Source organism: Parasynechococcus sp., assembly GCF_045559935.1.
Classification (GTDB): domain Bacteria; phylum Cyanobacteriota; class Cyanobacteriia; order PCC-6307; family Cyanobiaceae; genus Parasynechococcus.
Genome location: NZ_JBJLJL010000007.1, coordinates 1 through 113,853 on the forward strand (window position 1 = coordinate 1; position 113,853 = coordinate 113,853).

Sequence of the window (113,853 nt, forward strand, 5' to 3'; positions counted from 1 at the left end):
AGCGCTCACATGCAAGCGCCGCAGCCTTCGCTGGCGCTGGATCTCCGGCCATGCCCCCAGGGAGAAGAGCATCAGCCCGGTGAGCCCCACACCAGCCCAGTAATGGGATTGCCAGAACGCGAGCGAGAGGGGGTCATCCGACAGCCGCCAGACCTCCGGCTGAGCGCCGAGCAGCAGCACCCCAGCCCAGCTGAGCAGCGCAAAACCCAGCCGTCCTGCTGCGGGGCGGCAGCGCCAGAGCGCCAGAAGGCTGCCCAGCGTTCCGAGCAGCACCAGCAGCAACTCCGCTGCCCGCGCGGGACCGCCGGCGAAGCGGTCCGGAGGCTCCTTGGTGGCGATCACCACCGTCAGGGCCGTGAGCACCAGCAGCACCACCGCTGTCGCCAGCCAGCGGCCGAGGTCACCGTGCTGCCGGCCTGCACCTGCAGACCGTTCCCGCCGGATCGACCAGGCAAGCCGCACCACCATCCCGAGCAGGGGATAGATCACGACCACGGCCAGGGCCGGATGCAGGATCCAGAGCCAGTCGGTTGACGTCATGCACGCATCATCGACCAGCGATCGACAACAACGCGGTGTTCAGAGCACCGGCTCTCTGCTGCCCGCAGACTGAACGGACGACTGACGCAACCTGCGATGCCGACGCAGGTTCCAGTCTTCCTGGAAACAGCGAAGCATGATCGAGGCGAACATGCCCCCCATCAGCACCGTGAACACTTGCTTCAGCACATCAATGCAGAAAAGAGAACTCTGGATTGCGATCCATATCAACACAACGGCACCCCTTCACTGCCCCACCGACAACACGACCACATCCGCCTGGACGCGGCTGGGATCAGTCCAGACCGGAGTAATTAGCCCGGTAGTCCTCCCATGCCGGCGATTCGAACCGTGATTGCTTCGGCAACGTGGGCCTCGGCTTCAGCACAGGCTTCGGGGTGACACGCGGTGCTGCTTTGTCAACCAGTTTCAGAATGGTTTGGTTGCGGTTCATACAAGAAGACAGGCAACTCATGGAAGATTTATCCGAACAGTCACCATCTTTCAGATAAGACGACTACCGAAATGCCCGATTGAGCAATTCTGCTGTTCTGAGCTCAGGCAGCCTGCTGAATCTGTGAACGCGACACCATCGAAGCGACAGGCTGAATGCCGTACTGGTCTGGAGACTGAGTCTGCAACAACTTCTCAGCCTGCTTCAGATAGTAGAAACAGGTCTGGCGATCCTTTGCCTGATTCGCCTGGTCAATCAGAGCTCTGTAGCGGGATGTCAGTGACACGACCATTCATCGACTCCAATTAACTTATCGCCACTGAATAAAGGTGTAAGTAACAACAACAACAGTGCCTGACGCTGATCTGTAGCCAAAGGCTCCGTTTCATCGATCACCGCTCAGCCCTCCATACGGTGGAGGCGCGCAGGACCCTCGGCCATGGGTGACACGAGCTCCAACCCGACCGCACACAGCTCTCTGACCTGGAAACAGCTTTGCCCTGCCCTGCAGAACAAGACCTACTTCAACTACGGCGGCCAGGGCCCGCTGCCGACCCCATCACTGGAGGCCATCACCGCCAGCTGGAAGCGCATCCAGGAGCTGGGTCCCTTCACCACGGATGTGTGGCCGTTCATCGCCGCCGAGGTCAACAGCACCCGCCGCCGGCTGGCAGAGCTCTGCGGTGTTCCCCCCCATCGGCTGGCCCTGAGTGAAAACGTCACCAGCGGATGCGTACTGCCGCTCTGGGGGCTGCCGTTTGATGCCGACGACCGCCTGCTGATCAGCGACTGCGAGCACCCGGGGGTGGTGGCGGCCTGCGTGGAGCTGGCCCGCCGCCAGGGTCTGTCGATCGACAGCCTGCCGGTGAAGCACCTGCGCGGCGACCAACCCTCCACCAATGCGGGATTGGCCGAAGCCCTGGAGCAGTCGCTCACCCCCCGCACCCGCCTGGTGGTGCTCAGCCATCTGCTCTGGAACACCGGACAGATCATGCCGATCGCCGCTGTGGCGGAACGGCTTCACCAGCACCCCCGGAAGCCCTACCTGCTGGTGGACGCCGCCCAGAGCTTCGGGCAGATCCCCGTGGCCGAGGCGGCCGCCAGGGCAGACATCTACGCCTTCACCGGCCACAAGTGGGCCTGCGGCCCGGAAGGACTGGGGGGCGTGGCCCTCTCGCAACGGGTGCTGGAGCAGGGGCAACCCACGCTGATCGGATGGCGCAGCCTGCGGGACGAGAGCAAGGCGGACCTCAGCAGCGCGGATCCGTTTCACCACGACAGTCGCCGCTTCGAGGTGGCCACCAGCTGCGTCCCTCTGATGGCAGGCCTGCGCAGCTCCCTGGACCTGATGGAGCAGCACGGCAATGCGGAGGCGCGCTGGCAGCGGATCCAGACCCTCAGCAGCGATCTATGGCAAGGGTTGTCCGCCCTGGCGGCGGTGAGCCCACTGCTCAATCAGCCGCCGGCGAGCGGACTGGTGAGCTTTCAGATCAGCAACGCTCCCGCGCCGGCAGACCTGGTGCAGCAACTGGGGCGTGACGGCATCTGGATCCGAGACCTCGCCGACCCGAGCTGCCTGCGGGCCTGCACCCACATCAGCACCAGCAACGAGGAGATCGACCGACTGATCACCACGTTAAGCACAATATCGTGACGATATATTTACAATATACTCACGATATTGTGTAAATTTTACTGTTCTGTGTCCGGGCGAGGCGCGGCGGCCTGCAGCGACTGAAAACCAGGGGAGGCGTACAGCGTGGTGGAAGGGAAGGCGAAATCAGCCCCTGCCGCCTTCACGATGTCGGCCACCTTCAGAAACACATCCTGTTGCTGATCCAGCCACAGAGACCAATCCGTGGTCTTGGTGAAGGCATAGATCATCACGTTGATCGATGAGCTGCCCCACTGATTGAAATTCACCAGGATCGTCTTGCTCTGATCGATCGCAGGATGCTGTTGCAGCATCTGCTTCACATCACGGACGATCTGAGAGACACAGGCGAGATCTTCATAGCGCAGACTGATTTCCTCATAGATCCGACGGTGATACATCCGCCCTGGATTCTCAATCGGCGTTGTCGCAAACAATGCATTGGGAATGAACAGAGGACGCTGATCAAACGTGCAAATGCGTGTGTGATACCAGCCAATCCGCTCCACCGTGCCTTCGAAGCTCGACACCTTGATCCAGTCACCCTCTGCAAAAGGACGGTTGAAGAACAACATCAGACCGGAGAGAAAGTTCTGGGAGATCTGCTGCGTGCCAAAGCCGATCCCGATGCCCGCACCGCCGAGAACCGCCCCCACAGCTGTAGGAGACACACCGAAGGCCACCATGATCGCTGCAAATGTGACCAGAACAATCACAATGCTGTAAATACGATCGAGCAGCGATACCATCATCGCCCGCTCCCGCTCGTTCTCAATCTCCCGCATCAGCCAGCGATTGAATGTGGCGGAATGGAGAAACTTCAGGCCGCCCACGATGAGAGCACGGCCAATCACGATCAGCACGATCGAGGTGGTCAATCGCGCCACATCGCGCTCCGTGAGAGCAGACAGATTGTGGGCAAGCAGACCGAAGATCCAGCCGACGAACAACGCCAACCCGAACCCAAGCACCAGCGGACGTCGCACCGCGCGGATCACCGGAGACCACGAGGATGTCCCCCAGCGCTCGAGCAGACGCAGCAGCAACCAGAACAGAAGCAGCACCACGGTGCCGCCCAGCAGACCCTCCGGCGACTGCAGAAACTGGGCGTCCTTGAACAGTTCAGCCCGGTTCAGACCTTCCATTCCGGATCAGACAGCGCCAATCTGCTCTGATTCTGACCCGTGCAGCCTGGCCCGAAGAGCGTTCTCGGCCTCCTCGCGATCATCGAAATGCACCTTGTCGGTGCCGAGGATCTGGTAATCCTCATGGCCTTTGCCCGCCACCAGCACCAGATCCTCCGGTGCTGCCGCCGCAATCGCCGCCGCGATCGCCGCTGCCCGATCGCCCTCCACCAGGCTGTCGGTACCGGCCGGGATCCCCGCCACCACATCCTCCAGGATCCGTTGCGGGTCTTCGGTGCGCGGGTTGTCGGAGGTGACCACCACCCGATCCGCCAGCCGTGCCGCGATCGACGCCATCTGAGGACGCTTGCCGCGATCCCGGTCGCCACCACAGCCGAACACGCAGATCAACCGACCGCGGCTGAAGGGACGCGAAGCCGCCAGGGCATTCTCCAGACCATCGGGGGTATGGGCGTAATCGACCAGCACCGTGGGCAGTGCGTGCGCATCGGCACCGGGCAGCAGCACCCGCTCCATCCGCCCCGGCACGCCGCGGAATCCTTCGATCGCCTCCAGCAAGGGCATCAGCGGCAACTGGCACTGCACCAGCACACCCACCGCCTGCAGCAGGTTCATCAGATTGAAACGACCCAGCAGCGGCGAGACGAACGGCCCCTCCCCCAGCGGGGTGATCAACCGGCCGCGCACCCCACGAGCCGTCATCTCCAGATCGCTCATGCGCAGCTCCGCCCCGGGCTCGCTGAGGGAACTGCGCCAGCAGCGATCCCCAAGCCGTTCCGCCAGCTGCAGACCCCAGGGATCGTCGCTGTTCACCACCGCGCGGGCCGGTCCTGGCTGCAGCAGGGGATCAGCGAACAGGGCCGCCTTCGCCTCGAAATAAGCCTGCATCGAGGCGTGATAGTCGAGATGGTCCTGGGTGAGGTTGGTGAACACCGCAGCGGCGAAACGGCAACCGGCCACCCGCTGCTGAGCCAGGGCATGGGAACTGACCTCCATCGCCCCAAGCTGAGCCCCGGCGCTGGCGGCGGCGGCCAACTGCCCCTGCAGACGATCGGCGAAACCGGTGGTGTGGGTGGCCGTGATGCTGTGGCCGGGCCAGCGATTCACCAACGTGCCGAACAGGGCCGTGGGGGTACCGATAGCCGTCGCCAGATGCTCGATCAGATGGGTGGTGGTGGTTTTGCCATTGGTGCCGGTGACACCGATCAGGGCCAGTCGCGAGCTGGGCTGCTCCCAGAAGGCCGCTGCCAGTTCTCCCAGCTGACGGGCCACCGGCTCGCCCACCACCACCACCGGCTCATGGGCCGCTGGCGGCAGCACCGCCGCCGCTGAAGGACCGATCACCGCCGCCGCAGCTCCCGCCTCGAGAGCCTGACGCCAGAACCGCCCCCCATCCACACGCTCTCCAGGCAATCCCAGGAACAGGGTGCCGTCCTGCACCGCCCGGGAGTCGCAGGTGATCTGCTGAAGCAGCGGATCCGGCAATCCCTCGGGGATCTGCCAAGCGACCTGGCGCAGCAGGGCGTGCAGCGTCTGGCCCATCCAAATCCCCCTGACGCGGAATGATCTGGGCACGTTCTAAGGCGGGCCGTCCGGGTTGGACAGGCGGCGTTGCAACCAGTTGAACAGGCCCTCGCCGTCCAACCGCGGCGACACCCGTGGCAGCTCTTGATCAGCGAGCGCCAGCACGGGCACCTCCAGGTCGTAGCGGGCCTTCAGCGCCGGCGACACCGCAACGGCATCGATGTCGATCACCTGCAGCTCCAGATCCAGCGCAGCCAGATCCAGGTTCCGCAGCCGCGCCTCCAGTCCTTCGCAGAGGCAACACCCCCGGCGGCTGTAGAGAACCAGCGAAGACATCAGTCGGGCACCGGATCGCAGCCGCAGGGCGTGAGCGGAGTGCAGCGCAGCAGACGTTTGATCGTGAGCCAGCTGCCGCGCCAGGGTCCGTGCTTCTGAATCGCCTCCAGTCCGTAGGCGCTGCAGGTGGGGATGAAGCGGCAGCGAGGGCCGGTGAGCGGCGAGATGAAGCGCCTGTAGAAGCCGATCAAGGCGAGCAACACCCAGGCCAGCGCCTGATTGAACGCCGCGATGATGGCACTGAGAGGGCTGCCGGATACAGTGGTCGATTCGTGCATGAGCGTGGGCACGGACCCATCACTGGTTCCAGCATGCCCGCCGAGACGCACGAACGGTTCACACCTTCCCATTCCATCGATCTATGTCTCGATACCGCGGCCCTCGTCTGAGGATCACGCGGCGCTTGGGAGACCTTCCCGGTCTCACCCGGAAGGCCGCAAAGCGGTCCTATCCCCCCGGTCAGCACGGCCAAGCCCGTCGCAAGCGCTCTGAATACGCGATCCGACTCGAAGAAAAGCAGAAACTCCGCTTCAACTACGGGGTCTCCGAACGCCAGCTGGTGCGTTACGTGAAGAAAGCCCGTGCCCAGGAAGGTTCCACCGGAACCAACCTGCTCAAGCTTCTGGAGAACAGGCTCGACAACGTCTGTTTCCGTCTCGGCTTCGGCCCCACCGTTCCCGGTGCCCGCCAGCTGGTGAACCACGGCCACGTGGTGGTGAACGGTCGCGTCACCGACATCGCCAGCTACCAGTGCAAAACCGGTGATGTGATCGCGATCCGCGAACGCAAGGGCAGCAAGAAACTGGCCGAAGGCAACCTGGAATTCCCAGGCCTGGCCAACATTCCGCCCCACATGGAGCTGGACAAGACCAAGCTCACAGCCAAGATCGTTGGCAAGTGTGAGCGCGAATGGGTCGCCCTCGAAATCAACGAACTGCTGGTGGTGGAGTACTACTCCAGAAAGGTCTGATTTTCAGCCTGGGCCACGGCCTTGGTTTCGTTGAAAGCTCTCTCAAACTCCTGCCCCCTTGGACCAACGGTGGGCAGGAGTTTTTTCTTGAATTGACGTGTTTTTCCAGGATCATTTCAGGCATCCTCTCCGAGCAGGCAAGAGAAGAGCTCTTAACCTTTTCGGCGGCGCGGAATTGTCCAACCAAATCATGGATCAATCGATTAAGATCAATCAATACATCAAGCATTCGGCCCAAACACTGCAATCAAGCGCGCCGAACAGATCACCTCAAGACCAATAAACCATCCGAGCTCACTCTCTTGACCAGTGCCGCCACCTCAAGCCTGTCTTCAAGACCCCTGAGGCGCATTGATTTAACGATCAAGCCTTACATGGAAAGCGACGACGGCATTGCTATCTGGCAAATCGCCAGCACAGTCATCCCGTTGATTTTATGCTGCATTGCCATTGGCAATCTCACCAATCACCTGACAACAGCCTCGGTCGTTTTCACACCAATTCTGTTTGCTCTGATCGTCCTTTTTCTAAGCAGAAGTTTCTCGCTGATGCACGACTGTGGCCATCACAGCTTATTCAGATCGAAAGTCGCCAACAGAATCGCAGCCTTTCTTTTGAGCATTGTCCATGCCATGCCTCATCACCCCTGGTCAAGAGGCCATGCATTTCACCATCAACACAATGGCAATTGGAATCGATACCGAGGCCCATCTGCTCTAACGACGCTTCGCGAGTACGAAACAAAAAACAAAAGCTCCCGATTCACCTACCAACTGTTACGCCATCCACTCACCCTACTCCCGGGGGGATTTTACTATCTTGTCATTAAACCAAGAGTGGCACTCTTGCTCGGCTTTATTGAGCTGATCGCCAAAGCTTTTGCGGACACACCCCGCAAGATTTCAGCCGGACAAGCGTTCAATCCATGGCTTTACATTAAAAATCATAAGTCCAGCTTCTTCTACACGAAAGAGGAGGTTTACGACACGATTGCCAACAGCATTTGCGTTGCACTTGCCTGGTGGTGGATTGGAAGCGCAATTGGACATTGGCATTTTTGGATTTTATACGCCTCCATCATGAGCGTCAGCGCGGCCATTATGATCGCGGTTTTCTTTGTTCAACATAATTTTCCTGGGTCCTACGCGAGCGGCGAAGAAGGCTGGAGTTATTTCAAAGGCGCGATCGAGGGCTCATCATTCCTGATCATGCCCCCCGTACTCAACTGGTTTACAGCGGATATCGCCTACCATCACGTTCACCATTTGTCAGAAAGAATTCCGAACTATCGCTTGCGCACTTGCCATGAAGAGAACCGAAACAATTTCGACAACGTCACACGTCTGCAACTGCATCAACTTTGGAAGTGTTTTTCATTGATCCTTTGGGATGAGGATTCTTCTCAGCTTGCTTCCGTCAAGGCCGCCGTCCCCATGGACTGAGTGAAGGACAGTGCGAATCACCTGTGAATTGGCGCACTCCTTGCTATGGACAGCAAAGCCATCGCGATGTCTTCTTTGGATGACCTGCTTTGGGCACGCATGATCTTCACGTTGGGGGCGGCAGTGACCGCGGCCACCGTGGTGATGATCGTGCGGGGCCACCTCTACTGGCGTCATCGGGAGCCCACCGATGTCCGCTGATTCCGCCCCTTTTCTGGCTCCAGGCATTGCCTGGGCTCTGGTCGTTCTGTTTTCCGTGTTGTGGGTCGCGCTGGGGATTGCCTGGGGTCGACGGGGGCAGAGCGATGCAGACGACTACATGCTGGCCGGCCGCAACATCGGGCTGGCCCTGAGCACCGCCACGTTGATGGCCTCCTGGGTCACCGGCAACACCACCCTGCTGGCTCCTGAGTTCGGGTACAAAACCGGGCTCTGGGGCATGTTCAGCTATGCCCTGGCAGGGCTTGGATTGATCCTGTTTGCCCCCCTGGCCTCTCGGATCAAGCAGCTGATGCCCAACGGGCGCACCAGCGGCGATTTCATCCGGTTGCGCTACGGGCGCCTGGCGTGGTGGGTGTTCATGGTGATCACCGCGATCTACACCCTGGGGTTTCTGATGACCCAGGCGATGGGGGCCGGACTGCTGCTGCAGGCCCTTTCAGGCTTCGACTACCACGTGGGAATGGTGGTGGTGATCGGTGTCGCCACCCTTTACACCCTGTTCGGCGGGATGCGGGCCGTGATCGGCACCGATTTCATCCAATCGCTCTTGATCATGGTGCTGCTGGCGGTGGTGGCGGTGCTCGCCTTCCGGCAGTTCCCGATGCCCGAGGTGCATGCGTCCTTGCTGGCCCGGCATCCCGATCGGCTGGATCTGCTGCTGCCGGCCGGCTTGTTGATCGCCTGGAATTCCGCCCTCTTCTCCATGGGCGAGGTGTTTCACAACAACATCTGGTGGTCTCGGGTGTTCGCCAGTCGGCGCTCGGTGGTGATGACCTCCTTCGTGCTGGGGGGGATCGCCTGGATGAGCGTGCCGATGGTGACGGGCTCCATCGGCCTGGTGGCTCTGGCCCGCGAGATCCCGCTGGAGCAGGTGAACATGGTGTTCCCCGTGATGGCGGCTGATCTGCTCGGGGCCGGAGGCGCTGCTCTGGTGTTTGTGGTGGTGTTCGCGTCGCTCACCTCCACCCTGGATTCCCTGCTGGCCTCCACCGCCGATCTTCTGGCGGAGGACGTCTACTTCCGCCTGCTGCGGCCCCAGGCCAGTGACCTGCAGCTCAAGCAGGCAGCGCGGCTGATGGTGGTGGGGTTGGCGGTCGTCACCCTGGCCCTGTCCTGGCCGCGGCTGGATTCGCTGGCGTCGGTGCTGTTCTTCACCGGTGCTCTGGTGGCCTCCACGGTCTGGCCTGTGGCGTGCGGCTTGTACTGGCGCACGGCCAACCGCACGGCTGCCATTGCGGCCATGCTCGCCGGGAGCGTTGTGGGCCTGCTCGCCTACGTGCTGATTGCGCCTTACTGCGCTGCGGTGTTTTCGGCGGCCGTGTCGGCACTTGTGATGCTGATCGGCAGTCGCCTGCGGCCGGAACGATTTGATTTCACCCTGCTTCAGGAGGAGACATGACCATCCCCACAACCGTGATGGCCAGCTTGATCGGCCCGACCTGGTTCCAGGTGATCCTTGTCGGCAGTCAGGTGGCGCTCAGCGCGTCCGTGATTGTTCTGCTTGCCATCTGGTGGGTGGAATGGCGGAACGGACGCGTTTGGTAAATGTCCACAATGAACAATGAAGCGCTGTTTGTATAAATCCCTACGGTTTGTCGGTGTATTTAATTAAGAAGCTGCCTGAGCCTGGACGTAGGGGTGTCGGCGTTGTTACCGATGAAAGATGTGATTCCCGGCAGACGCACTCTGTTGTTCAACCGAGTGTTGATGCGATCCCGTTATGGCAAAGGCCAAAACTGCCGTCGCTGAGGACATCGTGGCCCCGATTCGATTTCAGCCGATGGGTCCTGATGTGTTCGGGCATAACCACCCGGAGGAGCTGCTTTCAGCCATCGCCGAGGACGGTGTGCCGTTGTTGGATCTGGTGGACCAGCACGTGGTCTCGATCCAGGCCTTTCGATCGGAGACGCTGCTGCAGCTGTTTCGTCTGGCCGCCAAGTTCGAGAGCAATCCCGATCGCTATTGCCGTCACAACACGCCGCTCACCGGCAAGATTCTGATCAACGCCTTCTACGAACCGAGCACCCGCACCCGTCTGTCCTTCGACAGCGCCTGGCACCGGCTCGGTGGCGATTCGATCAACATCACCGATCGCAGCACCACCGGCATTGCCAAGGGTGAGTCGCTCGAGGATGTGGCCCATATGTTCAACAACTACGGCGACTGCGTGGTGCTGCGCGACAGCAACCCCGACGCCGTGTTTGCCATGACCTCAACGCTGCGGATCCCAATCATCAACGCTGGCAACGGCATCGATGAGCATCCAACCCAGGCCATGGCGGACCTGTACACCATGTTCAAGTGGCGTCCATCCCTGGCGATGCCGGAGGTTCCCGAAGCCGATCGAATCCGCATCGGCATCGTTGGGCTCCCATCGCGGATGCGCACGGTGCGCTCGCTGTTGCGGATCCTGGCCAAATTCCCCAAAGCGGTTGAGGAGGTGGTCGTGATCCATGCCTCCGGCATGGAAGCCGGAGGCAACGTCTTCGATGCAGGGCAGCTGGAGGAGCTGGAAAGCGCCGGTTTGCGCGTGCGCTGCAGCACCGATCTGCAGGGCGAGATTCCCGATCTCGATGTGGTTTACATCAATGCCATCGCCTGGGTCGGCGACACCTATGAGGTGCATGGCAATGAATTCCGGCTCACCCGCGACATGCCGTTCAAACCGGAGGCGATCGTGTTGCATCCCCTGGCCCGCGGCCCGGAATTGAGCACCTGTCTGGATGAAACACCCCACAACTGGTATTTCAGCCAGGCCCGGGGCGCGGTGTTTCTGCGCATGGCCCTGCTCACCTGCATGGTGAACCGGGCTGAACGCGTCATGGACGTGATCTGAGGCGGGCTGATGTGCGGTATCGGAGGGGTCTTCAGTGTCAGCCAGGAACGGCGTGTCGACCCTCAGCTTCTGGTCAACATGGCGGCGATTCAGGCCCATCGCGGCCCTGATGGCTTCGGCATCGAATCCATCGAAGGGCTTGGAGTCGGCTTCTGCCATGCCCGCTTGTCGATCATCGATCTCAACGAGTCACGGGGCCGGCAGCCCTTCCTGAGCGAAGACCACCAGGTGCTGATGGCGCACAACGGGGAGTTCTATGACTTCCAGCGCATCCGTGCCGATCTCACGGCTCAAGGGATTCGTTTCAGCAGCAAGAGTGATTCCGAGATCCTGCTGCGGCTCTATCAGCAGCAGGGGTTGGAACAGACGCTGCCGATGCTGCGGGGTGAATTCGCCTTCGCGTTGTTTGATCGCCGGGAGGACTGCCTCTATCTGGTGCGCGATCGCTTCGGGGTCAAGCCTCAGTACTGGGCGATGACCCCGGATGGCCTCGTGTTCGGCTCTGAGTTGAAGGTGCTGTTCGCACACCCGGCGGTGGAACGTCGCTTCACCTCCGATGGCCTCTTCCACCAGCTGATGCAGACGATGGTGCCCGGCACCACCGCGTTTGCCGGTGTTCATCAGGTCAAACCCGGGCATGTGCTCAAGGTGCAGAGGACGGCGGGGCGACTCGAGGTCTCTGAATGGGCTTACTGGGATGTGAATTTCCCCCGTCAGGCGGATCGGGATCGCAGCCTGGACGAAGCCCACCACATCGCTTCGGTGCGCTCGGCACTGTTGGAGGCGGTCGAGCTGCGGATGGTGGCGGACGTTCCAGTGGGCTGTTACCTCTCGGGTGGCATCGACAGCTGTTCGATCCTGGGGCTGGCGTCGGCGGTGAGTCAGAGCCCGGTGAAGGCATTCACCATCGGATTCGACGATGCCCGCTACGACGAATCGCCGATTGCCGAGCAGATGGCTCAGGCCACCGGTGCCCAGCAGGACGTGATGCGCCTGTCCGGCCAGGAGTTGTACGGACACATGGAACAGACGCTGTGGCACACCGAGCGCACGATCTACAACACCCTCGCGGTGGCGAAGTTCTTGATGAGTCGCCACGTCAACAACGTCGATTACAAGGTGGTGATGACCGGTGAAGGCTCGGACGAGTTGTTCGGCGGCTATCCGGCGTTCCGACGGGACATGTTCCTGCATGGTCTTGACGACCTGGCCGATGACGAACGGGCGAGCTGGGAAAGCCTGCTGCAGGACTCCAATGCCCTCGTGCAGGGCGCCATGCTGGCCGCCGACCAGATCGATGATCCAGCACTGGATGCCGTGGTGGGCTTCACGCCCAGCTGTCTGCAACCCTGGCTGGCCTGCGCTCCCCTCGTTCCGGATTTGCTGTCCGATGAACATCGGCAAGCCCTCGATGGCTACTCACCGGGTCAGGCGATCGCCGATCAACTCGACCCGGAACAACTCGAGGGACGACACGCTCTGGACAAGGCCCAGTACGTCTGGATCAAAACCATGCTGGAGGGCCAGATTCTCACCTGGGGAGGGGATCGGGTCGACATGGCTCATTCGATGGAGGCGCGGCCGGCATTTCTGGATCACCATCTCGCCGAAGCTGCGGTGCAGGTGCCACCGGAGTTGCGCATCAAGGGCAAGACCGAGAAATACGTGCTGCGCGAAGCGATGGCCGGTCTGCTGCCCGAGGTGCTCTACAAGCGCGAGAAATTTGCCTTCATGGCACCGCCGGCGCACACCGAACCGGAGAAATGGCAGCAGATGAAACGGCTGGCCGATGACTACCTCAGCGACGCCGCCATCGAGACGGCGGGCCTGCTGAGCAAGACGGGAGTCCGCGCCCTGTTTGATCGTCATGAGGACCCGAGCACAACGGATGCCGAGCGGGTGCAGATGGATGCTGTGATCAACCATCTGCTGGGCGTGCAGATGCTGCATCGGATGTTCGTGGCCAGCGATCTGCCTGAGCTGGCCCGTCAGGAAGCCGATCGCCTCGGCTGGCGGACCCCCGTTCCGGCCTGAGCGGCTCCTGTCAATTCATCGATCAGGATTAAATCGTCGCGGACGCTACGGGCGGATCGGCCGAAACAAGCAACGATCGAACTCTTTGAACAGAGGTCCGGTTTTTGCTCACGGCAACAGAGCGTCTTCAGTCCGCTGAGCAGTCGGAGTTCGTTGATCCGCTCCGCTCCGATGCTGATTGGTTGCAGTGGTCCATCGAGCAACTGGCCTTAGCTGGGTGCCCAGGACGACGGCAGCGTCTGCCGGCGCGGCTTCACCAAGGCTGATTGCGAGGGCCGTCAACGCGTCGCTCGATGGATGGAGGAAGCGGGTCTGAGCATTCGCGTGGACGCCGCCGGCAATCTCATCGGACGTTGGGACGGTGAGGAACCAGGCCTCCCCGCACTGGTGACGGGATCACACATCGACACGGTGCCGACGGGTGGACACTTCGATGGAGCCCTCGGTGTGCTGGCCGGGCTGGACGTGGTGCGCACCCTGAAAGCCAGCGGCCGTCGGCTTCGTCACCCCCTGGAGGTGATTGCCTTCGCCGATGAGGAGTCCACCATGGTGGGCTGCAAGGGAATGGCGGGAACGGCCAGCTTCGATCCGGCGGATTACACCACCAGCAATGGTGAGCCGATCGCCGTCAATCTCGAACGCATCGGCGGCCAATGGCCTTCACTGGCCTCTGCCCGTCGTGACGACGCGTCGATCGCTGCCTTTCTGGAACTGCATGTGGAGCAGGGCTCAGTGCTCGAGTCCCGTGGTGATGCCATCGGCGTGGTCGACGGTGTGGTGGGGCAGCGACGCTTCAGCATCCGGATCACCGGCCAAGCCAACCATGCCGGCACCACCCCCATGGATCTCCGCCAGGACGCTCTGGTGACCGCGGCTGAGGTGGTTCTGGCCATCGAAACCCTGGCGATCCGCCATCCCGGTGACCCGGTGGCCACGGTGGGGCGCCTACAGGTCTGGCCGAATGCCGCCAACGTGGTGCCTGGATCTGTGGAGATGACAGTCGACCTCCGAGATCTCAGCCCTCAGGTGCTGGAGGAGCTGGTGGACGGATTGATGCAGAACCTCGAGACGATCGGCGAGCGGCGGCAGTGCTCGATTGCCATCGAGCCTCAGTTCGAGGTGGCTCCAACGCCGGCCGATGCTCTTGTAATCGAGGCCGTTGCGGCATCGGCTGCCGAGCTGGGTTTCAGCTACAGCCACCTGCCCAGTCGGGCCAGTCACGACGCCCAGGAACTCGGTCGCCGCTGGCCGATGGGAATGATCTTTGTGCCCAGTCGCGGTGGCCTGAGCCATTCAGCGGCTGAATTCACCAGTGCTGAGCAGTGCCGCTCAGGAACAGCGGTGCTGCTGAAAGCACTTCTGCGGCTGGATCAGATGCTGTGACCTTTTCGATCGTTGCCCGTGATGGCAGCAACGGCCGCTTTGGTGTTGCCGTGGCCACCTGCCATCTGGCGGTTGGTTCCACCGTGCCCCATATCCGCTCCGGGGTGGGGGCTGTGGCGACTCAGGCCCACACCAATCCATATCTGGGGATCTGCGGTCTGGAACGACTCGAGCAGTGTGCCGATGCCAACCGCGTGCTGGAGACGTTGCTGGTCGACGACCAGCATCGCGACCGTCGTCAATTTCATCTGATCGATCACCAGGGGCGAACCGCCTGCTGGACGGGGCCTGACTGCGGAGAGTGGGCCGGCCATCGCCACGGGCAGGACTGCTCCGTGGCTGGAAATTTCCTGGTGGGTGAGAGCGTCCTTCTCGCCATGGACGTGGCCTTCCAGACCAGTGATCCATCCTGGAAGCTCGGTCGTCGCCTGATGCACGCCCTCCAGGCTGGAGAAGCGGCCGGTGGTGATCGACGCGCTGTGTCCTCCACATCAGCAGCCCTGCAGATCAGCGGTGATGCCGCCTTCCCGCTGTTGGATCTGCGGGTCGACTACAACAACCAGGCTGTGGGTGAATTGATGGCGATTTATGAGCGCAGTCAGGATCTCTGGGCGCAGCAATGGCGAGACGAGCTCTCGGAACTGCGCACCTTGAACCGCACGGTTCAGCGTTCCTATGAGCGGCCTCGCTCCGTCAGCTGAACAAGCTGCGATGGCCTTCATTCAAGATGCCATCACCAGTGGATCACTGGATCGCGCTGACTGATGGGAGATCTGGAGCGGGATCACATCGTCAATTCAGCGGCTCGCTCCCTTGGACGTGACCGTGTCGTTTCGGCGTCGACCGTGACGGAGCCACTGATACTCCGCCTCGGAGAGTTCATTCAGCGTCAGGAACCGGTTCAAGCGCCAGGAATAGCGCAGGGCTCCCAGCAGGGCATAGAGCCCCAGCACCAGGGCGGCGTACAGCAGTGCATGCGCCTGCTCCAGATCAACGTCGAGCAGATGCGTCAGGCCGACCACCATCAACCCAGCCACCACCAGGCTGACCAGCAACCTGAGCAGATCAGCGCACATCAGCGGGCGGGAGTGACGGCATGAGTTCCAGACCATCGGCGATCTGAACCCCGCGGCGATGCAGCGCCTGCAGTGCCCGGCGCTGGAATTCCCGCTCGGTGGCCCACTGCTCGCCAACCCGGGTGATCAGCAGCACCTGCATGTGCACCCCAAGGGCAGTGCTGCGCTTGACGCCCCGCAGCACCGGTTCCCCGATCAGGCGCGCTGACCAGATCGGATCCCTCCTGAACGCATCGATCTCCTCAGACAGCACCTCAAACACGGTCTCCAGGTCCTGCTGGCGATGGGAGATCAGCAGCGTCACCAGACTTCCGGAGCGCAGCTTCGTGTGATTGCGCAGTTGCTGAATCAGGGCGTTGTTGAGGATGTGCACCCGTTGATCCAGGCAACGCACCTGGGTGCTGAACAGCCCCACATCGATCACCTCGCCCTCGTGGTCGTCCACTTCGATCCAGTCGCCGATCGCGTAGCGATCCTCCAGAAGCATCACCAGTCCGGCGGTGAAATCGCGCAACAGGCCCTGAAACACCAGGGCCAGGGCGCCGAGCAAGGCGCCGCCGGCCAGCACCAACGACACGGACGTGGAACGGACACCGGGAATATCCAGCAGGATCCACAGACCCACCGCCAGAACCCCGAGCACATTGATCAGCCGGTGGCAGACCCGCACCAGACTGCGGTAGCGCTGCTGGCGGCGGGCCAGCTCGTGCTGGGCCACATCCACATCCAACGCCCACTGGCTGAGCAGAAAGGTGGTGAGCGCGCGCAGCAGCAGCGTTACCGCCGTGACCACCAGAAATTTGCCCACGGCATAGGAGGGCTGCAACAGCAGTTCGATCCCAAGAGGCACCTGACCCGGAATGGCCATCACGCCGAGCCCCAGCATCAGCACCGCCTCACAGATCAACAGCAGCAGCACCGCGATCGCCAGCGCCTGCTCCACATGCAGACGCAGCTCCACCCGATGATCAGCTCTGCGCTGCTCCCGCAGTTCCCGCTGCAAGCGGGCGATGCGTTGGCGCATGCGGTTCCAGAGGAACACCGTGGCGGCGGTGAGGCCAGCCAGCAGCAGTTCCAGCACCAGGAGTAGACGCCAGCGCCGGACAAGCCGGTCCGGCGCTGACACCTTCCGGGCAAAGTTGATGCGATCTTCCAGCCGACGACGCCACACCTGAGCCAGCGCCAGTTCCCGGGCACCGTTGATCTCCGCGTCGGCCTTGGTGACGGTGAGCAGCGGGAACGGATTCACCCGCCCGGGCAGCCGCGCCGCCAGTTGATACAACCCATTGCTCTCCCGCACCACCTCGAGGCTGATCGGCGCTCCGGAGCGTTCGAGGCCATAGCGCTGAAACGCGGCACAGACCCTGGAGTCTCCGCGCAGCACCTGGTCCAGGAGCCATTCACTCACCCGCTCACTGAAGCTGCAGATCTGGTTGGGGTCGTACAGAGCCCGCAGGTTGCCCTCGATCACGCTGGCCCGGCTGGAGGCATGAATCACCGGCCGGCCATCGATGGTCACCGGGCTGGCCACCGAAATCACCGGGATTCCCTGAATCCGAACCTTGGCCAGCTCGAACTTGCCCTCGAAGGTGGTGTTGGCATCAGCCCCCGTCGCCACCGAGGGCTTCGGAGCTCCGAGGGGCACCAGATCCATCAGCGTGGTGCCCCCCGCCGGCGACCAACCACCGCTCAGCCAGGGCAGCAGCAGGGCCGACAGCAACAGCGGCACCAGCCAGGAATGCAACCGTCGCGCCAGGGCGGACAAGGGTTCAGCCGGAAATTTCAGAGCTCATTTTGGTCATGCCGGCGCCAAGCGCGCTGCGCAGCCAGGGCAGGCTGAGGCCGATCACATTCGAATAGCAGCCGTCCAGAGCGGCGATGCACAGGCCGCCGCGACCTTCCAGCGCGAAACCACCGGCGCATTGCAGCGGTTCCCCGCTGGCCACATAGGCGGCGATCTCCTCCTCACTGAGTGGTGCGAACAGCACCCCGGTGCCGATGCAGGCCAGCCGGGGGAGCCCGGATCCGGCGGGCCCGGGCAGCAGGCAGTGACCGGTGAGCAGCTCACCACGAGCTCCGGCCATCCGTCGCCAGCGAACCCTCGCCTCCTCCGCATCCGCCGGCTTGCCGAACACCTCCCCGTCGAACACCAGAAGCGAGTCGCAGCCGAGCACGGCTGTGATCGGTGCCGCGGGATCCAGCTGATCCCGCACGGCGCTGGCCTTGGCCTGCGCCAGCAGCTGCACCAGCTGCGATGGGTCCGGATGCTGGATGCCGCTCTCATCAACCCCGCTCACCTGAACGCGATGGGGAATGCCCGCCTGCTCGAGCAATCGGCGTCGGGCCGGGGATGCCGAGGCGAGCAGCAGCATGAAACCGGGTGATCGTTGCTGCTCCGTAGGCTGCCAGCGACGGGGATCCCTGCCATCAACCCTCCCACCGACCTGCTGGATCAACGCAGCCATGCCCGGGCGATGCGTTCGATGCGCTGCCTGCCGTTCAGCGCGCCTCTGTACAGGGAGCTGCAGATGCGCGGTCTGGATGCCGCCGCGATCTGGAATGAGCGATCCCGCTATGCCAAAACAGAGCGCTGGCCCCGCAGTGCCGAAGCACTGGAGGATGATCTGCGCTGGCTGATCACCGTCGGCGTGCTGCGGCGCGAGGTGGATGGCCAGGGGCTGACCAGTCGGTTCCGGCTGACACCGCTCGGTCGTCATTTGCTCGACGAACAGCCCGATCAGCTCGATCGGGCCACTTCCATCGGCGAGCGACTGCGCCAGGCCCTGCGCCGGCGCTGGCCCCTGGCATGAGCAGCGGCTCCCCCCGGCCGCTGATGGTGCTCGGCACCTCCAGCGGCGCCGGCAAATCGCTGATGACCGCCGCGCTCTGCCGGGTGCTGCGGCGCCGCGGTGAGCAACCGCTGCCCTTCAAGGGGCAGAACATGAGCAACAACGCCTGGGTCGACGCCGATGGAGGCGAGATGGCCTACTCCCAGGCAATGCAGGCCTGGGCCGCGGAACTGGAACCCTGCTGCGCCATGAACCCGGTGCTGCTCAAGCCGCGGGGCGACAGCACCAGCGAGGTGATCCATGGTGGCCGCAGTGTCGGCATCGCCCGCGCCGAGCATTACTACCGCGACTGGTTCCGTCCCGGCTGGCAGGCGATCCGCAGCGGACTGACGGAACTGCAGCAGCGATGGCCACAGGGACGGCTGGTGCTGGAAGGGGCCGGCAGTCCGGTGGAGGTGAATCTGCAGCGGCGCGATCTCACCAACCTGCGCCTGGCCCAGTATCTGCGCGCTCACTGTCTGCTGGTGGCCGACATCGAACGCGGCGGTGTGTTCGCGCAGATCGTGGGCACCCTGGCTCTGCTGCGTCCAGTGGAACGGCCGCTGATCCGAGGCATTCTGATCAACCGCTTCCGAGGCCGGCGGGAACTGTTCGATCAAGGGCGCAGCTGGCTGGAGCAGCACACGGGCATTCCGGTTGTGGGGGTGATGCCCTGGCTGAACGATCTGTTTCCGCCTGAAGACTCGCTCGATCTGCTGGAGCGGAGGCCGACACGGGGCCCGGTCGATCTGGAGATCGCCGTGCTGAAGCTGCCCTCGATCAGCAACTTCTCCGATCTGGATCCGCTGGAGGCGGAGAGCAGCGTGCGGCTGCGCTGGGTCGCGCCCGGGGAAGCGCTGGGCACGCCGGACGCGGTGATTCTTCCCGGCAGCAAACAGACGCTGCGGGATCTGCAGGCCATGCGCAGCAGCGATCTGGCGAAGCAGCTGGCGGGCTACGCCGCCCGGGGCGGATCGGTGCTGGCCATCTGCGGCGGCATGCAGCTGCTGGGAGAGCAGCTCGACGACCCCGAAGGAGTGGAGGGGGGCGAGGGTTCCGGCCCCTGGGCCGGACTGGGGCTGCTGCCGTTGATCACGCGTTTCGGAGGCGAGAAGGCCCTGCGCCAGCGCCAGGTGCAGGCGCTCTGGCCGGAACCGATCCCGATCAGCGGCTTCGAGCTGCATCACGGCAGCACCCGCGCCACCGATTCACTCGCGCCCCTGACAGACGAGGCCGGCCTGGGCTGGTGGGCGCCCACCAGGGGCGGTGGAAGCATCACCGGCAGCTATCTGCATGGACTGCTCGACAACGGACCCTGGCGACGTCACTGGCTGAATCAGCTGCGCCAGCGCAGGCAACTGGAGCCCCTGGCCACGGATCGGCCCCACCATGGTGACCACCGTGACCAGCTGCTCGACCGACTCGCCGATGCCTTCGAGCAGCATGTGGACCTGACGCCTCTGCTCGACGCAGAAGGATGAATCGATGACGGACCGACGCATCACCATCACATGGCCGAACGGACACGTCACTGACGTGCTCGTGGGCAGTGACTGGCTGCCGTCTGCCGCGACCGCCGGCGTCAGCATTCCCACGGGGTGTCTCGGCGGCAGTTGCGGAGCCTGTGAGATCGAAGTGAACGGCAAGGTGGTGCGGGCCTGCATCAGCACGGTTCCGCCGTCAAAATCCGGGGAACTCACGGTGGAGTTCGCCACCGATCCCCACTGGTGACCAGATTTCGACTGCGCCTGATGGCTCTGCTCACCGGTGCGATCAGCGGTGCGGCCGTCGCCCTGACCATGGGCGTGATCGCCTGGCTGACCCGGATGCTCTGGGGTGATCCGGTGGAGGAGGGTCTGGAACGCCAGATCCCGCTGCTCTGGTCGATGGGAGTTTGCGGCGGCGTCGGCGTGGCGCTTGCACTGCTCCATCGCCGCGGCCCGGCAACCCTGCTGCCGGAACTGCCCGAAACCATCCAAGAGCTGCGCCACCCGGAAACCGCACCCCGACGCAGAGACGGGCACGCGATTCTGGGCGCGAGTCTGAGCCTGGTGGGTGGCGGCAGCGTGGGGCCGGAGGCGTTGATGACCCGGCTGGCCACGTTGATCAGCCAACGCATCTGGAAGGGACGGGACCAGGACCTCCAGCTGGCCACGGTGGCGGGCAGCCTCGGCATGTTCGGCTTGCCCCTGCTGGGGGGGGCTGTGGTCCATGACGGAACGCCGAAGTCCAGCGCCGGCGGATCCGGGCAACGGTCGTTGATCGATCGCTGGATCCCAGGCTCCCTCGGGGGAATCGCCGGTTTCGCCGCCTTCCACGGCATGGAGGAGGTCAGTGGCGGATCGCTGCGGCAACTGCCTTACAGCTGGCCCAGCAACCTCGGGGAAGACCTGGGCAGCCTGAGCGCCGGTCTGCTGGCCGGCGTGGCGGGCTGGGGCCTCGGCTGGCTGCTGCTGCACTGGCGCACCTGGCTGGAGCAGCGGCAGTTGTTGGCCCACTGGCCCTGGTGGCCGGTGGTGACCGGACTGCTGCTCGGCGTCTGGATGCACTGGCTGCCGCTGGTGCCCTTCGCTGGGGAAGATCAGCTGAAACCGTTGCTGGAGGGCATGAACACCAGCGAAGCAGTGGTGCTGATCCTTTCCGGCCTGATCAAGCTTGGGATGCTGGGCCTCTGCCTGGAAACGGGCTGGCGCGGCGGCATCTTTTTCCCTGTGTTTCTGATCGCCTGTGCCGTCGGCTCCGGACTGCATGAACTCAGTCCAGGCATCGGTTCCCTCGGCAGCTGGTGCGGCGGCGTCACCGGAGCCTTGTATGCCACCGTGCTGCGCTCACCGCTGGTGGCCCTCCTGCTCGGCGTGGCGCTGCTGCAAGGCCATGGAGCCACGGCCGTTCTGCTCGGGGTTGCCGTGGCCTGGCTGATCACGCACCGCTCACCTCGGGATGGTGGCCCTCCACCTCTCCCTGAAACACCCGGCTCGCGCGGATATCAGCAGCCTCCAGCGTGATCAGATCGTCCCGGGTGAGCGCTTCTCCCATCCGGGCGAACAGACGGTTGGCCTGCCGCAGCCGGGCCCGGTCGATCGCATTCCTGATCGAGCGGGCGTTGGCGAAAAACGGCAGCTGCCGCCGACGGGCGACGTACTCCACAAACGCCTCACTGGCCTCCGCGCTCAAGCGGTAGTGCTGGGCCTCCAACAGCAGTCCGGCGATCGCCAGAAGTTCGCTGTCGCTGTAGTCGGGGAAATCAAGATGGTGGGCCACCCGGGAGGAGAGCCCGGGGTTGGAGCTGTAGAAGGTGTCCATCCGGTCCTTGTAGCCCGCGAAGATCACCACCACATCACTGCGGCGGCTCTCCATCTCCTGCAGCAGGATCTCAATCGCCTCGGCGCCGTAATCCCGTTCGTTGTCCGGCTTGTAGAGGTAATACGCCTCATCGATGAACAGCACGCCCCCCTGGGCGCGCTTGAGCATCTCCTTGGTCTTGGGGGCGGTGTGCCCCACGTACTGGCCCACCAGGTCATCGCGCGTGGCGGTGACCACATGACCTTTTCGCAGATAGCCGAGGCGGTGGAGGATCTGCGACATCCGCTGCGCCACGGTGGTCTTGCCGGTACCAGGGCGTCCGGTGAAGGACATGTGCAGGCTCGGCGCCGTGCTGGGCAGCTCCAGCTGCTGGCGTGCCTGGTCCACCAGCAGCAGGGCGGCGATCTCGCGGATGCGTGTTTTCACCGGCGTCAGGCCGATCAGCTCCCGATCCAGCTGTTCGAGCACCTCAGCGACTCCGGAGTCGGCGTAGGCCGCCGCCAGATCAACCGAGGAGACCATCGATCTGGGCCGCGAAAGCCCGGTCGGATTCACTCAACTGCGGGTCATCGCCCTCATCACCAGGCCGCAGGGTGATGTTCACGTAGGTCCGCCCGAAGCTGATGTCCGGAAAACGCTGGGCGGCCTCACTGTGCTCCCCGAGCCGGTCCAGGAAATCACGGGTGGCGCTGTAGCTGTCGAACTCAAAACGACGTTCCAGGCAGACCGGCCGCTTGCGTTCTTGCCACTGATCCATTGTCACCACTGGGCCTTGGGAAAACCTAGAGGAGCGCCACCCGCTGGCATCCCATCAAGCGACCCGACCAGGCCTCCGCATAGGCGCGGTTGGCCGCCTGCTGCTCGGGATCCTGGGTGTCCAACGGGTGAGGCATGGTGCCGGCGATCGCCCCGTTGGTGACGCAGAACATCGATTTCTGGAAGCTGATGCAGATCTGCACGTGCACGTCCACCTGAGCGCGACCGTGATGGTCGTACCAGCTGCTCAGCTCTTCCGGCAGATGCCGGTACATGTCCTGCATGCAGAGGCTCGGCGGGATGCCGGCCCCCATGCTCGGAATCGGATCGGCGTAGAGAGCGCCGTACTTGAAATCGCTGATGTCCGGTGAGATCTGACGAGCCTGGGCGTTGTAGGAGACCGTGCCGAGGAACGGCATGCCCCGGAAGAACACCGCCTCCACGTAAGGCACCGCCACATCCACCAGGAAGGTGAGGCCCGCCTCGGGAGGCAGCACCCAGAACTCCTCACCGGCCACGGTCACCTTGTAGGTGATCGGACTGCCTGCTGCCGCCACAAGGCCGTCGCGGATGTGATGCACCACGTCGTTGACGCAGGCCACCTCACCGATGCGGTAACGACGGGCCAGGTCAACGAACAGATCGCTCATCACCCGCCAGAACAATCCGAGGCAGTAGATCGTGGTGAGCGAACGGATCGATTCCGGAGCGAAACCCCGGTAGAGGCTGTTGGTGAAGGCCAGCAGAGGGTCACGGCGGGTCTTCGCCGCAATGATCCGATCGCAGGCCTCCCGGAAGGCGTCACTGTCGAGGTAGGCATCCAACCCTCCGGTGCCGTGCCAGAACATCGCCTTCTGGCAGTACTCGGCGTACTCGAAATTGATCCGGTCCCCCAGCAGATGATCCCAGAGCCGCTTGAGGTTGAAACCCTCATGGAAGAAGCGGAACACCGGGAAGGGATTGAGCAGCTGCTTCTGCCCCTGGTCGACCAGGTTCTTGCTGTAGGCATCCAGCACGATCCCGTAGCTCTCGAGAACGTTCACCACCTGCAGCAGGTGATCGGGCGTGTCCTTGAGCAGGGGAGTGTCGCTGAGCAGACGCCGGATCAGTTCCTCCTGGTCCGGAAGCGTTGGAGCGGAGACGGGCAACGGTGCGGTGGTGGTCATGACAGTCCTCCACTGAGCTGACTGAGGCCGGTGGTGGCCGCTTCACTGAGGTTCGCCAGCAGCTCCGGAGCGAGACCCAGCACGAGAACACCGAAGCTGAGTGCGATCGCCGGCACCTGCTCACGCAGGGCAACCGGATCGAGGATACGGGGATTGGTCACCTCTCCGGGGGCGATCGCCAGACGTCCGAAGAAGGCACGGTTCACCAGCAGCAGGAAATACACCGCCGTGAGTCCAGAGCCCACCATCGACAGCAAGGTGGCAACGGGGAAGGGCTGCAGGCTGCCGCGGAAGATCAGAAATTCAGAGATGAAGCCCGCCATGCCAGGGATGCCGGCGCTGGCCATCACACCGATGATCATCAGCGAACCGGTGAGCGGCAGGCCGCGCTGGGGATTGAGCAGACCGCGCAGCACATTGAGATCGCGGGTTCCGGTGCGGGCATACACCACTCCCACCAGCAGGAACAGCACGCCCGAGATCAAGCCATGGCTGACCATCTGGAACAGAGCTCCCATCAACCCCAGGGGTGTGGCCGCTGCCGCAGCCAGAAGCACATACCCCATGTGGCCCACAGAGCTGTAGGCCACCATCCGCTTCATGTCGGTCTGGGCGATCGCCGCCAGCGACCCGTACAGCACCGAGATCGCCGCCCAGGCCGCCAGCCAGGGGGCCGCCACCTGCCAGGCCTCCGGGAACAGACCCAGGCAGAAGCGCAGCAATCCGTAGGTTCCCAGTTTCAGCAGCACCCCCGCCAGCAGCACGGACACCGGCGTGGAGGCCTCCGTGTGGGCATCGGGCAGCCAGGTGTGGAACGGAAAGAGCGGAATCTTGATGCCGAAGCCGATCAGCAACGCTCCCATCAGCAGCAGCTGGGCCGTCATGCCCAGATCGCCGGCCAGGATCGGCCGCAGGCTGAAGTCCATGGTGCCGGTGACCAGGGCCAGGCCCAGGAACGCCCCCAGGATCAGCACCCCCGACACGGCGGTGACGATCAGGAACTTGGTGGCGGCGTAGGCACGGTTCGATCCACCCCAGATGGCGATCAACAGCCAGAGAGGGATCAGTTCAAGCTCATAGAAGAGGAAGAACAGCAGCAGGTTCTGGGCCAGGAAGGCACCATTCACGGCACCACTGATGATCAGAAGCAGGGCGAAGTAGATGCGGGGGCGGTTCTCAATCGAACGGGAGGCCACCGCCGCCACCAGGCACAGCACGCCGTTCATCAGCACGAGCGGCAGCGACAGACCATCCACGGCCAGGGCGTAGTCGAGGCCGATGGAATGCACCCAGCGGGCCTGCTCCACCATCTGCAGCCCGGCCTCCGAGGCATCGAAGGGAATCAGGAGGCCAAAGCTCACCAGGCACTGCAGGGCAAGGATCACCACGGTGGCGATCCGCAGACGCTCAGGCGGGGGATCCGCCGGCCAGAGGATCAGTGCCAGGGCACCGAGGAAGGGGATCAGCAGCAGCAGAGAGAGCAGCATGGCGACGGCGTCAGGCGAGGAACCAGCTCACCGAAGTGAGGAAGAGAACGATGGCGACCAGCACCGTGAGCACATAGGACTGGCCCTGTCCGCTGACGCTGAGCTTGAGGCTCTCAGCGCTCTGCAGAGACAGCCTCGCCACACCGTGAAGCACCCCATCCACCACCGTGCGGTCAAACCAGGAGGCCAGACGCGAGATGCCGGCCACCACATTGACGATCGTGAGCCGGTAAAACTCCTCGGTGTAGAAGTCGTAGGCCAGCAGATCCTGGAACCAGCGCAGTGCGGGGTTGAGCGATCGCGACCAGGCCTTGCTCAACGGCAGCAGAGCTCCGGCCACCAGCCCCACCAGACCGCTGCCCACCACAAGGGCTGCAGCCCAGAGCGGAAACGCCAGCAGACCATCGAGCGATTCCAGACGCACCAGCAGCACCGGCGTCAGCAGCACGATCACCGTGAGAGCGACCATCGGCAGGGCCATCTGCCAGTTCACTTCGGCCGCCCGGCGGGACTTGATCAGGGAGTCACCGAGGAAGACGTGGCGGAACACCCGCACCAGTCCGAGTGCTGTCAGGGCATTGGTGAGCAGAAACACAGCCATGAACGGCACCGAGCGCACGCTGAGCAGCTCGATCGACTGGGCCAGCGCCAGGAAGCCACCCAGGGGAAGAAAGCCGACCAGGCCAGCACTTCCCACCAGATAGGCGGTGGTGGTGGCCGGCATGCGGCTGGCAAGACCACCCAGTTCCGTGATGTCCTGGCAGTTGGTGGACGCGATCACGCCACCGATGCTCATCGAGAGCAGCGCTTTGGAGACGGCGTGAGAAAACAGCAGCAGCAGTGCCAGAACCGGGATCTGCAGGGCAATGGCGATGAACACCAGGCCCAGATGAGCGGTGGTCGAATACGACAGCGTGCGCTTGATGTCCACCTGGGCGATGGCCACCAGGGACCCACCGATGGCACTGATGCTGCCGATCACCAGCAGCACCACCAGCGCCACCGGCGAATGCTGAAGGATCGGCATCACCTTGAGCAGCACGATCGCCCCGCAGGTCACCACCACGGAGTTCCGCAGGATCGAGGCGGGATTCGGCCCCTCCATCGCCTCATCCAACCAGAGGTGCATCGGGAACTGAGCGCACTTGCCCGTGGGGCCTGCGATCAGGCCAAGACCCAGCAGCGTCGCTGCCAGAGGGGAGAGGGTGTCGCGCGATGCCCAGACATAGAGATCACCGAAACCCATCGCACCGGAGAAGCTGCAGAGCGCCACCACGCCCATCAGCAGCAGCACATCACCGACGCGCTTGGTGAGAAAAGCGTCGCGGGCGGCGGTGATCACCAGGGGCTGGGCATACCAGAACCCCACCAGCAGATACGTGGAGAGGGTGAGCATCTCCAGCAGGAAATAGCTCTGGAAGAGCGAATCACTCAGCACCACCCCGCTCATGGCCCCTTCAAAGAAACCGAGCAGGGCGAAGAAACGGGCCAGGGCCCATTCCTTGTCCATATATCCAAGGGAATAAACCTGGGAGAGCAGGCTGAGACCGGTGATCAGTTCCAGGGCCACCAGGTTGGTGAGCGTGAGGCTGAAGCTGATGTCGAGCTCCAGGTCGGCCAGCGTCAGCCAGGGATAGGCCAGATCGACCGGACCGGACTGGAAGACCTCCTGCAGGATCAGGCTGCCGTGCACGAAGGCCAGCAGGGTCAGAAGGATGTTCAGGTAGGCCGCCGGCCGGTGAGCCTGACGCCGGAACAAACCCGCTGCCCAGGGAAGCGACACGAGCATGCCGGCGAATCCGTAAAGCGGAATCAGCCAGGCAACCTGGACGGGTAAGGACAGCTCCGAAGTCAAAACGGCAAGCGGAAAGGGGATCGGGCTTGTCGGCATTGGCCGAGGAATCTAAGCGGCTGCCAAGGGGTCGAGCGCTCTTTGTGAACGGACATCGGCAGACCCTTCAGGCTCAACTGCGGCGCAGGGCGCCACTGCTGACCAGGGCAGGCTCCACCTCCTGATGGGGACGGGCAATGATGTGGGCAGCGACCAGACCGTCGCCGACCCTCTCGCAGGCATCGGCTCCGGCACGCACGGCGGCGTTCACAGCACCGGTTTCACCCCGCACCATCACGGTGACGTAACCACCGCCGACGAATTCCCGACAGATCAGCGTGACTTCGGCGGCCTTGGTCATGGCATCAGCTGCCTCGATCGCCGGCACCACCCCGCGGGTTTCGATCATCCCCAGTGCAATCCCTGAGATCGGGGCATCCGCGGCCTGATTTGCGGACAGCGACGTGGCACCGCGTTTGCTGCCGCTGCCGCCAGCGGCGGATGGAGTGCGCGCACTCGCGCGACGGGGGGTGGGGGTGGCCGGTGCGCTCGCGGCCGGGCTGCTGGTGGGACTGGGAGCGGCAGCTGCCGGAGTGCTGACAACGGGAGTGACGTCCACGGTCTTGCTGGCGGCACTCTTGGCTGCAGCGGAACTGCGGGTGGTGCGGCGGCGGGGAGTCGGGGAAGGAGTGGCCATGAAAAACGGTGGTGGAAGCGGAACGGAGGCGGAGGAGCGGGGAGAGTCCCTATCCGTCCGGCGTCCAGTGGTCGATGATTCCACCGATCGTCAGATCGGTGAGCACCTTGTTGTCGGGGCACGCATGCCGGGCGGCTGAGCCGCTGGCAGTGAACACCCAGTTGCCCTCGCGAGCACCCACGGGATCCACCGCCACGAGCTTCTTGCCCTTGGCGTTGCGCAAGACGCGCAGGTGCATGTGATCCAGCCCTGCCACACGGAATGTGCACACGAGAGTTCCCATCACCTGCATGATTTCCATCAGCTGGTGGGTCCTCCGGCAGGGGTGCTGCTGGGTGTCGGCGCCGGTGCGGGGGGCTTCGGCGGATCCGGTTCCCAGTGATCGATGATCCCCACGATGGTGAGATCACTGGGATACGACTTGCTGCCGGCGGCTTCGCGGGCGGCGGAGCTGCTGACGCAGATCACCCAGTCGCCCGGTTTGGCACCCACGGCATCAACGGCCACTTTCTTGGTACTGCCGTCCTGAACCACCTGCAGATGCTTGTGCTCGAAGTCCGGGATGCGGTTGGTGGAGACGAGCGGCTTGATGACCTTGACGATGAGCATGATCAGTGAGCCTCCTGGAGCGGGGGGGCGAGGGTGGAACCGACGACCTCGGCCGGAGCCGTCTGGTTGCGATCACGAACGGTGAGGCACGTGTGCAGCAGGCCCTGATCGACCAGCTCGCTGTAACGGCTGGCGATGGCCTGATTCACCCGGGTGCAGTCGGCGATCGCCCGCTGACGGGCGCCGGGAACGCGACCCGAATAGTCGAAGCGGATCACGACGGGGATCGGCAGATCACGGGAGACGTTCAGACCACGGAAGATCTTGACGCCCACGTCCAGATCGGGGGCTCCCTCCTCGACGGTGTCGAGATGGGCGAAGTAGGTGAGGTTGCGCAGGTGCACCTCCTTGAAACCGATTCCGACACCGATGAAACGCTCGGCATGACCGGCGTCCGGATAGGGAGCACCGTGCAGATCCTGCACGTAGTCGATCTGGGAGCAGTTGTTGGCGATCAGACGCGTGAGGAAGGTGACCATGCCGGAATCCATCGGACCCGGGGCTGCGGATTCGACCGCCTCCGCGATCTGCACCATGGCCTGATCCGCGCTCATCGAAGCGGTGGCGGCATGCAGATCACGGGCACACAGCCACTGATCCAGAACCATTTCACTGTCCCGGCTGGGAGGGTGAACGCGGATGGCGTCGGTGTCGGTGTCCAGGCCGATCAGCAGGAGATCCACCGAAGCACCGCAGCAGAAGCTGTTCTCCACGGCTTCCCGGAAATCGAGCAGGCGCTGATACCCGGCTGATGCCGCCAGCTCATCGTTGCTTCCATGGGCGGCACAACCCTGATGCTCGGGATCCAGGGAGCTGAAGTGATACGTGACGACCTTCAGATAACGGGTCGGTTCGGTGGCGGGGTTGGGCATCCCCTCGCGGTAGCGGCGATGCTCGGTCTTCACCCAGCGGTTCACCGTGTTCTCCACGTCGAACATGGCGCCGGCATGGGAGCGGCGACGCACGGCGCTGAAGGGGATGCGCAACGCGTAGGCCACGGTGTGAGCCAGGCGGCCATCGGCGCAGGGCGTCACGTCGAGCAGATGAATGCCGCAGTCGAGCAGGAACTGCTCGAATTCCCTTGAGGAGGCACTGCCGCTGGCCCCATCGAGGGGATCGTCCTGAAAGAAACGATCACTGAACAGGCGATGGCTTTCAAAGACACACCAGGCGAACAGCGCCCGCATGTCGAGGGGACGCACCCAGGCCCGTTCAAGGATGTGCTGAGGCAGATCGAAGCCCAGTTCTGTCCTGGTGAGGCGCTGAGCCTGCTCGATGAAATCGGGTTGATGCTGCAGGGCCGAGACCCGCTTGAGCAGGGGAACAATGCGATCGAAACGCCCCTTCACCTCCAGCTCGTACGCCTGCAGTCGTGCATTGCCGGCCGAATCGGTGAGCGGGTGCTGGCGATGGGTGAGCGGCAGGGAGGAGCGGCTCAGGTTGAAGGGAACCACAGAGGTCTGGCTCTTCTCTCGGCGGACCCAGCCCGGTTGCTGCGCCACAGCCTGCTGCTGAGGGGTCCGACGCTGCTGATCAACAGCCGTGCGAACCCGACCGCCACCGATGGAACCCTGGACCAGCTTCGCCGCTTTGCCGGCCGTGGTCAGTGCACGCCGACGCTGCAGAGCAGCATCCCGGGTCTTGGTGGAGTCCGAAACCGACTCCATGGGTGGAACAGAAGCGCCGGCTGCAGGACCGTTGTTCTGCAGTTGCCGGCGCGTGGGAGCCGTGGGGGCCTGAGGTCGCCCGCCGCGGGAAGGCATGGAGCGAACCATCAGCAGATCAGCCCCGTGCGCCGCCGGAGACGGTGATCAGGGAACCCTTGTCGGTGTTGCCGCTGGAGCCGGTGACCCGGCTGACAGGCCACTCGTTCTCTTCATTGCGCTTGCGTTCGTAAGGAGCCATCGCACTCATCGGGCCCGGACGTGTGGGGTTGCGGCGACGGGCGGAAGCGCCTTCGGTGCCGGTGACGTGCTCACCACGATCCCAGTCATCACCGGTGACTTTCCTGGACGACCCCTCACCGGTGACGCGGGAGGCTGGCTGTTCAGCCGGTTCACTCACCACGGCAACAGTGGGCTGGAACTGACGGCGCTGAAACTCGCGGTTATCGAAGCGGAACTGCTCCGTTCCGGTGACCTTGCCGCCGGCCATGTCGAAGGGGCCGGTGATGCGGTTGCCCTGCTCATAGGCCGTGCCGGTGACTCCGCCCTGGGCATCGCGCTGCTGCTGAGCGGCACGGGCCGGTGACGTCACACTGAAGCGGGTCCAGGCCGCACCCTCGGGCGCCTGGCCGTGGGAGTCACTGCCAGCCGGAGCCTCGCTGCCGCAGGCGGCGGACAACTGATCGGCACCCACATAAGGCGTGCCGGTGACGGCTTCACAGGCTCCGCGCTCGGCGCCTGTCATCACGCCGCCGATTCCAGGCTGCAGTCCGGTCATCGGGGCTGCCGGGGTGCCGGGACGGACCGGGGTGCGTTCACGGATGGCCTGAACGGCCGGAGTGCCGCAGTTCTGACCAGCTTCTTCCAGCCCCGCATAGGGGGTTCCTGTCACCGCTTTGCAGGTACCGGGCTCGTCGCCGGTGACCTTGTCGGATCGGCCGGTGCGGGTGCCGCTCACCACAAGGTTGCGGTTGGTGACACTGAAGCCGACCTTGGCGGCCTCGGGTTCGGGCTGTCTGCCGCAGAAGCCGTTCACCTGTTCAGCACTGATGTACTGATCGCCGGTGACCCTGTGACAGGACCCGAACTCATTGCCGGTCACCTGGGAGGAGCGGCCGACCAGGGTGCCGGTGACGCCGGTGCCGGAGAGGGTGCCGGAGAGGCCGACCTTCGTGGCGGGGCGACCTTCGGGCAGGGGATCGGAACCGAGGTACTGATCGCCGGTGAGATTGCGATTGGCACCGGCTTCATCGCCGGTGACGCTGGCGGAACGCCCCACCATCACGCCGCTGACGGGACGGCCCTGCTCGGTGAGGCTATGGCCCACCTTGCGGGGGGAGGTGTTGCCGCCACCGCAGTAGGAGACAGCCTGATTGGAGGAGATGTATTCGGTTCCGGTCACGTTCTTGCAGGTGCCGGGCTCGTCACCGGTGACCTTCTCGGAACGACCCACCTCATTACCGGTGACCCGATTGCCGTGGCTGGTGGCGGTGACGCGCACCTTGGCCGGAGTGGTTGGCTCGGGAGCGGATTGGCAGAAGGTCTGGAACACCTCGGCTCCGAGATATTCCGTTCCTGTGATCGAGCGGCAGGTGCTGGCTTCGTTTCCGGTGGTCTTCACCGAACGGTTGGCCTGGGTGCCGGTGACCGTCTGACCGGAGCTGGTGGTGCTTTCGCCCACCTTCCAATGAGCATCAGCGGCGGCGGCCTGCTTGGCGCCATGGCGATTGGGGCCTGTGGGGCGGCTCACAGCGGCACCCTGCTTGTTGCGGGCACCGGCCTTGGCCCGCAGCTCACGCACCTGCTGGGCCAGCTCGCGGCTGGTGAGATCAGGATTGGCCTGCCGTGCGACGGCGGCTGCACTGGTGGGCTGCTTCCCGGCTGTCTTGCCGTGCTTCGACATGGCATCGCGACGGGCAAGCACCAGGGCACGGCTCGGGTTCTCAATGGCCCGGCGCTTGGGCGTCGCAGAACGGCGCTCCGAACGGGCGGAAAACTTGGGGGCCGATGCACTCAGGGAAGCCTGTTCAGAGGCACGCTTGCCACCGCAGCCACAGCTCTTCGTGGTTTCAGCAGGGACAGCTGCAGGAGCAGCGGCTTTGGTCTGACGTGCCACATCGGCGCGGTTGCGATCGCGGCTGGTGTCGGCGGTCTTGCCACGGCGGGAGAGGGCCTCACGACGGGCCAGAACCAGATCGCGGCTCGGGTGGCGCTGAGGCTGCACCTGACTGGCACGCGACGGTGCCGACGTTGTGAACACCTTCGCCTGCTGCGGAGCTGCGGCAGCAGGGACGACGGGTTCAACAGGGGCATTGGCCCGGGTTCGGGTCGGACGGGCATCAGCGGCAGTGCGCACCCGGCTGTCACCGGACCGGGCTGCGGCAGGAGCCTTCTTACCGGTGGTGGTGAGCGCCTTGCGGCGTTCGAGTGCGAGTTCGCGACTGGAGAGTCTTGCCATGTCCGCCCGAGGATGTGGTCGATGAATGGAGGGGATCAACCCTCCGGGAAATACTTGAGCCCTGAAGGATCAGGGCTCGGAACCATTGGTTCGAGGGATCAGCGGCCTTCGAAGACCACGAAGCAGGAACCCTGGCTCTGGGTGTAGGCGTCGTAACCGACGATGCGCACGTGGTGATCGGGGTAAGCGCGATGGCAGGCCTCGAGCTCACTCACGACAACGTTGAGATCCTTCTCACCGAAGAAGGGGAGCTTCCAATAGGACCAATAGGAGGCCATGGAGTTGCTGGGGTGGACGTGCTCGATGAGCGGGCTCCAGCCCTGGGCAATGATGTAGGCGATCTGGTCAAAGATCTCGTCCTGGGTCATCGGCGGGAGAAAGCCGAAGGTTTCCAGGGTGGCGACTGTTTGATAGTCACCCACTGTGCTCTGGAAAGGCATGGGGATCCTGGGGGTAAGAAAAAAGGTGGGCCGGTTAGGTCAACCGGCCGTTGAGACGATCAGCTGAGACGATCAGCCCTGAACGTCGAGCTTGTCGACGGTGTCGAACTCGAACTTGATCTCCTTCCAGGTCTCGAGGGCGATCGCCAGCTCGGGGCTGTGCTTCGCGGCTTCCATGAGGATGTCGCGGCTCTCTTTCTCGAGATGGCGGCCGGCGTTGCGGGCCTTGACGCAGGCCTCGAGGGCCACGCGGTTGGCCGCAGCACCTGCAGCGGAACCCCAGGGGTGACCGTGGGTACCACCACCGAACTGCAGAACGGAGTCGTCGCCGAAGATGGTGACCAGGGCGGGCATGTGCCACACGTGGATACCGCCGGAGGCGACGGCGAACACGCCGGGCATGGAGCCCCAGTCCTGATCGAAGAAGTTGCCGCGGCTGCGGTCTTCGGGCACGAACGATTCGCGCAGCTGGTCGATGTAGCCGAGGGTGGTCTGACGGTCACCCTCGAGCTTGCCGACCACGGTGCCGGTGTGGAGCTGGTCACCACCGGACAGACGCAGACACTTGGCGAGGACGCGGAAGTGAATGCCGTGCTTGGGATGACGGTCGATCACCGCGTGCATGGCGCGGTGGATGTGCAGCAACATGCCGTTCTTGCGGCACCACTTCGACAGACCGGTGTTGGCTGTGAAGCCGCCGGTGATGAAGTCGTGCATGATGATCGGCATGCCGAGTTCCTTGGCGAACTCAGCGCGCTCGTACATCTCCTCGGGAGTGTTGGCGGTCACGTTGAGGTAGTGACCCTTCTTCTCGCCGGTCTCCTGCTCGGACAGCTTGATGGCTTCCGCAACGAATTCGAAGCGGTTCTGCCAACGCTGGAACGGCTGGGAGTTGATGTTCTCGTCGTCCTTGGTGAAGTCCAGACCGCCGCGAAGGCACTCATAGACGACACGGCCGTAGTTCTTACCGCTCAGGCCGAGCTTCGGCTTGATGGTGCAACCCAGCAGAGGACGGCCGTACTTGTTCATCCGGTCGCGCTCGACCTGGATGCCGTTCGGCGGGCCGTAGCAGGTCTTGATGAAGGCCAGCGGGAAGCGCAGGTCTTCGAGACGCAGGTGGCGCAGGGCCTTGAAGCCGAACACGTTGCCGACCAGTGAGGTCAGAACGTTGGTGATGGACCCTTCCTCGAACAGGTCGAGGGGGTAGGCGATGAAGGCGTAGAAGGACTCCTTGTCACCAGGGACGTCCTCGATGCGGTAGCAGCGGCCTTTGTAGAAGTCGAGATCGGTGAGGAGCTCGGACCACACAGTGGACCAGGTGCCGGTGGAGGATTCAGCAGCCACAGCAGCGGCCACTTCCTCCTTGGGAACGCCTTCCTGGCCGGTGCATTTGAAGCAGGCCAGCAGGTCGGTGTCGAGGGGAACGTAATCAGGAGTCCAGTAAGTGTCCCTGTACTCCTTGACCCCAGCGTCGTACTTCTTGCTCATGGGTTAACTCCGTTAGGTCGGTGAGGGGGGTGAGACGTTCGCGTGCCTCGTCAGAGGCTCAGCGGAAGATCTCAGTCCTTCTGACCGAGGAAGTTGCCGTTGCCCAGAGCAGGCTCCACTTCGCGGTGGGGGCGGGCAATGATGTGGGCAGCCACAAGGCCGTCGCCGACGCGCTCGCAGGCATCAGCGCCAGCGCGGACAGCGGCGTTGACAGCGCCGGTCTCGCCGCGGACCAGAACGGTGACGTAACCGCCACCGACGAACTCGCGACCGATCAGTCGCACTTCGGCGGCCTTGGTCATGGCATCAGCTGCCTCGATGGCGGGGACCAGACCGCGGGTCTCGATCATGCCGAGGGCGATGCCCATGGTTTCGTTAGCCATTGCCTACCGGAGAAAAGGGTGGAATGTTCGCCGCGAAGACTGCTTCGCGGAGGCGCTTCCCGTCAAGCGATTCGCCGACATCTCTCAATCACTGTCCATAGTGAACATGATTAGCAGGGCTTATCAGTAAGCCGCCCACCGTTCCGAACTGCTGTGGGAAATCCTGTGCTGGCCTGCAGACACACGATTGTCGAAGCCCCGTCTCATGGATAGTTTTTTGGCCGGAACGGTCCCGAAGCCTTTGGCCGAGGGGTGGAATGTTCAACCCATGCCGTTCCACCGGAGTGCACGGAGATCTCTTACCCCCTAACCGCTGAGATCCGCCGATCGGCCCTCACAATGGGAGCCGATTCTGTTGATCCTTTGCGTCCACTGCTGACCATTGCCAGCGGCAATCCCGTGAAGGTGGCCGAGATCGAGGCCATGCTCGGACCGCTTCCGGTGGTTGTTCAGCGTCAGCCTGAAGCTCTTCAGGTGGAAGAGACAGGTTCCACCTACAGGGAGAACGCCAGTCTCAAGGCCACGGCTGCCGCCCTGGCGACCGACGGCTGGGCTCTGGCCGACGATTCCGGCCTTGAGGTGGATGCTTTGGGTTGCGCCCCGGGCCTGTACTCCGCTCGCTACGCCGAGGGCGACGACGCCAAGATCACCAAGCTGCTGAACGATCTGGGCAGCACTCCCTACAGAAGCGCCTGCTTCCGCAGCACGATGGTTCTCAGCGATCCTGAAGGCCACTGCGTGGCCTCTGCAGAGGGAGTGTGCTGGGGCGAGCTTCTGAAGGCTCCCGCGTACCCAGGAGGAAGCTACGAATCCCTGCTCTGGGTTCGGGAAGCGAGGTGCACCTATGGCGAGTTCAACGACGCACAGCTGATCCGTCTGGGCAGCCGCGGCAAGGCGGCCAGGGCCCTGGCGCCTGACCTGCGCCGATTCCTGCAGCTGATCTGACGTTCAGGGGTTGGCGGACGTGCGGTTGATCATCTCGATGGTCCGCATCGCAGCGGCCGCCGCCTCCTCCACATCTCCCTCCTTGCCGGCCAGGGTGAGCCGTCCGAAGGCACCGACGGCCTTCACGTCCACCACGGTGATGTTCGACGACTTCTCGGCTTCGTTGGCAGCGATCAGCACGTAGCCGGCGGGTTCGGTCTCGAGGATGAACATGCTCATCCCGGCCTCGATCATCGAACCGCGGCGGTTCTGTCGGTTGATCAGCACAGCGTGGTCGGGAGTGATCGCGCGGATCACCTCCGTCCAGCTCACCTCGGCAGCGCGGCGCTGTTCGATCGAACTGCCGATCGCCTCGAGCACCACATCACCGGAGTGCAGCACGGTGCTCTGATCACGGTGATAGAGGGCCATCGAGCCGAAGGCCCTCTCGACAACCATCTGGCCGAGGCGGACGTTGCTGGCCTTCAAGGCGATATCGGTGACCCGGTGCACCGCCATGCCCGGGGAGACCTCCATCCAAAGACAGGCGTCCCCTGGAATCGGCAGGAATCCCTGGCTGACGGAGCCCATGTAGGCAGCCAGCTGAGGCTGCAACGAATCGATGAACACGTACGTGCGCAGCTCGATCGACTGCACCTGACTGCTCATCAGCCGCGGCGCTTCGCTGTCCGTGGTGATCACACAGCTGGCACCGGCAGACGATGAATGCACCTCGGTACCGGTGACGAGAGCACTTCCGCCACGCCGCCTCTCGCGGCCCTCGAAACTGGCGAAACGATTCATGGCGGGGAGTGTAACGGACGATTTCGAGTCCGGGCCCTCAGAGCAGCTGGACGGCCTGAAGCCTTGCGCCGCAATGGTGAGCCGATACCGTCCGCTCAGTTTCGGTCTGATCTGTGGCGCTTCCTGAGCAATCCCCGGTGAACACCGTCGACATGCCCGCCGATCAGGCCCTCGGCATGGTGAGTTTCGGCCTGATGCAGCGCCTGGCCCAGGACGGGCAGGTGGATCTGCCATGGCTGGAGACCCCCCGCAACGAGGATCTCGAGCGCAGCCGCCAGCTGCGCCTGCGTCTGGAACTCACCGCCTTGGCCATCGACACCGGAGCCCCCCTGAGCACCGCTGAGGTCAGCCTGCTGCTGGGCGCACGCCCCGGGAGCGAACGCGTCGAGCGTGGTGGGCTCGTGGCACGCCGGATCACCCGTAACGTCTGGCGTCTCAGCCGACTGGACCAGGATGAGCGTCAGGGCGGCTATCGCACCGATGGCTTCCGCCGCCGGCTCTGAAGAGAGGCTCTGAAGAGAGGCTCTGAAGACCATGGCGGGATGATCCGGACGGTGATCAATCCCGAACGGATCCCTAAGAGATTGCTCCAGACCTGGTGCGTAGGGCCCTTCGTCTTGCAAGTTGAAGACAACCCCTTGCCAAGGAGCGGCCGATGGCCGGGCCCACGCTGCTGAAGGAAACCGGACCTCGGGAGGTGTTCTGCGGACTCACCTCGATCGTGTGGCTGCACCGGCGCATGCCGGATGCCTTTTTCCTGGTGGTCGGATCACGAACCTGCGCCCATCTGATCCAGAGCGCAGCAGGGGTGATGATCTTCGCCGAACCTCGCTTCGGCACCGCCATTCTCGGAGAACGGGATCTGGCCGGACTGGCGGACGCCCATGAGGAGCTGGACCGGGTCTGCCATGAACTGCTGGAACGCCGGCCCGAAATCCGCACGCTGTTTCTGGTGGGCTCCTGCCCCAGCGAGGTGATCAAGCTGGATCTGGCCCGTGCTGCTGAACGGCTCAACGAGGAGATGCAAGGCCGGGTTCGGGTGGTGAACTACTCCGGCAGCGGCATTGAAACCACCTTCACGCAGGGGGAGGACGGGGCTCTCGCCGCGCTGGTGCCGCTGCTTCCCGCCAGCGAAGAGCGTCAGCTGCTGCTGGTGGGCACCCTCGCCGATGCCGTGGAGGACCGGCTGATTCACCTGTTCGGACGCCTGGGCATCGAGGCGATCCGCAGCCTGCCGCCTCGCCAGTCCACGGATCTGCCACCGGTCGGACCCGGCACCACCGTGCTGCTCACCCAGCCCTTCCTCACCGAAACCGCTCGATTGCTCCGCGATCGCGGAGCAACGGTGCTCACCGCCCCCTTCCCACTGGGCGCAGAGGGCAGCCGCCGCTGGATGGAGGCCGGTGCCAACGCCTTCCAGGTGCCCGCGGAACGACAGGCCGAGGTGCTGGACCCCCTGATGGAGCGCGCCCGGATCGCCCTGGAACCCCATCGGAAGGTGCTGAGCGGAAAGCGCATCTTCCTGCTGCCGGAATCCCAGCTGGAGCTGCCCCTCGCACGGTTCCTGCAGCGGGAATGCGGCATGGAACTGGTGGAGGTCGGCACCCCCTATCTCAACCGCGAGCAGATGGCCGAGGAGCTGGCCCTGCTGCCGGAAGGCACGCCGGTGATGGAGGGTCAGCACGTCGAACTGCAGCTGGATCGGGTGCGTGACAGCTCTCCCGATCTGGTGGTCTGCGGCATGGGCCTGGCCAATCCCCTGGAAGCCGAGGGCATCGCCACCAAATGGTCGATCGAACTCGTGTTCAGCCCGATCCACGGCATTGATCAGGCCGGCGATCTCGCCGAACTGTTCTCGCGTCCCCTGCGCCGCCGTCATCTGATTCAGCCCGGCCTGAATCCCTCCCTCGCCGTCGACCCCGTTCACGCCTGACGCCATGCAACTCACGCTCTGGACCTACGAAGGCCCCCCTCATGTCGGCGCCATGCGCATCGCCGCCTCGATGCGGGGGGTGCACTACGTGCTGCATGCCCCACAGGGGGACACCTACGCCGACCTGCTCTTCACGATGATCGAGCGCAGAGGCCAGCGGCCGCCGGTGACCTACACCACCTTCCAGGCCCGCGACCTGGGCGGTGACACGGCGGAACTGGTGAAGCGGCACGTGCGCGAGGCGGTGGATCGCTTCCAGCCCGATGCCCTGCTGGTGGGCGAGAGCTGCACCGCCGAACTGATCCAGGACCAGCCCGGGGCTCTGGCCCAGGGCATGGGACTCGAGATGCCCGTGGTCACCCTGGAACTGCCCGCTTACAGCAAGAAGGAGAACTGGGGTGCTGCGGAGACCCTCTATCAGCTGGTGCGCAGCCTGCTGAAGTCGCAGGTGCCGGAGCAGGCCAGTCACAACCCTCTGGCCTGGAAGCAGGAGGGCCGGCGCCCCAGGGTGAACCTGCTGGGCCCCTCGCTGCTGGGCTTCCGCTGCCGCGATGATGTGCTGGAGGTGCAGCGGCTGCTGACGCTGCACGGCATCGATGTGGGTGTGGTGGCGCCGCTGGGAGCGGGGGTGGACGACCTGTCACGGCTGCCCGCAGCGGATCTGAACGTGTGTCTGTACCCCGAGGTGGCCGAATCCAGCTGCATCTGGCTGGAGCGCAACTTCGGCATGCCGTTCACACGCACGGTGCCGATCGGCATCGGCGCCACCCATGACTTCCTCCGCGAACTGCATGGGCTGCTGGGCATGGATCCGCCCGACACCCGCGAGGGACATCAGCGCTCCCGCCTGCCCTGGTATTCCGAATCGGTCGACTCCACCTACCTCACAGGCAAGCGGGTGTTCATCTTCGGAGACGGCACCCATGCCCTGGCCGCAGCACGGATCTGCCGGGAGGAGCTGGGCTTCGAGGTGGTGGGTCTCGGCACCTACAGCCGCGAGATGGCACGGCCGGTGAGGGCCGCCGCCAAGGCCATGGGGCTGGAGGCCCTGATCAGCGACGACTACCTGGCCGTGGAGGCCGCCATGGCGGAGGCGGCTCCCGAGCTGGTGCTGGGCACCCAGATGGAACGGCACAGCGCCAAGCGGCTGGGCATTCCCTGCGCGGTGATCAGCACCCCGATGCACGTGCAGGATGTGCCGGCCCGCACCAGCCCCCAGATGGCCTGGGAGGGGGCGAACGTGATCTTCGACGCCTGGGTGCACCCGCTGATGATGGGGCTGGAGGAGCACCTGATCGGCATGTTCCGCCACGATTTCGAATTCGTGGACGGTCACCAGAGCCATCTGGGCCATGCCGGTGGCTCCGGTGCTGCCGGTGACTCCGCCGAGGCGGAGCTCAGCGATGTGCCTGAACTCGGGGACGACGCCCTGGTGTGGACCGCCGATGGCGAAGCGGAACTGCGCAAGATCCCCTTCTTTGTGCGTGGAAAGGTGAAACGCAACGCCGAGGCCTATGCCCGCCAGGCCGGCTGCCGGGAGATCAGCAGCGAAACGCTGTATGACGCAAAAGCCCACTACAAGGCATGAGCATTTGCACTCATTTCTTTTCAATCAAGCCGAAGAAAATGCGCAGATCCTTGGCAGCAAGCAGCGCAGATCTTTCGTTTCTTGGTGAAAACCTGCCGGCATACATCCGCTGCTGTTGAATGAAGCCACACCTCTTGTGAAGGTCGCTGAATGACCACGACCCTGACGCGGCCGGCTGACGGCGAAGGCAGTGTGCAGGTCCATCAGGACCCCTCGATGAACATCCAGGAGGAAACCCTGGTGATCGCTGTCTACGGCAAGGGCGGCATCGGCAAATCCACCACGTCCTCCAATCTTTCGGCCGCTTTCTCGAAGCTGGGCAAGCGGGTGCTGCAGATCGGTTGCGATCCGAAGCACGACAGCACGTTCACCCTCACCCACAAGATGGTGCCGACGGTGATCGACATCCTCGAGGAGGTGGACTTCCACAGCGAGGAGCTGCGTCCGGAGGACTTCGTGTTCACCGGCTTCAACGGCGTTCAGTGCGTGGAGAGCGGCGGCCCTCCGGCGGGCACCGGATGCGGTGGCTACGTCACGGGCCAGACCGTGAAGCTGCTCAAGGAGCACCACCTGCTGGAAGACACCGATGTGGTGATCTTCGATGTGCTCGGCGATGTGGTGTGCGGCGGATTTGCTGCACCGCTGCAGCACGCCAATTACTGCCTGATCGTGACGGCGAACGATTTCGATTCGATCTTCGCGATGAACCGGATCGTGCAGGCGATCCAGGCCAAGGCCAAGAACTACAAAGTGCGGCTGGGCGGTGTCGTCGCCAATCGCTCCGCAGACACCGATCAGATCGACAAGTTCAATGCCCGCACGGGCCTGCGCACGATGGCCCACTTCAAGGATGTGGATGCCATCCGCCGCTCACGGCTGAAGAAGTGCACCATCTTCGAAATGGACGATGACGACGAAGCGGTGCAGGCGGTGCGCCGGGAGTACCTGCGCCTGGCCCAGAACATGTTGGAGAACGTGGAACCCCTGGAAGCCACATCCCTGAAAGATCGGGAGATCTTCGACCTGCTGGGCTTCGACTGATCAACCGGCCCGATCAGAGCCCGACCAGCCGCAGTGACAGATCCCAGACGCGCCGCGCCGTGTCGGGATCGGTGGCCTTGTCAGACAGTTCCTGGCTGAACTGCTGACCGTCCTTGCTCTGACGGTTACCCCAGCTCCAGTGCACACCGGACTCTGCGAAATCCGGATCCGCCACCACCTGGGCCACCCGCTCACCCGCCAGGGCCTGGGAGACGTAGCCACCGGTGATGTTCTTCTGAAACCACGGGAAGATCGTCTGAAAGGCCTTCGGGGTGTTGCGGAACAACGGCGTGTCGGCAACACAGCCCGGATACAGCGACGTGAAGGTGATGCCCGTCTCCCCGTGCAGGCGCCGATGCAGCTCCTGGGTGGTGATCATGTTGCAGAGCTTGCTGTCCTTGTAGGCCTTGCCTGGCTTGAACGGTTTGCCGCTGGCCATGCTGATCGGCTCGAGGAAGCCCGCCTCAAAGCCGGAGAGATCACCGAGATCCGCCGGGGCAGGGATCGGGATCTTGCCACCCAGCTCCTTGGAGTTGGCCGTCACCGTGCCGAGGATCACAACGCGCCTGGACGGGTGGCTCGACGCCCTGATCCGATCCAGCAGCAACTGAACCAACAGGAAATGGCCGAAGTGATTGGTGGCCATCGAGATCTCATAGCCCTGCGGAGAACGCTCCGGCTGCTTCAGCTTCGGCTTGTACACCGCGGCATTGCAGACCAGCGCATCCACTCCTCCGGGGAGCTTCTCCACCGCCGAACGGACGCTGTCCAGATCACCCAGATCCATCAGCACATGCTGGAGACGGTCCTTGGGAATCTCCATTTCATCGGCAGCACCAGCCGCTCTCTGGGGACTGCGGTTGGCGGTGATCACCGTCCAGCCCCGTTCCACGAGGGCCTTGGTGGCGTTGAGACCGACCCCAGAGGTGGTGCCGGTGATCAGAACGGTGCCCGGAGTTCCCATCGCTGCTGCCCCTCAGAAGCGATCAGTCTGCAGTGTTGAGCGCATGTCCAGCCAAAGGCGACAGGATTCTCAGCGCCAGATCACACGCAGACGGTTGGGGGCGATCCACTGGTCCTGTTCACCGATCAGGCGCTCTTCACCGCCGATGCTGAACAGACGGTCGAAGCGTTGCTGCAGCGATTCCAGCTTGGCGGTTTCAACGGTCACCACAGCATTGATTTCGCCGTGCCGTTCCAGCCGCTCCTGATACGCCATCGACAGCCGAACCAGGCTGACGCAGCCCAGCAGAACGAATCCGAGCTTCACCGCGAGCGCCAGAACACTGCACTGCAGCTCTCGGCGGTCGTTCTGACGCTGGATGACGGACGCCAGCGTTGCGGCATCAACCGGACGACTGGCTGGTGGTGGAGCAGTTGACGAAGCCAACTGACAGGGTCAGCTGATCGTTTGTAACGCAGCGAACCATTGCTGCCAAGCCCCACCGCAACAGAAGGGGATCAGGCCTCGTACAGGCTGATGGAGAGGCGCAGAGCGAGCACCGCAGCGTGGGCAGCCACCACAAGGGCGATGAAGATCTCTGGCGAGGTCAGGGCGCTGGCCATGGATGCAGTCCGGGGAAACCGTCCCATTGTTCTTCAGAGGGACGGCTGCGCGCCATCATTCGCAAAGGCCTGTCACACCTCACCATGGAATCGGTCCAGATCGATGCCGATGCGATCCGTCGTCTCGATCTCACGCCACTGCAACCGTGGGCAGCCAGATCCCTGGGGGAGGTTCTCACCCAGGGGGCGACCCTGGAGCTGAGCTTCGACTGGCCTCGCCAGGCCGACGACCCGAGAGAGCTCGCGGAATGCCCCGAACCGCGGCTGTGGGCGCTGAGGGCCGACGCCCGCCACCCCTGGCTGCCGTTGGTGCTGGAGCGGGATCAGGGCAGCCTGATCCGTCACGTGGCCATGGTGGTCCCCCACCGGTTCAGCCGCACCGATGGACTGCGCTTCGAGCCCGAAGCCCTGGAGCTCTGGATCACCCATCGTCTGATGCAGCTGGACGACCTCTGCAGCCAGACCCTGGGACGATCGATGCGGGGCAACCTGTCCCAGATGGCCGCCTCCCTCGGCTACGAGCTGGATGCCGGCTTCTGGACCCTGCTGGACGGAGCCGTCAGCTGAGCACCAGATGCAGGGCCCGCCGACAGCTGTCGATCGCCAGCACGATCGCAAGACCCCGCAGCAGCCGCACCAGCAGCAGCGCATCGAACTGATCCAGGCGGCTCGCGGTCCAGCGGGCGGCGATCGCCGCCACCCCCCCCAGGAGCAGTCCCATCACCGGTACCCCACGCCCCTCATGCAGAAACTGCAGCGACGCGGCCGAGGCGGAGCAGAACACCGCCACGGTGCTGAGACGCACCGCCTGGTGGATCGGAACCCCGAACGGACCGTTCATCAGCGGCACCATCACCAGTCCTCCCCCCAGCCCCAGCATTCCGGCGGTCCAGCCGGCGATGCAGCCGGTTCCGGAGAGCTTCAGCGCCTTGGCATCGAGGTCGACCTCCTCCGTTTCCTGTTCAGGCCGCGGCCGCACGGTGAACGCCAGCACGATGTAGATCATGGTCTGCATGGCCAGCAGCACCCAGCCCGATGCCCAGCCGGCCAGGCCCCCGAACACCAGGGCTGAACCGAAGGCCGCCAGACCGATGGACAGACCGGATCGCCAGGGCAGGCTGTCGCCGCTCAGGTGCGTGATGGTGCCGGCCAGAGCCGTGGGCACGATGGCGAAACTGCTGGTGGCCAGGGCCTGATGGGGCGGCAGATCCAGCCAGAGCAGCAGGGGCGCGAAGATCAGACCGCCGCCGATTCCCAGCAGACCGGCCAGCCCTCCGGCGAACAGTCCCAGAGCGATGAGCAGGGGATAGTCCCACCAGGGCAGCACGGCTTCAGCGAGAACATGATCACCAGCATGACGAGCGATGCTCCACGGGGGCGCCTGCTGCCGATGCTGTGCGCCGATGGTCCCTGGCAGATGGCCCTCGATCAGATGCTTCTGGAGCAGACGGATCCGAGGCCGGTGCTGCGGTTCTATCGCTGGTCAGGGGCATGGCTCTCCCTGGGCCGCCACCAGCGGCAATGGCCTGACCACTGGCGTGACCTGGCCGCGGAAGGTCATCTCTCGATCGTGAGGCGCCCCAGTGGAGGCCAGGCGGTGCTGCATGCCGGAGGACTCACCTATGCCTTGATCTGGCCCGGAGCTCCCCGCCAGCGCCGTCAGGCCTATCGGGAGGCCTGCCACTGGCTGATCGAAGGCTTCCGGTCGCTGGGGGATGAGCTGCGCTTCGGTGACGAAGCGGCCACGGGGGAGGACGCGAACTGCTTCGCGCGCTCCACCGTGGCCGATCTGGTGGATGGCCGCGGCATCAAGCGCATCGGCAGTGCCCAGCGGTGGCAGAGGGGCCGTCTGCTGCAGCACGGCGAGATCCTGCTCGACCCTCCGGCGGACCTGTGGCGTGCGGTGTTCCGGGAGACCACTCCGGCTCCGGCGGCGGCGGCCATCCCACGGCAAGGACTGGAGCAGCATCTGTTCCTGGCACTGCAAAGGCAGTGGCCGGAGCTGGGCTGGAGCGAGCAACCACTCACGACGGTGGAACGTCAGGAGCTGGAGCGGCGGGTGTCCGTCTCGGCAGCCTGCATCGACTCCACCACCTGAGGCAGCATCGCCAGGCCCATGGGGTAACCGTTCTGCTTGCGGGCCTCCTCCAGGATCGGTGGCGGCAGCCGCACCCCCAGCTTCTGAAGCACCGCTTCGCCCACATCCATGCGGTCGATCGTGCCGGAGGGAAGACCAGCGGGACCGAACACCAGAAGACGCCCCTGACTGGTTTGCTCCAGGGCCTCGATCGCTTTCCAGAGCGGCTCGCGATCGTGGATGGAAGGCAGTTCCTCCAGAGGGCGCAGATGGTCCTCCAGGCGCTGACGGTCCCACTGCTGCACCGGCAGATCCCGCAGCGGCTGATCATCCACCCATCCGATCCAGCGACCGCCGCGGCAGATCAGCACCCAGTCATCCCCGCGGCCGCCTTCGGACTCCCGCAGACGCATGCTGCTGAGCTGGCGCAGGCTCTGATCCGACTCCAGCACCCGAAAACGACGGCCGGCTGCATCCGACACCTTGAGATCCTGAAGCACTTTCTGAAGCACCAGCATCTGGGCCTGGCCCCGGTTGGCACCGAGACCGAACCAGCCGATCAGCATCAGAAACACACCTGAAAAACCGCCACCGCGCACGAGCAGCAGCACGCCCATCACGATCAGCAGCGTCGAGAGCGCTCGCCCGGAAGCGGAGGCCACCTGCATTCCGCGTTTCTGACTACCGCTGAACTTCCAGACGAGAGCCTTGAGGATCTGACCGCCGTCCAGCGGCAGGCCGGGCAGAAGATTGAACAGGCCCAGCATCAGATTGAGAGCGCCCAGCTGGGTCAGCACCATCGCCAGCAGCGGACGGCCTCCATCCAGGGACGGTGCGGAGAGCAACAGCCCCAGGGCCAGGATCAGGCTCACCAGCGGGCCGGCGGCAGCGATGCGCAGACTTCCCATCGCCGTGTCGCAGTCACGTTCGATCCGAGCGATGCCGCCGAGGTGGAAAAGCGTGATGCTGCGGACCTTCACCCCCTCCCGCAGCGCCATCAGGGCATGGCCGAGCTCATGCAGCAGAACGGAGAGAAACAGCAGAAGAGCCGTGAGCAGACCAAGCCCCCAGCTGGTGCCTGCTGCCACGGCAGGCGTGACTGTGGCAGCGAAACGCGACTGGAAGATCATGGTGAAGAGCACCACGGACACCAGCCAGCTGGGCTGAATGAACAGGGGAATCCCGCGGATTTTCAGAAGTTGCCAGCCCTCTCCCAAAACGGCCTTCCCAGGGTGTCGCCGCGGCGACGGATGTCCCCGATCCTAAGGAGAGTGAACAGCACGACTTTTGCCTGAGCAGCAGACGCCACAACCGGCCCTCAAGATCTGCGGGCTCACGGAGACAGACCAGGCCCTGGCCATCGCTGCCATGGGGGTGGACGCGATCGGCGTGATCGGCGTCGCTGAAACACCCCGCTTCGTTGAGGCCACGGCTCGACGCCATCTGTTCGAGGCCCTGGCCCGCGAGGCAGCCGGTGTGCAGCGCGTCTGGGTGGTGGCCGAGCCGGATGATGCCAGCCTTGCCGAGGCCCTGGCCGGTGAAGGAGCCCCCAGCGTGGTGCAGCTCCACGGAGAGGAATCCCCGGAACGCTGCCAGTCTCTGAAACAGCGTTACCCGCAGGTGCAGTGGTGGAAGGCACTGCGGCTGCGGTCTTCCGCTGATCTGCAGAAGCTGAACCCGTACCTCGACCATGTCGATGCCCTGCTGCTCGATGCCTGGAGTCCGGGTCAGCTGGGAGGCACCGGTCATCGGTTGCCCCTGGACTGGCTGGCGGATACCGAGCTGCCGTTGCCCTGGTGGCTGGCGGGCGGCATCAGTGCCGAGTGGGTTCCCGAGCTGCTGAACCGGGTTCATCCGCATGGTCTCGATGCCTCGAGCCGACTGGAAACAGCCCCTGGCCGCAAGGATCTCAGCCGGGTCGAAGCCCTTGTGAAGGTCGTGCGGGAGCAACGCCGTTAGTCATCAAAAACGCACGGTTTCACCATGGCCCGCTTGTCTCCTGTCTTCATGCTGGGCGCATCGCTGGCAGCGACCCTTCTCACCCAGAGCTCCGGACAGGGTCAGGGGGTTCTGGTGGGTTGCAGGCTTGGAGCCACGCAGCAGTGCGTGCCGGGTCTCACGATGACTCCGCAGCAGCAGATCAAAGTGCTGAGCAGCGGATCACCTCAGACACGATCGCGGAGGGGATGGTGGAGCAGACCCTCGAAGGACTGCGACGGTTCGATCTGACTGGTTCCGCCAGCTGCCGGGCCAGACGAACTGGCAACTGGTGGGGGAAGTGGATTCCCGCAGCTACCGGCTTGGCTCAGACGACATGAACGGGAACGTGATGGCCGTGGTGGCCATGCGCCCGGTGATCAGGTGCTCAGCAGAGCATCCTGCTGACGCACGAGCTCGAAGAATTCCTGCTTCAGGCTGGGATCGTGGCGGAAGTCACCGCGGACCACAGAGTTCACCATGCTGGTCTGAGGCTCCTTCACACCGCGCCACTTCATGCAGTAGTGCTGAGCCTTGATGATGATGCCCAAGCCCTGGGGCTCACACAGCTTCTCGATTTCATCGGCCAGGATCATCACGGCCTCTTCCTGGATGTGAGGGCGGGAAAAGACCCAGTCGGCCACCCTGGTGAACTTGGACAGGCCGATCACCCTGGCACCGGGCTTGATGCCGATCCAGCAGTTGCCCATGATCGGGACCAAGTGGTGAGAACAGGCGGATCGCACCGTGATCGGGCCCACGGTGTAGATCTCGTCGAGCTGCTTCACATTCGGGAAGCTGGCGACCTTCGGCTGCTCGTGATAGCGGCCCTTGAACACCTCGTGGAGGTACATCTTCGCGACACGCTCAGCCGTCTCATGGGTGTTGTGATCGTTGTCGATGTCGATCACCAGGCTGCGCAGCAGATCGCGAACCTTGTCTGCCACTTCAATCTGGAGTTCAGCCAGCTCACCGGGCTCGAGGTGGGCTGCGATGTTGTCATTGGCCAGGAACGAGACACCTCGCTCCTGGAGACGTTCACGAATGCAGGCTGAAACAGCCGGCTTGAGGATGTTGCTGATGCCGTTGGTCGTGGATCTGGCAAGTCCGTTGCCATTGCCGTTGCCGTTCTGGGCAGCGCCGTTGGAGACGAAAGGGACGGTGGAAGTCATGGGGTCTTCAGAAGGCGCCGATGGCCGGCATCAGGGTGAGGTCTTCGATGACCTGGTTGGTCGGTTGCTCGGCCAGATGCAGCAGGGCTTGGGCCGCCTGATCGATGCTGAGCATGGCACGACGATCGAAATCGCTTTGTACGGTTTCCGCATCCCACAGGGATGAATTCACCGCACCGAGGGTGAGGGTGCAGGCGCGAACGCCATGACAGCGTTCCTCCTCCGCCAGACAGCGGGTGAAACGCACCAGCGCAGCCTTGGTGACCGAGTAGGCCCCCCATTGGGGAAAGGCGTTGTGCGCGGCATGGCTGCTGACGTTGATCACCAGTCCTCCCTGCGCGCGCATGGCCGGAACCACGGCTGCGCAGACCTGCACGACACTGGTGAGATTGAGCTGCAGCAGCCACTGCCAGCGCTCGAGAGTCATGGCCAGGAGGTCACCCGTGTAGGCAGCCCCGGCATTGTTCACCAGCACCGATGGTGCATCGCCCTGGCTCAGAAGGTTGCTCATCGCAGGTGCGATGGCAGCTGGATCGGTCAGGTCGACCGCTTCAGCCGCCACGGAACAGCCTGATGGGCTGAGAGCCGTGCGCAGATCTTCAAGCTGATCGCCGCTGCGAGCAGTGAGCATGAGATCCCAACCCTTGTGGGCGAGAAGCTCAGCTGCTCGACGGCCGATTCCACGACTTGCTCCAGTGATCAGGGCCGTAGGCAAGTCGGGTTAGCAAACCGACACACCTTAAGCGGCAAAACGCGATTCGTGTGACGTTCCTTCAAAAAATTGCCCCATTGCTCGAAATTTGCTGTATCTGTGCGCCCTCAGATCGGTCTCGGAAAGGGTCAGCAGCTCATCCAGATGGCGATCGATGGCTGATCGAAGCGTCTGGCCTGCCTCCAGAGGCGCCCAGTTGTTGCCACCGGCAGGCTCGGGAAGCACCTCATCCACCAGGCCCAGCTTCAGTAGATCAGGTCCTGTGATCCGCAGCGCCTCCGCAGCTTCAGGCGCCTTGGCGGCATCCCGCCAGAGGATCGAGGCACAGGCTTCGGGGCTGGCAACGGTGTAGACGCTGTGCTCGAACATGAGCAAGCGGTCGGCCACGCCGATCCCCAGCGCACCACCGGAGCCGCCTTCGCCGATGACGGTGGCGATCACGGGGACCCGCAGTCGGAACATCTCACGCAGATTCACAGCAATCGCCTCGCCTTGCCCCTGTTCCTCGGCCTGCAGGCCCGCGTAGGCGCCAGGAGTGTCGATGAAGGTGATCACCGGCAGACGGAACCGGTCGGCATGATCCATCAGGCGCAGAGCCTTGCGGTACCCCCCCGGGGTGGCCATCCCGAAGTTGCGGGCGACATTTTCCTTGGTGTCTCGACCCTTCTGGTGGCCGATCAGAACGACGGGCCGATCGCCGAGTCGACCGAGGCCACCCACAAGGGCCTGATCGTCATTGCCGCGACGGTCACCGTGAAGTTCGACCCAGTCGTCACAGAACATCTGGATGAAGTCCAGGGTGCTGGGCCGGTGCGGGTGCCTGGCCACCTGAATCTTCTGAGAAGGCGACAGCGATTGGAAGATCTCCTGCCGGCGTTTCGCAGCGAGCGTCTCCAACTGATGCAGCTGCTGACTGACATCGACCTCCGAATCACGGGCCAGCTGACGGATCTGCTCGATCTGCTGCTCCAGCTCCACTAGGGGCTTCTCGAACTCAAGCAGGGGTCGGCGCGGCATGGTCAGGAAAGTGAGTGGGCGGCGACGTCAGGCGGCGGCGGCCTGAAGCCTGGACTGGAGATTGAGGGTGGAAAAGCCGTGACGGACAGACGCGGCTCCGATGAAATCCATCTTCTCCAGGGTGATGTTGTTGCGTCCCCAGCTGAAGTTGGTGTGGCAGCGCTCGAACTCAAGCAGCATCGCCTCCGCGAAACAGGCGAACATCTGTCGCTGTGGTTTCTCCATTTCGGCGATTTCCATCATCGTCCAGCCGATGTCACGACAGAACTCGACGATGCCTCCCTTGAGGACGTGGATGCCTCCGCCGGCGACCTTCGCATCCAGATTCTTGGGATACCCCCCATCAATCATCAGACAGGGGCTGCGCAGGCTGTCCTGATCGATCTGGAGCGTGCGCGGCATGCTCGCCACCCAGACGACCACATCGGCTTCCGGCAGAGCCTCCTCCAGCGTGAGGATGCGACCGCCGCCGAGCTCCTTCTGGAGATCCATGAGCGGCTGCTGCTGCCGGGCCACCAGCAGCAGCTCGCCGACTCCCGTTCTTGCGGACAACCAGCGGCAGACGGCGCTGCCGATGTCGCCGGTGGCTCCCACCACCGCGACTTTGGCTGTGCTCAGGTCGATCCCGAGCGAAGGGGCGTTGTTCTCCACCTGACGGCAAATCACCCAGGCGGTGTGCGTGTTTCCGGTGGTGAACCGACGCCAGTCGAGGGTTGTGCTGCGAACCGTCTGGTTCTGCAGCAGGTTGAAGTTTTCGAAAATGATGGACGTGAACCCGCCGAGAGCAGTGATGGCGATGTCCTTCTTCTGAGCCAGCTCCATCGCGTTGAGCACCTTGCGACGTGCCGTTTTGAAACGGCTGAGCATCTCGGGCACGAAGCAGGAGTCGATGTAGGCACCCTCGATGGTGGTGCCGACGGGACTGGTGACCTGAACATGCTCCACCAGTTGAGGCGGGGCGCTGCACCAGACGTCGAGATCCCCCTCCGCGATGTGATCGAAGCCGAGTTCCATCGCTTTGCGACGCGCAGCGTCAAAACTCGTTGAGTGTCCGATCAGACCAAACATGCAGCGCCCTAAATGTTCAGAGTTGAGCTATCCCGACCGTCCATGCTCCCACGGCGCACCCAATCTGGGGGAAGGTGCCTGTGGAGAAACCGGAGAAGGACGCCGGTAGGGGATTCAGAGCGCGAGAGCTGCAGCGGCCATACGGGCAATATCCCTTGAGCTGAAACCGATCTCACTGAGGGCTTCGTTGTAGGCGATCAGGAAGTCCTCGATCAGATCCTCTTTTTCCATGTGCAGAACCGCGGCATCGGCTGCCACGTCCTCCAGCATCGAGCGGATCAGCGGCAGATTGGCCTTGTTGGCTTCGAATAATTCCTCTTTGCTGGCCTCAAAATTGGCTTTCAGCCATTCCTGGCCGTAGTTGAGGTGGGTGTACTCATCCTTCACCACACCTTCTGTGATCTTGCGGGCGAAGGGATCCGCCACGGGGATATAGATGTGGTAAGCGGAGATCGCAAAAGCTTCGATCAGCAGGGCCTGGATCAGCAGGCAGGTGACAACCTTGCCCTCCTTCAGAGCACTCTGGAAGTTGCCGTGCAGGGGTTCGAAGAACTTGCGGGCGAACGCCATGTCTGCCTGCACACCCAGGTTGCGTCCACAGGATGTGAAGCCCTTCATGTGCTTCATCTCCATGCGGGCCAGGCGGGCCAGCTCCTCAGCCTGATCGGGGATCAGGGTGCCAAGCGAAATGTAGTTGTCGTGAGCTTCCTGCTCTCCCTCGATCACGATCGCGTTGATCCGGCTGTACGCGTCCTTGTAGGCCTCTGTGGTGAAGTCCGGCAGTGCATCCTGACCCTCCATCACAGATGCCTCAGGTGCATTGAGGGTCGTCATAGGACGCTTCAGACCAGATTCGGTAGAACAGACAATAACCAGTGCCCCCGGTTCTGGAGACCACGCCGTTCTCAGTTCACGACCCGGACACCCCGGTTGAAGCGGCGTTCAGAGGCGGCCAATCGCTTGCCAGCAGGGCCTTGAACTGCCTCAGCCAGTGCTCAACGAGGCGTTCCTCGAGGCGGCCACCCAACTCCACAGAGGCCGATCGGCTGTCGCCAATGACGCCGCTGGCACTGAGATCACGGGCCAACCATGCACACGGAGCTGCCCCTTCCAGGCTCCAGTCCCCCGGGGCGGCTGGCGGCAGACCATCCACGGGACGCTCAGGCCCCACCAACTCCGGCGCCAGCCGGAGCATCAGGCTGGTCTCGGCCTCGGCAGCGTGAAGACCCTGCTCCAGTTCAGCCTCGGAAATCAATCCAGACAACCCGTCGACACCGCTCCAGAGGAAACAGGGCAGCACCGCCATCTGGGGACAGCGGACCCGCAGCTGACGGGCTGCCACCTGAAGCAGCGCGATCTGGCCGCCGTGGGCGTTGAACAGAACCAGACGCCTCACGCCCTGGTCCGCCAGCTGTTCACCCACCCGATCCACAAGCGCGATCAGCAGGTCCGCCGGCAGGCTCAAGGTGCCGGGGAACGACGCATGCTCCGGGGAGAATCCGATCGCCTGGACCGGCAACCGCCAGATGGGAAGCAGAGGATCCAGACCCAGCAGCACCGCATCGAGAATCCGCTCGGCGAACAGGGCATCGGTGGCCAGCGGCAGCTGCGGTCCGTGCTGTTCACAGGCACCAAAGGGCCAGACCACGGTGGCTCCCGGTTGCTGCATGGCTGCAGTCGCGGCCGGCCAGCTGAGGTGATCGAATCGGCAGTCCCGAGGCGGCATCGTCATCCGGAGACGCAGTTCAATCCCAGATTGGCTGTCAGAATGGTTGTTTGACGAACCTTCGGGTCCATGGCCGAAGCCGGCAGTCCGCAGCCCAACAGACCGAGTGCACCGAAGCCGGCCGCAGACCCCAATCGCAAGCCACCGCAGGTGATGCAGATCAACCGGCGGCAGGAGCAGCTCCAGAGGGAAGCCGCGGAAGCACGGGCCGCCGCGGAAGCGGCCGCAGAGAAGGCACGGAAGCTGGAGGAGGCCGCCGGTCTGGCCAGTCCGCCTCCGCGGGATCAGGATCCGCGGAGACCGGAGCAGAGCCGAGCGATCCCAGGCGAGGCGGATGAGGATCGCTTCGATCTGGGCGACATGGAAGGCATGACCATGGCCGACCTGCTGGGAGCCCCCGATCAGGAGCGCAAGAAGCCGCAGGAGGAACGCAATATCCCGCGCAGCGTTGATGACTTCGACTTCGATGAGGAAGCCTTCCTCGCTGCTCTGGACGAGAACGCACCGGTGGGCACGACCGGCGAAGTGATCACCGGAAAGGTGATCGGGCTGGAAAGCGACGGTGTCTACGTCGACATCGGCGGCAAGGCCCCCGGTTTCATGCCCAAGAGCGAAGCCGGTCTCGGGGTGATCACCAACTTCCGGGAACGCTTTCCCAAGGGGCTCGAGGTGGAGGTGCTCGTCACCCGGGAACAGAACGCCGACGGCATGGTCACCATCAGCTGCCGGGCCCTGGCTCTGCGCAAAAGCTGGGAACGCGTCAAGGAGATGGAGAAGCAGGGCAAGGTCGTCCAGGTGATCGTCAACGGGTTCAACCGCGGTGGTGTCACCTGCGATCTCGAGGGTCTGCGCGGATTCATCCCCCGCTCGCAGCTTCAGGACGGGGAGAACCATCAGGAGCTGGTCGGCAAGACCCTCGGCGTGGCATTCCTTGAGGTGAACTCCGAGACCCGCAAACTGGTGCTCTCGGAGAAGCGCGCTGCCGTTGCGGCCCGCTTCTCCGAACTGGAGGTGGGCCAGCTGGTGGAAGGTCAGGTGGCCGCGGTGAAGCCGTACGGTCTGTTCATCGACCTGGGGGGCATCAGTGGCCTGCTGCACCAATCGATGATCACCAACGGCAGCCTGCGCTCGATCCGGGAGGTCTTTGACCAGGGCGATCGCGTGAAGGCGATGATCACGGAACTGGACCCCGGCCGCGGACGCATCGGGCTGAACACCGCCCTGCTGGAAGGGCCTCCAGGTGAACTGCTTGTGGAGAAGGACAAAGTGATGGCGGAAGCGGCCGATCGCGCCTCCCGCGCCCAGAACATGCTGAAGAAACAGGAACAGGACGCTGGATGACGTCTGCCGACTGGGAGCTGGACTTCTATTCCAGGCCGATCCTGGAGCCTGACGGACGCAAGCGCTGGGAGCTGTTGATCACCTCCACACCGACCCTGTCGGACCCGATCGCTCCGTTCCGGTTCATCAAGTGCTGCCCCTCCGGTGAGGTGAATTCGCTCTGGCTCACCCAGGCCCTGCGGGAAGCGGGTGCTGCCGCCGAGGACGCCGGCTGGAGTGCCCCCCAGCGTCTGCGCTGCTGGCGCAGCTCCATGCGCACGATGGTGCAGCGGGCCGCCGCCGAACTCAGCCTTGAGGTGATCCCGAGTCGACGCACCTATGCGCTGCTGGACTGGCTGCAGCAGCGGCAGCGGGAGGTTTACCCCAGCCTCGAGGGATTCATGGCCGGACCGCTGGCTCCACCCCCCGCCCCGGTTCCGACCCCACCGGTCCCCCTTCCGGAGGAAGTGCAGGGGGATGCATGGACCTGGGCGGCACTCCCTGGCGGGCTGCTGCAGGAGGCAGGCGAATGGCCCATGGGGTTCAGCGGCCTGATTCCACTGCCGCCGGACCTCTCCTCCGAGGCACCGGTGCCGGGGTTGCGCTTGTTCAGCCGCAGCCGCGCTCTTGCGATGGCGGGATGGCTCGGAGGACTCGAACCGGTGCGACTGATCGTGGAGGAGCGGCAGCTGCTGCTGGAGGCCGGTCAGGACGATCGCTGGCTGGTCAGCGACCTGGAATCCGGAGCCGCCGATGCGATCGAGACGGCCCTTCGCGAATCCAGCGAACACATGCACGGGCTGCAGTTCATCGCCATCCAGAGCAGTCCGGAGGAGCAATCGTTCGCCGGCTTCTGGATGATGCGGGACATCACCATCAGCTAGACCGCGCTGACATGTCAGAACGCGATCCCTTCGCGCGCCCCGACAGCGAATTCAACACCCTCCCGTCCTGGACCTGGATCGGTTGCTACGGCGGGTACTACCTGCAGTCGGATCTGCTGTCGGATCAGGGGTTCGAACACGGATTCTTCACCCGCCGCTGGCAGGGCCGCGGACCGGATGAACTGGCTGGTTATCTCAGTGCCGGCGTGAGTGTGCACCGGCCGCAGCAGATTCACAGCGGAATCGTCCTGGACGCGAGTGATGCCATCCAGGCCCCCTGGCCGGATGCGGATGGACTGGTGAGTGACCGTGGCGGCCAGAGTCTCTGGGTCTGCGGTGCCGACTGCACCCCGGCGCTGATCGCCGACCCCACCACTGGTCATGCCGCCGCCTGTCATGCCGGCTGGCGGGGCGTGGCCGCGCGGATTCTGCCGGAGGCGATCCTGCGGCTGGAACAGCGCGGGGCCCAACGACGTGATCTGTTGGTGGCGCTGGGTCCCGCCGTGAGCGGCGCCCGTTATCAGGTGGGGCAGGAGGTGGTGGATGCCGTCGGACTCGCCCTGTCAGCAGAGCCCGGAGACCCAAGCTCCGATCAGGAGGTTCTGCAGCGGGACGGCGCACTTCAGCAGGACGCCGAGGCCGGACGTCACCGTCTGGACATCCGACGGGCCGCCCGGCTTCAGCTTCTGAACGAAGGGATCACGACCGAGCGGATCGCCCTCTGCCCGCTCTGCACCGTCGGGGAACCCGAGCTGTTCCATTCCTGGCGTCGCGATCAGGTGAAGGCGGTGCAGTGGAGCGGCATCGTCGCTCAGGCCGCATCGGGAGACGCCTCCCCCACCAGCTGACGGGCCACGGCCTCGGCAGCGCGGATGCCGTCAATGCCTGCCGAGAGGATGCCGCCCGCATATCCAGCCCCCTCTCCAGCAGGAACCAGCCCGCGGGTGTTGAGCGACTCCAGCCGCCCGTCGCGCGGAATGCGCACTGGGGAGGAGGTGCGGGTCTCCACGCCGGTGAGCACCGCATCGGGGTGGTCATAGCCCGGCAGACGCTTCGCAAATGCCGGCAGAGCTTCCCTGAGGGCCTCGATGATCGGCTCCGGCAGAACGGTGCTGAGATCCGAGGGTGTGACGCCGGGTTGATACGACGCGGTGATGCTCCCGAGGCTGCCGGAGGCCCGCCTCGCCAGGAAATCCTCCAGACGCTGGGCTGGAGCGGCATAACTGCCTCCTCCGAGGCGGAAGGCCCGTTCCTCGAGATCTCTCTGCAGAGCCACCCCGGCAAGGGGGTCGTCGGGTTTGCGGGAATACGGCTCGAGGTCTTCAGGCTCCAGATTCACCACGAGACCGCTGTTGGCATTGCGCTCGTTTCGCGAATGCTGACTCATGCCATTGGTCACCACACGGCCGGCCTCGGAGGTGGCGCCCACCACGAAACCGCCGGGGCACATGCAGAAGCTGTAGACGCAACGGCCGTTGCCGGCGTGATGCACCAGTTTGTATTCGGCGGCCCCGAGCTTGGGGTGACCCGCCATCTCCCCCCAGCGGGCCTGATCGATCAGCGGTTGAGGGTGCTCGATGCGCAGGCCCACCGAGAAGGGCTTCCGCTCCAGTTGCACACCAACACCATCCAGCATCGCGAAACAGTCCCGGGCTGAATGGCCGGGTGCCAGCACCAGGTGCCGGCAGGCAATCCGGCGTCCGTCCGCCAGACGGATCCCAGCCAGCTGCTGAGGTTTCTCCGTGTCACCGGACTCCAGCAGCAACTGATCGACACGGCTGGCGAAGCGCACTTCACCCCCGAGGGCCTCGATCCTTGCCCGCAGTCCCCGCACCACCGTGGCCAGTTTGAAGGTGCCGATGTGCGGCCGGTGCAGCGTGAGGATCTCATCGCTGGCGCCGCTGGCCACCAGTTCCTCCAGCACCTTGCGGCCGTAATGCTCCGGGTCGCTCACCTGGCTGTAGAGCTTGCCGTCGGAGAAGGTGCCGGCACCCCCCTCGCCGAACTGGGCATTGGATTCCGGATCGAACGCCAGCCGCCCACGCCAGAAGCCGAAGGTCTGAAGGGTGCGCTGCTTGACCGGTTGTCCCCGCTCGAGCAGGAGCGGCCGGAATCCCATCTGCGCCAGCAGCAAGGCTGCGAAATAACCGCAGGGGCCCGCTCCCACGACCACCGGTCGCTGCTCGGGACTGACCGGAAAGGCCGGCGGGGCCTTTGCCACCATGCGGTATCGGGTGTCAGGCGCGGTGCGGATGCGCGGGTTGCCTCTGTGACGTCGCAGCACCGCCGCTTCACTGCGGACCGCGACATCCACGCTGTAGATCACCTGGATGCGATCCCGACGCCGGGCATCGATGCTGCGCTTGACCAGCCTCTGCTCCAGCAGCTGATCCGGTGGAATCCGCAGACGGCGCAGCACCGCCTCCTGCAGATCATTCGAACCATGCTCCAGCGGCAGACGCAGTTCGCTCAGTCGCAGCATCGTCACGCTAAGGAGAGTCGTCGGCCGCGTCCGGGGGTGTCTGCGGTGCTTCAGAGACACGCCACTGGGCCAGAACACCCGCCAGCAACAGCCCCAGCCCGAGAGCAGCGGCCAGGGGGCGGTTCTCCGCAGCCACCCCCTGCCCCCAAACAGCCGTTGCCAGGAAGGCACCGCCCAGCAGCAGACAGGGGACCAGAACAATGCCCCGGGCAACGCGATTGTCGGCCATCTCAGGCTGGATCCCCTGGACAACTCGACTGGGCAAGACCGGCATTCACCAGCCCGGTGCTGAGGTCCACGGTTTCCCCGATCGGCGTCACCCGAGCCAGCAGCTGTCCGTCCCGTGATCCCACCGGACGCAGATTGACCCTGCGACGCCGGGGCAGCCGCTCCCGCAACCAGGACACCGCGGCAGCGTCGCCCCCTTCCGGAACCGTGAGACAAGGCAGTTCCACCGTGTAGGTGCGGTTGCGATCGCCGACCTGAAGCAGGGACGGCGTGCGGACCTGCAGGACTTCAGCAGCCGACGCCGGGGAAACGGCGATCCCCAACAGAACAAGGATGATCAGGACAGGACGGATCACAGCGAAGCCCCGCACTGGGGACAGAACAGGTGCTCGTGGGCTGTGGTGGCTCCGCAGGCAGGGCAGTTCCGGGTTGTGTCCATGGCCAGTTCCGGATGGGCGGGCAGCCCGACCATCTGAGCGTTGCTCTTGCCGGGGGGAACCATCGGATAACAGTTCTCTCCTCGCCGCACGTGCACATCGATCAGCATCGGTGCGGGTGTGTTCAGAGCCTGCTGAAGCTCACCATGCAACTGATCACGACTGGTGATCTTCACGCCATCAACCCCGAAGGAACGCGCGAGGGCGATGAAGTCAGGCATGCCGTTGAGCATGTCCGATGCCGAATACCGCTCCCCGTAGAAACTCTCCTGCCACTGGCGCACCATCCCCTGCCAGTGGTTGTTCACGATCACCACCTTCACCGGCAGGCCGTAGGCCGCGAGGGTTCCCAGCTCCTGAATGTTCATCAGGATGCTGGCATCGCCGGCGATGCAGATCACCTGCTGGTCGGGACAGGCCACCTGGGCTCCCATCGCCGCCGGCATGCCGAATCCCATGGTGCCGAGACCGGCACTGCTGATCCAGCCCCGCGGTCCGTTGCGGAGGTATTGAGCCGCCCACATCTGGTGCTGACCCACGTCGGTGGTGACGATGGCCTGTGGAGCCAGGTCACGCACCTTCAGCAGCACCTCCTGCGGATAGATCTCACCCTCTGCCGGAGGGATGGTGAGGGGATAGCGCTCCTTCCAGGAGGCGATGCGGGCGAGCCATGCGGTGGTGCGGGGCTCGGCGGGATGCTGAAGGCTCAGTTCCACCAGACGCGCCAGACTCAGGCCCAGATCTCCGAGCACCGCCACCTCGGCCTGCCGGTTCTTGCCGACTTCCGCAGGATCGATCTCGAAGTGCACCACCCGGGCCCGGGGCGCGAAGGTGTCGAGCTTGCCGGTGACCCGGTCATCGAAACGGGCTCCGACCGCGATCAGCAGGTCGCATTCGGTGACGGCGAAGTTGGCGTAGGCCGTGCCGTGCATGCCGAGCATGCCGACGGAAAGGGGGTCGTTCTCATCGAAGGCTCCCTTGCCCATCAGCGTGGTGGTGACCGGCAGCTGGAACCGATCCGCCAGCACCTTGAGGCTGTCGTGAGCCGCCGCCGAGATCGCCCCGCCGCCGACGTAGAGCAAAGGGCGCTGAGCATCCCGGATCAGACCGAGAGCGGCATGGATGGCGTCATCCTCCGGTGGCAGGGGCTGGCGAAAGCCTGGCGGCACGACGGACCCGGGTTCGACCGGCACGTAGTCGAAGTGCTCCTGGCCCACATCCTTGGGCACATCGATCAGCACCGGGCCTGGACGGCCGCTGGCAGCGATCAGAAAAGCCTGGGCGACGATCGCGCCAAGATCGGCAGGATCACGCACCACCCAGGAATGCTTCACGATCGGGAGCGTGATCCCGAAGATATCGGTTTCCTGAAAGGCATCCGTGCCGATGGCCGGGCGGGGCACCTGACCGGTGATCACCACCATCGGCACGGAATCCATCTGGGCCGTGGCGATACCGGTGACGAGGTTGGTCGCACCGGGGCCTGAGGTACCGAAACAGACACCGACCTTTCCGGTGGCCCGTGCGTAGGCATCGGCCGCATGGGTTCCCGCCTGCTCATGGCGCACCAGGATGTGCCTGACCCATCCCTCGCTCTCGGCGATGTGCAGAGCGTCGTAAATGGGGAGGATGGCTCCGCCCGGATAGCCGAAGATCGTGTCGACCCCGTGCCGGCGCAGGGCATCCATCAACGCTTCCGCCCCGGTGGTCCGACGGGCCAGAGCGTTGGATGCGGTTCCGTCAACAGCCGTGGAGGCGGACGTGAGGGTCACGGAGTCACCGGCGCGGTTGACCCTCCAGATTAAGGGCCGACGGGTGAATCAGGGCCCTACAGCAGGCCGAGGGCATGCAGGGGGCCATGACCGCTGATCAGCTCCAGCAGAAAGGCCGAGAAGCCCAGCATCGCCAGGCGACCGTTCCAGACTTCGGAACTGTTGTTCCAACCCCACTCCCACTTCTCCTGGGGATAAAGCTTCACCTTGGTGGGCAGCTCAGCAGCGGCATCAAGACTGACCTCCGGTCCGTCGAGGCTGGTGGTGACCAGATCCGCCAGGCCCTCGATGAAGGGGGGATAGGTGTCGAGAGCCCTCACCCTCCGGAAATTGACCACACCGGCTTCCGTGGCCAGTTCCCGGTACTCAATATCGATCTCCTCAAGCGTTTCGATGTGCTCGCTGACAAAGCTGATGGGAACGACCACCAGGTCATTCACCTTGGCTTCGCCGAGCTCCTCCAGCGCCTCCTCGGTGTAGGGCTTGAGCCACTCCACAGGGCCCACACGGCTCTGGTAGGCGAGTGTGTGGGGATTGGGGTGCCCCATGAGCTCCGCCAACCTGGACATGATCAGAGCCGTGCAGGCCTCGATCTCCTGCTGGTACGGGTCGCCGGCCTCTTCGACGTAACTCTTCGGAACCCCGTGGGCACTGAAGAAGACGTGGGCCTGCTGGGGGTCGTCACTGTTGCGAACCTCCTCGGCGATCAGCTCGGCCATCGCCTGCACATAGCCGGGATGATCGAACCAGCTGCGGATGCAACGGATCGGCAGCTTCCTGAACGCGTTGTCGTCCTGTCGCAGCCGCTGCAGTTCCCGGAAACTCGACCCGCTGGTGCTGATCGAGAAGTGGGGATACAGGGGCAGCACCACCACCTGATCCATCCCGTCCGCCTTGATGTCGGCCACCGCCGACTCGGTGAAGGGATGCCAGTAGCGCATGGCCACATAACTCGTGGCATCGATGCCGCGCTGACGCAGAAGACTCTGCAGTTCGCGGGCCTGCTGCTCGGTGATCCGACGCAGCGGAGAGCCTCCGCCGATGGAGCGGTAAGCCTCCTGGGATTTGCCGCTGCGCAGGGTGCTGATCAACCAAGCCAGTGGCTTCTGCAGCGCAGGGCTTGGTAGCCGGATGATCTCCGGGTCAGCGAACAGGTTGTAGAGAAAGGGACCGACATCCTGAATCCGCTCCGGGCCCCCGAGGTTCAGCAGGACGACGCCGACGCGGGACATTCGGTCAATAGAGGAACCATGGGGGTTGAGAGTAGCCCGCGTGAACGTCATGGTGGGTCGCCGACGCCCCTGCCATGGATCTGCGCTGCGCGCTGGAGGAGCTCAATCAGCGCCTGGCGCATCAGGGGACGCGCCTGCGACTGGAGCAACGGGGACAACGTCTGAATCTGAGAGGTCCCTTACCGGATCGTCACGATCCGGGTGACAGCAGAATCCAGCGCATCAGCCTCGGGCTCAGCGCGGACCGTCAGGGACTGGTGGAGGCCGAGCAGACCCTGCTGATCGTTCAGCGACAACTGGATCGGGGGCAGTTCCGATGGGATGACTGGCGCTCCAGTTCAGTGGAGGGCAGCTCGCGTCGCCCAGCCGGCGACGCCATCGAGGACTTCGAACGGGCCTTCTTCGCCGATCCGCGACGCCGCCGTTCTCCGGCGGGAAGCCGAACCACCTGGACCAGCGCCTATCGCCCCTATCTGAGACGGCTGCTGCCCCTCTGTGGCGACGGAGGCATCACGGCTCAGCGACTCACGGAAACCCTCTCCAGCTACGGGGATGGCAGCCGCAGTCGACAGCAATGCGCCACGGCACTGGCCGCCCTGGCAGCCCATCTGATGATCGATCTGCCCCAGGACTGGCGCCAGGAGGCTGCCGGGTATGGCCTGCATCAGGCCCGGTTCCGGCGGTTACCCACGGACGCTCAGATCCTCGAGGGGGTCCTGCGCATCCCAAACCCACGCTGGCGGCTGGCCTACGGACTGATGGCCACCTACGGCCTGCGGAACCATGAAGTGTTCTTCTCTGACCTCAGCCCGCTGGCAGAGGGGGGCGATCAGGTGATCCGGGTGCTGCCCACCACAAAGACCGGCGAACACCAGGTGTGGCCCTTTCAGCCGGACTGGGTGGAACGCTTCGGGCTGCGACAGCTGGGTGACACCTCTGACGCACTGCCCGCGATCTGCACGGATCTGCGGCGCACAACGCTCCAGCAGGTGGGCCGCCGTGTGAGCGAACAGTTCCGCCGTTATCAACTGCCGATCACCCCCTACGACCTGCGGCATGCCTGGGCGGTGCGCACGATCCACATCGGCCTGCCGGACACCGTCGCCGCCAGGATGATGGGCCACTCGGTGGCCATTCACACCCGCACCTATCACCACTGGATCACCCGCCGCGACCAGCAGCAGGCGGTGGATGCGGCCCTGGCCCGGCAACACGCTTGATCATCTGATGAGTTCTTTTCTGCGGCCCCTGGCCTACCGCCACCGTTGGATCTACGACACGGTCACAGCCGTGTCGTCGCTGAGCGTGGGAGGCGTGGAACGCCTGCGAAGCCTGGGGCTGGACGTGCTTCGGGATCGGCTTCCAACCGGCGCTGCCGTGCTGGATCTCTGCTGCGGCAGCGGCGAAGCGGCCGCCCCCTGGCTGGCGGCTGGATTTGCGGTGACCGGGCTCGACATCTCCCCCCGTGCACTGGACCTTGCGGCCGAACGCCACCCGGCGATGACGCGGGTGGAAGGCCTGGCGGAGGATCCTCCTCTGCCGGACGGCCAGTTCGCAGCGCTTCAACTGAGCGTGGCTTTGCACGAATTCCCCCGGCCCGATCGGGAGCGGGTGCTGAGCCGCAGCCTGCAGCTGCTGGAGCCCGGCGGCTGGTTGGTGCTGGTGGATCTGCATCCGGCAGGGCCGTGGCTGCGGTTGCCGCAACAGCTGTTCTGCGCTCTGTTCGAAACCGACACCGCCACCGCCATGCTGGAGGACGACCTGCCTTGCCAGCTGCGGCAACTCGGCTTCACCGATGTGAAGCAGGAGCTTCTGGCAGGGAACGCCCTGCAACGGATCACGGCCCAGCGGCCCTCCACCTGAAACCTGATGACCCACTCCGACCTGGACAGCAAAGCCTCCGAACTGGGCATGGGAGGCCACTTGGCTCCGGAAACCGATGACGCCGGGTATCGCAAACGCATGGAGCGGCGCCAGCAGGTGCAGCGCCAGCGCGTGGAGGAACGCAACAGGGAAAAGGGGCTGGTGCTGGTGTTCACCGGCCATGGCAAGGGCAAGACCAGTGCAGCCCTTGGGCTGGTGCTGCGGACTCTCGGCCACGGCGAGCGCGTGGCGGTGGTGCAGTTCATCAAAGGTGGCTGGGAACCCGGGGAAGCCCGCGCGCTGCGGACCTTCGGCGATCAGGTCTGCTGGCATGCCCTTGGGGAGGGCTTCACCTGGGAGACCCAGAACCGCGAACGGGACCAGCAACTGGTGGGGGAGGCCTGGCAAACGGCTCTGGGTTACCTGCGCGATGCCGCCATCAAGCTTGTGGTGCTCGACGAGATCAACGTGGCTCTGAAACTGGGCTACATCAGCGTTCAGACCGTGCTGGCGGGACTGGACGAACGTCCCGAACTCACCCATGTGGCGCTGACGGGCCGCGGAGCCCCCGAGGAACTGATCGAACGGGCCGATCTGGTCACCGAAATGACGCTTGTGCATCACCCGTTCCGCGAACAGGGCGTGAAGGCACAGGCCGGCATCGAGTACTGATCCGCTCAGGCGGCGGAGTCAAGATCCTCGTTCAGGCGCCGTGTGGCTTCGGTGAGCACGGAAAGACCGCTCACAAGCAGGGCACGGTGAACGATCGGATCCCGCCAGCAGGAGGGATCCCGACTGGCACGCTCCAGAGCCGACAGGGTGAGGCGGGCCATCACTCCGCTGTGGCTGGCTTCGGTTTCGGCCATCACCTGCTCTCGGTTCATCCATCCAAGCGACGGACGGAGCGTTTGGCCAGTACTTGCTACTGTCAGCGGGATCCGGACCGTTGATGGCCTACGCACGCGTCCTGCTGAAACTCAGCGGCGAAGCCCTGATGGGATCTCAGGGATACGGCATTGACCCCGCCATCGTTCAATCGATCGCCTCCGATGTGGCGCAGGTGGTGGCCGGAGGAACCGAGCTGGCGATCGTCGTCGGAGGAGGGAACATCTTCCGTGGTCTCAAGGGTTCAGCAGCCGGCATGGAGCGCGCCACGGCCGACTACGTCGGCATGCTGGCCACGGTGATGAACGCCATCACCCTGCAGGACGGACTGGAGCGGGCTGGTGTGCCCACCCGGGTGCAGACGGCAATCGCCATGCAGGAAGTCGCCGAGCCTTACATCCGCCGCAAGGCGATGCGACACCTGGAGAAAGGCCGGGTGGTGGTGTTCGGAGCCGGCTGCGGAAACCCCTTTTTCACCACCGATACGACGGCAGCCCTCCGGGCCGCCGAGATCAACGCCGACGTGGTGTTCAAGGCCACCAAGGTGGACGGGGTCTACGACAAAGATCCGGCCAAGCACGCCGATGCGGTCAAGCACGAGCACCTCACCTTCCAACAGGTGCTCAGCGGGGAACTGGCCGTGATGGACAGCACCGCCATCGCCTTGTGCAAGGACAACAACATTCCGATCGTTGTGTTCAACCTCTTCGAACCTGGCAACATCGGCAGAGCTGTCGCCGGTGAGCCGATCGGATCCCGCATCGGCAATCCTGCCTGAATCCGTCAGAACCCAATCCTCCAGACATGTCGACCAAGGACCTCGAAGCCAGCATGCGCAAGTCGGTGGAAGCCACCCAGCGCAACTTCAACACCATCCGCACAGGGCGTGCCAACTCCTCGCTGCTGGACCGGGTGAGTGTCGAGTACTACGGCGCCGAGACGCCGCTGAAGTCCCTGGCAACCCTGTCCACACCAGACTCCCAGACCATTCAGATCCAGCCGTTCGACCTCAGTGCCCTTGCGTCGATCGAGAAGGCGATCGCCATGAGTGAACTGGGGTTCACTCCCAACAACGACGGCAAGATCATTCGCATCAACGTGCCGCCGTTGACGGAGGAGCGTCGCAAGGAATTCTGCAAGCTGGCCTCCAAATACGCCGAGGAAGGCAAGGTGGCACTGCGCAACCTGCGACGCGACGCGATCGACAAGATCAAGAAGCAGGAGAAGGAAGGCGACTTCTCGGAAGACCAGAGCCGTGATGAGCAGGAGAGCGTTCAGAAAACCCTGGACAAGTTCATCGCCGAGCTGGAAAAGCACCTGGCGGAGAAGGAAGCCGACATCCTCAAGGTGTGAGCCGATCCGACAGGCGGATCCGTGATGTCCTGATCATCGGGTCCGGTGCAGCCGGTGGAGCCGCTGCAGCCCATCTGGCCGCAGCCGGGCACGATGTCCTCATCCTTGAGAAAGATGCGCATCGGCGCATCAAGCCCTGCGGCGGCGGCATGGCTGCTGCTGTTCAGCAATGGTTCCCTTTCTCCCTGGAACCTGCCGTGGAGCAGGTCATCCGACGGGTCGATTTCAGCTGGTGCCTGGAGGACCCTGTCGTCGCCGAGCTTCCCGGAGAGGCACCCTTCTGGATCGTGCGGCGGGAACGGCTGGATGAGCTGCTGGCGGAGCAGGCCATCCGATCCGGCGGAGAACGGTCTCTGACGGTGAACGTCAGTGAAGTGAGGAAAGCGGAGGACACCTGGGAGGTGGAAGCAGACGACGGGCGCAGCTGGCGCAGCCGGGCTCTGGTGATCGCCGACGGATCAGGATCGCCATGGCCGCAGCAACTGGGTCTCGGAGCCCGTCAGGTGCAGACAGCGAGCACCATGTCGGTGAGGTTGGAAGGCCAGGGAACGCTGCAGAACGGCTCGACCCGTTTTGAATTCGGTCTCGTGAAGCAGGGATTTGCCTGGGCCTTCCCTCTTGCAGGCGGGGTGAACATCGGTGTCGGCAGCTTTGTGGGAAGGCAGGAGGCCGACCCCGATGCCGTGCTGAGCCGACTGCTGCCCGATCTGGGATTCGAACAGGATGCCGGCATCCGTCAGAGAGGACAGCTTCGGGTGTGGAACGGGCACCACCGCCTCGATGGTGATGGCGTGGTGGTCGTGGGAGATGCGGCTTCGCTGTGCGATCCCTTCCTGGCCGAAGGCCTGCGACCAGCCCTGATGAGCGGATGCGAAGCGGCCCGTCACTTGGACGGATGGCTGAAGGGGGAACAACAGAACCTGAAGGGCTACAGCCAGGCGATGCGCGTGCGCTGGGGAGAATCCATGGCCTGGGGCCGGAGGATTGCCCAGGTCTTCTACCGGTTCCCGGGTGTTGGGTACCAACTGGGCATCAAACGGCCAACAGCGCCGAGACGGATCGCCCAGATCCTCTCCGGCGAAATGGGGTACGGCGACATCGCCCAACGCGTGATTCGACGACTGCTCCTGGATCGCCGCTGAGCCGATGCGAAGCAAAGCAAGCTTTTTGACAAAGCTTGCTTTGCACAACAACAAGCCTGTCGAACACAATTCCAACAGGCTCCAATCTTGAAGCATCACGCAAAGCCGATGCGAGTGGTGCCGTTGAAACGAAATTGCTTATAATAAAAATAAGAGTAAGTGCTTCAAATCACATGGGCTCAACCATTCACTCACTTGAAGCCTATGGAACCATTTTCGAAGCATATCTGAGTGGCGATATTCAAAAAGAATACGTCAACAATCTTCCGGCATTTGAGCAGATCCACCACACCTCGCTGCAAGACAAATTATGGTGGATCAATCAGCTTCGAAACATCGGAGTCGAATCAGACATTCTCAACAGCTACATCGGGGCATTTGTCGACGTCGCCAATAAAGCGTCTGAATCAATTGACTATGACAGCACAAACTACGAAACGTTCTTTCAACCAGGGCTCGATGGCCAGGGAACCGATTTCGATTGGTTGTGGAGCAATGAAGCCAAAGACCGTCTGCATATCATTGATGATCTCGAAAACAACCTTGGCAACGGCTTAGTCACAGAAGACATCATCGAGCAATACAAATCAAGCCTGGCCGATGTGGCCAACAATGCCACCAACAGCTCTGATTACTCATCGGAGAACTATCAATCCTTCTTCAGACCAGGACTCGATAGCAGAGGGAACGATTTTGAATACATCGGCAGCACCAATCGTGATCTCAACGAAATTGTCTGGTGGATCAACCACCTTGAAGACAACGAAGTAGAGCAGGATGTCATTGATGCTTATACATCTGCCTATATTGATCTCGCCAACCTCTCCGACCTCAATCGATCATACTCAACCGAAGATTTTCGGCAGTTCTTCAACCCTGGACTTGACGGAAAAGGGACGGACTTCAGCTGGATCAATGCAAGTGGTGATCTTGAACACACACTGTGGTGGGTCGAGCATCTCGAAAACAATGGTGTCAGCAGTGAGATTGTCGATACCTACAGAAATGCACTAACAGACACTGCCAACAACGCACAGACGGATAGAACCTTCAACAACGACAACTACGAGCAATTTTTCTCTCCAGGACTTGACGGCGAAGGAACCAAGCTGGGATGGCTCAACACCCAGGGGAGCGGAAAGGATTCACTCTGGTGGATTGAGCATCTTCACGACAACGAAGTTGACGAAACGATTGTTGAAATCTACGAACAGGCATTTGTTGATCTGGCTAATCAAGCAAGCGACAACGAAACATACAACCTCGACGACTTCAGACTTTTCTTCAAACCAGGTCTTGATGGACGAGGAACAGACTTTGGATGGATCGAGGAACGCGATGTTGACGATCTCCATGGGTGGCTTTCGAATCTGGAACAGAATGGTGCCACCTCGGAAATCCTTGACAATTACTACAACAGCTTCATCGATCTGGCGAACACAGTTGATCCACAGACGACTTACACGTCAACATCACTCGACACGTTCTTCAACAGTGACATTTCTGATATCGAAACAAGCGTGCTCGAAGTCATATTTGAAGGACAAGATCTGGGCGACCTGGTAGAGAATGGCATCTTCCAGGGTGATCTCTCGCTCCTGGATAAGAATGGCAATGCAAAGCAGACCAACCTGACAGGCCTGATCTCACCTGAGGCGTTACGGGGAGATAACGGCGATTGGGAGCAATCATACGAAATTTTGCATGTTCTTCTCCCTGGCAAGGCAGAGGATGGAGATGTTCTCGTGATGGATGGCGACAACGACTGGACCTATTCGATGAAGTTGCCGCTCTACATGGAGACATCTACTGAAGTTGATCACTCTGATGACAATCAGTACTTTCAACTAGGAATCCTATCGGGAAAGAATCGATATGAAATCAATGGAGACGAAGAGGAGGAAGGCCTCATTGACTTTAATCAACAGCAGATCGTGCTCGATGGGATAGACCACAATCTAGAAAATGGTGATCTGATTGGCTTCTACTGGCATGAAACACTTCCCGAAAGCATCAGAAGTCACCATGCTTACAGAGTTGACTCATTGATCATAAATAGTGATTACAATCGCACAACATTCAGATTAATTGATAGCGAGACATCAGAAGATTTACTATTCTCCGATACAAGACTGCAGCAAAAGATCAACCAACACAAAGCCGACGAAGGAGACAGCGGTCTACGAATGTGGCGAGCAGAACTGAGGGACAACCTGAGGGTTGATCATGAAGCTGTGATCTATGAGAAGGATGGGGATCAGTTTTCTGAAACTGCACAGGATCCAACCAGCCATCTTGAAGTGGTATTTGAAGCGCCCAATCTGGATGATGTAATCGAGAACGGCAAATTTAGTGGCTCCATCCAATTGATTGGTGATGATGGCTCCACTAAAGCAGAAAATATTCAGGCCATGCTTCATCCTGATGCATGGATTAACGAGACAAAAGACGAATGGGAAACCAACTACACCCGCCTTCATCTTTTTATACCAATCGAAGCAGCAGATGGTGATTCATTAGTGATTGGGGCGGAAAATGCGTGGAATCAATCCCTGACATTACCACTCTATGAAGAAACAACAGCCGAAGTAGACAACTCATTCAGAAATGATTATTTCCAGCTGGGCGCGAAAATCAATAAGCAAAGACATGAAATCAAAGGTTATGAGGCAGAAGAAGGTTACCTAGACTTTGATCAGGATACGATCATCATCAGCGGAGTTGACCACGAACTGAATGTGGGCGATCTGCTGGGATTTGACTGGCATGAGACTCTCCCATGGAGCATTGAGTCATATTACGCTTATCAAATCGAGCAATTGACGACGAATAACGTCACGAATGAAACAACCATCAGCCTGATCGATCCAAAGCATCAAGAATCGGTTGAGTTTGAAAGTGACGATCCTGAACAGCAAATCGAAGATTATAGGAATGGCAACTCTGATCATGGTCTTCGCATATGGAGGGCGAAGGAGCGTCATTACATCGCACTGGATCACAACGGAGTCACCTATCAGTCCACTGATGCAGCAGCAGAAGAAGACGCCTATGAAAAGACCAGCTTGATTGAAGTCGTTTTCAAAGCCAAAGACTTCGGCAACCTGGTGAGCAACGGTGGTTTCACAGGAAGCATTTCACTGTTGGATCCTGAAGGAGCAATCAAATCCGAAAACCTTAAAGCAGTCGTTGATCCGCACGGATTCACCGACGACAACCTGAGCAGCTGGGAGCAGGAGAATGAACGTCTTTACATCTATATGCCTGAAAAGGCGCAGGCTGGTGACACTCTAAGAATCAATGGTGGTGATGAATGGGAAAAGGATCTGAATCTTCCACTGTCCAGCGAGCAGAGAACCGAAGTGGACTACTCGACGAGAAACGATTACATCCAGTTGGGAATCAAAACAAATCAGGAGGTACTAACTATCAAAGGCGAAGAAGAGCAAGAAGGCTTCATCGACCTTGATGATAAAAAAATCATCTTGGAGGGAATCGAAAATTATTTTCAAAATGACGACCTGATTGGGTTCGACTGGCACAGCACTCTCCCGCAGGGACTGGATGAGTACAAGCCTTATCAGATCATCAATTTGGAAACAGAAGAAGACACGAACATAACCAGCTTTGACTTATTTGATCAAGAGGAAGGCGAGGTCGTTGATTTCAGTGATGATGCTATCAGCCAAACAATCAAAAACTATAATTCCGGCGATCGTGACAGTGGCTTACGACTTTGGAAGGCGAAACAGGAAGAGGTGATCCGGCTGGATCCGGCTGGAGCATATTACGAAATTGACGGACAAAAATTACAAGCCGATGCAGAGACGAACAATGCCAAAATTGTGGAGGTTGTCTTTGATGGAAAGTTCGCAGAAGGCCTGGTAACGAATGGGCGCTTCACAGGCAGCATCACATTACAAAATAGTGACCTTGAGGTGCGTGAAAAAAATAACATCCGTGCAGAAAACCTTCCCGCACTGATCAACTACAGCTCATGGACAAACAATCATCAAAGTGATTGGGACAAGGAGCACGAACGTTTGCATGTCATGCTTCCTTTCTCAGCAGAGGCTGGAGATATCCTTGTGATTGATGGTGGTGATCACTGGAATCAACAGCTCCTTCTACCATTCCACAACACCATCAGAACAGAAGTTGATCGTAGCGGAAACGATGATTACTTCCAGCTAAATATTAAATTCAAAGAAACGATTCATTCCATTAAAGGAGCTGAAAAGCAAGAAGGACATTTTGATTTTGGTACGCATCGAATCGTCTTGACTGGTATTGATCATGAGCTGAGTGAAGGTGACTTAATTGGATTTGACTGGCACGAGACCCTGCCGGAAAGTGTGCAGGCCTACAAGGGTTATCAGGTTAACGATCTCAAAATCAACCCTGATCTGCAGCAGACGTCATTCAAATTATTTGATCGTCAGCAATCGATGGCAGTGAGCTTTGCCAGCAACAATATTCTTGATTCTATTACACAGTACCAATCTGCTGATAGCAATGATGGCCTGCGGATGTGGAAGGCCATCGAAGAAGAGTATCTGGAATTTGACCAAGACGCCTACCGAAAGCAGCAGAATGAGCTATCAGATCAACAGGAAGCCTCGAGCATTTCAGCACTTGAGATTAATTTCAAGGCAAAGGATTTATCCAACATCATCGACGAGTTTGGCGTATTTGATGGCACAATCAGTCTTGTGAATTCATCTGGACAACTGATCGACGATGAGATTGCTGGATTAATCCAATCAGACTTTTTCTACCGCAATGATGAAGATTACTCAGATGATTCATGGGAAAATACCCATGAGCGCCTTGAGATTTTTCTGGGGTCAGAGATCTCTGATGGAGACAAGCTCATCCTCGATGCCAATCAACACTGGGACAACCCACTTGAACTACCTTTGCATCTGAATTCCTTTACGGAGACAGATCATGGTTCTGAGAACGCGTTTCAATTAGGAATTCGCAGCGCCGCTGAAGAGTGGAGATTGAATGTTCCCGGCAATGAAGAACAGGAAGGTTGGCTGGATCTTGACAACAACCAAGTCGTTCTTATTGGCGTGGATCACGATATTGTCAATGGAAGCCTTATGGATTTCAACTGGCACGAAGTATTGCCTCAATATATTCGCTCATATCACCCATACCGTGTAGATGATCTGACAATCGACAACTCCAGCAATATTACAACTTTCAAATTAATCGATTCCGAGGACAACCGGAATGTACAAATGTTTGACGCCAATATTTTTGAGCGATGGAGTTGGAACAATGGCGTCAATCAAGGAGGCATTGGCCTGAAGATTGCAGAGTCAGTCGTTAATGAGAGGATGGAGCTGAATTGGAATGAGTACGAAAAACTCAAACGTCAACGAGAAGCTGATCGTGACACAACGGAGTTGGCAGCTGTAGAAATCGTCTTCAAGTCAGAGGATATGAGTGAACACTTTGATGATAATGGTAATTTCAAGGGCAATGTTTCACTTGTCGACGCTAATGATTTGGTATTGGAGGATAATGTAACTACAATGAGAGATGCCAATGCCTACTTCAACGAAGCAGAGGGCGATTGGCAGAGAGAGCATGAAGTGGCGCTGAGCTTTTTTAGTAGCGATATCCCGGAAGGATCGAAGATTCTGTTTGAATTTGAAGAATCAAGTACGGAAACACTGGAAATCGGTCCGCTTGTATACGAAACTCGCGCTCTGTCAGATCATTGGAACGACGATGCCTTTCAGCTCGATGTCAGAGTGAACGGCAACGAATACACTCTCCCGGGAAGAGAAGATTCAGAAGGATATCTCGATGTCGATATGAATAAGGTCGTCCTCAATGGTACGACGCTTGAAATCTCAGAAGGCATGTTGATTGATTTTAATTGGCATGATGCACTGCCATACTCAATCGATGAGTGGAGACCCTATCAGGTTTCAGAGCTCACCATCAACACGAAGAATAAGACAACATCTTTTGGGCTCATCGACACGAGAACTGGTGAGAGCATTACCATTGATGATACAGATCTTGAAAATCGCTCCGATAATTTCAGTTTTTCCAACCCAGAGGGTCTGCGGCTTGCCGAAGCAGAGGTTGAGAACTATCTCACGATTGATTGGGATGCATCAACAACAGAATTGATCAGCCTGAGTGAAGCAGTTGCAGAAGATCTCAAATTTGAAGCCCGAAATCCTGAGGCTCAGGCTAACGATCATTTTTATCATTGGACCGCCCTCGACCTGGCAACAGCAAAAGCCAGCTACAACCAGCTGAGGCTGGAATTGAATCCATCCACGTCCCAAGATCTTGGCCTCGAAGAGATACCCTCTAACTGGGATTTACGAATTTCTTATGATGATCTGATCAGTGAAGATATCCCTATCGAAAAGCTTGAGGGAGAATCATCTCTTCACCTTTTCTTCGACAAAGAGCTTTTTGAATCAATATTCAATACCGACAATGGCCTTAGCGTTTCTCTACAGATCGGGCCAAATCAAGTTCCGTCAGAAACAATCAAACTGGATCAGATCGAAAATCTGAATTCAATCGAAGAGCTACTCCAATCCCTACTGGCAGAAGAGAAGCAGTGGTTGTCTGAAAGTTCTGCCACCTACCTGACGACGACGACTACAGCCAATAATTTTGAATCTTCTTTCACAGCACCCATGTCAATTGAGGCTGGACCCGGGTATCACTCAGGACAGCAATATAGAAACAAATTGCTTGCAGATGCTTTGTATATTGAACCAGATTTTAATTTGCCTTACGGCTTTGAAGCCAGTGGAATCACATCCGTGATTACCGAAGACAGTAATTCTTTCTTATACATCATTTCAGATGACTCCATCTCGGCAAATCAAGACGGAGATGACAATGCTGAATTCAATTCAGAGAGTCCATCGCAGCTATTAAGAATCAATCGAGATGGCAAGTATTCACCCGCCTATTTCACCCTACCAAATAGTTTTAAGGGAGAGTCTGTTTCAATCGATGGCGAAGCCATCACCTATGACATCAACTCATCAACGCTTTACATTCTGGATGAGGGTGATCTTGACAACAACAGACAATCCAAGATTTTTAGTTTCAGTCTCAATGAAAATGGCGACATCATCGAAACCAATGGGGTATCAGACATAGTCCGAATCGAAACGATTCCTGACACATCTGAAGAGTCTGACAATCAACATGAGTCACTGGTATTCCTCTCAGAATCTGATTCTATTCTTGTCGGCGAGCAAAAATCAGGAGATGTCTATGAATATGATTTCAGAGACGGGGTTCTTGGCTCTGAGCTGCGGATCATCGAGACCGGCATCAATGATTTAAGAGATCTGGCAATAGTGACGCGGGATGGGTCTGATATTCAATATCTTGCAGCATTACATGGGAAATCTGCCGTCATTAATGGAGAGAAAAACAATCAGGGATTGGCATATATTCAACTTCTTGATCTTGAATCTGGAGAGAGTATCAATTCGGGTTTCATCAGTGGAGACTTCAAAAACATGGAGGGCATGACGTTCTCCGCCAATGAGTTCATCTTCACGAGTGACAATGGATCCTCTCAAGAAGGAGCCACATACAAGATCAGATTTGATGACTTATTCCCCCAAGACGACAACTCGGAAACAGCATCCAGCCTGTTCTTCTCAGAATACACAACAGGCTATGGATCCAACAAATATATCGAAATTTTCAACCCCACTTCATCCAGGGTGGAGCTCGACAATTATGCATTCCCAACTATATCTAACAACACAACCACATGGGGGATCTATGAATTCTGGAACGAATTTCCTGAAGGTGCAACGATTGAGTCTGGAGATGTTTACTTGATTGCAGACCCCGGTGCAGAACCTGCAATTCTTGATCAAGCTGATCACTTGTTCGAATATCTAGGAGATGGTGACGACAGCTTTGCACTGGTTCGTGGGGATCAGGCGTCGTACACGGTCATTGACTGGCTTGGCAATTTTGACGATCGAGGACCATGGGATGTGGCAGGAACAGTTGACGCCACCGAACACAGCACCCTGGTGAGAAAAGAATGGGTTGTCAGTGGTAATGACAACTGGGATTCAGCACGGGGACACAATGAGGAGGATTCGGAGTGGTTGGTTCTACCTGCAGATGCCTTCCTGAACCCTGGACAAATGGATGATGACTGGAGCTTCTTTGAGGCCCACATCATGAATGACAACGCTTCGACAACCGACCAGATTGAAAACCCTGGCTTACGCTTGCATCCCGCTGATGACTCAGGAGGCGGCCTGAATGAATTCATCGTTGACCTGAAGCTCACAACACCGGACGGAGATACTGAGCAGATTTATAACGCCATCTGGTTTGGAGAAGAAGACAGTTACAACTTTGGGCAATTTATTGACTCTGATCCTGATGGCTTCAGTGTGAGCCTTCGAGAATGGGACTCTTGGGAAAATGATCAGATTAGCGTTCTGAAAGTTGACCGTTATGGTGACAATCTGAATCGGCTGTCAGTCAGCGAAGAACCTGTTCAAGCTTTTTGGTCAGACTATCATCCACAGATTTGGATTGAAGGAAATCCCTTTGTCGCTTGGGATCAACAAAGAATCAGTCCAAGACTAATTAATTTAGAAGGTGATTATTTTGATATTGGCGATGATGTTGTCCTGCGCTTCAACCTGGAAGTCCCGCATTCTGATGGTCCACATGACTGGAGTGAGTGGCGGGACTATGCCATTATTTTTGATCTTCACTATCAATCAGGCGAGGGACAACTCAGTCAGCAACAGCGAGAAGATATTTTCTTCGATGAACTTTATCAAGTTCGCGATGGAATCATCGACGAGCTTAACTATCAGCCCAAAGTCTATGCTGGCATCGAAATTGATAGCGACGATGAATTTCTCGAAGCCAACGACTTCCTGGACCTGATCCTGGAGGTGCTTCGTAATGTTGGGACCTCGGCCAATAGCAATGAAACCATCTTCTCAGATGATATCTTCGAAATAACGAACAGAAATCAAGTCAGAAATGATCATCGTAATCTTGTCTCTGCCAATCTAGATTTCACTGCGCCACAAGGAGGAAGCAAGCCACAGATTGATCTATGGGCTTGGACTCTTCACGATCCAAGCAACGAAGAGCGATTCCGAGAAGCAGAAGACCGCTACCACAAAGCATGGCAAACATATGAAGAAGAGTGGGTCATGAATGTAGGTTCCATCAAACCTACTTTTGAATGGGGCTACACTGATCCGTCAGGGGAAGATTATGACAGCAACAAATCAATTTATATTGAATACCAAGGTCTTTACCGAATTGCTGAAATCACAAATGATGATAGCAAGTCTAATTATAAAGAGGGAGACATCATCCTGAGAATTGACGACAAGCTCGTCGATCCCTCAGCTTATTCCACAGAAATCCAGTGGGGACATCGTCTCAAGCTTCGCTTGAAAGATGACAGTGGTCTGACGATCAAGCCAAAATCGACGATCACTTTTGCATTACAAGAAGGTCATGGATTACGCGATGTGGAGGGAGAATCCATTGTTCTCAAGGAACCACTCAAAATCGATAACTGGGCCCGCTATGAGCAGTTTGGTTACGATCTTGACGAGTGGATTTCCCTGAATCCAGACGAAAGTTTTGTTGAAGGCAAGAAAGCAACCTTATCTTTTCACTCCAAGGCTGATCTCACTGACGACTCTACAAAAGCAGTTATTCCAGAAATAAGCGACTTCCAATTCTGGTCCTGGAATCCTCAAAGTGGAGAGCAGACTCAGCTTCAATTTGCTGAAAGCACGATCGAGGTCAAAGGAAAAAAATTGATCTTTGACCTGTCGAATAAGGTTCCGTCGGGTGTGAATATTGATGTTACATATGACCCCATCATTTCAACACTTGCCGATGGCTCTTCAAACAGCGAGCCATTCACAAATGTCAATGGTGCGACAAGCCATAGTTTTCATTGGCATCCCATCGAGAATATTTCGCCTGACGAAGAGGGGCCTTCTGTGCGCTGGGCCGATGTTCACGGTAATCGTCTCTACATGGGTCTGGATGACCCTGCAGAAGTTCATGTCAATGGGAAAAGTCTCACGACAACCAACCTTCCCAACCCCATCAATTTCCTGATCACAGCCGGCGTCAACGACGACCGACGATCCATCAGTGCCAACAGCATTCGGATGAACGAGTGGGGAGATCTTGAATTACAACTGGAATCCTCTGTTCAAGCAAATGATGAGGTTTCTCTCAGCTACCTCGGCACAGCCTTAACCGATGGATTAGGCAATGCAACCTCGATCAGAAATCTTGCCATTAACAATTTTTCTGTCGAATTTGACATCAACAATCCAGACACTTGGTTTAACAACATTGACAGTGTCAATGTCGTCTTCAAACAAACTGGCAACAACCTCTCGAGCAGCAATAGTTATATGAATGATAATGGTTCCCTTTCGTCAAAGCACTCTGACTTCCAGATCGCTGACCATTACAACTTCCATCTCGACGAGATCTCCAACGTTAGTTTCAGCTTGACTGATCAAGGCGGACGGACTCTGGATGATGAAGGCGACGCCAACCTGGATTTCTTTGTCGAGAACATTACACCTCGCTTCACCAACTACATCGGTGGATCACATAATTCTGCACTGGATTCATGGAAAGATTCTCCAAGCAATGATGAACGAAACGTTGTTTTCACTCTTCCCGAAGGTGATTACCGCTTGATCATTGAACATGCAAGTCTCGACGAAGAGATCCAGCAACCGTATCAACTCACAATCGAAACAACAGCCTTTGATTCCGAGGCTCTTGATGCCATTCAAATCGGTGGCAATGATGAAGAATCCTTCTCCATCAGGAACAACACTCTGAACCTGAGCGATCAATATGCCGACGAGACAATTGCGATTAACTCTGATGGAATATTCACTCTTGCAATTCTTGATTATGACAATGTTTCAAGTGAAGTTTGGTTTGAAATATTTGACCTCAACGGTCAGTGGTGGGGAAACAGTTACGACGGTAAAAGTGAGCAATATCTTCCCAAGGGCCTCTACACAATCGAATACTTCTCTTCAGGCAATTCAGGAGATATTGACGTTGAATACATACTCGATACAACCACAACGCTGGAAACCGACCAAGACACCTCCAACGACCCAAGTGGGTCATTGGCGATCAATGGAATGGCCTCACAAGGGAAGCTCAATTCCTTAGACACAGAAGATTATTGGTCAATGAAATTGACTGGTGGGGAGATTTACACTGTCCGGGCAACTGACTTCAGCCAGCTCAGCGATGTCAGTCTTCTTGTGGACCATCAAGAACCTGGATGGCATGAAGGAAGCTGGAACTGGGGAACAGAGGATGCGGAGACCGGGGTCTTCACTCCATCTGACGAAACAGTTGTGATCGACCTTTCGAGTGATGACAGATTCGAACAGAACAAGGTTTACAACTTCATTGCCAATCTCCATAGCCACAACCATCAACCCACCTCCTATTCACTCCTGATCAAGTCTCATGACACGTTGGAGAACGCCCTTCTGGAGGCCACAAAGAATATCGCTTCCCACTCCGACATCTTCGAATCCTATTTTGGCGATGCCTCAAACCTGAAGGATCTTGTCAAGATCACGAAAGATGATCTCGCCGATCTGGCAGCCTTGCCGGAAGCAACCGACGACGAATTGAAATCAACAAAGGCAAAACTTGAGAAAGATCTTGGTGAAAAAGGCGAGGAACTCTCCGGCAATCCTCTAATCATCAAATCAACGTTGAAAACAGGTAGTGGAGAAACTGGATCGACACCGATCTTGATGAAGAAGCAGACGCCGGAAAACATTTCAGGCAAAGTGAATGAAACCAACAAAGCGGAACTTGCCGCCAATCAGTCTGGAGAATTGCGTCAAGTGAATTCAAGCCGTGAATTCACTGCCAAGGATATTGCCTCTCTTGCTGATGCAACCGCTGATGAGGTTGATGATCTCAAGCCAATTTCCAAACCTGTTGATCTTCGGGTTGGTCGAGGACGGGGTACCCTCTCGGGCTTCCTGGCTAAACGTCAATCACTGGTGATGCAGGAGTCTGACCAGTCGATTGCCGTGGAAAGCGATCTTGATGATGAAGACATTCTTGATCTGGGCTTGCAGCGCATCGAAATTGATCTCAGTGATGAAATCCGTGCCCAATTGGAGGAGGGTTCTCAGAGTCTGGTCTGGTACCGCAGACCAGCCAATGCTGATCCCTTCATCTACACCTACGACGAGGTGACGGGAACCGGAGCCTTGCTGGAGGACACCGATCCAAGCCAGCGCGGTGCGGATGTTCTGGCCCTGTATGTCCGTGATGGTGCCCGTGGTGATGATGACGGCCTGGTGAACGGTGAGATCACCAGCCCTGGTGGCCTGGCTCTCGTCAGTCGAGATGTCGACTTTGATGCGGTCGTTGGCGAGTCCTCCGGGAGCGAGTCTGGAAGCACAACAGATGACCAGCAGACGGACGATTCCGATCTATCGGATGACAGCCTCGTATCGCTGGGACCGAAAGATATCGACGCTGATGATCAGCTGACGACGCTCACCGATGGCCTGGCTCTGGCACGCCGATTCATCACCGGTCGGGTCTCCCAGGATCCAATCATGAGTGAACTTGCCTCCTATGTCGGCAGCCGCACCACATCCAGCGACATGATCGACCACATCGATGCAAGTGTGGACAACGGCGATTACGACATGACCGACGTCTACAACGTCAGCGTGACCAACACCAATCCCGGCAGCCTGGACATAACGGATGTCGAGCTGTTCATGCGTTTCACGGCAGGAACTTTCCCTGGCCAGTCCATCACATCAGAACTCTCGACCTTGGAATCGATTTAGAGCTCAAGAGTCAGCTGCTGCATCGACGCATCATCAGGGAGGCGCCGTCGCCGGCGGTGAGCTCTCTGGGCGCTCATCGTCGGTTTCAGGCCTGCCTTACGGGATCCGTGTCTGCTTTGGATGTCATCGGCGTGCCGATCGAAGCCGGCAGAACGACGGATCGCCCAGATCCGCTCTTTCGCCTCACGAGCTGCCGCCGTGCAATCCACGATTGGCGCAGGATGGCCTGCCAGGAATGTCCATGGCTCATGGATGTGGTCGCTCGGGACATCAGCGAGTTCCGGGCACCACCGCCTGATGAACACACCATCGGCGTCATGGTCCCGCCCCTGCTTGATCGGGTTGTAGATGCGGATCGTGTTGATCGAGGTGCTTCCTGATTGCATCTGGCACTGACTCCAGTGAATGCCGGGTTCGTAGTCGACGAACTGACGGGCCAGATGCATGCCGCTCTCCTGCCAGGGGAGCCAAAGGTGGTAGCTGGCGAAAGACATCAACATGGCCCGCATGCGGAAGTTGATCCAGCCATGGGCCCGGAGCGCCCGCATGCAGGCATCCACGAACGGTACGCCGGTGCGGCCTTCGCTCCAGGCCGTCAGTCGATCGCTGTCGGCATGGCGAATGCCACGCATGAAGGGGTGGAAGTCGCTGAATTCAATCGTCGGCTGATCCTCCAGCTTCTGAATGAAATGGCAGTGCCAGTGGAGCCGCGATTCAAAGCTGCTGACACCGCGACCACTGTGCTTGCGGCTGGTCTGCAGGACCTCCCGCATCGACAGGCATCCCCAGGTGAGATAGGCCGACAGACGTGAACAGCCGGTGAACGCCGTATTCGGGCTCGACATGGCCCGTTGATAGCGCGGTGCACGGTGTTGCAGAAAATCGCGCAACTCCCCCAGGCCGATCGAGCGCCCACCGGTCTGCCGCTGCGGACAGTGATCAAGCGGCAGCTCAGGGCAGGGCCGCTCCGGGATCACCCCGGGATCCATCGCCTCCAAGACGGGGAGTCCTGCAGGCGGAGACGTCAAGGGCTCCGTCATCTGAGCCTCCCAGCGCTTGGCCCAGCCATTGCGGGTGCGCATCCGGCGCGTCACCCCGAACTGGGGAATTTCGATCCACTCAATTCCGTTCTGTCGGACCCACAGCCCCACCCGTTTGTCGCGCTGATAGGTCCAGCCGTTGCCTGTTTCCTCATGGCTCCAGAGGCCATCGATACCGAACTGTCGCCGAGCCCGCTCCAGCACCTGCACCACATCGCCTGTGCGCACCACCAACGGCTGCCCCAGATCGGCGAGGGCACGGCGCAACTCCAGCAGCGCCTCCCTGCAAAAGAGCCACTGGCGTTCGGAGGCATCGGGCTGCTGCCACAGCTCCGGCTCGACGATGTAGAGCGGAAGCACCGGACCCCGCTCCGCAGCAGCCAGCAAGGGCCGGTGATCAACGATGCGCAGATCACGCTTGAACCAGACGATCTGCAGCGGTGGCATTCACTGCCATCCAAGGAACCCGGTTCTAGTGGATCCGGCGCTCCATCCAAGGTTCAATCCACCGCCATCTCCATCACTTCGCAGAATCGAGTTTTCACCTTTTCGCGAAAGCCCACCACATCCAAACGGCGCGTCATCAACGCGGCGCCAAGGAAACAGACCATCTGCAGGGCAAACACCCCGCCATAGGCTCCAAAAAGATCCCCGCCATTCCAGGCTTGGAACAAGGTGAGCAGGCCGCCTCCACTGATCGTGGCCAGACCGCAGGAATAGGCATAGCCCGCTCCCCAGATGCCCAGGAGGAAGCCCGTGCGCCCGGGTTCCACAAAACTGAACATCAGGGTGAGGCAGGCATTCATGCACACCCCAAGCGACAAACCAAACAAGCCAACGGCAGCCCGCAACAGGGGGATCGACTGATCAGCCCCGGCCCACAGCATCAGCATCAAGGCCAGTGCTGCCAGCACCGCCCCCACCCGGGCCGTGCGGATGTTGCCGACGCGCTCAATCAACCAGAAGCCACTGAGCCCCAAGCCACCAAAGAAACCCAGGGCGATCAACACATTCAGCGATGTGGTGGCACAGACACTCATGCCAAAGACAGCAGCGCCGTAGGGCTCCAACACCGCATCGTTGAGGAACATGCTGAAGGTGAACAGGCACAGCACCCCAAGGAAACGACCGGCCTGAGGGATGGACCGCAGTTTCAAGAGCAATTGGGGTAAGGCCAACCGCTGGGGAACATCGGGGGGGGCCGACCCCACAGGGGAGATCAAGTCTGTGGTGCGGCGTTCCACGCCGAACACCGACGCCACCCCCAGCCCCAGCAGCACGAAGGGCGTCACCACCGACAGACGCTGCAGCCCGGCCAGAACTGCGGTGCGGCTGGCATCGGCCGCGCAGGCACTGCCGAACACCTGATTCACCAGAACACTGCCCAGCAACACCCCCAGCAGACGCATCCCCCACACCACCGACAGCACCCGCGGCCGCTCGGCTTCTGTGGTGCGATCAGCGATCAAGGCCGAAAACGCTGTTCCACCAGCGGCGATCGCCGTGCCAATCGCCACGAAGACAAGGATCAACAGGCCAATCAGCAGCGCATCGAGATCACCGCCGGAGCTCTCCATGCTGGTCGCCAACCGCAGCACAAGCTGGCAGGCCACTCCGAACAACAGAGCAATCGCCAATGAGCTGATCACGATGAAGGGTGTGCGCCGCAGCCGGCTTGGGGGGATGCGATCGGAGCGATGGCCGAACCAGGCGCGAGTGAACCCCATCAGCTGCTGACCACCGACGGCCAACGCCGCCAGCACCGCCGGCAGCTGGATGTCTTGAATCAACAGACGGTTCAGCAGTCCCAGGATCAGGACGCCGAGGATGCCAAGACTGAGCTGGAACAACCCCAGACGGAGAGCGAGACGGATTCGACCCACAAGAATGCACCGCTAGCACATACATTCTTTCAAAAAGGGCCGGATCGTGCGTTCTTTCCCGATCAGTTGTCGGCCAGCTTGATGTCGCGCAGACGCTCATCGATGGACGCCAGCAGTTCGACGGCAAACATCGGAGCCTCCTGAACCGCGAACAGGAACTTCTCACGGTTCATTTCGATGAGGCGGCAATCAGAGGTCGCGGTCGCCGTACCCAGACGCTGGTGATCCCTCATCACCAGCGCACCCGCGCCGAACACGTGACCGGTGGGAATGTCTTCATGGCCCTGGGTGCCGCTTTCGCCGATCCAGGTGAGACGGACGCATCCCTCCAACAGGCCATACATGGTGGATCCTGTGTCTCCAGTGGAGAACAACACCTCACCGGCCTTGAGGGTGATCACCTCGCCTTTGCTGGCGAGCGCAAGCATGGTGTCGAGGGCGTGCATGGAAGTCAAATCGTCACCAACGAAGTTTGGTGATCACAGATGAAGGAGAGGTAATGCCCCTCCCTGCTTCCGTGCCATGGCTCAGGCGGCGGTCAGGGAAAGCGCAGCGCCGAAACCCTGACGCACATCCTCCTGGGAGATCAGACCATCGTGATCCTGATCCAGTGCATCGAAGACGGCATCACTGCCGAGCCACTCGTCCCGGGTGATGCTGCCGTCGCCGTTCATGTCGTTGAGCATGAAGATCTCCTGAACGGCATGACCGAAGGCCTTGCCCCCCTCCAATTCCGCGAGGCGATGGGCGAGCTGATGCTCAAGCGTCTCGATGGCCTTGCTGAAGCCTTTGATGCCCTCGCCCAGTTTGTCCGACGCCATTCGATCGTCCTTCATCATCGCGTCGAAACGCTCGCGATCCACATGGATCTGCTCTTCGGCGCTCACAGGATTGGATCCATCAAGTTTGCGGGTCAGTGCCGCGTCGCTCTCACGCAGTTGATCCAGAAGCTTGGGAGAAATGGTGAGCAGATCGCATCCGGCAAGTTCCGTGATCTCATCGAGATTCCGGAAACTGGCTCCCATCACCTCGGTCTTATAGCCGTAGGTCTTGAAGTAGTTGAAAATGCGGGTCACTGAGATGACACCAGGATCTTCCGGGCCCGGATAGGAATCACGACCGGTGTCGGCCTTGAACCAGTCGAGGATGCGACCGACAAACGGGGAGATCAGGGTGACACCCGCCTCGGCGCAGGCCACGGCCTGACCGAAGCCGAACAGCAGAGTGAGATTGCAGTGGATGCCGTCTTTCTCAAGCACTTCAGCAGCCTTGATGCCCTCCCAGGTGGAGGCGATCTTGATCAGAACGCGCTCGTTGCTGATACCGGCATCGTTGTACAGGCGGATCAGCTTGCGGCCCTTTTCAACCGTGGCGTCCGTGTCGTAACTGAGGCGGGCATCCACCTCGGTGGACACGCGGCCGGGAACGATCTTGAGAATCTCTTTACCAAAGATGACGCTGATCTCGTCGAGAGCCTCATGCACCACATCCTCGACCGGGGCATTGTCACCGATCAGCTTGCGGGATGAGCGCAGCGCCTCATCGATCAGATTCTGATAAGCGGGTATCTGGGCGGCAGCGAGTATCAGGGATGGATTGGTGGTGGCGTCGCGGGGAGTGAATTTACGGATCGCCTCCAGATCTCCTGTATCTGCCACCACGACCGTCATCGCGGAGAGCTGCTCAAGCAAGCTGGCCATTGTGGAAAAAGGCTCTTCTGTTCGTAACGTAGCGGCGTTTTCTAAGCCGTCAGCCGTTGACGGTCTTGTTCAATTCTGCAGGTTTTGAAGGTGTGATTTTCTCCACAACCAGCAGTGCATCAATGATCTGCTTGGCCACGGGAACGGCCACGGTTGAGCCGTAGGCATTGTCCCCCTGGGGTTCGTCGATCACCACCAGAACGACGTAACGAGGGGACTCGATCGGCAGGGTGGCCACAAAGCTGCAGATCTTCGCTCCAGGCAGATAAACGCCGTTGAGAGCTTTCTGCGCTGTTCCGGTCTTGCCGCCGATGCGATAGCCGGGGGTCTTCACCCCCTTGCCGCTGCCCTTGTCCACCACCGATTCCATCCAGCTCAGAACCGTACGGGTGATCTCAGGCTTCAACAGTTGCTGTCCTCCCGGCGAGGCAGCCGGGGCGAGGGCCTCACCGGAGCGGAAGCCCCGGGTGATGTGAGGACTGACCAGACGACCGCCGTTGGCCAGCACCCCATGCAGCTGGGTCAGCTTGAGCGGCGTCAGGGAAAACCCCTGCCCGAAGGCGCTGGTCGCCGGTTCGATCGGATGCGTTGTGAACTGCTTCTTCGTCTTCAGCTGTCCGGCCACCGCTCCCGGCAGATCGGTATCCGGTCTCCGGTCGATTCCGAGACGGTTCATCCAATCCCAGTAGACACCGTCATCGAGTCGGCGCATGGCCTGCACCATTCCGACGTTGCTGGACACCTGCAGCACGGTGGCGAAATCCACCAGGCCATTGGCTCGCTTGTCGTGGTTGTTGATCGGCCAGCCACCGATCTTCAACTGACCCACGTCATGCACCCGCTCGTCCGGCCTGATGGCACCTTCCTGAAGAGCGAGCGCCAGATTGATGGGTTTGAAGGTCGAGCCGGGCTCGTAGAGATCCTGCACGGACCATTCCCGGAATCGACCGGGATCAAAGCTCCAGTAGCGATTGGGGTCGTACGTGGGTGTGGAGGCGAGCACCAGCAGCTCGCCGTTGGCGACATCCATGACGATGGCTGCCCCTTTCTGCGCCTTCCACTTCGCCACCTGCTCCGACAGAGCCTTGACGGCCAGTTCCTGAAGACGGCCATCAAGGGTGAGCTGCAGCCGGAGATCATCTCCGTAGAACACACCCGGAGCCAGATCGTCGGGGAGGGGCGTTCCGTCAGCACCCCGCCGCATGCTGCGGGCCTGCTCGTGACGCATCAGCTCCTCATCACGGCTCTGCTCGAGCCCTGCCTGCGGGACGCGCTCGTCGTTGAGAAACCCGACCACGTTGGCGAACAGCGAGCCCTGTGGATAGATCCGCTGCGGATAAGCCTCAAGGTCCAGACCGCTGATGCCCAAGGATCGGATCCGTGCAGCCGTCTCGGGATCCAGGCCTTCAGCAAGCCGGATCCCCGAGGGGCGCTGAGCCATCTCGGCCTCAAGGCGGCTGGCCGGAACAGCGATCATGGGCGACAACAGTTCCGCCACATCCGCAGCCGGACGGATGTGGTTCGGGTCATCTCCGGGCAGGTTGAAGTAACGCGGATGAGCCCAGAGACGGAATCGCTTCTCATCCATGGCCACCAGACGGCCGGTGCGATCGACGATCGGACGGCGCTGACCGAGCGGCTGGGTGCGCTGGGTCTGCAGGCGGCGGGCACGGGCTTCAAGAGCATCGGTCTGCACCAGTTGCAGCCAGGCCATCCGTCCGGCCAGGCCGATCAGACCGGCACTGAGCACCAGAAACACCATCCAGAGACGTCTGGACGGCACCTTCTCAAGCGGGACCACCCGGGAACGGCCTCGACGCCGGGACCTGGAGGGCGTCGCGGAAGCCTGGGACGGTGCAGCCATCAGTAGCCGGCCCGGATCCGCTGGTCGATCAGATCATCCAGGACAGGCAGAAGTTGTTGACTCTCGGGTTTGGCGACCGACGATTCCGGACGTTTCAGATACACCAGATTGGCCACCTTGGTGGGAACGAGGCTGGAGGGACGGGCCGTGCGTCTCAGGAGATGCTGTTCCAGCTGCGCCGTGGATTCCGTCAGCCGATGGGACAACGAGCGGGTTCCCTCCAACCGTTGAAAGGAAAGCGTCCAGCGATGCTGCCAGTGCAGAGTCAGACCTGACAGCACTGCCGCGGCCGTGATCACGCCGAGCAGAGTTCCATCCGCGAGGCGATGAAGACCGCCGAGAACCGGCGATCGACGGGACACCCGTCCTGATGACAGAGACCCCTGAATCAGCTCGAGAGCCCTGGAGGTCTGTCGCTGTTCCGGAGCGGCAACCACCGTGGACACAGTCGAATAGGCCAGTGAACCACCCGCACAGGCCGGCCGCAAGACTCAGAGAAGCAGGAGATTCAGGAAGGTGATGCCGTTCCAGAGAGCGTGCATCAGCACGCAGGGGAGCAGGCGTCCGCCTCGAAGGCGCAGCAGACCGAGACCGATTCCGAGAACCGTCAGCGGAGCCAGTTCACCGATGCTCAGATGGGCAAGCGCAAACACCAGCGCACTGAGCAGCACAGCGGGACCGGATCCAACCCGGCTTGCCAGAACGGGAAGCAGCGTCCCGCGGAAAATCACCTCCTCGAAAAGCGGCGCCAGCACCACGGCCGTCAGCAGCAGCAGAAGCAGCGCCAGAGGGTCACGACTGCCGAGGACCAGTTCCAGCAGTGGATTGCTGCCACCGGGATCACCGACCAGCTTCACCACCAGCCAACCGGCCAGGGTCACCACCGGAGTCACCATCAACCATCCGGAGGCAGCCAGGCGAAGAGCCGAGGCAGGAGGATGCAGCCCCCATTGCAGCCAGCCTCCGGATGGACTGCGTTGCGGGTCCAGGGCACGGAGCTGACGCCGCAGGATCAACAGACTCGGCAGGGCCATCAGGCTGTAGTTGATCACCACTCCGACGGCTTCCCGACGGGGACTGGCCAGAGCCGAGGTGAGGGCTCCGACCAGCGGCAGAGCCAGCAGCGGCATGGCCACGGCACTGATGACGACAAACCCGCCGGCGACAAGAAGGATCATGTCGATCAGCGTCAGCTCGGGCCCCTCAAGAGAGGGCGAAGGCTCCTGTTGTCCCCGCAACAGACTCCATCCCTGCTGGAGCAGCAGCAGGCTCCCCAGGAGCACCATGACCAGTGGCAGTGTGGCGCTGAGGGTCAGCCGCAGAGCCGCTCCAGAAGCGATCTGCTGATCCAGGCAGAGCGCCTCTGATGCATCTGGCTCGGCTTCGCAGGCCAGCAGCTGGAGGAGCGGATCATCCGATGCCCGCGCAGCTGCGATGTCCGCATCCCCGGAACCCTGCAGCAGTTTCAGCAGCTGCGTCTGGCGTGAGCTGCGCCGGCTCTCTGGACTGTCCTGCAAGGCCTGGAGCAGAACCTGCCTTGGCGCCTCCCCCATCAGCACCGGGCGCAACGCCGAAGGCACGGCTGGCTCCGCCAGCACACTGAGCTCCTGCTGCTGGAGAGTCAGGACCGGCGCAACCGATGGCCGACTGAGGCTGTCGATCAGCCCGGTGACCCAGATCGCCGTGGCCAGCACCAGGGAGAGAACGGCCAGGAGTGTTTTCCAGCGGGGCTCAACCGGGCGGGGAGAACTGGACGACACCACGTCGGCTCAACTACACCCGATTGTCCTCCGGCGGGGCTTGCCCCATACGATGGCCGCGCTTTGCTGCAGCACGGTGCCCCTCCGTCTTCTCCTCGTCCGCCACGGTCTGAGCAGTTTCAACCAGGAGCGCCGCATTCAGGGGCGTGATGACCTCTCCAACCTCACCGAAGAGGGTCACGAGCAGGCCAGGGCACTGGGGGAATCGCTCTCGGACGTTCCCTTTGATGCCGTCTACAGCTCACGCCTGCGCCGGGCAGCCTCCACCACTGCGTCCCTGCTGGAGGCCCGCGGCGGCACAGCACCGGAGCCGGTGTTCGACGACGGCCTGCTGGAGGTGGATCTGGAACCCTGGTCGGGGATGGCCATCGATGAGCTGACCGAGCGGTATCCGGAGGATTACGCCACCTGGAAGCGACGGCCGCTCGAACTGGAACTGGAGCGGAGGGATGGTCGCCGCTACCGCCCCCTCCCTGACTTGATGCAGCAGGCCGAGCACTTCGTGGCAGGGCTGCTGAAGCGACATCCAGTCGAGACCGACGCCACGGTGCTGGTCGTTGCCCACAACGCCATCCTTCGCTGTCTGATGCTCACCCTGCTGGGGGAACCTGAGAACGGATTCCGCCGGCTGAGAGTGGACAACACCTCGCTCTCGGTCTTCAACCTCACGGCTGGAGAGTCTCGCCCTCAGGTGCAGATCGAGTGCCTGAACAGCACCACCCATCTCTCTCCGCTTCCTGCCAAGGGCAAGGGGGCCCGGCTCATCCTTGTGCGTCATGGGGAGACGGACTGGAACAAGGAAGGACGTTTCCAGGGGCAGATCGACATCCCTCTGAATGAGCACGGACGCAGCCAGGCAGCTGCAGCCCGAGACTTTCTCAGAACCGTCAGGATCGACCGGGCCTGGAGCAGCACCCTGTCGCGGCCGACCGAAACGGCTGAAATCATTCTGGAAGCCCATCCCGGCGTCGCCCTCACCCAGACCGACGGGCTCGTGGAGATCGGCCACGGCCAGTGGGAGGGCAAGCTCGAGTCCGAGATCCGAGCCGACTGGTCGGACCTGCTCGACACCTGGAAACGAACTCCGGAAACGGTTCAGATGCCTGACGGCGAAACGATTCAGGATGTCTGGGCCCGCTCGGTCCGCAGCTGGGGGGAGATCGCAACCTCCCTGGAGGCGGAGGACACCGCTCTGGTGGTGGCCCATGACGCCGTCAACAAAACCATCCTCTGTGATCTGCTCGGCCTGACGCCGGCGGACATCTGGGCGGTGAAGCAGGGCAATGGCGGTGTGACGGTGGTCGACATCGCAACGGATCCGGGCCAGCCTGCAGTGGTGACCTGTCTCAATCTCACCTCCCACTTCGGGAGTGTGCTCGACCGGACCGCGGCAGGCGCGCTCTGATGCCATGAACGACACCCTGTTGCTGGATCCGATCCGGATCCTGCAAGGTCCGGATCGGCCGGTCCGGGACGGGGCCGTTCTGCTGGAATCCGGCGTCCTGCAGGGATTTGATCAGGCGGCTCGGGAGAGAGCCATCCAGCTGGGCGTGACCGCCACGGAGGCCTCCGGCCAGCTGATCGCCCCATGCCTGGTGGATCCCCACTCCGTGCTGGAGTCTCCATTCAGCGGCCGTTCGGAAACCCTCGACAGCCTGCGACGCTGTGCTGCCGCAGCCGGTTACGGCCAGGTGGCGCTGCTGCCGCGGAGCCCGACCTGGCGCGATTCACCGGAACGGTTGATCGGTTTCCGCGACCATGACCCGCGGGAGGTGACCATCCATCTCTGGGGTGGCTTCAGCCGGGGAGGTGCCGGAACCGAACTCGCGTCCCATGGTGATCTGCTCGATCTGGGGGCCATCGGTCTTGCTGATGACGATGCGCTGATTCCTCTGGCGCTGCTGGAACGTGGGTTGCTGCTGGGAGAGATGGGATCGGCACCGGTGCTGGTCGCCCCCCGTGATCCCGCCCTGCAGGGGGATGGCATGGTGCGCGAAGGCGTTGAGACCCTGCGGGCCGGTTGGGCACCGGATCCGGAAACCAGCGAGACCCTGCCCCTGAGACAGCTGTTGGCCCTGCATCAGCGGCACCCGGAACGGCAGCTGCGTCTGATGAACGTGTCCACGGCGGCTGCCGTGGAGTCTCTCCGCGCTGATGCGCTGCCCCCTCTCACCAGCGTCTGCTGGTGGCACCTGCTGGCGGATCGCGGGGATCTTCCCGGAGGGGATGCCAGCTGGCGGGTGCACCCATCGCTGGGAGGCGCCGCCGACCGCGAAGCGCTGCAGCAGGCCCTGCGCGAGCAGCTGATCCGAGCCGTCTCAGTGCATGCCGTTCCGATGGATGCGGAGGACATGCTGCTCCCGCCGGATCAGCGTCCCCCAGGGCTGAGCGGGCATCACCTGGTGCTTCCGGCGCTCTGGGATGCCTTGGTTCGCAACGGCGATTTCAGCCTCGAACAGCTCTGGCAGGGGCTCAGCTTCGGTCCCTCCGCTCTGATCGATCAGCCTCCCGAGGCGCTCGCTGTCGGAAGCCGACGCTGGCTGCTGTTCGACCCTGAACAGACCTGGCAGGTCCGCCAGGATGATGCCGCGGCTCCGATGGCCGCGAACCTGGCTCTGCTGAACCGTGAGATGCGTGGCAGGGTCACCGCCTGCGGGCTCAGTCGCTGAGTCCCCCCAATCGGTTGAGAGGCCAGAACCGGATCACGGCTCTGCCGAGAATCTCGTTTTCCGGCAGGAATGGGCCACCGGGCCAGAAGCGCCCGTCCCAGCTGTTTTGCCGGTTGTCTCCCAGCACGAGCACCGACGCGTCCGGCACAGTGGTGTCGATGGTGCGACAGGGACTCATCCCCTGTTCGTTGACCGCACAGAAACGCTGGACATAGGGCTCTTCGAGCGGCTCCCCGTTCAGGATGACCTCACCACTGGGGCTGACCACAACACGGTCGCCGGCCACGGCGATCACCCGTTTGATGTAGGCATCACAGGCGGGGTTCGCCAGTCCGGGAATGAAGCTCACCAGAGGCAGATTCACCAGAATGCAGCGGAGCGGAGAGGGCCGCTGGGGAGACCGCAGAGCGGGGTCGAATGCATAGGGAGAGTTGAACACGACGATCTCTCCCCGTCTGGGGGGCCGGGTCCGGAAGGTCAGCTTCTCCACCAGAAGCCGGTCCTGGATCTGCAGTCCGGGAAGCATCGAACCCGACGGGATGTAGCGAGCCTCCACCACCATCTGTCGGATCCCCAGATACAACGCCAGGGTGAACAGCACCGGTGCCCAGAAATCCCAGAAAGGGTGGGTTTTCGTGCCTTGTTGATGAGCCCTGTCGCCTTCGTTGGAGTTCGATCGACGCTCCTGCTTCTGATCGCCTGCCAACGGATCACTTCTCTGTGAATCTGCACCACGATAGAAGGAGTGTGACGAGCTCACTTCCCGGGCCGCACTTCGTACCCCCATGGTTCGCCCCCGCTGGCAAGGGTTCAAGCTCCACCACCGCGCCAGAGCCTGGCGGCGCTGGGACCAGGCGCTCGCGTTGTTGGCTGCAGCGAATCTTGCCTGGGTGATTTTCGACGCCACCTATCTGCCGCTGCGCAACTTCTGGCTGCAGCGCAACCTCTATCCGCTGCCCTCCGTGCCGCTGGCGGTGCCGTTGCCCTGGCTGCCGGACATCACGCCGTTCTACGACCCGATCAAGGGCATCGAACCCCATCGGGACACCCAGGCCTACATGAGGCATTTCCAGGACCTGGACAGGCTCGCCGTGGAGCGGGGAACCGCAGACCCGGAGGTGAAGCGTCTGTTTCAGGAACAGGCGCGGCTGACCACGGAGATGATCACCACGAATCCATTCCTGAATTCCGGCAATGCCGGCGCCCTGGAAAAGATCAAATCCCAGCTCCGCACCCGCGCCGGGCTGGATTCCGCTCAGCAGTCAGCGGATTTCTTGCTCAGCGACCGACACCTGAGCCAGTCGGACTGGGCTGTCGAGCGGCAGTTCTGGACCGTCAAGATCCTGCCGCTGGTGCAGGTCAACACCTGGCGCAGCATTGATGCGAACGGGCAACCCACGGATCTGAGCTGGCGGATCGACACCCCGTTCCGGCTGCTGTTCCTGCTCGACATCCTGCTCCGGACCCTGCGGCTGAAACGGCGTTACCCGGCGATTCGCTGGCGTGACGCCCTGCTGCGGCGATGGATCGACCTGCCGCTGCTGCTTCCCTTCGCACGCCTGCTGCGGGTGGTGCCCGTCACCGAACGCCTGTCGAGAGCGGGGTTGATTCAACTGGAACCGCTGCGAGCGGTGATCAGTCGGGGCGTCGTGGCCCTGCTGGCGCTGGAGCTGTTCGAGGTGATCACCGTGCGGGTGGTGGATGCCGCTCAGCAGGTGATCCGCTCTCCGCAGCTCCCTCAGCGGGTCCGCAGCTTCTGCAGCTACCAGTCAACCGATGTGAACGAACAACGGGAACTCGCGGAGCTGGCACGACTCTGGCTGCCACTGCTGCTCACACAGGTGGGCCCGAATCTGCGCCCCCAGCTGGTGGCTCTGCTGGGCCACCTGCTGCAGCGGAGCATGGAGCGCTCGGTCCGGCCGGAGGCCCTCAGAGGTCTGCCGGCCCTGCAGCGCGCGGAAAGCGAACTGAGCCTTCAGCTGGCCGGTGGTCTGGTCGACTCACTGATCGATGTCTCCAGAGGGGCCGGGGGACGCATCGGACAAAAGGATCCCGTGCTCGATTCCCTCAGCACACAAACCCTGGATCGCTTCTGGGAGGAACTGGCCAGGGTCCTCGATCAGGGACCCATCCTGGAGCGCAGCCAGGACCTGCTCGCTTCACTGCTGGAGGATCTCAAACGCTCCAGCTTCAGTCAGCTGCGCGATCAGGGGGGCGTCGATGCATTGATCAGCGAACTGGATGGTCTGAACTTCAACCGGACAGAGTCTCCGACCAGACCTCAGGCTTGAAGCCCACCAGCACGGTCCCGTCAGGACAGATCACGAACGGTCTCTTGATCAGCTTCCCATCGATGGACAGAGCTTCGAGGGCCTCCGCATCGCTCATGGCCTTGACCGCTGCAGCCCCGAGAGCGCGGTAACTCTGACCACTCGTGTTGAACAGAGCCTTGCGGCCCAGTTGGTCCATGGCGTGAGCCAGATCAGCTGCCAGAGGAGGGTCCGACGTGATGTCGAACAGATCATGATCCTGGCCACGGTCCTGCAACCAGGCCAAGGCACGACGGCAGGTGCTGCAGCGGTTGTAGCTCCAGACCCGGAGGCGGTCGGACAAGATCAGCGCCCGAACAGGGATTTCACAGCGCCGATCAGGCTGTTGGAGCCGCGACCCACCCCCTCGGATGGGCGGGTGCGGACGGTGACGTCCCCATTGACGGTGGTGCGGCAGCTGAGGCGGAAATTGGCCGGACGATCCGCCAGGTACACCTCCTCGACATCGCTGCGCGGGGACAGATTCGAGGCACCCTCGACAACTTCCATCACGCAGGTGCCGCACTGACCGACACCGCTGCAGTTGTTGAGGTTGTTGAGGCCGTTGTAGGGATTGATGCCGGCATCGAGAGCCGCCTTGCGGAGATTCGCCCCTTCAATGCACCCAACCTGCTGGCCTTCCTGCTCAAAACGGATGGTGGGCACGGGTCGTACGAAGTCTCAGGTGCGCACCAACTTACAAGCATCTCGCCGCAGCGATGCAGGCGTCGAGCAGCGGTTGAACCGCATCGACGTCCCGCCAGCCGTCGATCGTGACGACGCGGCCCTCAAAATTCTTATAAGTGCGGAAGAATTCCGAGACATCCTCAAGCTGGGATGGAGCGATCTGCCGGATGCTGCGGATGGTCCGCTGACGTGGATCCGCCTCAGGCACGCAGAGCAGCTTGGCGTCGTACGCCCCCCGGTCATGGAGATCCAGCAGGCCGATCGGACGAGCCTTGATCAGGCATCCTGCGAACGTGGGCTCCGCCATGATCACCATGGCATCCAGAGGCGAGCCATCCTCCGCGAGCGTGTTGGGGATGAAGCCGTAATCGAAGGGGTAGCGGACCGAGGAATGCAGCACACGGTCGAGTGCCATCACCCCTGCTTCAGCGGAATATTCGTATTTGTTGCGGCTACCAGCCGGGATCTCCACCAGCAGATTGACCAGCCCTGGTGAGGGAGAAGGGGGGAGGGGGCGGAGATCCATCGCGTTGCTGGGCGGTGGGCGTCAGCCCGGACCATCCGGAGGAACGATCGGTGATGACTGCAGCGAGAGGGGCGCCGACGCTGGAGAGAGCGATGATCAGGCCGATCAGGGCCGTGACAGGGGGGCCCGGACTGAAAGGGTCTTCGCTCTCTGAACTCGAGGACGAATCGTCCTGGTGGTGGAATGCCGGATCAGTGGCCATGTCGTTGGGTTGGCCGGAGCCGAACCCTCATCTCGTCACAGGGTGAATGTCGTCATTCTGTCACCGACCCCAGGCTCATGCAGCAGGCCGATCCTGACGATCGCGCCTGGCATCGAGATCGGATGGCGGCTGCGACAGGCCCTCAAGGTGGGAACGGATTCCCTTGAGCTCCTCGAGGATGGAACCCAGCATCTGCTGTGTCGCGGTGGAGGGTGAGTTCAGAACCTCGACAGTGACCTCCTTGATCCGCAGAACATCCTTGGCGAAACGCGCCACCTCGTTGGGATGAAACAGCAGCGGATCCTTCTGATCACTGCGGTATTCAGGATTCAGCTTGCGCGGATTGAAAGGGGGATTCAGGTTCCGAGGGTCTGTGTTGGTGTACCGGTATACAGAAGCCCTGGAACGGTTCAGTGATTTCTGAACATCATCGATGCCGACGAGAGCATCACTCTGCGCCGCAGTTGCTGCAACATCCCCGACGATTTCAACCGATTGTTGAATTTGCGAAGCAACAGATTCAACCGACCGAGGAAACATGAGATAACCCTTGGACAGCCTGGAATGCTCGGACCGTAGCAGCCGAGACTCATGTCGCACACGGGTTTTCAAGCGAGACGGACACTTAAGTGATCGGCACCTGTTCGGATCGGTGATAACTTTTCGCCGACTTCAGGGATCGATCATGCGCGTCTCCGGCCTGATGTTGGTGACGCTCAGGGATGTTCCCTCCGAAGCGGAGATCACATCTCACCAACTGCTTCTTCGGGCGGGCTACATCCGGCGTGTCGGATCCGGCATCTATGCGTATCTGCCTCTGATGTGGAGGGTCCTGCAGCGGATCACAGCCATCGTCCGGGAGGAGATGAACGGCGCTGGTGCTCTGGAATCGCTGCTCCCGCAGCTGCATCCGGCTGAACTGTGGCAACGCAGCGGGCGCTGGCAGGGCTACACCGCCGGCGAAGGAATCATGTTTCACCTCGAAGACCGCCAGGGTCGCCAGCTGGGACTGGGACCCACCCACGAAGAGGTGATCACGAGCCTTGCCGGCGATCTGCTCCGGTCCTACCGACAGCTGCCGGTGAACCTGTATCAGATCCAGACCAAGTTCCGGGACGAGATCCGCCCTCGCTTCGGGCTCATGCGGGGACGCGAATTCATCATGAAAGACGCCTACTCCTTCCATGCGGATGAGGCGGATCTTCGGGCCACCTACGAGCGCATGGATCAGGCCTACCGACGCATCTTCGAGCGCTGCGGCCTTGAGGCTGTTCCCGTGGATGCCGACAGTGGCGCGATCGGAGGAGCCGCGTCCCAGGAGTTCATGGTGACGGCGGATGCCGGTGAAGACCTGATTCTGATCAGCGACGACGGGGTGTATTCCGCCAACCAGGAGAAGGCGGTCTCGCTGCCGTCCCCGGCAGTACCGCTTCAGACGGCTGAGATGGCACTGGTGGAAACCCCAGGCCAGACCAGCATCGCGGCCGTCTGCGAGACGCAGGGCTGGCACCCCTCACAGATGGTCAAAGTGCTGCTGCTGGTGGCGAGGCTCGAGGACGGCGAGGAGCAACCCGTTCTGCTGAGCCTGCGGGGTGATCAGGAGCTCAATGACGTGAAACTCATCAACGCCCTGAGCGTTGAACTGGGTGCAGGAGTGCTGGACTGCCGAAGCATCACAACGGAGGACATCAGCCGCCAGGGCTTGAGCGGGATCCCCTTCGGATCGATCGGTCCGGATCTGGACGATGCGCTGCTGTCCGGGGCCTCCAGCTGGAGAACGCGCTTCCTGCGCCTTACCGACGCGACGGCCACGACCCTGGACAGCTTCTGCTGCGGAGCCAATCAGCCGGACATGCATCGCAGCCATTGCACCTGGGCTGAGCTGGGAGGCACACCAGCGGCCGTCGACCTGCGCACCGCCAGAGCGGGCGAAGCCTGTGTGCACAACCCCGAGGCACGACTGGAGGCAAGGCGGGGCATCGAAGTCGGGCACATCTTTCAGCTCGGACGCAAGTACTCCACAGCGCTGGAGAGCCGTTTCACAAACGAGGCTGGGCAGGAGGAACCCTTCTGGATGGGGTGTTACGGCATCGGGATCTCCCGCCTGGCCCAGGCCGCCGTTGAACAGCATCACGACGAGGCCGGCATCTGCTGGCCGGAAGCGATGGCACCCTTCGAGGCGATCGTGGTGGTGGCCAACATCCAGGACGAGGGCCAGGCCGCCCTTGGCACGCAGCTCTACGACAGCCTCCTGCAAGCAGGGGTCGACGCACTGCTGGATGACCGCCGCGAACGGGCAGGTGTGAAATTCAAGGATGCGGATCTGATCGGAATCCCCTGGCGAATCGTGGTGGGACGCGATGCGGCGGACGGATTGGTGGAACTGGTTCAGCGCCGTGGACGGCAGGTGAGCAAGCTTCACCACAGCGAAGCCCTCAGTGCTCTGATCAGCGCCCTTCGCCCTTAAAGTCCCACCCAGTCACAACGGATCGATGCTCTCCGCCCTGGCACGTCTGCTGAAGCCTCTCTCCCGAGTGACCATCGCCCTCGGATTGTCTCTCTGCCTGCTTCTCAGCGCCTGCAGCGGAGATGCCGAAGCCCGTCTCAGCGGTGACTACGTCGAGGACACCGTCGCGGTCTCCCGCAGCCTGCTCGAGGTGATCGATCTGCCGCAGGATGCCGAAGGACATGCCGAAGCCGAGGTCGAGGCCCGAGCACTGATCAACGACTACATGTCGCGCTACAGGCCGCAGTCCAGGGTGAATGGCCTCACCTCCTTCACCACCATGCAGACCGCTCTCAACTCCCTGGCCGGTCACTATGCGGGCTACGCCAACCGTCCCCTCCCGGAGGACCTGCACGACCGCATCGCCAAGGAACTCACCAAGGCAGAACGGTCCGCCGTCCGCGGCAGCTGATCCATCCGGCTTCATCTCTTTGACGGCCGGACACCACATCTGAGAGACTCCCGGATTGTGCAGATTCGCGGCTTCGGGCCGCAGTGTCCTTGGCCAACGTTGTCGTCATCGGAGCTCAGTGGGGTGACGAGGGGAAAGGCAAGATCACCGATCTTCTGAGCCGGTCCGCTGATGTCGTCGTTCGCTATCAGGGCGGCGTCAACGCAGGCCACACGATCGTTGTTGATGAGCGCGTTCTCAAGCTGCATCTGATCCCTTCCGGGATTCTCTATCCGGACACCATCTGCCTGATCGGCTCAGGGACCGTGGTCGACCCGAGGGTGATGCTCGGCGAACTCGAAATGCTGAAGGAGAACGATATCGACATCTCGGGGCTGCAACTGGCCTCGACGGCTCACGTGACGATGCCCTATCACCGCCTGCTGGATCAGGCGATGGAGAAGCAGCGCGGTGCCCGTCGGATCGGCACCACCGGGCGCGGCATCGGCCCCACCTATGCCGACAAGTCCCAGCGCAGCGGGATCAGGGTGATCGATCTTCTGGACGAGCAGCGGCTCAGGGAGCGTCTGGAAGGGCCGTTGCAGGAGAAGAATCAGCTGCTCGAGACGATCTACGCGGTGGAGCCCCTGGATCCCGACGCGGTGATCAGCGAGTACCTCGACTACGGCCGCAGGTTGTCCCCCCATGTGGTCGACTGCACCCGCGCCATCCACCAGGCCGCCCGCGAACGCAAGAACATTCTCTTCGAGGGTGCCCAGGGAACCCTCCTGGACCTTGATCACGGCACCTATCCCTACGTCACCTCCTCAAACCCGGTCTCCGGAGGTGCCTGCATTGGTGCCGGGGTGGGACCCACCCTGATCGACAGGGTCATCGGTGTTGCCAAGGCGTACACCACCCGAGTCGGGGAAGGGCCTTTCCCGACCGAGCTGAGCGGCAGCCTGAACGACCAGCTGACGGAACGCGGTGGTGAATTCGGAACCACCACCGGCCGGCGCCGGCGGTGCGGCTGGTTCGACGGGGTGATCGGTCGCTACGCCGTTCAGGTGAACGGCCTTGATTGCCTCGCCGTCACCAAGCTGGATGTGCTGGATGAACTGGATGCGATTCAGGTCTGCGTGGCCTACGAGCTGGATGGCGAACGGATCGATCACTTCCCCAGCAGCTCCGACGACTTCGCCCGTTGCCAGCCCATCTTCGAGACCCTGCCTGGATGGCAGTGCTCCACCGAGGACTGCCGCAAACTGGAGGATCTGCCCGAGGCAGCCATGGCCTATCTGCGCTTCCTCGCGGATCTGATGGAGGTGCCGATCGCCATCGTCTCCCTCGGCGCCAGCCGTGACCAGACCATCGTGGTGGAGGATCCGATCCATGGTCCGAAGCGGGCTCTGCTCAGCGCCTGATCACGACGGGAGGCCATACTGCGGGCCCTCAACCGCTTCTCCATGGCTCCCGACGCCCGCTTCCCCAGCTCCTGCAGCCTTGACGTGGTGGGAATCGGCAACGCCATCGTTGACGTGCTGGTTCAGACCGACGACAGCTTCCTGAACGCCCATGGCCTGCAGAAAGGCGGCATGGCCCTGATCGATGAGCAGCAGGCGGAGGCCCTCTACAAAGCGAGTGGTCCAGGACTCGAAACCTCCGGTGGCTCCGTTGCCAACACCATGGTGGGGATCGCTCAGCTGGGAGGGCGGGCCGGATTCATCGGCCGCGTCCGCGACGACCAACTCGGAACGATCTTCAGCCACGACATCCGTGCTGTTGGCGCCCGTTTCGACACCCCATCAGCCACCAGCGGCGCCACGACGGCTCGCTGTCTGATCTACGTGACTCCAGATGCGGAGCGCACGATGTGCACCTTCCTCGGCGCCTCAACCCAGCTGGAGCCCGACGATCTGGATCTCTCGATGGTGCGTGAGACCAAGGTGCTCTACCTCGAGGGTTATCTCTGGGACAGTCCTGCCGCCAAACGCGCTTTCATCGCAGCAGCAGAAGCCTGCCGCGAAGCGGGTGGTCAGGTGGCTCTCTCGCTCTCCGACGGCTTCTGCGTCGATCGCCATCGCGACAGTTTCCTGGAGCTGGTGAACGGTCATGTGGATGTGCTGTTCGCCAATGAAACGGAGATCCTGTCGCTCTATGAGACCGCCGATCTCGCTGTTGCCCTGGATCGGGTGCGCAGCTGCTGCTCGACCGTCGCCATCACCCGCGGAGCAGACGGTTCGGTGGTGATGAGCGGTGACGAGCGCTGGGACATCGGCATCTTCGGGATGGGAGATCTGCTCGACACCACCGGAGCCGGCGATCTCTATGCCGGCGGTTTCCTGCACGCTTACACCCAGGGGGAGTCGCTGGAGCGCTGCGGTCAGCTGGGAGCCCTCTGCGCCGGGCAGATCGTCACCCAGCTGGGGGCCCGCTCTCAGGTGTCTCTGAAAGAGCTGGCGGCAGCGCATCTGAACTGACCGCATCCCGTGCCCAGGCGCCATAGGCGGGCGATGTCTCCACCTGCCAGCTGACCCATTCCGGGGTGTCGTAGCTGTGCAGCTCCGTCAGAGCGAGACGCAGCGGCTCAAGACAGGCCTCGCTGGTCTTGAGCAGAAGCTGCACTTCGTTGTCGCGCGTCAGCTCCCCCTGCCAGTGGAACAGGGAATGGATCGGCGTGAGACTGACGCAGGCCACCAGTCGGCGTTGCAACAGAGCCTCCGCCAGTGTCCCGGCCCGATCGGCATCCGCCTCGGTGGTGAGCACCAGCCAGATCGCTGAAGGATCAGCCATGGGCGATGCGCTCCAGCAGAGCCGACTCACTGGGAACAGTCTCCACCTGAGCAGCCGAGGGCGGTCGTCGCAGCAGCCACAGCTGCAACCCCTGCTCCAGGGCGATCCGGCGCCAGAGCCGCTCCGTGACCCCACCGGATTGACGGCAGAGCACATCGGTGATCGCCCAGTGCCGGCAAAGCGCCTGCTCGATGCCTCCGGCTGGTTCCCCCTGAAGCGGTCTCAACACAGCCAGATGCCCCTGGGGCAGATCCGCTGCCAGGGCACCCCGGAGTCCAGCGGCCGAGGGCAGGGTCCTGGCGAAGACCTCCGCTCCACTGACCCGTGCAAGCCGAGCAGCCGCAGCCAGATGGCGTCCGCCGATGGCCAGCATCAGCCGACGCCCCTGCAGAGCGGCACCGCTCAGATCATCGATCCCTTGCAGGACCGTGGCAGAGCCTCCGGTTTCAAGCGGGCGCTCCAGCCGCAGCAGCGGCTGCCCAAGACCGCCGCAGACCTGCTCCAGATCGGCGCTGATCTGCGTGGCGAAGGGATGGGTGGCATCCACCACCCATCGGAACGGACCCCGCTCCCCCACGAAGGCGGCGATGGCAGCTTCCCCCTGGAGGGCACCGACGGCGAGCGACTCCAACCCCAGCGATGCGTAAGCCCGTGCCGCCGATGGCGTCACAACACTGACCTGCACCCGCCAGCCCCGCTTGATCAGCGCAGCCGCGAGACGCGGCCCCTCCCCGGTTCCGGCAAGAAGCCAGAGCTGATCCTGGCGATTCCCGCAGCTGTGCATCAGGATGGCTCCCATCGCTGAACAGGGCCATGAACCACTGCGTGCTCGAAGTGGAGGTGATCGAAGCACCGACGGTTCGCTACACCCAGGACAACCAGACACCGATTGCCGAAATGGCCGTTCGGTTCGATCCGCTGCGTGCCGATGATCCCCCGGGTGAACTCAAGGTCGTGGGCTGGGGCAACCTCGCCCAGGATCTTCAGAACCGTGTGCAGGTGGGCCAGCGGCTCGTGCTGGAAGGTCGGCTGAGGATGAACACCGTCCCCAGACAGGACGGCACGAAGGAGAAACGGGCTGAATTCACCCTCGCGCGCCTGCATCCCGTCGGCGGCCAGACGCCAGGCCCTGCTCCGGAGACGGCTCCGGCCAGCCGTGAGGCACCTGCCGCACCCGTCAGAGCAAAACAGCCCGAACCTGAAACGACCAGCTGGAATTCCGCTCCTCTGGTGCCGGACACCGACGAGATCCCCTTCTGATCTCACCGACCTCCGTTCTCCTCCTGCAGTTCACTGGCTCGGGTGAGCATCTGACCGAGTTCCCGTTCCAGGGCAGCCAGATCCAGCCGTAGATCGGGCCAGCGACCGCTGTCGATCTGCTGCAGCAGCAGGGCCCGATCAGCATCCAGGAGCTGCAGCAGTTCCCGGAGATCCGGGGACGGGGTCTCACTCACGATCGTCCACAGCGGTGACCGCTCCATCCTGATGGGCGGGACGTCACAATGACGAACACTCAGGCCTGTCCATGAAAGACTTCCTCTCCCCCGGCAGCCTGGTCACGGTGGCCGGAGGCGTGCTCACGGTGGTCGGCGCCGTCGCCTACGGCACAGGTAACGCCAACCTGAGCCTGCCCACGATTTTCTACGGCATTCCGATCCTGCTCGGGGGGCTTGCTTTGAAGTCCTCGGAGCTGCCTCCGGCCCGCCGGGTCACTCCCAAGGCCGCGCTGAAGAACGAACGCGAGCAGGCGGCCCCGGAGCTGACGAAGCTGCTGTCAGATGTGACCCGATGGCGATATGGACAGAAAGCCCATCTCGAGTCATCCCTTGAGGCTCTCAAGCTTTGGGATGAGGACAATCCACCGCAACTCGAAGAGATCGAGGAACTGAACGAAGACGGGGGCTATGGACTGCGGCTTCGCTTCCAGCTCGGTGCGATCCCACTTGAGCGCTGGCAGGCACGCCAGGACCGTCTCAGTCGCTTCTTCTCGAAGGGGCTGCATGCCGAGCTGACCCCTCTCGACAACGACCGCCTCGATCTGCGTCTGCTGCCGGTTGTCGATGGCTGATTCCAAGCAGTCCGGGGATGACGCCCTGAGGGTGTCCGTCCTGAGCGAGGCCCTGCCGTACATCCAGCATTTCGCTGGCCGACGCATCGTGGTGAAGTACGGGGGCGCCGCCATGGCCCACGCCGAGTTGCGCGATGCCGTGTTCAGGGATCTGGCGCTGCTGGCCTGCGTGGGAGTCCAGCCGGTGGTGGTCCACGGTGGTGGGCCCGAAATCAACCAATGGCTGAAGCGCCTGGAGATCCCAGCGGAATTCCGTGACGGCCTTCGTGTCACCGATGCCGACACCATGGATGTGGTGGAGATGGTGCTGGTCGGGCGCGTCAACAAGCAGATCGTCAATGGTCTCAACCGGCTCGGTGCCCGCGCAGTCGGCCTGAGCGGCAGCGACGGCGGTCTCGTGGAAGCGAGGCCCTGGGGGGATGGCAGCCACGGGCTGGTGGGTGACGTGGCCCGCGTCAACCCTGATGTGCTCGAACCCCTCCTGGAGCGCGGCTACGTCCCGGTGATCTCCAGCGTCGCCGCCACTCCTGAAGACGGCAAGGCCCACAACATCAATGCGGACACGGTGGCGGGAGAGGTTGCCGCAGCCCTGGAGGCCGAGAAGCTGGTGCTGCTCACTGACACACCAGGCATCCTGCGGGATCGGGCGGATCCGGCGTCCCTGATTCGCCAGCTGCGGCTGTCGGAGGCGCGCCAGCTGATCCATGACGGTGTGGTGGCCGGCGGCATGACGCCCAAAACGGAGTGCTGCATCCGAGCTCTCGCCCAGGGCGTCGCGGCGGCGCACATCATCGACGGCCGCGTCCCTCATGCTCTGCTGCTGGAGGTTTTCACCGATGCCGGCATCGGCACGATGGTGGTGGGACGCGGCTGACCCGTGAGCTCCCCGACCGAACCGCTGGATCTGCGTGCCGCCGAAGCAGCACTGGAACGTGGCGATTACGGCCAATGCCTGGAGCTGCTGGCTCCTGTGGCGGAGTCCCATCCGCTTCCGGATGCCCATGGAGCCCGGGTCAGGCTGCTGATGGTCACCGCCTGGATGGGTCAGGGCAACGACAGCGAGGCCATCGCCACCTGCCGTCTGCTGACTCGCCGCGGCGACCCTGAACTCCGTCAGCAGGCCAAGCAGTTGCTGACGATTCTGGAGGCCCCGGCACTCACCAGACCGGAAAGCTGGTCCATGCGACTTCCCCAGCTGGAGATGTCTGCCACCGGCAGCCGCGCCTCCTCGACCGTTCGGCGACGCAAGCGCCGCCCACCCCCACCACCGCCGCCACCGACAGGTCCGACCCAGGCACCGGCCCTCGGCTTCGCCGCGCTGGTGACAGCCGTGCTGCTGGGACTGACCCTTCTGCTCAGCGGCTGCATCCGCATCGAGGCGGACCTCACCATCCCAGGGCCGGATCGAGTCGCCCTGAGCTGGCAGGTGCAGAGTGGCAATGGTCGGCTGCTGCCCTGGCAGAGCCGTTTCGAGGAAAAGCTGCATCACGACCTGCCCCAGCTGCAGGTGAGCCACCCGGGACCTGGCGCGCAGCGCATCGTCTCCGCTGCGCAACCCATGCGGATCGTGAGCTCAGAACTGGAACGGATGGTTCAGCTCGCCGCGGAATCCGCCGGGATGGAGCTGCCATCACCAAGCCTCACGCTGCGGGAGCGCAACTGGATTGTTGGCGTGCAGCAGACCCTGGTCCTGGATCTGGATCTGTCGACCCTTCCGGAGATCCCTGATCTGGAGATCCTGGTGAACATGGACGAGGGCAGCACCCTGCACAGGCTCCACGGCGGTGAGCGCATGACCGCTGAACGTCACAACTGGAGCTGGAGCGGACTGGGTCTGGGCAGCATCGCTGTCGCCTTGCTGCTGTTGCTGAGCCTGCTCCTGCAGGGAATCCGCCGGAATCTGGGATTCGGCTTCCCTGAACTGCCGTCCTGATCAGAGATCCAGAGGATCCGGATCAACCGCCAGGGCCACTCCCTGTGGCAGTCCCTCCCACAGCGCTTCACCGGAAGGCAAAGGCAACGGTGATCCCGCCGGCCCGTGCATCAACAGCTGCCAGCGACTGCGACCGGCCACCCGTGCCACAGGCGCCGGAGCCGGACCCACCAGCCACCAACCCTGGGAGGAGCAGAGAGGCCGAATTCGCTCCGCAAGCACCGTCGCAGCCGTGGCCGTGGCCGTGGCCGACTCTCCGGACAGACGCAACAGACAGGCGCGACTGAAAGGCACCAGTCCAGCTTCCCGTCGCAGCTGGATTTCCTGGGCCAGGAAATCCTCGTATCGCCCATCCACCAGATGACGGATCACCGGATGCTCCGGTGAATAGGTCTGCACCAGCACCTGCCCCGGGCGCTCGCCACGACCGGCACGCCCCGCCAGCTGGAGCAGCAGCTGCAACGCCTGCTCGCCCGCCCGCAGATCGGGGCGGTGCAGCAGGCCGTCGGCCGCGAGCACTGCGGCCAGGGTGACCCGGGGGAGATCCATCCCCTTGGCCAGCATCTGAGTTCCGATCAGCACATCCGCCTCCCCGGCCGCGAAGCGGTCCAGAAGACGGCGGTGTCCATCGCGACCACCGGTGGAATCACGATCGAAGCGCAGCAACCGCAGATCCTCCAGCTCCTCTGCCAGCAGCTCGAGCACCCGCTGGGTCCCGGCACCGAAGGGCTTGAACGCTGTGGAACCGCAATGGTTGCAGCGGGTTTCGATCTCAGCCCGGTGATCGCACCAGTGACAGCGAAGCCACTGACGTCCTCCATGGCCGCGATGCACGGTGAGCGCCACATCGCAGTGGGGGCACTGCACCACTTCACCGCAGCTGCGACAACCGAGAAACGGGCTGTAACCACGGCGCGGCACCAGCACAACGGCTTGCTCGCCCCGCTCCGGCAGTTGCTGGAGCCGTTCCATCAGAGGCCGGCTGATCAGGCGGCGATGTCCTTCCGCTAGTTCGTGCCGCATGTCCACCACATGCACCGGAGGCAAGGGCTGCTCGGAAATACGACGCCGTAGACAGGCCAGGGTGAGAGGCCCGTCGGGGCTCAGCTGCACCCAGCTGTCCAGCGATGGTGTGGCACTGCCCAGCACCACGCGGCCCCCGCAGCGCTGAACCCGGTCCATGGCGAGATCACGGGCGTGGTAGCAGGGCATTGGAGAGTCCTGCTTGTAGGAACTGTCGTGCTCCTCATCCAGCACCACGAGTCCGAGCGGATCGAGGGGCATGAACATCGCGGAACGGGTTCCCACCACCACCAGGGGCTGGTCCGGCTCAAGACAGTGCTGCCAGGCCCGCAGCCGTTCACGGTCCCGGCAGCCGCTGTGATATTCCAGGACCCGGGCTCCGAAGCGCCGGCGACAGCGATCCACGAGCTGTGGGATCAGTCCGATCTCCGGTGTGAGCAGCAGAACATGCCGGCCCGCCGCCAGCTCTGCAGCGGCGAGCTGCAGATACACCTCGGTCTTTCCTGAGCCCGTGATGCCCCAGAGCAGCAATCCCTTGCCTGGAGCCAGTGTCTGGTACGCCGCCACCGCCTTCTGCTGTTCCTCGGTGAGAACTCGGGGAGACTCGAGGTGAGGGGGGGACGACAGCTCAGCGTCAGCTGACGACTGACGCTGTTCGCGTTCGATGCAGCCTTTGCGGACGAGCGCTGCCACAACAGCGCCACTGAATCCGGCCGCCTCCACACCCCGCTGCCACGACCCTCCGCCCTGACGATCCAGATACGCGAGCAGATCCTGCTGTCGTTGGGTGAGATCGGGCAGCGGCTGAGCCGTCGTTCTCTGCAGCCACCACAGTCGACGACCGGAGCGAACGGCCGAGGCCCGGGCCTGGCCGAGCCACCCCGCGGGGAGAGCAGCCTTGAGCATCCGGAACGCACTGAGGTGACATCGCTCAGCGACGCCATCGAGCCATTGCCTCCAGTCGGAGGGAACAGCCGCGCGCTGCAGCAGAGCCTCAACCGGCTGAAGCGCAGCCTGCCTGTCTGCAGGCATCGCCTGGACGGGGCATCCCACCACCAGCCCGTGCATCGTCCGATTGCGCAGGGGGACGCGCACCAGATCGCCCGGCTGCAGACGCAAGTCAGGATCAGCCCGATAGGTGAAGACACGGCCCTCGCGACCGGCCTCCAGCCAAACGTCGACCGGCTGAGCGTCAGCTGACAGGATGTTGCACGGATCGGAAAACTTCATTAACATGAATGAGTTGGTGCGTTTTGACCAACACCTGCCCTTGACCCAGCGGGAAGACACGCAGTCTGAAGCCAGGACAACCTTCCTGCAGCTCCAGCCGGTCTGAGACCACCCCGGGCAAGTCAGGATGTCGTCCCTCGGACGCCCCGTTTATCGGAACGCCCCCTCCAGCACTCAAAGAACCGGTTCCTGAGCAGCTCTGAACGGCTGTTCAGGTTCCAAGAGGTTTTGCCTGTTCCGACACGCCATGGCGCGTGTTCCGGTGCAGCAGTCCGCAGCACCTTTTCCGCCTTCTGTTCATCGCTATGAGTCCTTCCGCCACCAAGACAGCTCAACCGGACATCGTCCTGCTGGCCAATGCCAATGGAGAGCTGAAGGAGGTGACATCCGTCAGCAAGGCGGAGACGAAAAAGGCACCCGCGAAAGCACGGACCAGCCGATCGAAATCCAGTAGCAAGGATCTGAGCGCCGCCGCCGATGAGCTGCTGGCGGCAGCCGATCAGGCCTCGACCGACAAGGCCGCCAAGACGTCAACCTCCGTGAAGAAGGCAGCCCCCAAGACGGCGACGAAGAAACCCGCGGCCACGAAAGCTGCGGCAGCCAAAGCGAAGCCAGCCCGGAGTTCGGCCGCCAAGAGCAAAACCGGCGCCAAAGCCAGCGCAGCAACAGCCAAAGCCAAGGACGCCGCCTCCAAAGAAGCGGTAGCCACAGTTTCTCCAGAGGAGAAAGCGAAGGCCGCTGCTGCGGAAAAGGAGGCCAAAGCCAAGGCCCTGGCCAGCATCAAGATCGGTCCGAAGGGGGTCTACACCGAAGACTCCATCCGGGTTTACCTGCAGGAGATCGGCCGGATCCGTCTGCTGCGGCCGGACGAAGAGATTGAACTGGCGCGCAAGATCGCCGACTTGCTCCATCTCGAGGAGTTGGCAGCACAGTTCGAAAGCGACAACGGCAAGCATCCCGACACCAAGGAATGGGCTGCTCTGGTGGAGATGCCGGTGATCCGTTTCCGACGCCGGCTGATGCTGGGGCGTCGGGCCAAGGAAAAAATGGTGCAGTCGAACCTGCGCCTGGTGGTCTCGATCGCCAAGAAGTACATGAACAGAGGCCTGAGCTTCCAGGATCTGATTCAGGAAGGCAGCCTCGGCCTGATCCGTGCGGCTGAGAAGTTCGATCACGAGAAGGGCTACAAGTTCTCCACCTACGCCACCTGGTGGATCCGACAGGCGATCACCCGCGCCATCGCGGACCAGAGCCGCACCATCCGTCTTCCCGTTCACCTTTACGAGACGATTTCCCGGATCAAGAAAACCACCAAGGTGCTGTCCCAGGAATTCGGTCGCAAACCGACAGAAGAGGAGATCGCCGAATCGATGGAGATGACCATCGAGAAGCTGCGTTTCATCGCCAAGAGCGCTCAGCTGCCGATTTCCCTGGAAACACCGATCGGAAAGGAGGAGGACTCCCGCCTCGGCGATTTCATCGAAGCCGACATCGAGAATCCAGAGCAGGACGTGGCCAAGAATCTTCTTCGCGAAGATCTCGAAGGTGTGCTCGCCACCCTCAGCCCAAGAGAGCGCGATGTGCTGCGTCTGCGCTACGGCCTGGATGACGGCCGCATGAAGACCCTGGAGGAGATCGGACAGATCTTCGATGTGACGCGCGAACGGATCCGTCAGATCGAGGCAAAAGCCCTGAGAAAGCTGCGCCACCCCAACCGCAACGGCGTTCTCAAGGAATACATCAAGTGAAACGATCCGATTGACACGGATTCGATGCCACAAAAAAAGACCGCCAAATGGCGGTCTTTTTTTGTGGCTGACTGAAGTGGTCAGCCATCAGACGAGACTCACTCGTCAGTGGTCTCCTCTTCATCGGTACCACCAACGGGGATCAGACGGATCTGCTTGCGACCCAGCTTGATCTCAAACTCATCTCCGGGATTGAGCTCGAGCATGGCCGTGTAGGCCTTGCCAATCAGAAGGTTGCCATTGCCTTGAACAGTGGCGATGTAGGAGAGCTTGCGTCCACCCTTGCCGATACCAGCGGAACCACCGCCCAGGTCAATGCCCTTGGCATTGAGCAGAGCCTCGTAAAAGGCCGTGAAATTCACGCGATCGGAGCCATCCTTTTTCTTGGAGACATAACCACAGGCCGTGGCCAGGTCAGTCTTGGACACATCACCAAGTTCCTTGACCTTGGTGAGAAGATCAGCGCCGGTCAACATGAGAAACAAGCAGGAATAACGCAACCATACATCACATCTGGTGCCTGTCCAGAGGATCAACCACCAGATATGGCGTGTTACCAACTGATCAAAAACGCTGCGACTCCAACTCTCGAGCTCGCAGATCAACCCTGATCAACTTCATTCTGCAGCCTGACAACAAATCGTGCCAGCTGCGTTGTGGACAGTACAGCGCAGCGTTGCGTCGCCAACGCATTCGATCTGATTTGGGGAGCAGGATCTGATCGCCATGGCAATCAGAACATGCACCACTACCAACTGAACTGGAACTTCGCCTCCCAGGAAGACAGCTGGGCCGCCGGAGTCGCCTTCGCCGATTACATCCGAAGCGGTAGTCCTGCCGACCGTTTCGACGGATTTGAGGTGAAATATCGCGTCTGTGATCCTCAAGGCGGCTGGGGCACGGCGATTGTGTGCGCAGACCACATCAGCAAGGTCTGGCAACACACCGCTCCCTGGATCAAGCATTTCAAGGTTCAGATCGAAATCAACCCTGTGATGAGCGACGACGAATTCGTCGCCAACCAGGAAGCCGTCTACGCAGCAGCAGGCTGAAAATCACGTAAGTACATCTTCTGCTTCCATTCAGCAGGGCAACCCCCTATAAGGGTTGAGAGGGAATTGAGACGCCCTCCTCACACGGAAGAGATCACGCCCCGGCGAGACGTCGGGGTTTTTTTTGAGGCTCCAATCAGACGGTGAAACGCTTGGCTCAGACAGGCTCCTGCTGGTCTGCGTCGAAACTCTCCGTGAACTCCTGAAACGCCCGTTTCAGGCGCTCGACAGGGGTCTCTTCAAGCGGACATTCCTGATCGGTCATCTCCGCATAGATCTGGACGAGCCGGGAATCAGGCTCCAGCACAGACGCCAGGGCTGTCTTGAACAGAACGACATTGCGTTGAGGCGTCAGCCCCTCAAGAAACGGTTCCAGGCGCCAGGGCAACGGCTGTCCTGGATCCGCCAGGCAGACCCGTCGTGGCCGGATCAATTGGTAAGCGGGATCTCCATCACGATCGGTGGTGTTGCGAAGACGCGCCATGAGCAGATCACCGCTCGTGAGCAGCAACAAGCGGATACTCCCCTCCGACATCAGGCTGAGATGGGTCTCCGAATCCGCTTCATCCATCAGCTTTTGATTCAGGGAAGCCGATTGACGCACTCCGCTCACCACTGGTCCCGGCATGACCGAATGTGCTTTGGGGAATGTTACGCAGTTTTCAGATCCCTTCGTCGCCACCTGATGGGTCGCCCCACCTTCACATTCGGGAAAGTCGTGACCCTGCCTGCGTAGTCTGACGGGCTGATTCGCCCTGTCCATGGCCCTCACCGAACTGCGCATCGCCTCCCGACGCAGCCAGCTGGCCATGGTGCAGACCAACTGGGTGAAGGCCGAACTTGAGAAGGCCCATCCCCAGCTCACCGTCAGCGTCGAAGCGATGGCGACCCAGGGAGACAAGATCCTCGACGTCGCCCTGGCCAAGATCGGTGACAAGGGTCTGTTCACCAAGGAGCTGGAGGCCCAGATGCTTGTGGGACGTGCTGACATCGCGGTCCATTCCCTCAAGGACCTCCCCACGAATCTTCCGGAAGGCCTGATGCTCGGTTGCATCACCGAGCGGGAGGACCCCGCCGATGCCTTGGTGGTGAACGCCAAAAATGCCGATCACACTCTCGAGACCCTTCCGGAAGGGGCCGTCGTCGGCACCAGTTCTCTGCGGCGCCTGGCCCAGCTGCGCCATCACTACCCACACCTGGAATTCAAAGACGTCCGCGGCAATGTGATCACCCGTCTCGAGAAGCTGGACAACGGTGGATACGACTGCCTGATCCTGGCCGCTGCAGGACTGGGTCGCCTTGGTTTCGCCGACCGCATTCATCAACTCATTCCTGGAGACATCTCTCTTCATGCCGTCGGCCAGGGAGCTCTCGGCATCGAATGCGTGGAAGGCCAGCCGGAAGTTCTGGAGATCATCAAGGTGCTGGAGCATGCCCCCACATCCCAGCGATGCCTGGCGGAACGGGCTTTCCTGCGGGAACTGGAGGGGGGCTGTCAGGTGCCCATCGGGGTCAACACCAGGTTCGAAGGCGATCAGCTCGTCCTGACCGGCATGGTGGCCAGCCTGGATGGACTGCGTCTGATTCGGGATCAGGCCAGCGGTCCTGCCGCTGATCCTGAGCCGATCGGCGTGGCCCTCGCCAACACTCTCAAGCAGCAGGGAGCCGGTGAGATTCTCCAGGAGATCTTTGAAGCCGTGCGGCCGGAAGCCTGATCAGTTTCTGATCTCCACGGTCGTCCCGACATCAACGACCTCAAACAGCTGACGCACGTGGTCGTTGAGCATGCGCACACAGCCCAGGCTGACCGCAGCACGGGTCCTGACCCAGTGGGGCCAAGGGGTGCCATGGATTCCAAACTCTCCCCGGCCGTTGCGATGGAACGCCAGATAACGATCCCCGATCGGGCTGGACGGACCCACCAACTCACGACGCTGTCCATTTTTGTGCGTCACATAAACCGGATTGACTTTTTTGGTGAGGATGGCGAATTCACCCAGTGGGGTGGGCGTCGAGGGATCACCGATGGCCACCGGCCAGGGGCCGAGCCTGCGGGCTCCGCTGACCACACTGATTTCACGCCGGCTGAGATCGAGAACAACCCGGGATGAGGAGGACGATCGGCGCATGGCCAGCTCAGCCGCTGCCGCGGAGACAGGGAGCGCTGCGATGGACGCCAGAGCGACCCCGGAGAGAAGCAGAGGAAGACGCATCTGCAGGACTCATGAGTCTTATTGGTCTCAAGCTATGCATCACTGGCGAGGTGGCCAGCCATTTTCAGGGCGGTTCGGCAACTCTTAAGGGTCTCTTCGTCTCAATCTGAGACAGTGCTGGGCGTCCGATGCTCTTCGCAGAACGCTGTACCCTTCCCAGGTCCGTTCCGGCAGAGGACGTCCGCCCTGGCCCACGCAGTGTCAGCTCTCCCGAACCAGGCCGCGCAGCCGACACTGCCGAGCCTGCTGAGCGGCGAGGACCGCCAACGTGAAACCGAAGCGATCTGTTTTCCGTTCGATGGCATCTGCCGAAGCAGGCGCCTGTTTCTCAAGGCAGCCTGGACCCTTCGTCGCCAGGGCATCATCCTGATCTCCGAGGTGCTGAACCCGGATCAGCTCGAACGCTTTCAAGGCCAGATCAATCTGCTGCTCGACGCCATCACCAACCACGAGACATCGGGTCTGGATGACATCGCGTATCTGAACCTGCCGGATCAGCGGGTGCTCAAGGGTTACAACACATTCGTGGATGCCGATCGCGCGGTGATCAATCACCGCATCAAGCGTGCCGACGGACGCAGCGGCAGCGACGCCGGCATGATCGATATCTTTCATCCCGAGCGGTTATCGGATGAGATCAAGGATCTGGTGGCCACGAGCCTCCAGGAACCGATCATCCGCCGCCTGGTGATGACCTCATGTCTCACACCCCTGCACGTGAAGTGCCGCAACCTCTACATCAACCGCGGCGTCCAGGACACCCGAAGCTTTCACTGCGATGGACGCTCCCTCAAGTACAAGTCCTTTCTCTTCCTGACCGAGGTCAACAGCCTTGCTGACGGCCCCTATTGCTATGTGAAGAGGTCCCACAGGGATCGAAGCAGCTGGAAGCGGAGCCGTCGTTTCAACCTGGAGAATGAAATCGGGCTGTACGAATACAGCCAACTCGGAGGCTGCGAAGCCCTGCCGATGTTTGCAAAAGCCGGCGACATGGTGATCTCCTCTCAGAGAGGAGCCCATCGCGGGCTGCCTCAGCAACCCGATGCCGAACGGGCCGTTCTGGTGAACATGTATCAGAGATGAAGGGCGGGGACAGCCCCGCCCTCGCTCCGCCGGATCAATCGACCAGTTTCGGTGCGATCTCCTGCATGTAGCGGGCTTCGCAGGACTTGATGATCTCAACGGCTTTCTCGGTTCCGAAGAACCCGTTCACTGTGCACGTGCCGGGCTTCTTCAGATCCTTGTAGTGCTCCCAGTAGTAGGTGGTCTCCTTCTTCCAGTGCTCACCGAGATCCTCGAAGCTTTTGATGTGGTCCATCCGCTTGTCATCGGCCAGGACGGCGATCACCTTGTCATCGACTTCACCGCCGTCATCAAAGGTCATCACCCCGATGATGCGTGCTTCAACGATCGAACCAGGGACAAGGGGCTCCGTGACACTGACGATCTCGATGTCGAGCGGGTCACCGTCCTCGTCCCAGGTGCGGGGTATGCAGCCGTAGGCAAAGGGGTAAGCCAGTGAGGAGTAGCCGACGCGATCCAGCTTCAGATGCCCGGTCTCGGTGATCAGCTCGTATTTGTTGATCGTGTTGGAGTTGAGCTCCACGATCGTGTTGAGGCGGAGCTCGGATTCGTCAGCGAAGGCCGGCAGCACGTGCAGCAGGTTGGGCATGCTGCGGCTGGGAGCCTGATCGAGGTTGGCCATGAACGGCGGTCAACAGCGCCGGGATCCTACGGGGGACCGCCGGCAAGCCCCCGGGACGGTCAGAACAGGGCAATCGCCCCCCTGTCTGCCAGGGTGCTCAGCTTGCCCTCGAGATAACGAAGGAAGGGAGCGCTGCTCAGGGGGGCACCACTGACCTGCTCCACCAGATCCTCAGCATTGACGGCTCTGCCGACGGGATGAACGTGCTGACGCAGCCAACTCAGCAGGGGTCGCACATCACCACGGCCCACATGATCCTCCGGAGCTCCGATCTCGGCGGTCATCGCCTCGCCCAGCTGGGCACTGATCAGGTGACCCAGGAGGTAGGAGGGGAAGTAACCGAAGAGCCCTTCACTCCAGTGGACATCCTGTAGGCAACCTTCGGCGTCATTGACGGGAGTGACACCAAGCAGCTCGGTGTAACGGCGGTTCCATTCAGCCGGCAGGTCAGCCACCTTCAGACCCTGCTCAAGAAGAGCGATCTCAAGATCGGTTCTGATCAGGATGTGCAAGCCGTAGCTGAGTTCATCCGCTTCCACCCGATTCAGCCCGGGAGCGAGTGGATTCATCGAGCGCCAGAGATCTTCACCACAGGTCAGCGGCGCTCCCACGTCGGCGAAACGCGTCCACCACCGTTCCGCGAAGGATCGGCTGCGAGCGACCCGGTTTTCCCAGAACAGGGACTGGCTTTCGTGCACAGCCATGGATGTCGCCTGGCCGAGAGGCCAGGCGAACCATTGATGACTCTGATTCGGAAGACCCTGCTCATACAGCGAGTGCCCCCATTCATGAGCCGTTGCCAGAAAACACGAAAGCGGCTGACCGCTCACCACCCGGGTGGTGATGCGGTAGTCGGATGGGCCGAGGGTGATGGAGAACGGATGGGGAGAACGGGCCAGACAGGTGATCGAGGGATCTCGTCCCCACTCCTGCAGCAATTCCTCGCAGAGCCGCTGCTGAGCTTGCTCCGGCAGGTCCCAGCCAGCGGTGGACGGGCGCTGCTCCCGATCCAGACTGTCGATCAGTGCCGGGAGTCGCTCCCGCAGAGGTGCAAACAGCTGCTGCAGCCGGTCAAGGCTCAGATCGGGCTCAAACGGTTGTGCCAGCGTTTCCCAGCAGGAGCGAGGCTCCGCCAGCTGACGCGCCTGCTCCTGACGCAGATCGATCAGAGTTTGAAGCGCTCCACTGAACAGGCTGAAGTCCGAGCGCTGGCGTGCCACCTGCCAACGGGCGTAACCATCGGCCTTCGCTGTGGCCAGGGAGGCCACCAGGGAAGGATCCAGCGCTTGCTGCCGTCTCAGATCCTCTTCAAGCAGATCGAGATTCCGGCCATGCCCGCCACTGCCGTTGACATCGTCGGAACCGGACCATTCCGAGCGCGCATCGGCCAGCAGATCTGCATAGGCCTCTGAGCTCTGACGGGCATGCAGCTCGCTGGCCAGAAGCGTGAGCTGCTCACCGCGCCAGGTTGCCCCCCCACTCGGCATGCGGGTGTTCTGATCCCAGTAGAGCGCCGACTGGATCGATCCGAGCAGCTGGGTTTTTCTGAGATGGTCACCCAGGCGCTTCCAGGCCGTTGACGCCACGGGAGATCCACAACTGTTTCGACCCTAACCAGCCTGATCGACTCTCAAGGGCTGACAGCGATCTGCACACAGCACCTCCAGACTCTGGCGCCCGGTGACCTGCAGACGCCGTGCAGCCCAGACGCGATAGGCCCAATCCG

The 113,853-nt window shown here is 61.7% G+C and carries 108 protein-coding genes and 1 pseudogene (1 of these 109 only partly in view); 47 read left to right on the forward strand and 62 right to left on the reverse strand.

Annotation, left to right across the window (positions count from 1 at the left end):
• Both ACJ0G7_RS03320 and ACJ0G7_RS03325 read right to left on the reverse strand, forming a co-directional pair.
• Nucleotides 1–540: DUF4079 family protein (locus tag ACJ0G7_RS03320; RefSeq protein ID WP_407395195.1), on the reverse strand; the 540-nt coding region annotated here is incomplete at its 3' end.
• Nucleotides 541–579: 39 nt separating this feature from the next.
• Entirely contained in the window at nt 580–729 is a 150-nt protein-coding gene (locus ACJ0G7_RS03325) for a hypothetical protein (protein ID WP_156957195.1), read from the reverse strand.
• A 704-nt stretch (nt 730–1,433) separates the two neighbouring features.
• On the opposite strand from ACJ0G7_RS03325, the gene ACJ0G7_RS03330 reads away from it, so the two are divergent.
• Entirely contained in the window at nt 1,434–2,648 is a 1,215-nt protein-coding gene (locus ACJ0G7_RS03330; protein ID WP_407395196.1) for an aminotransferase class V-fold PLP-dependent enzyme, read from the forward strand.
• A 38-nt stretch (nt 2,649–2,686) separates the two neighbouring features.
• On the opposite strand, the gene ACJ0G7_RS03335 is transcribed toward ACJ0G7_RS03330, so the two are convergent.
• Genes ACJ0G7_RS03335 through yidD form a run of 4 tightly spaced genes read right to left on the reverse strand, consistent with a single transcriptional unit; the run spans nt 2,687 to nt 5,931 of the window.
• Nucleotides 2,687–3,793 (reverse strand): mechanosensitive ion channel family protein, encoded by a 1,107-nt coding sequence (locus ACJ0G7_RS03335; RefSeq protein WP_407395197.1) that lies wholly within the window; start codon nt 3,791–3,793, stop codon nt 2,687–2,689.
• Between the two features lie 6 nt (nt 3,794–3,799).
• Nucleotides 3,800–5,335 carry a UDP-N-acetylmuramoyl-L-alanyl-D-glutamate--2,6-diaminopimelate ligase gene (locus ACJ0G7_RS03340; RefSeq protein ID WP_407395198.1) on the reverse strand — a complete coding sequence of 512 codons (1,536 nt, stop codon included), beginning with the start codon at nt 5,333–5,335 and terminating at the stop codon, nt 3,800–3,802.
• A gap of 36 nt (nt 5,336–5,371) precedes the next feature.
• Entirely contained in the window at nt 5,372–5,653 is a 282-nt protein-coding gene (locus ACJ0G7_RS03345) for a glutaredoxin family protein (RefSeq protein WP_407395199.1), read from the reverse strand.
• On the reverse strand, nt 5,653–5,931 hold the full coding sequence (gene yidD / locus ACJ0G7_RS03350) for a membrane protein insertion efficiency factor YidD (protein WP_407395281.1): 279 nt from the start codon (nt 5,929–5,931) through the stop codon (nt 5,653–5,655). The genes ACJ0G7_RS03345 and yidD overlap by 1 nt, the downstream gene beginning before the upstream one ends.
• Nucleotides 5,932–6,014: 83 nt before the next feature.
• Between yidD and rpsD the strand changes: the two genes are divergently transcribed.
• The 8 genes and pseudogenes from rpsD (at nt 6,015) to ACJ0G7_RS03390 (ending at nt 15,241) form a co-directional block, all read left to right on the forward strand.
• Nucleotides 6,015–6,623, forward strand: a complete 609-nt coding sequence (gene rpsD, locus ACJ0G7_RS03355) for a 30S ribosomal protein S4 (protein ID WP_407395200.1) — start codon at nt 6,015–6,017, stop codon at nt 6,621–6,623.
• Nucleotides 6,563–8,065, forward strand: a complete 1,503-nt coding sequence (locus ACJ0G7_RS03360) for a fatty acid desaturase (RefSeq protein ID WP_407395201.1) — start codon at nt 6,563–6,565, stop codon at nt 8,063–8,065. Before rpsD ends, ACJ0G7_RS03360 begins: the two co-directional genes overlap by 61 nt.
• 190 nt (nt 8,066–8,255) lie before the next feature.
• Entirely contained in the window at nt 8,256–9,686 is a 1,431-nt protein-coding gene (locus tag ACJ0G7_RS03365; RefSeq protein ID WP_043695856.1) for a sodium:solute symporter family protein, read from the forward strand.
• Nucleotides 9,683–9,832: a hypothetical protein gene (locus tag ACJ0G7_RS03370; RefSeq protein WP_407395202.1), complete on the forward strand. Its 150-nt coding sequence runs from the start codon at nt 9,683–9,685 to the stop codon at nt 9,830–9,832. The genes ACJ0G7_RS03365 and ACJ0G7_RS03370 overlap by 4 nt, the downstream gene beginning before the upstream one ends.
• Nucleotides 9,833–10,007: 175 nt before the next feature.
• On the forward strand, nt 10,008–11,123 hold the full coding sequence (locus ACJ0G7_RS03375) for an aspartate carbamoyltransferase (protein ID WP_407395203.1): 1,116 nt from the start codon (nt 10,008–10,010) through the stop codon (nt 11,121–11,123).
• Between the two features lie 9 nt (nt 11,124–11,132).
• Nucleotides 11,133–13,157 (forward strand): asparagine synthase (glutamine-hydrolyzing), encoded by a 2,025-nt coding sequence (gene asnB / locus ACJ0G7_RS03380; RefSeq protein WP_407395204.1) that lies wholly within the window; start codon nt 11,133–11,135, stop codon nt 13,155–13,157.
• A gap of 182 nt (nt 13,158–13,339) precedes the next feature.
• Nucleotides 13,340–14,540, forward strand: a pseudogene (locus tag ACJ0G7_RS03385) (Zn-dependent hydrolase).
• On the forward strand, nt 14,537–15,241 hold the full coding sequence (locus tag ACJ0G7_RS03390) for a DUF1028 domain-containing protein (protein WP_043695846.1): 705 nt from the start codon (nt 14,537–14,539) through the stop codon (nt 15,239–15,241). Before ACJ0G7_RS03385 ends, ACJ0G7_RS03390 begins: the two are co-directional and overlap by 4 nt.
• A 96-nt stretch (nt 15,242–15,337) precedes the next feature.
• On the opposite strand, the gene ACJ0G7_RS03395 is transcribed toward ACJ0G7_RS03390, so the two are convergent.
• The 3 genes from ACJ0G7_RS03395 to ACJ0G7_RS03405 are packed head-to-tail and all read right to left on the reverse strand — an operon-like array spanning nt 15,338 to nt 17,988.
• The gene (locus tag ACJ0G7_RS03395) at nt 15,338–15,616 is read right to left on the reverse strand and encodes a hypothetical protein (protein ID WP_407395205.1); all 279 of its coding nucleotides are present in this window, start codon (nt 15,614–15,616) and stop codon (nt 15,338–15,340) included.
• Complete coding sequence (locus ACJ0G7_RS03400; protein ID WP_407395206.1) at nt 15,606–17,381, reverse strand: mechanosensitive ion channel family protein; 1,776 nt, start codon at nt 17,379–17,381, stop codon at nt 15,606–15,608. Before ACJ0G7_RS03400 ends, ACJ0G7_RS03395 begins: the two co-directional genes overlap by 11 nt.
• Nucleotides 17,382–17,385: 4 nt before the next feature.
• Nucleotides 17,386–17,988 (reverse strand): nucleoside triphosphate pyrophosphatase, encoded by a 603-nt coding sequence (locus ACJ0G7_RS03405; protein ID WP_043695837.1) that lies wholly within the window; start codon nt 17,986–17,988, stop codon nt 17,386–17,388.
• 15 nt (nt 17,989–18,003) lie between these two features.
• Here ACJ0G7_RS03405 and ACJ0G7_RS03410 point away from each other — a divergent pair, with 15 nt between their 5' ends.
• Genes ACJ0G7_RS03410 through ACJ0G7_RS03425 form a run of 4 tightly spaced genes read left to right on the forward strand, consistent with a single transcriptional unit; the run spans nt 18,004 to nt 21,449 of the window.
• Nucleotides 18,004–18,426, forward strand: a complete 423-nt coding sequence (locus ACJ0G7_RS03410; protein ID WP_084188043.1) for an Npun_F0494 family protein — start codon at nt 18,004–18,006, stop codon at nt 18,424–18,426.
• Complete coding sequence (locus ACJ0G7_RS03415; protein WP_407395207.1) at nt 18,423–19,925, forward strand: cobyric acid synthase; 1,503 nt, start codon at nt 18,423–18,425, stop codon at nt 19,923–19,925. Before ACJ0G7_RS03410 ends, ACJ0G7_RS03415 begins: the two co-directional genes overlap by 4 nt.
• Before the next feature lie 4 nt (nt 19,926–19,929).
• Nucleotides 19,930–20,175, forward strand: coding sequence for a 2Fe-2S iron-sulfur cluster-binding protein (locus ACJ0G7_RS03420; RefSeq protein ID WP_043695831.1), 246 nt, complete (start codon nt 19,930–19,932; stop codon nt 20,173–20,175).
• The gene (locus ACJ0G7_RS03425) at nt 20,172–21,449 is read left to right on the forward strand and encodes a chloride channel protein (RefSeq protein WP_407395208.1); all 1,278 of its coding nucleotides are present in this window, start codon (nt 20,172–20,174) and stop codon (nt 21,447–21,449) included. The genes ACJ0G7_RS03420 and ACJ0G7_RS03425 overlap by 4 nt, the downstream gene beginning before the upstream one ends.
• Here the strand turns inward: ACJ0G7_RS03425 and cbbX are convergent.
• The 13 genes from cbbX to ACJ0G7_RS03490 form a co-directional block, all read right to left on the reverse strand.
• Entirely contained in the window at nt 21,364–22,269 is a 906-nt protein-coding gene (gene cbbX, locus ACJ0G7_RS03430) for a CbbX protein (protein WP_407395209.1), read from the reverse strand. The genes ACJ0G7_RS03425 and cbbX overlap by 86 nt on opposite strands.
• On the reverse strand, nt 22,253–22,504 hold the full coding sequence (locus tag ACJ0G7_RS03435; RefSeq protein WP_043695825.1) for a 4a-hydroxytetrahydrobiopterin dehydratase: 252 nt from the start codon (nt 22,502–22,504) through the stop codon (nt 22,253–22,255). Before ACJ0G7_RS03435 ends, cbbX begins: the two co-directional genes overlap by 17 nt.
• A 25-nt stretch (nt 22,505–22,529) precedes the next feature.
• Entirely contained in the window at nt 22,530–23,669 is a 1,140-nt protein-coding gene (locus ACJ0G7_RS03440) for a CO2 hydration protein (RefSeq protein ID WP_407395210.1), read from the reverse strand.
• Complete coding sequence (locus ACJ0G7_RS03445) at nt 23,666–25,156, reverse strand: NADH-quinone oxidoreductase subunit M (protein ID WP_043695818.1); 1,491 nt, start codon at nt 25,154–25,156, stop codon at nt 23,666–23,668. Before ACJ0G7_RS03445 ends, ACJ0G7_RS03440 begins: the two co-directional genes overlap by 4 nt.
• A 10-nt stretch (nt 25,157–25,166) precedes the next feature.
• A complete protein-coding gene (locus ACJ0G7_RS03450; protein WP_043695815.1) occupies nt 25,167–27,011 on the reverse strand; it encodes an NAD(P)H-quinone oxidoreductase subunit F in 1,845 nt (614 codons plus the stop codon).
• Between the two features lie 109 nt (nt 27,012–27,120).
• Nucleotides 27,121–27,684, reverse strand: a complete 564-nt coding sequence (locus tag ACJ0G7_RS03455; RefSeq protein WP_043695812.1) for a BMC domain-containing protein — start codon at nt 27,682–27,684, stop codon at nt 27,121–27,123.
• A 49-nt stretch (nt 27,685–27,733) separates the two neighbouring features.
• Entirely contained in the window at nt 27,734–27,985 is a 252-nt protein-coding gene (locus ACJ0G7_RS03460) for a carboxysome peptide B (RefSeq protein WP_043695809.1), read from the reverse strand.
• Nucleotides 27,985–28,293 carry a carboxysome peptide A gene (locus tag ACJ0G7_RS03465; RefSeq protein ID WP_407395211.1) on the reverse strand — a complete coding sequence of 103 codons (309 nt, stop codon included), beginning with the start codon at nt 28,291–28,293 and terminating at the stop codon, nt 27,985–27,987. The genes ACJ0G7_RS03460 and ACJ0G7_RS03465 overlap by 1 nt, the downstream gene beginning before the upstream one ends.
• Nucleotides 28,294–28,295: 2 nt before the next feature.
• The gene (locus ACJ0G7_RS03470; RefSeq protein WP_407395212.1) at nt 28,296–30,068 is read right to left on the reverse strand and encodes a carboxysome shell carbonic anhydrase; all 1,773 of its coding nucleotides are present in this window, start codon (nt 30,066–30,068) and stop codon (nt 28,296–28,298) included.
• Between the two features lie 7 nt (nt 30,069–30,075).
• Nucleotides 30,076–32,415: a CsoS2 family carboxysome shell protein gene (locus tag ACJ0G7_RS03475; protein WP_407395213.1), complete on the reverse strand. Its 2,340-nt coding sequence runs from the start codon at nt 32,413–32,415 to the stop codon at nt 30,076–30,078.
• Between the two features lie 98 nt (nt 32,416–32,513).
• Entirely contained in the window at nt 32,514–32,855 is a 342-nt protein-coding gene (locus tag ACJ0G7_RS03480; RefSeq protein ID WP_043695797.1) for a ribulose bisphosphate carboxylase small subunit, read from the reverse strand.
• A gap of 72 nt (nt 32,856–32,927) precedes the next feature.
• A complete protein-coding gene (locus ACJ0G7_RS03485; RefSeq protein WP_043695793.1) occupies nt 32,928–34,343 on the reverse strand; it encodes a form I ribulose bisphosphate carboxylase large subunit in 1,416 nt (471 codons plus the stop codon).
• Nucleotides 34,344–34,414: 71 nt separating this feature from the next.
• Nucleotides 34,415–34,726, reverse strand: a complete 312-nt coding sequence (locus tag ACJ0G7_RS03490) for a BMC domain-containing protein (RefSeq protein WP_006169870.1) — start codon at nt 34,724–34,726, stop codon at nt 34,415–34,417.
• Between the two features lie 363 nt (nt 34,727–35,089).
• Between ACJ0G7_RS03490 and ACJ0G7_RS03495 the strand changes: the two genes are divergently transcribed.
• On the forward strand, nt 35,090–35,671 hold the full coding sequence (locus ACJ0G7_RS03495; RefSeq protein WP_407395214.1) for a non-canonical purine NTP pyrophosphatase: 582 nt from the start codon (nt 35,090–35,092) through the stop codon (nt 35,669–35,671).
• A gap of 3 nt (nt 35,672–35,674) precedes the next feature.
• Here ACJ0G7_RS03495 and ACJ0G7_RS03500 read toward each other — a convergent pair whose 3' ends face one another.
• Complete coding sequence (locus ACJ0G7_RS03500) at nt 35,675–36,454, reverse strand: microcompartment protein (RefSeq protein ID WP_043695777.1); 780 nt, start codon at nt 36,452–36,454, stop codon at nt 35,675–35,677.
• Between the two features lie 152 nt (nt 36,455–36,606).
• Here ACJ0G7_RS03500 and ACJ0G7_RS03505 point away from each other — a divergent pair, with 152 nt between their 5' ends.
• From ACJ0G7_RS03505 to bchL, 4 genes are all read left to right on the forward strand, one after another.
• The gene (locus ACJ0G7_RS03505) at nt 36,607–36,957 is read left to right on the forward strand and encodes a hypothetical protein (RefSeq protein ID WP_407395282.1); all 351 of its coding nucleotides are present in this window, start codon (nt 36,607–36,609) and stop codon (nt 36,955–36,957) included.
• A 152-nt stretch (nt 36,958–37,109) separates the two neighbouring features.
• The gene (locus ACJ0G7_RS03510) at nt 37,110–38,387 is read left to right on the forward strand and encodes a ferredoxin:protochlorophyllide reductase (ATP-dependent) subunit N (RefSeq protein WP_407395215.1); all 1,278 of its coding nucleotides are present in this window, start codon (nt 37,110–37,112) and stop codon (nt 38,385–38,387) included.
• 4 nt (nt 38,388–38,391) lie between these two features.
• On the forward strand, nt 38,392–39,975 hold the full coding sequence (locus ACJ0G7_RS03515; RefSeq protein WP_407395216.1) for a ferredoxin:protochlorophyllide reductase (ATP-dependent) subunit B: 1,584 nt from the start codon (nt 38,392–38,394) through the stop codon (nt 39,973–39,975).
• 150 nt (nt 39,976–40,125) lie between these two features.
• Nucleotides 40,126–41,016 (forward strand): ferredoxin:protochlorophyllide reductase (ATP-dependent) iron-sulfur ATP-binding protein, encoded by an 891-nt coding sequence (gene bchL, locus ACJ0G7_RS03520; RefSeq protein WP_043695769.1) that lies wholly within the window; start codon nt 40,126–40,128, stop codon nt 41,014–41,016.
• A gap of 13 nt (nt 41,017–41,029) precedes the next feature.
• On the opposite strand, the gene ACJ0G7_RS03525 is transcribed toward bchL, so the two are convergent.
• From ACJ0G7_RS03525 to psaM, 3 genes are all read right to left on the reverse strand, one after another.
• Nucleotides 41,030–41,980, reverse strand: coding sequence for a protochlorophyllide reductase (locus ACJ0G7_RS03525; protein WP_043695768.1), 951 nt, complete (start codon nt 41,978–41,980; stop codon nt 41,030–41,032).
• 69 nt (nt 41,981–42,049) lie between these two features.
• Nucleotides 42,050–42,406, reverse strand: a complete 357-nt coding sequence (locus tag ACJ0G7_RS03530) for a hypothetical protein (protein WP_043695766.1) — start codon at nt 42,404–42,406, stop codon at nt 42,050–42,052.
• A gap of 71 nt (nt 42,407–42,477) precedes the next feature.
• Nucleotides 42,478–42,582 carry a photosystem I reaction center subunit XII gene (gene psaM / locus ACJ0G7_RS03535; protein WP_071839743.1) on the reverse strand — a complete coding sequence of 35 codons (105 nt, stop codon included), beginning with the start codon at nt 42,580–42,582 and terminating at the stop codon, nt 42,478–42,480.
• Nucleotides 42,583–42,666: 84 nt separating this feature from the next.
• On the opposite strand from psaM, the gene ACJ0G7_RS03540 reads away from it, so the two are divergent.
• Nucleotides 42,667–43,149 carry a CRR6 family NdhI maturation factor gene (locus ACJ0G7_RS03540; protein ID WP_407395217.1) on the forward strand — a complete coding sequence of 161 codons (483 nt, stop codon included), beginning with the start codon at nt 42,667–42,669 and terminating at the stop codon, nt 43,147–43,149.
• Here ACJ0G7_RS03540 and ACJ0G7_RS03545 read toward each other — a convergent pair.
• Nucleotides 43,142–43,909 carry a sulfite exporter TauE/SafE family protein gene (locus ACJ0G7_RS03545; protein ID WP_043695760.1) on the reverse strand — a complete coding sequence of 256 codons (768 nt, stop codon included), beginning with the start codon at nt 43,907–43,909 and terminating at the stop codon, nt 43,142–43,144. The two genes, ACJ0G7_RS03540 and ACJ0G7_RS03545, sit on opposite strands and share 8 nt — an antisense overlap.
• Nucleotides 43,910–43,936: 27 nt before the next feature.
• Here ACJ0G7_RS03545 and ACJ0G7_RS03550 point away from each other — a divergent pair, with 27 nt between their 5' ends.
• Nucleotides 43,937–44,680 carry a lipoate--protein ligase family protein gene (locus tag ACJ0G7_RS03550; protein WP_043697477.1) on the forward strand — a complete coding sequence of 248 codons (744 nt, stop codon included), beginning with the start codon at nt 43,937–43,939 and terminating at the stop codon, nt 44,678–44,680.
• Here ACJ0G7_RS03550 and ACJ0G7_RS03555 read toward each other — a convergent pair.
• A complete protein-coding gene (locus ACJ0G7_RS03555) occupies nt 44,623–45,876 on the reverse strand; it encodes a site-2 protease family protein (protein WP_043695758.1) in 1,254 nt (417 codons plus the stop codon). The genes ACJ0G7_RS03550 and ACJ0G7_RS03555 overlap by 58 nt on opposite strands.
• Before the next feature lie 70 nt (nt 45,877–45,946).
• Here ACJ0G7_RS03555 and ACJ0G7_RS03560 point away from each other — a divergent pair, with 70 nt between their 5' ends.
• Both ACJ0G7_RS03560 and ACJ0G7_RS03565 read left to right on the forward strand, forming a co-directional pair.
• A complete protein-coding gene (locus tag ACJ0G7_RS03560) occupies nt 45,947–46,618 on the forward strand; it encodes a phosphoribosylanthranilate isomerase (protein WP_043695754.1) in 672 nt (223 codons plus the stop codon).
• Between the two features lie 48 nt (nt 46,619–46,666).
• Nucleotides 46,667–46,888, forward strand: a complete 222-nt coding sequence (locus ACJ0G7_RS03565) for a hypothetical protein (RefSeq protein ID WP_156957189.1) — start codon at nt 46,667–46,669, stop codon at nt 46,886–46,888.
• Between the two features lie 128 nt (nt 46,889–47,016).
• Here ACJ0G7_RS03565 and folE read toward each other — a convergent pair whose 3' ends face one another.
• From folE to ACJ0G7_RS03595, 6 genes are all read right to left on the reverse strand, one after another.
• Nucleotides 47,017–47,808, reverse strand: a complete 792-nt coding sequence (gene folE, locus ACJ0G7_RS03570) for a GTP cyclohydrolase I (RefSeq protein ID WP_407395218.1) — start codon at nt 47,806–47,808, stop codon at nt 47,017–47,019.
• A 7-nt stretch (nt 47,809–47,815) separates the two neighbouring features.
• Nucleotides 47,816–48,523 carry an SDR family oxidoreductase gene (locus ACJ0G7_RS03575; RefSeq protein WP_043695745.1) on the reverse strand — a complete coding sequence of 236 codons (708 nt, stop codon included), beginning with the start codon at nt 48,521–48,523 and terminating at the stop codon, nt 47,816–47,818.
• A gap of 24 nt (nt 48,524–48,547) precedes the next feature.
• Nucleotides 48,548–49,537, reverse strand: a complete 990-nt coding sequence (locus ACJ0G7_RS03580; protein ID WP_043695741.1) for an acetyl-CoA carboxylase carboxyltransferase subunit alpha — start codon at nt 49,535–49,537, stop codon at nt 48,548–48,550.
• A 27-nt stretch (nt 49,538–49,564) separates the two neighbouring features.
• On the reverse strand, nt 49,565–50,605 hold the full coding sequence (locus ACJ0G7_RS03585) for a long-chain acyl-[acyl-carrier-protein] reductase (RefSeq protein ID WP_043695736.1): 1,041 nt from the start codon (nt 50,603–50,605) through the stop codon (nt 49,565–49,567).
• A gap of 114 nt (nt 50,606–50,719) precedes the next feature.
• Entirely contained in the window at nt 50,720–51,439 is a 720-nt protein-coding gene (locus tag ACJ0G7_RS03590; RefSeq protein ID WP_043695718.1) for an aldehyde oxygenase (deformylating), read from the reverse strand.
• A gap of 76 nt (nt 51,440–51,515) precedes the next feature.
• Nucleotides 51,516–52,331 carry a creatininase family protein gene (locus tag ACJ0G7_RS03595; RefSeq protein ID WP_407395283.1) on the reverse strand — a complete coding sequence of 272 codons (816 nt, stop codon included), beginning with the start codon at nt 52,329–52,331 and terminating at the stop codon, nt 51,516–51,518.
• A gap of 69 nt (nt 52,332–52,400) precedes the next feature.
• Here ACJ0G7_RS03595 and ACJ0G7_RS03600 point away from each other — a divergent pair, with 69 nt between their 5' ends.
• Genes ACJ0G7_RS03600 through pgeF form a run of 3 tightly spaced genes read left to right on the forward strand, consistent with a single transcriptional unit; the run spans nt 52,401 to nt 55,383 of the window.
• Nucleotides 52,401–53,672, forward strand: coding sequence for a S1 RNA-binding domain-containing protein (locus ACJ0G7_RS03600; RefSeq protein WP_043695703.1), 1,272 nt, complete (start codon nt 52,401–52,403; stop codon nt 53,670–53,672).
• Nucleotides 53,669–54,535 carry a Tab2 family RNA-binding protein gene (locus tag ACJ0G7_RS03605; RefSeq protein ID WP_407395219.1) on the forward strand — a complete coding sequence of 289 codons (867 nt, stop codon included), beginning with the start codon at nt 53,669–53,671 and terminating at the stop codon, nt 54,533–54,535. Before ACJ0G7_RS03600 ends, ACJ0G7_RS03605 begins: the two co-directional genes overlap by 4 nt.
• A gap of 11 nt (nt 54,536–54,546) precedes the next feature.
• Nucleotides 54,547–55,383: a peptidoglycan editing factor PgeF gene (gene pgeF, locus ACJ0G7_RS03610; protein ID WP_407395220.1), complete on the forward strand. Its 837-nt coding sequence runs from the start codon at nt 54,547–54,549 to the stop codon at nt 55,381–55,383.
• Here the strand turns inward: pgeF and ACJ0G7_RS03615 are convergent.
• Genes ACJ0G7_RS03615 through hemH form a run of 5 tightly spaced genes read right to left on the reverse strand, consistent with a single transcriptional unit; the run spans nt 55,347 to nt 60,686 of the window.
• A complete protein-coding gene (locus ACJ0G7_RS03615) occupies nt 55,347–57,017 on the reverse strand; it encodes an NAD(P)/FAD-dependent oxidoreductase (RefSeq protein ID WP_407395284.1) in 1,671 nt (556 codons plus the stop codon). The genes pgeF and ACJ0G7_RS03615 overlap by 37 nt on opposite strands.
• 7 nt (nt 57,018–57,024) lie before the next feature.
• Nucleotides 57,025–57,246 (reverse strand): GIVxVP protein, encoded by a 222-nt coding sequence (locus ACJ0G7_RS03620; protein ID WP_043695691.1) that lies wholly within the window; start codon nt 57,244–57,246, stop codon nt 57,025–57,027.
• A 1-nt stretch (nt 57,247) separates the two neighbouring features.
• Nucleotides 57,248–57,568, reverse strand: coding sequence for a nuclease (locus ACJ0G7_RS03625; RefSeq protein ID WP_253912763.1), 321 nt, complete (start codon nt 57,566–57,568; stop codon nt 57,248–57,250).
• A 29-nt stretch (nt 57,569–57,597) separates the two neighbouring features.
• Entirely contained in the window at nt 57,598–59,454 is a 1,857-nt protein-coding gene (gene ilvB / locus ACJ0G7_RS03630; RefSeq protein ID WP_043695688.1) for a biosynthetic-type acetolactate synthase large subunit, read from the reverse strand.
• Between the two features lie 56 nt (nt 59,455–59,510).
• Nucleotides 59,511–60,686: a ferrochelatase gene (gene hemH / locus ACJ0G7_RS03635; RefSeq protein WP_043695682.1), complete on the reverse strand. Its 1,176-nt coding sequence runs from the start codon at nt 60,684–60,686 to the stop codon at nt 59,511–59,513.
• A gap of 74 nt (nt 60,687–60,760) precedes the next feature.
• Here hemH and ACJ0G7_RS03640 point away from each other — a divergent pair, with 74 nt between their 5' ends.
• From ACJ0G7_RS03640 to cobO, 3 genes are read left to right on the forward strand one after another with little or no spacing between them, the layout of a single operon-like run.
• Nucleotides 60,761–61,906 (forward strand): site-specific integrase, encoded by a 1,146-nt coding sequence (locus ACJ0G7_RS03640; RefSeq protein WP_407395221.1) that lies wholly within the window; start codon nt 60,761–60,763, stop codon nt 61,904–61,906.
• A 7-nt stretch (nt 61,907–61,913) separates the two neighbouring features.
• A complete protein-coding gene (locus ACJ0G7_RS03645; protein WP_407395222.1) occupies nt 61,914–62,549 on the forward strand; it encodes a class I SAM-dependent methyltransferase in 636 nt (211 codons plus the stop codon).
• A 6-nt stretch (nt 62,550–62,555) separates the two neighbouring features.
• Nucleotides 62,556–63,221 (forward strand): cob(I)yrinic acid a,c-diamide adenosyltransferase, encoded by a 666-nt coding sequence (cobO, locus tag ACJ0G7_RS03650; RefSeq protein ID WP_407395223.1) that lies wholly within the window; start codon nt 62,556–62,558, stop codon nt 63,219–63,221.
• A gap of 5 nt (nt 63,222–63,226) precedes the next feature.
• Here the strand turns inward: cobO and ACJ0G7_RS03655 are convergent, their stop codons facing one another.
• The gene (locus tag ACJ0G7_RS03655; RefSeq protein ID WP_043695673.1) at nt 63,227–63,415 is read right to left on the reverse strand and encodes a hypothetical protein; all 189 of its coding nucleotides are present in this window, start codon (nt 63,413–63,415) and stop codon (nt 63,227–63,229) included.
• 83 nt (nt 63,416–63,498) lie between these two features.
• Between ACJ0G7_RS03655 and pyrH the strand changes: the two genes are divergently transcribed.
• From pyrH to ACJ0G7_RS03675, 4 genes are all read left to right on the forward strand, one after another.
• Nucleotides 63,499–64,212, forward strand: a complete 714-nt coding sequence (gene pyrH, locus ACJ0G7_RS03660; RefSeq protein ID WP_043695670.1) for a UMP kinase — start codon at nt 63,499–63,501, stop codon at nt 64,210–64,212.
• A 26-nt stretch (nt 64,213–64,238) separates the two neighbouring features.
• A complete protein-coding gene (gene frr / locus ACJ0G7_RS03665) occupies nt 64,239–64,787 on the forward strand; it encodes a ribosome recycling factor (RefSeq protein WP_043695668.1) in 549 nt (182 codons plus the stop codon).
• Nucleotides 64,784–65,929 carry an NAD(P)/FAD-dependent oxidoreductase gene (locus tag ACJ0G7_RS03670; RefSeq protein WP_407395224.1) on the forward strand — a complete coding sequence of 382 codons (1,146 nt, stop codon included), beginning with the start codon at nt 64,784–64,786 and terminating at the stop codon, nt 65,927–65,929. Before frr ends, ACJ0G7_RS03670 begins: the two co-directional genes overlap by 4 nt.
• Before the next feature lie 173 nt (nt 65,930–66,102).
• A complete protein-coding gene (locus ACJ0G7_RS03675; RefSeq protein ID WP_407395225.1) occupies nt 66,103–78,825 on the forward strand; it encodes a lamin tail domain-containing protein in 12,723 nt (4,240 codons plus the stop codon).
• Here the strand turns inward: ACJ0G7_RS03675 and ACJ0G7_RS03680 are convergent.
• The 7 genes from ACJ0G7_RS03680 to ACJ0G7_RS03710 all read right to left on the reverse strand — a co-directional run bounded on the left by ACJ0G7_RS03680 (nt 78,822) and on the right by ACJ0G7_RS03710 (nt 87,072).
• Nucleotides 78,822–80,312 carry an FAD-binding domain-containing protein gene (locus ACJ0G7_RS03680; protein ID WP_407395226.1) on the reverse strand — a complete coding sequence of 497 codons (1,491 nt, stop codon included), beginning with the start codon at nt 80,310–80,312 and terminating at the stop codon, nt 78,822–78,824. The genes ACJ0G7_RS03675 and ACJ0G7_RS03680 overlap by 4 nt on opposite strands.
• A 53-nt stretch (nt 80,313–80,365) precedes the next feature.
• A complete protein-coding gene (locus ACJ0G7_RS03685; protein ID WP_407395227.1) occupies nt 80,366–81,748 on the reverse strand; it encodes an MFS transporter in 1,383 nt (460 codons plus the stop codon).
• A 62-nt stretch (nt 81,749–81,810) separates the two neighbouring features.
• On the reverse strand, nt 81,811–82,194 hold the full coding sequence (locus tag ACJ0G7_RS03690; RefSeq protein ID WP_043695657.1) for a Crp/Fnr family transcriptional regulator: 384 nt from the start codon (nt 82,192–82,194) through the stop codon (nt 81,811–81,813).
• 81 nt (nt 82,195–82,275) lie between these two features.
• Nucleotides 82,276–83,448 (reverse strand): transaldolase, encoded by a 1,173-nt coding sequence (locus ACJ0G7_RS03695; RefSeq protein ID WP_043695655.1) that lies wholly within the window; start codon nt 83,446–83,448, stop codon nt 82,276–82,278.
• Between the two features lie 49 nt (nt 83,449–83,497).
• On the reverse strand, nt 83,498–85,312 hold the full coding sequence (locus tag ACJ0G7_RS03700) for a peptidoglycan D,D-transpeptidase FtsI family protein (protein ID WP_407395228.1): 1,815 nt from the start codon (nt 85,310–85,312) through the stop codon (nt 83,498–83,500).
• On the reverse strand, nt 85,312–85,800 hold the full coding sequence (locus tag ACJ0G7_RS03705; protein WP_371257631.1) for a hypothetical protein: 489 nt from the start codon (nt 85,798–85,800) through the stop codon (nt 85,312–85,314). Before ACJ0G7_RS03705 ends, ACJ0G7_RS03700 begins: the two co-directional genes overlap by 1 nt.
• A gap of 3 nt (nt 85,801–85,803) precedes the next feature.
• Entirely contained in the window at nt 85,804–87,072 is a 1,269-nt protein-coding gene (locus ACJ0G7_RS03710; RefSeq protein ID WP_043697455.1) for a CPBP family intramembrane glutamic endopeptidase, read from the reverse strand.
• Nucleotides 87,073–87,148: 76 nt separating this feature from the next.
• On the opposite strand from ACJ0G7_RS03710, the gene ACJ0G7_RS03715 reads away from it, so the two are divergent.
• Nucleotides 87,149–88,477 carry a histidine phosphatase family protein gene (locus ACJ0G7_RS03715; RefSeq protein ID WP_407395229.1) on the forward strand — a complete coding sequence of 443 codons (1,329 nt, stop codon included), beginning with the start codon at nt 87,149–87,151 and terminating at the stop codon, nt 88,475–88,477.
• Between the two features lie 4 nt (nt 88,478–88,481).
• Nucleotides 88,482–89,741: a dihydroorotase gene (locus ACJ0G7_RS03720; RefSeq protein WP_407395230.1), complete on the forward strand. Its 1,260-nt coding sequence runs from the start codon at nt 88,482–88,484 to the stop codon at nt 89,739–89,741.
• Here ACJ0G7_RS03720 and lepB read toward each other — a convergent pair.
• The gene (lepB, locus tag ACJ0G7_RS03725) at nt 89,731–90,528 is read right to left on the reverse strand and encodes a signal peptidase I (RefSeq protein ID WP_043695645.1); all 798 of its coding nucleotides are present in this window, start codon (nt 90,526–90,528) and stop codon (nt 89,731–89,733) included. The genes ACJ0G7_RS03720 and lepB overlap by 11 nt on opposite strands.
• Between lepB and ACJ0G7_RS03730 the strand changes: the two genes are divergently transcribed.
• On the forward strand, nt 90,527–92,032 hold the full coding sequence (locus ACJ0G7_RS03730) for a hypothetical protein (protein WP_043695642.1): 1,506 nt from the start codon (nt 90,527–90,529) through the stop codon (nt 92,030–92,032). The two genes, lepB and ACJ0G7_RS03730, sit on opposite strands and share 2 nt — an antisense overlap.
• Here the strand turns inward: ACJ0G7_RS03730 and ACJ0G7_RS03735 are convergent.
• The 4 genes from ACJ0G7_RS03735 to ACJ0G7_RS03750 form a co-directional block, all read right to left on the reverse strand.
• Nucleotides 91,995–92,354 (reverse strand): Spx/MgsR family RNA polymerase-binding regulatory protein, encoded by a 360-nt coding sequence (locus ACJ0G7_RS03735; RefSeq protein WP_407395231.1) that lies wholly within the window; start codon nt 92,352–92,354, stop codon nt 91,995–91,997. The genes ACJ0G7_RS03730 and ACJ0G7_RS03735 overlap by 38 nt on opposite strands.
• Nucleotides 92,355–92,356: 2 nt before the next feature.
• Complete coding sequence (locus ACJ0G7_RS03740) at nt 92,357–92,716, reverse strand: 2Fe-2S iron-sulfur cluster-binding protein (RefSeq protein ID WP_043695636.1); 360 nt, start codon at nt 92,714–92,716, stop codon at nt 92,357–92,359.
• Between the two features lie 31 nt (nt 92,717–92,747).
• Nucleotides 92,748–93,263, reverse strand: a complete 516-nt coding sequence (locus tag ACJ0G7_RS03745) for an inorganic diphosphatase (RefSeq protein WP_043695633.1) — start codon at nt 93,261–93,263, stop codon at nt 92,748–92,750.
• A 277-nt stretch (nt 93,264–93,540) separates the two neighbouring features.
• On the reverse strand, nt 93,541–94,005 hold the full coding sequence (locus ACJ0G7_RS03750; protein ID WP_043695630.1) for a hypothetical protein: 465 nt from the start codon (nt 94,003–94,005) through the stop codon (nt 93,541–93,543).
• Nucleotides 94,006–94,150: 145 nt separating this feature from the next.
• Here ACJ0G7_RS03750 and ACJ0G7_RS03755 point away from each other — a divergent pair, with 145 nt between their 5' ends.
• The 4 genes from ACJ0G7_RS03755 to ACJ0G7_RS03770 all read left to right on the forward strand — a co-directional run bounded on the left by ACJ0G7_RS03755 (nt 94,151) and on the right by ACJ0G7_RS03770 (nt 98,842).
• A complete protein-coding gene (locus ACJ0G7_RS03755) occupies nt 94,151–95,932 on the forward strand; it encodes a proline--tRNA ligase (protein WP_407395232.1) in 1,782 nt (593 codons plus the stop codon).
• 25 nt (nt 95,933–95,957) lie between these two features.
• Nucleotides 95,958–96,383, forward strand: a complete 426-nt coding sequence (psb27, locus tag ACJ0G7_RS03760; RefSeq protein ID WP_043695624.1) for a photosystem II protein Psb27 — start codon at nt 95,958–95,960, stop codon at nt 96,381–96,383.
• 83 nt (nt 96,384–96,466) lie between these two features.
• A complete protein-coding gene (locus ACJ0G7_RS03765) occupies nt 96,467–97,786 on the forward strand; it encodes an adenylosuccinate synthase (RefSeq protein WP_173402153.1) in 1,320 nt (439 codons plus the stop codon).
• Nucleotides 97,787–97,828: 42 nt separating this feature from the next.
• Nucleotides 97,829–98,842: an adenosine kinase gene (locus ACJ0G7_RS03770; RefSeq protein ID WP_407395233.1), complete on the forward strand. Its 1,014-nt coding sequence runs from the start codon at nt 97,829–97,831 to the stop codon at nt 98,840–98,842.
• On the opposite strand, the gene cutA is transcribed toward ACJ0G7_RS03770, so the two are convergent.
• Both cutA and ACJ0G7_RS03780 read right to left on the reverse strand, forming a co-directional pair.
• Nucleotides 98,778–99,155, reverse strand: coding sequence for a divalent-cation tolerance protein CutA (gene cutA / locus ACJ0G7_RS03775; RefSeq protein WP_407395234.1), 378 nt, complete (start codon nt 99,153–99,155; stop codon nt 98,778–98,780). The genes ACJ0G7_RS03770 and cutA overlap by 65 nt on opposite strands.
• A complete protein-coding gene (locus ACJ0G7_RS03780; RefSeq protein ID WP_407395235.1) occupies nt 99,148–99,954 on the reverse strand; it encodes a precorrin-6A/cobalt-precorrin-6A reductase in 807 nt (268 codons plus the stop codon). The genes cutA and ACJ0G7_RS03780 overlap by 8 nt, the downstream gene beginning before the upstream one ends.
• A gap of 14 nt (nt 99,955–99,968) precedes the next feature.
• On the opposite strand from ACJ0G7_RS03780, the gene ACJ0G7_RS03785 reads away from it, so the two are divergent.
• Entirely contained in the window at nt 99,969–100,415 is a 447-nt protein-coding gene (locus tag ACJ0G7_RS03785) for a single-stranded DNA-binding protein (protein ID WP_043695611.1), read from the forward strand.
• 2 nt (nt 100,416–100,417) lie between these two features.
• Here the strand turns inward: ACJ0G7_RS03785 and ACJ0G7_RS03790 are convergent, their stop codons facing one another.
• On the reverse strand, nt 100,418–100,612 hold the full coding sequence (locus ACJ0G7_RS03790; RefSeq protein ID WP_043697443.1) for a hypothetical protein: 195 nt from the start codon (nt 100,610–100,612) through the stop codon (nt 100,418–100,420).
• A gap of 68 nt (nt 100,613–100,680) precedes the next feature.
• Here ACJ0G7_RS03790 and ACJ0G7_RS03795 point away from each other — a divergent pair, with 68 nt between their 5' ends.
• Genes ACJ0G7_RS03795 through ACJ0G7_RS03805 form a run of 3 tightly spaced genes read left to right on the forward strand, consistent with a single transcriptional unit; the run spans nt 100,681 to nt 103,156 of the window.
• Complete coding sequence (locus ACJ0G7_RS03795; RefSeq protein WP_043695608.1) at nt 100,681–101,223, forward strand: DUF2854 domain-containing protein; 543 nt, start codon at nt 100,681–100,683, stop codon at nt 101,221–101,223.
• Entirely contained in the window at nt 101,216–102,097 is an 882-nt protein-coding gene (argB, locus tag ACJ0G7_RS03800) for an acetylglutamate kinase (RefSeq protein WP_407395236.1), read from the forward strand. Before ACJ0G7_RS03795 ends, argB begins: the two co-directional genes overlap by 8 nt.
• Nucleotides 102,098–102,100: 3 nt before the next feature.
• Entirely contained in the window at nt 102,101–103,156 is a 1,056-nt protein-coding gene (locus ACJ0G7_RS03805) for a DUF3153 domain-containing protein (protein WP_407395237.1), read from the forward strand.
• On the opposite strand, the gene priA is transcribed toward ACJ0G7_RS03805, so the two are convergent.
• On the reverse strand, nt 103,157–105,409 hold the full coding sequence (gene priA, locus ACJ0G7_RS03810) for a primosomal protein N' (protein WP_407395238.1): 2,253 nt from the start codon (nt 105,407–105,409) through the stop codon (nt 103,157–103,159).
• Between the two features lie 305 nt (nt 105,410–105,714).
• Between priA and rpoD the strand changes: the two genes are divergently transcribed.
• Nucleotides 105,715–107,157 (forward strand): RNA polymerase sigma factor RpoD, encoded by a 1,443-nt coding sequence (gene rpoD / locus ACJ0G7_RS03815; RefSeq protein ID WP_407395239.1) that lies wholly within the window; start codon nt 105,715–105,717, stop codon nt 107,155–107,157.
• A 98-nt stretch (nt 107,158–107,255) separates the two neighbouring features.
• Here rpoD and ACJ0G7_RS03820 read toward each other — a convergent pair whose 3' ends face one another.
• Nucleotides 107,256–107,633: an AbrB family transcriptional regulator gene (locus tag ACJ0G7_RS03820; RefSeq protein ID WP_043695592.1), complete on the reverse strand. Its 378-nt coding sequence runs from the start codon at nt 107,631–107,633 to the stop codon at nt 107,256–107,258.
• A 264-nt stretch (nt 107,634–107,897) separates the two neighbouring features.
• On the opposite strand from ACJ0G7_RS03820, the gene ACJ0G7_RS03825 reads away from it, so the two are divergent.
• Nucleotides 107,898–108,209, forward strand: a complete 312-nt coding sequence (locus tag ACJ0G7_RS03825; RefSeq protein WP_043697440.1) for a DUF3303 domain-containing protein — start codon at nt 107,898–107,900, stop codon at nt 108,207–108,209.
• Between the two features lie 157 nt (nt 108,210–108,366).
• On the opposite strand, the gene ACJ0G7_RS03830 is transcribed toward ACJ0G7_RS03825, so the two are convergent.
• Nucleotides 108,367–108,837 (reverse strand): DUF6561 domain-containing protein, encoded by a 471-nt coding sequence (locus tag ACJ0G7_RS03830; RefSeq protein ID WP_043695589.1) that lies wholly within the window; start codon nt 108,835–108,837, stop codon nt 108,367–108,369.
• 133 nt (nt 108,838–108,970) lie between these two features.
• Between ACJ0G7_RS03830 and hemC the strand changes: the two genes are divergently transcribed.
• Nucleotides 108,971–109,924 carry a hydroxymethylbilane synthase gene (gene hemC / locus ACJ0G7_RS03835; RefSeq protein ID WP_043695586.1) on the forward strand — a complete coding sequence of 318 codons (954 nt, stop codon included), beginning with the start codon at nt 108,971–108,973 and terminating at the stop codon, nt 109,922–109,924.
• On the opposite strand, the gene ACJ0G7_RS03840 is transcribed toward hemC, so the two are convergent.
• The gene (locus ACJ0G7_RS03840) at nt 109,925–110,422 is read right to left on the reverse strand and encodes a L,D-transpeptidase (protein ID WP_043695583.1); all 498 of its coding nucleotides are present in this window, start codon (nt 110,420–110,422) and stop codon (nt 109,925–109,927) included.
• 198 nt (nt 110,423–110,620) lie between these two features.
• On the opposite strand from ACJ0G7_RS03840, the gene ACJ0G7_RS03845 reads away from it, so the two are divergent.
• Nucleotides 110,621–111,505, forward strand: a complete 885-nt coding sequence (locus tag ACJ0G7_RS03845) for a hypothetical protein (RefSeq protein ID WP_043695580.1) — start codon at nt 110,621–110,623, stop codon at nt 111,503–111,505.
• A 34-nt stretch (nt 111,506–111,539) separates the two neighbouring features.
• On the opposite strand, the gene ACJ0G7_RS03850 is transcribed toward ACJ0G7_RS03845, so the two are convergent.
• The 3 genes in view from ACJ0G7_RS03850 to ACJ0G7_RS03860 are tightly spaced (at most 59 nt apart) and all read right to left on the reverse strand, a layout consistent with a single transcriptional unit that may run on beyond the window.
• Nucleotides 111,540–112,127, reverse strand: a complete 588-nt coding sequence (locus ACJ0G7_RS03850; RefSeq protein ID WP_043695577.1) for an inorganic diphosphatase — start codon at nt 112,125–112,127, stop codon at nt 111,540–111,542.
• 59 nt (nt 112,128–112,186) lie between these two features.
• Nucleotides 112,187–113,713 carry a carboxypeptidase M32 gene (locus ACJ0G7_RS03855; RefSeq protein WP_407395240.1) on the reverse strand — a complete coding sequence of 509 codons (1,527 nt, stop codon included), beginning with the start codon at nt 113,711–113,713 and terminating at the stop codon, nt 112,187–112,189.
• 24 nt (nt 113,714–113,737) lie between these two features.
• Nucleotides 113,738–113,853: the final stretch of a thiol-disulfide oxidoreductase DCC family protein gene (locus ACJ0G7_RS03860; RefSeq protein WP_043697436.1), read on the reverse strand. Its footprint extends 310 nt past the window's final position; the window shows 116 of its 426 coding nt (coding positions 311–426); its start codon lies off the right edge, out of view; it ends in the stop codon at nt 113,738–113,740.

Excerpts from the sequence above, each read along its gene's own strand:
- cbbX (WP_407395209.1), bottom strand. The coding sequence starts at position 22,269 with ATGGTCTCCTCGGTTGATCTGGCGGCGGCCTACGCCGACTCCGGAGTC.
- ACJ0G7_RS03460 (WP_043695809.1), bottom strand. The coding sequence starts at position 27,985 with ATGGAAATCATGCAGGTGATGGGAACTCTCGTGTGCACATTCCGTGTG.
- ACJ0G7_RS03505 (WP_407395282.1), top strand. The coding sequence starts at position 36,607 with ATGCCCGCCGATCAGGCCCTCGGCATGGTGAGTTTCGGCCTGATGCAG.
- ACJ0G7_RS03680 (WP_407395226.1), bottom strand. The coding sequence starts at position 80,312 with ATGCCACCGCTGCAGATCGTCTGGTTCAAGCGTGATCTGCGCATCGTT.
- ACJ0G7_RS03615 (WP_407395284.1), bottom strand. The coding sequence starts at position 57,017 with ATGCTGCGACTGAGCGAACTGCGTCTGCCGCTGGAGCATGGTTCGAAT.
- ACJ0G7_RS03420 (WP_043695831.1), top strand. The coding sequence starts at position 19,930 with ATGACGGACCGACGCATCACCATCACATGGCCGAACGGACACGTCACT.
- ACJ0G7_RS03825 (WP_043697440.1), top strand. The coding sequence starts at position 107,898 with ATGCACCACTACCAACTGAACTGGAACTTCGCCTCCCAGGAAGACAGC.
- ACJ0G7_RS03595 (WP_407395283.1), bottom strand. The coding sequence starts at position 52,331 with ATGCCGCCTCGGGACTGCCGATTCGATCACCTCAGCTGGCCGGCCGCG.
- ACJ0G7_RS03365 (WP_043695856.1), top strand. The coding sequence starts at position 8,256 with ATGTCCGCTGATTCCGCCCCTTTTCTGGCTCCAGGCATTGCCTGGGCT.
- ACJ0G7_RS03720 (WP_407395230.1), top strand. The coding sequence starts at position 88,482 with ATGAACGACACCCTGTTGCTGGATCCGATCCGGATCCTGCAAGGTCCG.
- ACJ0G7_RS03490 (WP_006169870.1), bottom strand. The coding sequence starts at position 34,726 with ATGGCTAACGAAACCATGGGCATCGCCCTCGGCATGATCGAGACCCGC.
- ACJ0G7_RS03470 (WP_407395212.1), bottom strand. The coding sequence starts at position 30,068 with ATGGTTCGCTCCATGCCTTCCCGCGGCGGGCGACCTCAGGCCCCCACG.
- hemC (WP_043695586.1), top strand. The coding sequence starts at position 108,971 with ATGGCCCTCACCGAACTGCGCATCGCCTCCCGACGCAGCCAGCTGGCC.
- rpoD (WP_407395239.1), top strand. The coding sequence starts at position 105,715 with ATGAGTCCTTCCGCCACCAAGACAGCTCAACCGGACATCGTCCTGCTG.
- ACJ0G7_RS03585 (WP_043695736.1), bottom strand. The coding sequence starts at position 50,605 with ATGTTTGGTCTGATCGGACACTCAACGAGTTTTGACGCTGCGCGTCGC.
- ACJ0G7_RS03360 (WP_407395201.1), top strand. The coding sequence starts at position 6,563 with ATGGGTCGCCCTCGAAATCAACGAACTGCTGGTGGTGGAGTACTACTC.
- ACJ0G7_RS03455 (WP_043695812.1), bottom strand. The coding sequence starts at position 27,684 with ATGGCCACTCCTTCCCCGACTCCCCGCCGCCGCACCACCCGCAGTTCC.
- ACJ0G7_RS03395 (WP_407395205.1), bottom strand. The coding sequence starts at position 15,616 with ATGTGCGCTGATCTGCTCAGGTTGCTGGTCAGCCTGGTGGTGGCTGGG.
- ACJ0G7_RS03440 (WP_407395210.1), bottom strand. The coding sequence starts at position 23,669 with ATGACCACCACCGCACCGTTGCCCGTCTCCGCTCCAACGCTTCCGGAC.
- ACJ0G7_RS03780 (WP_407395235.1), bottom strand. The coding sequence starts at position 99,954 with ATGGGAGCCATCCTGATGCACAGCTGCGGGAATCGCCAGGATCAGCTC.
- ACJ0G7_RS03485 (WP_043695793.1), bottom strand. The coding sequence starts at position 34,343 with ATGAGCAAGAAGTACGACGCTGGGGTCAAGGAGTACAGGGACACTTAC.
- ACJ0G7_RS03820 (WP_043695592.1), bottom strand. The coding sequence starts at position 107,633 with ATGTTGACCGGCGCTGATCTTCTCACCAAGGTCAAGGAACTTGGTGAT.
- ACJ0G7_RS03640 (WP_407395221.1), top strand. The coding sequence starts at position 60,761 with ATGGATCTGCGCTGCGCGCTGGAGGAGCTCAATCAGCGCCTGGCGCAT.
- ACJ0G7_RS03525 (WP_043695768.1), bottom strand. The coding sequence starts at position 41,980 with ATGGGAACTCCGGGCACCGTTCTGATCACCGGCACCACCTCTGGGGTC.
- ACJ0G7_RS03850 (WP_043695577.1), bottom strand. The coding sequence starts at position 112,127 with ATGGCCAACCTCGATCAGGCTCCCAGCCGCAGCATGCCCAACCTGCTG.
- asnB (WP_407395204.1), top strand. The coding sequence starts at position 11,133 with ATGTGCGGTATCGGAGGGGTCTTCAGTGTCAGCCAGGAACGGCGTGTC.
- yidD (WP_407395281.1), bottom strand. The coding sequence starts at position 5,931 with ATGCACGAATCGACCACTGTATCCGGCAGCCCTCTCAGTGCCATCATC.
- psaM (WP_071839743.1), bottom strand. The coding sequence starts at position 42,582 with ATGGCCAGCGCCCTGACCTCGCCAGAGATCTTCATCGCCCTTGTGGTG.
- ACJ0G7_RS03515 (WP_407395216.1), top strand. The coding sequence starts at position 38,392 with ATGCAACTCACGCTCTGGACCTACGAAGGCCCCCCTCATGTCGGCGCC.
- ACJ0G7_RS03565 (WP_156957189.1), top strand. The coding sequence starts at position 46,667 with ATGCTGGGCGCATCGCTGGCAGCGACCCTTCTCACCCAGAGCTCCGGA.
- ACJ0G7_RS03655 (WP_043695673.1), bottom strand. The coding sequence starts at position 63,415 with ATGGCCGAAACCGAAGCCAGCCACAGCGGAGTGATGGCCCGCCTCACC.
- ACJ0G7_RS03620 (WP_043695691.1), bottom strand. The coding sequence starts at position 57,246 with ATGGCCGACAATCGCGTTGCCCGGGGCATTGTTCTGGTCCCCTGTCTG.
- ACJ0G7_RS03695 (WP_043695655.1), bottom strand. The coding sequence starts at position 83,448 with ATGGCCAGCTTGCTTGAGCAGCTCTCCGCGATGACGGTCGTGGTGGCA.
- ACJ0G7_RS03345 (WP_407395199.1), bottom strand. The coding sequence starts at position 5,653 with ATGTCTTCGCTGGTTCTCTACAGCCGCCGGGGGTGTTGCCTCTGCGAA.
- ACJ0G7_RS03770 (WP_407395233.1), top strand. The coding sequence starts at position 97,829 with ATGGCTCCCGACGCCCGCTTCCCCAGCTCCTGCAGCCTTGACGTGGTG.
- ACJ0G7_RS03405 (WP_043695837.1), bottom strand. The coding sequence starts at position 17,988 with ATGCTGCTGCTCGCCTCGGCATCCCCGGCCCGACGCCGATTGCTCGAG.
- ACJ0G7_RS03645 (WP_407395222.1), top strand. The coding sequence starts at position 61,914 with ATGAGTTCTTTTCTGCGGCCCCTGGCCTACCGCCACCGTTGGATCTAC.
- ACJ0G7_RS03445 (WP_043695818.1), bottom strand. The coding sequence starts at position 25,156 with ATGCTGCTCTCTCTGCTGCTGCTGATCCCCTTCCTCGGTGCCCTGGCA.
- ACJ0G7_RS03375 (WP_407395203.1), top strand. The coding sequence starts at position 10,008 with ATGGCAAAGGCCAAAACTGCCGTCGCTGAGGACATCGTGGCCCCGATT.
- ACJ0G7_RS03795 (WP_043695608.1), top strand. The coding sequence starts at position 100,681 with ATGAAAGACTTCCTCTCCCCCGGCAGCCTGGTCACGGTGGCCGGAGGC.
- ACJ0G7_RS03500 (WP_043695777.1), bottom strand. The coding sequence starts at position 36,454 with ATGAATCGTTTCGCCAGTTTCGAGGGCCGCGAGAGGCGGCGTGGCGGA.
- folE (WP_407395218.1), bottom strand. The coding sequence starts at position 47,808 with ATGACTTCCACCGTCCCTTTCGTCTCCAACGGCGCTGCCCAGAACGGC.
- ACJ0G7_RS03700 (WP_407395228.1), bottom strand. The coding sequence starts at position 85,312 with ATGGCTGCACCGTCCCAGGCTTCCGCGACGCCCTCCAGGTCCCGGCGT.
- bchL (WP_043695769.1), top strand. The coding sequence starts at position 40,126 with ATGACCACGACCCTGACGCGGCCGGCTGACGGCGAAGGCAGTGTGCAG.
- ACJ0G7_RS03830 (WP_043695589.1), bottom strand. The coding sequence starts at position 108,837 with ATGCCGGGACCAGTGGTGAGCGGAGTGCGTCAATCGGCTTCCCTGAAT.
- ACJ0G7_RS03750 (WP_043695630.1), bottom strand. The coding sequence starts at position 94,005 with ATGTTTCCTCGGTCGGTTGAATCTGTTGCTTCGCAAATTCAACAATCG.
- hemH (WP_043695682.1), bottom strand. The coding sequence starts at position 60,686 with ATGTCCCGCGTCGGCGTCGTCCTGCTGAACCTCGGGGGCCCGGAGCGG.
- psb27 (WP_043695624.1), top strand. The coding sequence starts at position 95,958 with ATGCTCTCCGCCCTGGCACGTCTGCTGAAGCCTCTCTCCCGAGTGACC.
- ACJ0G7_RS03370 (WP_407395202.1), top strand. The coding sequence starts at position 9,683 with ATGACCATCCCCACAACCGTGATGGCCAGCTTGATCGGCCCGACCTGG.
- ACJ0G7_RS03755 (WP_407395232.1), top strand. The coding sequence starts at position 94,151 with ATGCGCGTCTCCGGCCTGATGTTGGTGACGCTCAGGGATGTTCCCTCC.
- ACJ0G7_RS03730 (WP_043695642.1), top strand. The coding sequence starts at position 90,527 with ATGGTTCGCCCCCGCTGGCAAGGGTTCAAGCTCCACCACCGCGCCAGA.
- ACJ0G7_RS03550 (WP_043697477.1), top strand. The coding sequence starts at position 43,937 with ATGACGAGCGATGCTCCACGGGGGCGCCTGCTGCCGATGCTGTGCGCC.
- ACJ0G7_RS03785 (WP_043695611.1), top strand. The coding sequence starts at position 99,969 with ATGAACCACTGCGTGCTCGAAGTGGAGGTGATCGAAGCACCGACGGTT.
- cutA (WP_407395234.1), bottom strand. The coding sequence starts at position 99,155 with ATGGCTGATCCTTCAGCGATCTGGCTGGTGCTCACCACCGAGGCGGAT.
- ACJ0G7_RS03510 (WP_407395215.1), top strand. The coding sequence starts at position 37,110 with ATGGCCGGGCCCACGCTGCTGAAGGAAACCGGACCTCGGGAGGTGTTC.
- ACJ0G7_RS03675 (WP_407395225.1), top strand. The coding sequence starts at position 66,103 with ATGGGCTCAACCATTCACTCACTTGAAGCCTATGGAACCATTTTCGAA.
- ACJ0G7_RS03590 (WP_043695718.1), bottom strand. The coding sequence starts at position 51,439 with ATGACGACCCTCAATGCACCTGAGGCATCTGTGATGGAGGGTCAGGAT.
- rpsD (WP_407395200.1), top strand. The coding sequence starts at position 6,015 with ATGTCTCGATACCGCGGCCCTCGTCTGAGGATCACGCGGCGCTTGGGA.
- ACJ0G7_RS03600 (WP_043695703.1), top strand. The coding sequence starts at position 52,401 with ATGGCCGAAGCCGGCAGTCCGCAGCCCAACAGACCGAGTGCACCGAAG.
- ACJ0G7_RS03415 (WP_407395207.1), top strand. The coding sequence starts at position 18,423 with ATGAGCAGCGGCTCCCCCCGGCCGCTGATGGTGCTCGGCACCTCCAGC.
- ACJ0G7_RS03330 (WP_407395196.1), top strand. The coding sequence starts at position 1,434 with ATGGGTGACACGAGCTCCAACCCGACCGCACACAGCTCTCTGACCTGG.
- ACJ0G7_RS03840 (WP_043695583.1), bottom strand. The coding sequence starts at position 110,422 with ATGCGTCTTCCTCTGCTTCTCTCCGGGGTCGCTCTGGCGTCCATCGCA.
- priA (WP_407395238.1), bottom strand. The coding sequence starts at position 105,409 with ATGAAGTTTTCCGATCCGTGCAACATCCTGTCAGCTGACGCTCAGCCG.
- ACJ0G7_RS03475 (WP_407395213.1), bottom strand. The coding sequence starts at position 32,415 with ATGGCAAGACTCTCCAGTCGCGAACTCGCACTCGAACGCCGCAAGGCG.
- frr (WP_043695668.1), top strand. The coding sequence starts at position 64,239 with ATGTCGACCAAGGACCTCGAAGCCAGCATGCGCAAGTCGGTGGAAGCC.
- cobO (WP_407395223.1), top strand. The coding sequence starts at position 62,556 with ATGACCCACTCCGACCTGGACAGCAAAGCCTCCGAACTGGGCATGGGA.
- argB (WP_407395236.1), top strand. The coding sequence starts at position 101,216 with ATGGCTGATTCCAAGCAGTCCGGGGATGACGCCCTGAGGGTGTCCGTC.
- ACJ0G7_RS03480 (WP_043695797.1), bottom strand. The coding sequence starts at position 32,855 with ATGCCTTTCCAGAGCACAGTGGGTGACTATCAAACAGTCGCCACCCTG.
- ACJ0G7_RS03540 (WP_407395217.1), top strand. The coding sequence starts at position 42,667 with ATGGAATCGGTCCAGATCGATGCCGATGCGATCCGTCGTCTCGATCTC.
- ACJ0G7_RS03605 (WP_407395219.1), top strand. The coding sequence starts at position 53,669 with ATGACGTCTGCCGACTGGGAGCTGGACTTCTATTCCAGGCCGATCCTG.
- ACJ0G7_RS03340 (WP_407395198.1), bottom strand. The coding sequence starts at position 5,335 with ATGGGCCAGACGCTGCACGCCCTGCTGCGCCAGGTCGCTTGGCAGATC.
- ACJ0G7_RS03690 (WP_043695657.1), bottom strand. The coding sequence starts at position 82,194 with ATGCACGCCCTCGACACCATGCTTGCGCTCGCCAGCAAAGGCGAGGTG.
- pgeF (WP_407395220.1), top strand. The coding sequence starts at position 54,547 with ATGTCAGAACGCGATCCCTTCGCGCGCCCCGACAGCGAATTCAACACC.
- ACJ0G7_RS03745 (WP_043695633.1), bottom strand. The coding sequence starts at position 93,263 with ATGGATCTCCGCCCCCTCCCCCCTTCTCCCTCACCAGGGCTGGTCAAT.
- pyrH (WP_043695670.1), top strand. The coding sequence starts at position 63,499 with ATGGCCTACGCACGCGTCCTGCTGAAACTCAGCGGCGAAGCCCTGATG.
- lepB (WP_043695645.1), bottom strand. The coding sequence starts at position 90,528 with ATGGGGGTACGAAGTGCGGCCCGGGAAGTGAGCTCGTCACACTCCTTC.
- ACJ0G7_RS03335 (WP_407395197.1), bottom strand. The coding sequence starts at position 3,793 with ATGGAAGGTCTGAACCGGGCTGAACTGTTCAAGGACGCCCAGTTTCTG.
- ACJ0G7_RS03435 (WP_043695825.1), bottom strand. The coding sequence starts at position 22,504 with ATGGATCAGTGGCAAGAACGCAAGCGGCCGGTCTGCCTGGAACGTCGT.
- ACJ0G7_RS03465 (WP_407395211.1), bottom strand. The coding sequence starts at position 28,293 with ATGCTCATCGTCAAGGTCATCAAGCCGCTCGTCTCCACCAACCGCATC.
- ACJ0G7_RS03580 (WP_043695741.1), bottom strand. The coding sequence starts at position 49,537 with ATGCCGCGCCGACCCCTGCTTGAGTTCGAGAAGCCCCTAGTGGAGCTG.